Here is a 112,092-nt window from a genome sequence, read left to right as displayed (position 1 = left end):
TCGAGAAACGCCTTCTGCGCCTGCAGTTCGGTACGGCGGATTTCGATATCGGCGAGCTGCACGGTTTGCTGGACGAAGTTCGCGTACACCATCTCCGCGCGGTTCTTCTCCTGCGACCGGATCACGCGCCACAGATTCTTGTCCTGGAACAGCGCGACGTAGTACGTCATCTCGCGCGGATCGAACATCAGGCTCGCACCGTAGCTGCCGTTGTACGTCGTGCGCATCTCGACGATCCGGCCGTCGTGCAGCATCTGCGTCAGCTCGGCGACATTGCCTTGCACGGTGGCGTCCGGGGCCGCTGCGGACGCCGCTCGCGACGCATCACCGCTCAGGCTCGTCACCGCCGGACGCGTACCGGCGACCGGCGCGGTCGCGTCGGCGGACCAGGCCGCACCTGCTTGCGTGCAGGCGGCCAGTGCAACGATCCACGTTGCGCATCGTGCAGGGGAAAAGTTTCGGAAAGCCAACGTCAGACTCCGGCGAACGAATCGGGACTCGCGATTATCGTTCAAAACCAAAAGGCCGCATCTCGAATTTATCGGGATGCGGCCGGCCGTCGTGCGATGTAAAGAATGCGGCTTTCTACAGGCGCGTTTCGCGTGCCGCGCGCAGGAACGCATCGAGCAGCGGCGTGCAGTCGAGCAGCTCCGAGCCGCCCGCACGATGGAACTCCGGGTGCCATTGCACGCCGACGACGAACGGCGAACGGCGATGGCGAATGCCCTCGATGATCCCGTCGCCGGCCGACACGGCCTCGATGTTCAGATCGCGGCCGAGATCGCGGATCGCCTGATGGTGGATCGAGTTGACGATCGCTTCGCTGCGCCCGGGAAACATGTTCGCGAGCGTCGACGAATCGGGGAAGCGGATCGCGTGACGATGCTGGTCGTAATGCTCGCTCACGTGCACGTTCGCGGTCGGCACGTCGGTCGCGATGTCCTGATACAGCGAGCCGCCGAACGCGACGTTGATCAGCTGGCAACCGCGACACACGCCAAGGACGGGTTTGCCGGACTCGACGAACTCGTGCAGCAGCTCGAGTTCGTACATGTCGCGCACACGATCGCCCGGCCATTCGGGGCGCGCGTCCGACGCCGCGTAGGTTTGCGGCGACACGTCGGCGCCGCCTTGCAGCAGCAGGCCGTCGAGATGTTTCGCATAGTCGCGCAGGCGGATGTTGCTCGGGTGAATCATGCCCTGGTGGCCGACGGTCGGAATCATGAACACGAGCACGTCGCGCGACATCACCCAGTGTGCGATCGATTCCTCGAGATACTGCAGCGTCTTGCCTCGCAGCCCCTTCGCGCCCGGTTCCGGATGGAAGATCCGCGCCGACACGCCGATGCGCAGCGTGCGCTGCGTGATGCGCTGGCCCGCGCGGTCGAACCACCGGCGCGCACGCGCGGCCACGATCCGGCCGAACACCGACCACGGCGTGTCGCTCTGCTTCAAGTACGCCGGCGGCGCATTCTGCGCGCTCGCGGGCGGCGGCCGCGGCGTATCGAAATCGGGCGGCGCGCCGAAGCCCGGCGGCGGCGCGCCAGGTTTCGGCGGCACGGCGCCGGCAGCGTTCGTCGAACCCGGGGCGCCCGGCTCGGATGCGGCCGTGACCGGCGACGCACCGTCTACAGCAACGTTCTGCGCGGCGGCCTGTGCTGCCGGCGCATCGGGCGCTTTCGCCGGATCGGAACGGAGGGAATCGGAAGAAACGGAAGAGTTGCCGGGCAGACCGGCCGGGGAAGGCGTGTTTTCGCTCATGACGATGGTCTGGTACGTCGCTCACGCGTATGGATAGACGAGGATTCATTATGCTTCAGTGCACGATCGCGCGGTAAACCTGCAACATCCTGTCGATATTGTTGCAAGCCGGTGGCAAACCGCACCGGGGAGCGTCCCGGTTCGCGTGCGGACGACACCGATGCCCCGTCTCCCGCACTGGACACCAGTGATATATCACAATAATATCCAGCCATCGTCCACGCTTCCCGATCGCCCGCGCCATGATCGCGCCCCATCCCGCCGCCGCGCCGCTACCCGCATGAATGCCCTGCCCGACGTCATCCGTGACCGGCCCACCGCGCCGGCGGCGAGTCTCGCCGACCGCGCCTATGCGCTGATCCAGCGCGACATCATCACGATGCGCCTGAAGCCGGGCGCCGCGCTCAACGAAGCCGACCTCGTCGCGCGCACGGGGATCGGCCGCACGCCGGTGCATCAGGCCGTCCATCGGCTCGTGCTCGAAGGGCTGCTGTCCGTGATGCCGCGCAAGGGATTGATGGTGCAGCCGCTGTCGCTCGACGACATCGTCGCGGTAATCGACGTGCGGCGCATCAACGAAGCGCACTGCGCCGAACTCGCCGCGCGCCATGCGACGCCCGACGATCTCGCGCGCATGGCCGCGCTGCTCGACGACGGACAGGCTTGCGTCGATACGCACGACGTCGAGGGCATGATGGAACTCGACCGCGCGTTTCATCAGGCGATTGCCGTGGCTGCGCGCAATGCGGTCCTTGCCGAGATCCTCCGTGCGCTGCACGAGCGCTCGCTGCGCTTCTGGTTCGTCACGCTGTCCGAACCGCACCATCTCGCCGACGTCCAGCACGAGCATCGCGAGCTGTTCGAACGGCTCGCCGCACGCGACGCCGCCGGCGCGCGCGCGGCCGTCGAAGGCCATATCGATTCGTTCCGCTCCACGCTTCTTCAACATCTTCGCCCCTGAGCCGCCCATGACCACTTTCACGCCCTTCCCCCCGCTCGCCCGGCTCGCCGCCGACCTCGCCGCCGGCCGGACCACGAGCCGCGCGCTCGTCGACACCGCGCTCGACCGGATCGCCGACCCGTCCGGCCAGGGCGCCGCCGTCTTCACCCAGGTCGATGCCGACAACGCGCGCGCGGCCGCCGACGCGCACGACCGGCTGCGCGCCGCGGGCACCGTGCTGTCGCCGCTCGCGGGCATTCCCGTGTCGGTCAAGGATCTGTTCGACGTCGCGGGCCAGGTGACGCGCGCGGGTTCGCGCGTGCTCGACGGCGCGCCGGCCGCGCGCACCGATGCGGTCGCCGTTGCGCGGCTCAAGCGCGCGGGCGCGGTGCTGGTCGGCCGCACGAACATGAGCGAGTTCGCGTTCTCGGGGCTCGGGCTGAATCCGCACTATGGCAATCCGCGCTCGCCGTACCACCGCGACGTGCCGGGCGATGCGCGGATTTCCGGCGGCTCGTCGTCCGGCGCGGCCGCGTCGGTCGCCGACGGGATGGCCGCCGTCGCGCTCGGCACCGACACGGGTGGCTCGATCCGCATTCCGGCCGCGCTGTGCGGGCTGACGGGCTTCAAGCCGACCGCGAGCCGGATCCCGACGCAAGGCGGCGTGCCGCTGTCGACCACGCTCGACTCGTTCGGCCCGATCGGCCTGACGGTCGCCTGCTGCGCGCTGGTCGACCGGATGCTCGCGGGCCTCGAACCGCACGTGCCGGCCGCACGGCCGCTCGAAGGCGTGCGGCTCGGCGTGCTGACGAACCACGTGACGGACGGCGTCGATGCCGACGTCGCGGCCGCGCTCGACACCGCACTGAAGCATCTCGAAGCCGCCGGCGCGATCGTCACGGAAGTGCGCTTCCCCGCGCTCGACCGGCTGCCGGACATCAACCGCTTCGGCTTCTCGCCGATCGAGGCGTACGCGTGGCATCGCCCGCTGCTCGCGCAGCATCGCGACCAGTACGACCCGCGTGTGCTCACGCGGATCCTGAAGGGCGAACCCGCTAGCGCGGCCGACTATCTCGACCTGCTTGCCGCGCGCGCCGCGATGCTCGACGAAGCCGCGCACACGGTCTGGTCGCGCTTCGATGCGCTCGTCGCGCCGACGGTGCCGGTCGTGCCGCCGCGCATCGCCGAACTCGAAGCGGACGACGCCGCGTTCACGCGCACCAATGCGCTGATCCTGCGCAACCCGAGCGCGTTCAACTTCCTCGACGCATGCGCGTTGTCGCTGCCGTGTCATCCGCGCGACGCGGCGCCGGTCGGCCTGATGCTCGCGGCGGCGCCGCATCGCGACGACGCGCTGCTCGCGATCGGCCAGGCGGTCGAGGCCGTGCTGAACACGATCCGCTGACCGCGTAGACCGAGCGCCGGCGGGCAGTCCGCGCGGTGCGGCAGGGTGCCGCACGCGCGCTGTCAGTTTCGTGCCAGACCGTTCGCGCTAAAATCGCGCGATTGTTTTCCGGACCGACCCCACGAGGAACCCCGCCGACATGAACGACTACACGCTTGCGCTACGCCGCGAACGCCGCCTGCTGATGCTGCTCGGATGGGTGTGCATCGCCCTGCTGGCCGGTGCGCTGTACCTGCAGTACGTGAAGAACGAAGATCCGTGCCCGCTGTGCATCATCCAGCGTTATTTCTTCGCCGCGATCGGGATCTTCGCGTTCCTGGCCGCCGGGATACGCAACTGGCGCGTCATCTGGGTGCTCGAGCTGCTGATCGCGGTCGCCGCGGCCGGCGGCGTCGGCACAGCCGCGCGGCACCTGTCGATCCAGATGAATCCGGGCTTCAGCTGCGGCTTCGACACGCTGCAGCCGATCGTCGACAGCCTGCCGCCCGCGCAGTGGTTCCCCGGCATGTTCAAGGTCGCCGGGCTGTGCGAGACCGTCTACCCGCCGATCTTCGGCATCCTGCTGCCCGGCTGGGCGCTGATCGGCTTCGCCGTGATCCTGCTTGCCGTCGTCGCGAGCATCTGGCGCCATCGCCGCAAGCTCGCGGCCTGACCGGCCGGCCGCTATCGCGGCCTCAGGCGCGCGCGGCCCGATCGACCGGGCCGCGCGACGCCGGTTTGCCATCATTCGGCTCTGACCGACGCTTCTGCCGGTCACGCATAGCCGTCCGCAACTGGCCGGCCACGTGTAAACACCTACTCCGCCGCCGCCCGGATTTCCGGGCGAACGCGCGTCGCGCGACTTTCGCGCCCACGCCCCGTCACGCCTGCGTTTCGGCCCGATGCGCACGCATCGGCGCCCCGATACCGCGCGACGGGCCTATGATCGACATGATCGCCTCCTGATAGCCCGGATCACCGCCCGGCCATGTTCCCGCCGTATTGCGGTGCTATCTTCGCGACTGGATGGCGATCTACGTGCGCGAGGCCAGGCGGTCTCACCACCCCTGCGTAACGCGCGCCCGATCCGCAATGTCGAGTGAATTCATCATGACAACGCAAACCATCCGCATCCGTCACCCTCATGGCGTCCGCGCGACCGGCGCCGCCGTTCGCGCGCGCCGTCAGTGCGCCGCCGCCGCACCGCATCAGCCGTGCGGCCGGCCTGCCCCGCTCCCGTCCGTCCTCGTTGCCGCCGCGCTCGCCAGCCCGCGCCGCGTGTCGTGCCGCGTTTTGCCGAACGGAGCGTGCTGATGGAAGCCTGGCTCGGCGATCTGCAGCAACTGCTCGCGCACGGCGAAGCGGCCGTGCTCGTGACGGTCGCGCATACCGACGGCTCCGCGCCGCGCGAAGCCGGCACCAAGATGCTGGTCACGCGCGACACGGCGCGCCATACGATCGGCGGCGGTCATCTGGAATGGAAAGCGATCGAGATCGCGCGGCATCTGCTGAAGGATGGCGCGCACGTACCCCACGCGCGCAGGCTCGAGCGGCTCGCGCTCGGCCCGAGCCTCGGCCAGTGCTGCGGCGGCGCAGTCGTGCTCGCGTTCGAGCGGCTCGACGTCGGCGATCTCGGCTGGATCATGTCGCTGGCGAAACGCGTCGCGGCCGGCGCCGCGACCGTGCGTAGCGTATCATTCGGCCCCTCGCCGGGCGCGCCGCTGCTGAGCGAGCCCGAATCACCGGCCGCGCGCGCCGACTGCCTGCTGTGGGAAACCGGCGGCGTGTCGCTGATGACCGAAACGATCGCGCCGTATGCGTTCCCCGTCATGCTGTTCGGCGCCGGGCACATCGGCACCGCGCTCGTGAAGGTGCTGGCGACGCTGCCGTGCCACGTGCGCTGGATCGACGGCGCCGATGCGGTGTTCCCGCCCGCGGAAGCGCTCGCCGGCATCGGCAACCTCGCGATCGACGCGGCCGCTGCCCCGGCCGACGCCGTCGACGCGGCGCCGCCGCAGTCCTACTACGTCGTGATGACGCACGACCACGCACTCGATTTCGTGCTGGCCGAGCGCATCCTGCGGCGCGGCGACTATGCGTACTTCGGGATGACCGGCTCGCACGCGAAACGCGCGCAGTTCGATCATCGCCTCGCGGCCATCGGCATCGACCCGGCCCAGGTCGCGCGGATGCGCTGCCCGATCGGTGTCGAAGGCATCATCGACAAGGCGCCCGAAGTGATCGCGATCTCGGTGGCCGCGCAATTGCTGCAGGCCGTCGAGGCGAACGCGCCCGCGCAGGCTTCCCCTACCTACTGACCGACCAAGAACGACGCCATGACCCCGACATTCAAGGACAAGATTGCCCGCGCGCCGAAGGCGGAGCTGCATATCCATATCGAAGGCTCGCTCGAGCCCGAACTGATTTTCGCGCTCGCGCAGCGCAACGGCGTGAAGCTCGCGTACGACTCGATCGACGCGCTGCGCGCCGCCTACGCGTTCACCGACCTGCAGTCGTTCCTCGACATCTATTACGCAGGCGCGAGCGTGTTGCTGACCGAGCAGGATTTCCACGACATGACGGCCGCGTACTGCGAACGCGCGCTCGCCGACAACGTCGTCCACACCGAACTGTTCTTCGACCCGCAGACGCACACCGAACGCGGCGTGCCGATCGAGACGGTCGTCGCCGGCATCGAGCGCGCACTCGCCGATGCGGAGCAGCGCGGGCTGTCGAGCAAACTGATTCTGTGCTTCCTGCGCCACCTGTCCGAAGAGGACGCGCTCGCGACGTTCGAATCCGCGCTGCCGCTGTTCGAGCGCTATCGCCACCGGCTGATCGGCGTGGGCCTCGATTCGTCCGAGCTCGGCCATCCGCCGACGAAGTTCGCACGCGTGTTCGAGAAGGCGCGCGCGCTCGGGCTGAAGCTCGTCGCGCATGCGGGCGAGGAAGGCCCGCCCGCCTACATCTACGAAGCGCTCGACGTGCTGAAGGTCGACCGGATCGACCACGGCGTGCGCAGCATCGAGGACGCGGCGCTCGTCGAACGCCTCGCCAGGACGCGCACGGCGCTCACCGTCTGCCCGCTGTCGAACCTGAAGCTGTGCGTGTTCGACGACATGGCGAAGCACACGCTGAAGGCGCTGCTCGAGCGCGGCGTCGCGGTGACGATCAACTCCGACGATCCGGCGTATTTCGGCGGCTACGTCAATGAAAACTACTTCGCGACGGCCGAAGGGCTGCGCCTCACGGATGCCGAAGTCCATGCGGTGATCCGCAACGGCTTCGAGGCGTCGTTCATCGACCCGGCGCAGCGCGACGCACTGTTCGCGCGCCTCGACGCGTACTGGCAGGCCGCGTGACGGCCCGCATCGAGGAACGCTAGACAGATGAGTCACGGCAACGGCATCCGCTTCGCGACCACCGGTTCGGCCATGCGCCAGGCCGGTCGCCTACGTGCGCCCGGCGCGAACGCGTGTTGCGCGATCGTTGCCTGCCCGCGCGTGCCGTCGCGGCTTGCCGTTCCGTGCGCCGCCGCACCGGTCGCGCTCGCGATGGCCGCGAGGTTCGCCGGCAACCATGCGATGGCGGCTTCGGCCGCCACGAACGCCCGTGCAATCGCATCCGGCCGTACCGCACACCGTGCGTCGCGGCCGCTCGCGAAGCGCCGTCCCGCCCCCGCGCGGACGGCGTCATCCATGCCGTCGCCCGCGCGGCGTCGATCGCTTTCTTCTGTTCGCCTTACCTTGATGCAGGACCATTCGTCATGACGCAAACCGCTTTTCGATCCCAACTGCTGACCTTCAACGGCGACCCGGCACAATCAAGCCAGGCCGCGAACTACGAGACCGACGGCCTCCTGATCGTCGACGACGGCAAGGTTGTCGCGGCCGGCCCGTATGCGCAGCTCGCCGCGACGCTCGCGCGCGACGCGATCGTCCATGACCTGCGCGACAAGCTGATCGTGCCCGGCTTCATCGACACGCACATCCACTATCCGCAGACGGACATGATCGCGTCGCCGGCGCCGGGCTTGCTGCCCTGGCTGGACAAGTACACGTTCCCGACCGAGCGCCAGTTCGGCGATCCCGAGCATGCACGCGAAGTCGCCGACTTCTTCGTCGATGAACTGCTCGCCTGCGGCACGACCAGCGCGCTCGTCTACTGCACGGTGCACAAGCAGTCGGCCGACGCGCTGTTCGCGGCGAGCGACGCGCGCGACCTGCGGATAATCGCCGGCAAGGTGCTGATGGACCGCAACTGCCCCGAATTCCTGCGCGACACCGCGCAATCGGGTTATGACGACAGCGCCGAGCTGATCGACCGCTGGCACGGCAAGGGCCGCCAGATGTACGCGTTGACGCCGCGCTTCGCGCCGACGTCGACCGAGGCGCAGCTCGAGGCGTGCGGCGAACTCGCGCGCCGCCATCCGGACGTGTTCGTGCAGAGCCACGTCGCGGAAAACGTCGACGAGGTGAAATGGGTTGCCGAGCTGTTCCCCGGCCATCGCAGCTATCTCGATATCTACGACCGCTACGGGCTGCTGCGTCCGCGCGCCGTGTACGGCCACTGCATCCACCTCGACAACGAGGACCGCCGCCGGATGGCCGAGACGCGCACCGTCGTCGCGCACTGCCCGACGTCGAACTTCTTCCTCGGCAGCGGGCTGTTCGATTTCGACAAGGCCGGCGAATACGACGTGCCCGTCACGCTCGCCACCGACGTCGGCGGCGGCACGTCGTTCTCGATGCTGCAGACGATGAACGAAGCACACAAGGTCGCGCGGCTGTCGGGCCACCACCTGACCGCCACGCGGATGTTCTGGCTCGCGACGGCCGGCGCCGCGCAGGCACTCGACCTCGCCGACACGGTCGGCACGCTCGCGCCGCGCACCGAGGCCGACTTCGTCGTGCTCGATCCGCAGGCCACGCCGCTGCTCGCGCGCCGTACCAAGCGCGCGGATTCGCTCGAGGAACTGCTGTTCGCGTTCGCGCTGCTCGGCGACGACCGCGCGGTGTACCGCACCTACGCGGCCGGCGAGCTCGTCCACGAGCGCGGCGCCGCACGCCGCGCCGCGGCGTAACGCGTCACTGCCTGCCGGGACGCTCATCCCGGCAGGCGCGGCGGCACATCCGTCACCGCGCATGCCGGGTATGCGCGCATGCCTGCCACGTGCCGATCGCGCCCCGACTCTCCGCACGGCGCTACCCGGCACGCTTTCGCGCGCATCGCGCACCGTGCTAGAATTCGCCCCTCATTGGGGAGTAGCCGCTCCGCTCGATGTCCCGCGCCCCCGGCGCGCATCGTGACGGAGGCGTCCGTCAACAGACTTGGCCATTTGGCCATGGCGGGCGCAGCCACCTTGGCCTGGCGAGACCGATGGTTCATAGCGCGCCGCATCAGGGCCCGGCGCGCCGTGGATCGTCGCTCGCACGCACAACATCGGCCCGCGGAACCCCATACGTGTCCCAAGCCTTCCTGATCTCCACCGGCGCCGTCGCCCTCGCTGAAATCGGCGACAAGACCCAACTGCTTTCCCTCGTACTGGCCGCGCGCTATCGCAAGCCGGTGCCGATCATTCTCGGCGTGCTCGTCGCGACGCTCGTCAACCACGGTTTCGCCGGCGCGCTCGGCGAATGGCTCGGCGTGCTCGTCACGCCGTCGATCATGCGCTGGGCGCTCGCGTTCTCGTTCATCGCGATGGGGTTGTGGATCCTCGTGCCGGACAAGCTCGATGCCGACGAAGCGAACGCCAACCGTTCGCGGCTCGGCGTGTTCGGCGCGACCCTCGTGGCGTTCTTCCTCGCGGAAATGGGCGACAAGACGCAGATCGCGACAGTCGCGCTTGCCGCGCGCTTCCAGGACTACATCGGGGTCGTGGCCGGTACGACGTTCGGGATGATGCTCGCGAACGTGCCCGCGATCCTGCTCGGCGACCGCTTCGCGCACCGTCTGCCGACGAAGCTCGTGCACGGGATCGCGGCCGTGCTGTTCGTCGTGCTCGGCGCACTGGCGCTGCTGGGCATCGGGGCCTGACGAACGGAGGGGGCCGGCGCGGCCGGGCGGCCGCGCCGAGGCAAACGCCGCGTTACTTCGCGACGGCCGCGCCCGAAGCCGGCGCAGCCGGCACCGCGCGCTCGTTGGCGGCCGGCGCCGCCGGCCCGCCGCGCTTGTCGACCGGCAGCCGGACCGAGCGGACCGCGCCGTTCGACAGCGGGAAATCGGCCAGCGCGCTGCGCGCGAGGAACGGCATCGCGTACAGCAGCGTGCCGTTGTCGCCGGTCGTGCGCGCGGTCACGTTGTAGACCTCCTTGCCCGTCGCGCGCTCGGTGATGCGGATGCCGAGCGTGTAATCGAACACCTGGTACGTCTGCGCGACATAGCCGGCCGGCATCGGCCCCCAGGGCCCCCACGGGCCCCACGGCCCGCGCCCCCAGTACGGCCCGGGCGCGAACCACGGGTCGTAATAGACCGGCTGCGGCACCGTCACGAGATCGCTGCCGACCGCATAGGTCAGCCCGACCAGATACCGCGCCTGCGCCTGCGGCACCTGCCGGAACGCGTACGCGGACAGCTCATTCGCGACGATCGGCTCGTAGGTCGACTGCTCGATGCTGTTCTTCTGCGCATCGGTGCGCGTGAACGCATAAGTGCGTGTCGCGTCGCTGCCGCTCCAGTCGGAGAAGGCCGTGACCTGAGTCGTCACGTAGCTGGTGCAGCCCGTCAGCAGCGCCACGCACAGCGCCGCCGCCCAGCCCGCACCGCGAAAAATCCATTCGCGTTTCATGTTGATCCTCGTCGATCCGTCACCCGTTGGTCGCACCGCGCGAACCGGACGGGATGCCGATAATACGCGGACTCCCGGAACCGGTAAAAAGTTCGCCCGGCACGCAGCCGCAAGCCTTTGTACAATGGCCCGGTTCGCCCGGCCCGTGCCGAGGGCCCGTCCCCCACTCCACCGATCTCGACGACCATGTCCGACAACGCTTCCTCCACCGTGATCCGCCGCGCCGACTACACGCCGCCGGCCTTCCTCATCGACTCCGTCGCGCTCGAATTCGATCTCGCGCCGGCCCGCACGATCGTCAGGAATACGATGCGCGTGCGCCGCAACCCGGACGCCGCGCCCGCGCCGCACCTGGAGCTGTTGGGCGAAGCGCTCGAATTCGTCGGCGCATGGCTGGACGGCGCGCCGCATGGCGCCGTGCGCGCGCACGAGCACGGGCTGACCGTCGAGAACGTCCCCGAAGCGTTCGAACTGACGCTCGAAAGCGCCTGCGCGCCCGACCAGAATACGACGCTGTCGGGCCTCTACGTGTCGAGCGGCAACTTCTTCACGCAGTGCGAGGCCGAAGGCTTCCGCCGCATCACCTACTTCCTCGACCGCCCCGACGTGATGGCGTCGTACACGGTGACGCTGCGCGCCGACAAGGCCGCGTACCCGGTGCTGCTGTCGAACGGCAACCTCGTCGATTCGGGCGACCTGCCCGACGGCCGCCACTTCGCGAAATGGGAAGACCCGTTCCGCAAGCCGAGCTACCTGTTCGCGCTCGTCGCGGGCAAGCTCGTCGCGATCGAGGAGAAGATCACGACCGGCTCGGGCAAGGAAAAGCTGCTGCAGGTGTGGGTCGAGCCGGCCGATCTCGACAAGACGCGTCACGCGATGGATTCGCTGATCCACTCGATCCGCTGGGACGAGAAGCGTTTCGGCCTCGAGCTCGATCTCGACCGCTTCATGATCGTCGCGGTCGGCGACTTCAACATGGGCGCGATGGAGAACAAGGGGCTCAACATCTTCAACACGAAGTACGTGCTGGCGAACCCCGAGACCGCGACCGACACCGACTTCGCGAACATCGAATCGGTGGTCGGCCACGAGTACTTCCACAACTGGACGGGCAACCGCGTGACCTGCCGCGACTGGTTCCAGCTGAGCCTGAAGGAAGGCCTGACGGTGTTCCGCGACCAGGAATTCTCGGCCGACATGGCCGCGGGCGACGAGGTCGAATCGGCCGCCCGTGCGGTCAAGCGCATCGAGGACGTGCGCGTGCTGCGCCAGCTGCAGTTCGCCGAGGACGCGGGCCCGATGGCACACCCGGTGCGCCCGGAAAGCTACGTCGAGATCAACAACTTCTACACGATGACCGTCTACGAGAAAGGCTCGGAAGTCGTGCGGATGTACCAGACGCTGTTCGGCCGCGACGGTTTCCGCAAGGGGATGGACCTGTATTTCAAGCGCCACGACGGCCATGCGGTGACCTGCGACGACTTCCGTCACGCGATGGCCGACGCGAACGGCCGTGACCTCGCGCAGTTCGAGCGCTGGTACAGCCAGGCCGGCACGCCGCGCGTGACGGTGAAGACCGCGTACGACGCGGCCGCGCGCCGCTATACGGTCACGCTCGCGCAGGGTTACGGCGACGCGTCGCCGGCCGCGCGCGAAACGCAGCAGGGACCGCTGCTGATTCCGTTCGCGATCGGCCTGATCGGCCGCGACGGCCGCGACCTGCCGCTGCGTCTCGACGGCGAAACCGCCGCAGCGGGCACGACGCGCGTGCTCGACTTCACCGACACCGAGCAGACCTTCACGTTCGTCGACGTGCCGGAACAACCGCTGCCGTCGCTGCTGCGCAACTTCTCGTCGCCGGTGATCGTCGAGTACGACTACAGCGACGACGATCTCGCATTCCTGCTCGCGCACGACAGCGATCCGTTCAACCGCTGGGAGGCCGGCCAGCGCCTCGCGACCCGCGCGCTGCTGACGCTCGCCGCGCGCGCCGCCGCGAACGAACCGCTCACGCTCGGCGCGAACTTCGTCGCCGCGTTCCGCCGCGTACTGACCGACGCGACGCTGTCGCCGGCGTTCCGCGAACTCGCGCTGACGCTGCCGTCGGAAACCTATCTCGCCGACCAGATGGCCGAGGCCGACCCGGCCGCCGTGCATCGCGCACGCCTGTTCGTGCGCCGCCAGCTCGCGACCGCGCTGCGCGCCGACTGGCTCGCCGCCTACGAACAGCACCAGACGCCCGGCGCCTACGAGCCGACGCCGGAGGCCTCCGGCCGCCGCGCGCTGAAGAACCTCGCGCTCGCGTATCTCGCCGAACTCGACGACCCGGCCGATGCCGTGCGCCTCGCGACCGCGCAGTACGACGCGGCGAACAACATGACCGATCGCGCGGCTGCGCTCGGCGCGCTGCTGTCCGCGGCGGCCGCGGGTGGGAACGGGTCGGCCGAGCATGCGCTCGACGACTTCTACCGTCGCTTCGAGAAGGAAGCGCTCGTGATCGACAAGTGGTTCGCGATGCAGGCTGCGCAACGCGGCACGCCCGCGCAGCCGACGCTCGCGAAGGTTCGCAAGCTGCTCGCGCACCCCGCGTTCAACCTGAAGAACCCGAACCGCGCGCGCTCGCTGATCTTCAGCTTCTGCGCGGCCAACCCCGCGCAATTCCACGCGGCGGACGGCTCGGGTTACGCGTTCTGGGCCGAACAGGTGCTCGCGCTCGACGCGATCAACCCGCAGGTCGCGGCGCGCCTCGCCCGCTCGCTCGAACTGTGGCGCCGCTACACGCCTGCCCTGCGCGACCGGATGCGCGAAGCGCTCGAGCAGGTCGCCGCCGGCGCGAAATCGCGCGACGTGCGCGAGATCGTCGAGAAAGCGCTCGCATAACGCAATCGACCGCATCGCGTACGCGCGATACAGCCGGCGCCGCCTGTCGCGGCGCCGGCTTTTTTATTGCGCGAATGCAATTGGACCCGGGGCCGATCGCGGGGTCTGACCGCCCGTGGTGCCGCCGCGACCATGCGCATTCCGCCTGGCGCCGACGCCTGAAACCGGGCCGACTCGGCCGCCCGGCCATGTAACCGGACGAAAAAAGCCGGCGGCACGGAAAGCGCGGCGGGTAAAATTACGGCCATTCAAGGATTCTTTTGGCCTTTCGGAGTCTGTCATGTCCATTGCCCGCCGCACCACGCTGTCGAAATTCCTGATCGAACAGCAACGTGAGACCAACAACCTCCCCGCCGACCTGCGCCTGCTGATCGAAGTCGTCGCACGCGCGTGCAAGGCGATCAGCTACAACGTGTCGAAGGGCGCGCTCGGCGAAGCGCTCGGCACTGCCGGCACCGAGAACGTCCAGGGCGAAGTGCAGAAGAAGCTCGACATCCTGTCGAACGAAATCCTGCTCGACGCGAACGAATGGGGCGGCAACCTCGCCGCAATGGCGTCGGAAGAAATGGAAACGTTCTTCCCGATCCCCGCGAACTACCCGCGCGGCGAATACCTGCTCGTGTTCGACCCGCTCGATGGCTCGTCGAACATCGACGTGAACGTGTCGATCGGCACGATCTTCTCGGTGCTGCGCTGCCCGGACGGCAAGCAGGCCACCGAGGAATCGTTCCTGCAACCCGGCACGCAGCAGGTCGCGGCCGGCTACGCCGTCTACGGCCCGCAGACGGTATTCGTGCTGACGACCGGCAACGGCGTGAACTGCTTCACGCTCGACCGCGAAGTCGGCTCGTGGGTGCTCACGCAGAGCAACATGCAGATCCCGGCCGACACGCGCGAATACGCGATCAACGCATCGAACGCGCGCCACTGGTATGACCCGGTCAAGCGCTATGTCGACGAACTGAACGCCGGCAAGGACGGCCCGCGCGGCGACAACTTCAACATGCGCTGGATCGCGTCGATGGTCGCCGACGTGCACCGTATCCTGAACCGCGGCGGCATCTTCATGTACCCGGCCGACAAGCGCACGCCCGATCGCCCGGGCAAGCTGCGCCTGATGTACGAAGCGAACCCGATGTCGTTCATCGTCGAACAGGCGGGCGGCGCCGCGACGACCGGCACGCAGCGCATCATGGACGTGCAGCCGACGGGCCTGCACCAGCGCGTGCCCGTGTTCCTCGGTTCGAAGAACGAAGTCGAGCGTGTGACCGGCTATCACGACGACGCGAAATAATTTGCACTGCAGCACTGGACGGAGGTGCGAGACACAAGTAGAATCGCGCCTCGCGATGTGGCCCTGACCGGTCGCATCGCAGTGAAGTGAAAGCGGAAAGTCCGCCGGATCGATGGTTTCGCGAAGCAGCCGCAGCAAGCTGAAAAAAAGTTCGCAAAACCTATTGCCAAGATCTCGGATTTGACCATATAATTTCATTTCTCTGCTGCCGGTGTAGCTCAGTTGGTAGAGCAGCGCATTCGTAATGCGAAGGTCGTAGGTTCGACTCCTATCTCCGGCACCAAGACATAAAGGTCTGACAAGCATCGCTTGTCAGACCTTTTCTCTTTTCCGGCGCCGAAATCGCGCGCCCGTCCTCTCCCCGCCATCTCCGCTTGCGGGCATCTCCCGACTCACGTGCCGCGCGCCGCCGATTACAATCGCCGGACCACTCCGCCCTCTCCTTCGCATCATGCGCACCTGGCGTCTCGAGCGACCGAATCTCACCGGGCAATTGGACGTATCCCGCGCGACGGGCCTCGTCGCCGCGATCGGCGGCAACGATCCGAACGCGTTCGCGGCCGAAGTCCTGAAACTGTTCGACGATGCGCTGTCGATCACGCAGTGCACGATCTTTGCGTACGAATTCGGCAACCGCCCGCGCACGATGTCGGTCGCCGATCATCGCGGCGGCCGCTACCTGCGCGACATCGCCGACACCTACGCGCGACATTTCTACGCGCTCGACGGCAACCAGCAGATCGTGTCGACCGCGCATCGCGGCGCACGTCGTCATGACCTTCTGCTGCATCAGCAGACCGGCGACGAAATCGGTCACGAAGCGTATCGCGCCGCCTGCTATCGCGGCCCCGACGTGTCCGACCGGCTGGCGCTGCTGATGCAGCCCGGCGATGCGGTCTGGCTGTCGCTCAACCTGTACCGCGCACATCGCAGCGGCGCGTTTCAGCCGCGCGAGATCGCGTCGGTCGAGGCGCTCGCGCCGCTGATCGCGCAGGCCGCGAAGCATCACTACGCGCTTGCCGGCGCGGCGCAGATCGGCATTCCGCAACGGATGCTCGCGCGACTGCGCAATGCATGCCCCGCGTTGTCCAAGCGAGAACTCGACGTGCTGCGCGGCGTACTCGAAGGCCAGACCGCGCACGAGATCGGCGAGACGATCGGCGTGAAGGCATCGAGCGTCGTCACCTACCAGAAGCGCGCATACCGGCGCCTCGGCATCTCGAGCCAGCGCGAGCTGTTCGCGCTGTGCATGCAGCCCTGAGCCCGCCCCTGCCCGATCTGCCCGCCGCAAGCGCAGCGGGATGATTCCAGCGCGACGCTGTACCCGGAATGGGGACAGCGGCGGTCCGGCCGGCTTCCATACTGCAGCGACCTGTTGCACGCATCGCGCCACCGATGCGCGCATGTCGAACCGGACTACCCTGGAGGCCAACGATGGCCATCGAATTCAAGCCCTATCCGTTCGTCGCCAAGCGCCATCCCGCGCACCTGCCGGCCCGCGACGCCGGCATCGATACGCACCGGCATCGCGTCGCGATCGTCGGCGGCGGCCCCGTGGGCCTCGCTGTCGCGCTCGGTCTCGCGAACCACGGCATCCGCAGCGTGCTGATCGAGGCCGACGATGCGGTCTGCCACGGCAGCCGCGCAATCTGCATCTCGCGGCGCAGCCTCGAGATCATCGAGCGGCTCGGCGCGCTCGACGACTTCCTGCGCGTGGGGCTGCCATGGACCGGCGGACGCAGCTTCTATCGTCGCGACGAAGTGCTGCATTTCACGATGCCGCAGGACGAAAACCAGAAGCTGCCGCCGATGGTCAATCTCGCGCAGTATCACATCGAGCAGTTCCTGCTCGACGCCGCGCTGCGCCGCCCCGAACTCATCGAGATCCGCTGGCAGACGAAGGTCACCGGCGTGACCCGGCAGCCGAACGGCGTGCGTCTGGACGTCGACACGCCGCTCGGCGACTACGCGCTCGACGCCGACTGGGTCGTCGCGTGCGACGGCGGACGCAGCACGATGCGCGACGCGCTCGGCCTGTCGCTCCAGGGCACGAGCTACGAGGGTCGTTATGTGATCGTCGACATCGCGCTCGACAGCGACCGGCCGACCGAACGGCTCGCGTACTTCGATCCGTCGTCGAACCCGGGTTCGACCGTGCTCGTCCACAAGCAGCCCGACAACGTGTGGCGGATCGACTACCAGTTGCGCGACGACGAGGATGCCGAAGCGGCCGTGAAGCCGGAGAACGTGATCCCGCTCGTGCAGAACCTGCTCGACATGATGGGCGAGCGCGGCGACTGGTCGCCGATCTGGATCACGATCTACAAGGCGAACGCGCTGACGCTCGAGCGCTACCGGCACGGCCGCGTGCTGTTCTGCGGCGACGCCGCGCATCTCGTGCCGATATTCGGCGTGCGCGGCGCGAATTCGGGCATCGACGATGCGGACAACCTTGCGTGGAAACTCGCGTACGTGCTCCACGGTATCGCATCGGATGCGCTACTCGACAGCTACTCGGACGAGCGTGTGTTCGCGACGCACGAGAACCTGCGCTACGGCACGAAGAGCACCGAGTTCATGGCGCCGCCGTCGTTTGCATTCGAGTTGATGCGCAAGGCCGTGCTGACGCTCGCGGTCCGGCATCCGGCACTGCGTTCGCTGATCAACCCGCGCCAGACGTCGGCAATCGCGTATTCGACGTCGCCGCTCAACGCGGCCGAACGCGATACGTTCTCGGCCGGCCCGGCGCCCGGCACGGTGCTCGCGGAGTGCCCGCTGACGCTGTACGCGACGCATGGCCGCGACACGCGCCGCAGCCACCTGACCGATCTCGTCGCCGCGCGCTTCACCGCGCTCTGCTTTACGGCCGACGGTGCCCCCGATCCATCGCTGGCCGATCTCGAACGGCGCCTGCAGGATGCGCTGATCCCGTTCGCGCTCGTCACGCTCGCACGGCACGCAGCGCCGCAGCAACCGGCCTGCGGCGGCCATGACGACGACGGCCGGCCGTTCGACCTGTACGGCGCGCGCGACGGCACCGTTTATCTCGTGCGTCCGGACGGGCACGTCCTCGGCCGCTGGCACGACGCTCGCGCCGACGACGTGGCCGCCGCGCTCGAACGCGCACTCCATCCGACCGCGCCAACCGATCTTCAGGAGACCGCATGATGACCGACGCCGAACGCGACACCCTCTACACCGACCTATGCCGCACGATGACCCGTATCGGCGAAGCCGATGCGTCGCTCTTTCTCGCCCGTTTCGCACTGCTGTCGATCGAGGCGATCGGCAATACCGCGACCGTCGCACGGCTGATCGCCGACGCAAGCGACGGACTACCCGAGATGGGCATGCCGGCATCGACGCACGGACGGTGAGGCGGCCGAACCATGGACGTCACCGCCGACCATTTCTTACAAATTCATTTCGCCGCGCGTCGTCCGCGCACGCGCCGCGCCGTGGGCAGACAAATTTCCTGGAAAATCCGGATAAGGGTGCATAACATTACTTAACGATTCTGACCCGTCTATCGCGTTACATTGCGTGGGCGGCGCGGCGGGTCGCAATGCCGCCCTTACCCAGCTTGCGGTGCGACAGCCGGCGTCCGGTCATTTCGACTCAACCCAAGGAGAGGACATCACCATGACTCATGGCTTGATTATGTGGCTCATCATCGGCGCGATCGCCGGCTGGCTTGCCGGCTTGCTCGTCAAGGGCGGCGGCTTCGGGCTGATCGTCGACATCATCGTCGGGATCGTCGGCGCGGTGATCGGCGGCTGGCTCGCCGGCTTGCTCGGCATCAGCATCGGCAGCGGCTTCATCGGCTCGGTGATCGTCGCGGTCGTCGGCGCGGTGATCCTGCTGTTCGTGATCCGGCTATTCAAGCGAGCGGCCTGACGATTCTCTCCACGCGCCTTCGGGCGCGTTTTCGCATCAGGCCGGCGCGCGGCCCGTTCGCCGCGCGCCACCGGCTGTTTCAGCGCTTCGCGCGCTGCAACCAGCCGTCGAGCACGTCGGCCGTCAGCAATCCGCTGCGCGCTTCGCGTACGCCATCGCGTCCGATCCACACGGTACGCGGCATTTCCCCTCGCCATCCCGCATCGAGTGCCACCCGCAGACGCTCGGGCATCGGTTCCGCGTTCGCATACTGCGCAACCTGCGGCGGCAGGTTCATCTGCGCGAGCGCCTGCGAGATCGCCGCGCCGTTGTCGTCGTACGCATCCATCGCGACCATCGCGAGTTGCACCTCCGGATGACGGCGCTGCCACGCGACCAGATGCGCGGCGTTCTCGCGACAGTATCCGCAATCGAGCGACCAGATCTCGACCGCCAGCGGCCGCTCGTGCGCCGTCGCATACAACCGCGCGACGTCGGGCGCACGCAGCGGCTGCAGTTCGCCGCCGGCCCACGCCGGCACGCTCGCGAGCACGATGCCGATCAACGCAATCAGCCGTTTCATTGCGCGCCCTCCACGGCGATCAGCCGATAGCCGTCGTTGCGCGTGCGCCATGACAGGTAGATGCGGCCCGCGTCGTCGAGCAGTTGCGGGTTGTCGCTCGCACCCGACGTCGACGCGATCACGCGCGGCGCCGACCAGTGCTCGCCGCGATCGTCCGACCGGCGCAGCTTGATCTGCATCGTATCGCCGTCGAACGCCTTCCATGCGAGCCACACGACGTCGCCGCGCGCGACCAGGGCCGCATGCGACGCCTGCTCGCCGGGCACCGCGGGATTCGCGCCGAATGCCCACGGCGTGCCGCGCGGCCGGCCATCGGCGCCGATACGCGAATAGAACACGTCGGCACGACCGTCGACGACGCCGAACCACGCAAGATGGCGCGTGCCGTCCGGCGTGATCGCCAGCGCCGGCCCATGCTCGGGGCACGCCTCGACGTGCCAGTTCGAGAATGTCGCGCGTACCGGCACGACCGGCTCCGATGCCGATACGGGCAGCACCGCAAGCGCGTGATCGCGGATCTGCCCCGGGAACACGTTGCGCCACACGGCCTCGATGCGTCCGGCCGGATCGATCGCCATCGCGATCCGGCAGCATTCGCACGTGTGGTCGGTCACCTTGCGCTCGGGTTCGAACGATGCGCCGCCGTCGCGCGACACCGCGTAGTAGACGGCCGCGCCTTCGTACGCCTGCCCCGCCGCCTTCGCCGCAACGAGATCGCGCTTGTCGATCCAGGCGATCGCGATGTTGCCGGCCAGATCGACGGCCATCATGTCGAAGCGGTGCGTGATCGCCTGTCGGTCGCGATGCACGGTAACGGGCACGCTCCAGGTCGCGCCGCCATCGAGCGAGCGCGAGAAGCGCACCATGCCCGTGTACGGCGCATCGAGCGGCATCGACCACGACACGTACACCGCTCGCCCATCCGGACTCGTTGCGATCTTCGGGCGATTCTCCGCACTCGTGTAGATCGGCTCCGGCATCACGTTGACGGTGACGGACGCTGATAATGTGCGGCCCCCATCGTCGGAATGCGCGACGACGACGTGCGCGCCTTCGACCCACGCGACCCACAACCGGTGGCGCGCGTCGAACGTCGCGCCCGTCGCGAGCGGCTGCTTCTGCTGCGCAGGCGCGGCCTGCATGCTCATGTGCGCGGCGTGCGGATCGACGGCCTTCGGCACGTCTTGGGCATCGTGCGCGCCGGCGGGCGACAGCGCCGCGAGCCACAGCGCGCAGCCTGCCGCGAACGACTTCACAGCGACCATTTCAGTTCTCCATAGAAAGTGCGGCCCGGATACGGGTGGAACACGTAGTAACGGCGGTCCGTCAGGTTGTCGATGCCGACCGACGCGGTCCAGTGACGATCGAAACGGTAGCGCGCCTTCAGGTCGACGACCGTGAACGAGCTCGTGCCGCCGTAGACATCCGGATTCACGTCGCTGTTGTCGAGCGTGTTGAACTGGCGGCCCGAATAACGCACGCCGACACTCGCGAACCAATGCTCGTCGAAGCGATACGACGCGAGCAGGTTCGCGCGCATGCGTGGAATACGCGGAAAGCGCGAGCCGACATACGCGGGGTTCGCGGCATCGGCGAGGATCTGCGCATTGCTTGCCGACACGTTGGCATCGAGATTGAGCCCGCGCAGCCCGACGTTTTCGCCGCTGAACGCAAGTTCGACGCCACGCACGCGTACGCGGTCGACGTTCGAGATGTTGGTGACGGTCGACGCGCCCGACACGGTCGTCTGGCTGTAGATCGAGTCGCGCAGGTCGCTCTGGAACACGCTGGCGCGCACGACACCGACGCCCACATCGCGTTCGGCCGTGAAGTCCCAGTCGATCGCCTTTTCAGGCCGCAGGTTCGGGTTGTTGTTGACGATCGCGTTGTTCGAGATCGTGCCCTGGAACAGCTCGCCAACCGTCGGGAAACGCGTGCCGGTCGCGAACGACAGCCGGAAGCGCCAGACGTCCGTCGCGTCCCATTGCAGCGCGACTTTCGGCGACAGCGCGTTCGCGCCGCGGTCCGCATAACCGAGCGTGCCCGCCGCGTTGCCGAGCGCGCCGCCGTACGCATCCCAGCGCTCGTAGCGCAGCCCGAGCGTCGCGAGCCAGCCCGGCGCAAAGCGCCACGCGTCCTGCCCGAACAGCGCCTGCGTGCGCGTGTCGCCGCGATAGACGCTCGACAGCGACGTGGTCGGCCCGGCCAGCCAGTCGGCCGTGTTGTACGTGACGTTGCGCAGGAAGTAGTTGTCGTAGTGATAGCCGAACGTGAACGTGTGGCCCTTCACTTCCGGCGCCTCGGCCTTCAGGTCGAGCGTGCGCCAGCCGGTGCCGTCGCCCTGGAACAGCGTGCCCGCGCCGCCTTGCACGGTCGACGCCGCGCGGAGCACATCGCGCGACACGTCGTACGCGGACACGACGCCCGACAGCCGCCAGCCGGAATCGAGCCGGCCGTTCAGGCCGAGCGCGTACAGCCAGTTCTCCTGGTCGCCGCGCTGCGGCGCGAACGCGTTCGGCGCGACGGTCATGTTCCGGCCGCCGATCGACACGTTGCCGCCGTAGACCGGGTTGCCGGCCGCATCGCGCAGGAAGGTTTCGCCGTGTTGCCGGTAATGGTTCTCCCAGTGTCCGAGCGTGAGCGTCGCATTGACGTGGTCGGTGAACGCGTAGCCCATCCGGACCGTCTCGTTGATCTGTTCGGTCCGCTCGATCGTCTGCGCGCCGACGATCGTCCGCGGCTTGCCGTTGGGCCCGATGTCGGTCGCGGCGCCCGTCACGGGCACGGCGGCGCCGAGCTTCGGGTTGTAGGCCGAATTGGGGCTCGCATACTGCATCGGCTGGCCGTTGTTCTCCAGCCGGTCGAGCGACAACGCGAACCAGAACCGGCCGACGCGGTTCGCGATCCGCGCGGTCTGGTGGTTGCCGCCGAAGCTGTCCGCGAATCCGTAGCCGTCGTGGTAGCGCTGCGTGAAGAATTGCGTCGACAGCGACGCCTCGAGCTTTTCCGGTTGGCGCGTCGTGAGCAGCACGGTCGAGCCGATCGCGTTACCGGGATACAGCGCGGAAAAGGGGCCATAGAGCACATCGACGCGCGCGATGTCGTCGGGCGGGATCAGCGACCAGCGCGGCGGGTACGCATAACTCGAGCCGAGCAGGTTCGACAGCAGCACGCCATCGGCGTAGACGAGCCCGCGCGCGCTCTGCAGTTCGTTGAAGTCGCGGCCCGCAAACACGCTGTTGCGGTCGCCGATATAGCGCTTACGGACCATCAGGTTCGGCGCGTACTTCAGCGCGTCCTCGGTGGTGACGTTGGTGTGCGCATCGATCTGCTCGCGCGTGATCGACTGGACGACGGCCGGCGTATCCGGATCGACGGGTTGCCGCTGCGCGGTGACGCTGACGGCGGTCAACGTATCGCCGGCCGGCACGGCGGCACCAGCGGAAGCCGGCGCCGCGGCACCGGCAGGACGATCGACACCACTGCGAGCGGGATCGACGCGTGCGTCGTCCGTCGAGGCCGCATGGGCGGCAGGCCACGCAAAAGCGGCCGCGCACGCGAGCGCGAGCCGTCCGCGCGACGGCCGCGCGGCGAAGGTAGACAACATGAATGATTTCCTGAAAACGTGATCGGACGCCGCCAGACGCGAGCGCGCGCCGCGCACGGACGGCGCGGCACGCGGACCCGGCCGCGGGCGGCACGCGCGCCACCAGGGCGCGCGAACGACATCAATCAGATCGAGGTGTTTTCAGGCGGGGCGCGCGGCTGCGCGAGACGGATGCCCTTGCGGGGAAAATCGGGAATGGCCGGGGCGGCCGCGCGGTAGGCGAAGGTCCGCACGAAGCCCGGCATCGCGGGCAGGCTCGTGCCGAGCGCGACGTTCGCCGCGAAGCCCGGGCAGTACACGCAGTGCGGTACGCCGGCATGGTCGAACGACGACGTGTCGCGGTCGTCGCCCGCCTGCGCGAGCACGATCTGGCGAGCGCCCGCTGCACTGCACAACTCGAGCGTGAGCTCGCCGGAACCGCTCGACGCAAGACGCGCGTAGCCGATGACGGGCGACAGTACGTTCAGTACCAGCGCCAGCCAGACGAGGCTGATCCATCGCGTCGTTCGTTTCATCGCGGCCCAGGAAAAAGTGCGCGCAAGTATAACAAGCGGCCCGATTGTTGCCGATTGCGCACAATGCAATAGTCGGCATCGCACTTCGCATCACAGCGCATGTGCCGTTAATACAACAGAGACAAAATCTAACGATTCGCCTCTGGCATAAATCCAAGCACGAGGTTGATAATTATCCAACCTGCTGGAGAAACGACCATGGACGAAAGACCAACTCGCATGCCACCGCCCGAGCAAGTGATGAGCCCGGATCCGGAACCCGTCGGCGTGGAATTCCTCGCCGAATTGCCCGAGCACGTTCGGGCATTCTTCGACGAGCAGCACAAGCTGTACTCGCCGAAGTGAACGCCTGTTCGGTTCTGTAACCGCCACGTGTCGATCATCGCTATCGTGCGGTTCATCTCTGCGCATCGCGCGCAATTCGCCTCGCACCCGGGCCGCAACAGCCTGACGGTGCCGGATCAGCTCGCCTGCTGATTCTCCTGTCGCGTCGCTACGCCGCGCGACTGTCTTCGTCTATTCTTCTGGTTTTCCACCTCCGGCCCACCCGGCTCTCCCGATCATTCCAATGAAGCAAGCCATTCGTGCCAGCGTTGCTGTCGCCGCGCTCGGCGTCGCCCTCTTGTCGTCGCCGCGCATCGCCAGCGCGGACGGCGACGACACCGCCCTCACCAACGTGGTCGCGCTCGCGTCGCAGCGCCTCGCGCTCGCCGAACCGGTCGCGCGCTGGAAATGGGCGAATCACAAGGCGATCGAGGACCAGCCGCGCGAAGCGGCCCTGCTCGCATCGGTCGAAAAGCGCGCGGCACAGGCCGGCATCGATCCTGCGTTCGCACGACAGTTCTTCGAGGATCAGATCGCCGCGAGCAAGGACGTGCAGAACGCCCTGTTCGCGACCTGGCGCGCGACGCGGCCGCCCGAAGGCACACCGCCCGATCTCGCGACCAGCACGCGCCCGGCGCTCGACCGGTTGACGCAGAAAATGCTTGCCGGCCTCGCCCAGGTCGGGCCACTGCGCAATGCACCCGATTGCCAGGCGCGGCTCGCGCGCAGCATCGCGAACTGGAAGACGCTCACGCGCTACGACGCCACGCAGACCCAAGCACTCGACACCGCGCTGTCGCACGTCTGCTCGGCCGGCGGCGCAAGCGCGATCGGCTGACACGGCGAGGCGCGGAACGCGCCGCTGCGCTCAACCCGCGGGCGTGAGCGCGGCGAGCGGAATCAATTGCAGGCCGCGCGTGAGATGCGTCTGCAGCAGGCGGTGGGTGAAGGGTTCGAACGCGCCCTCTTCCGCGTCAGCCACGAGCCGCGCAGCCGCGTCGAGCGACTCCGCCGAGCCGAGATAGCGCCAGCCGTCGATCACGTGAAACAGACGGTGCTCGCCGTGCGCCTCGAACGCAACGGCGCCCTCGAACGGCCAGGGCGCACCGCCGGCACGGGCGGTGTCCGCCGCGGGACGCCTGTTGTACGACGGGCGCAGCCGCGCGATCCATTGCGCTTCGGCGAGCATCGCGCCCAGTTCATTGCCGGTCTCGCGCCATTCGACGCGCCGCACCTGCTGCGCGAGCCGCATTTCCTTCGACGATCGGCGCTCGCCGGTCAGCAGCGCGCGCAGCCGCTGCCGCACGCGCACGCTGCGGCCGACATAGAGCGCCACGTCAGCCTCCCCGAACAGCGCGTACGCGCCGCACCCGGCGGGCGCGGTATCGAGCCAGGCCTCGGTCAGGTCGCCGGCCAGACGGAAGTGGCGTGTCGTGCACGCGATCTGGTCGCGCAGCCGCTCGAGCGGCACGATGTCGTGCAACTGGCGCCAGAACTGCCAGATCAGGTCGGCATCCGCCAGCGCCCGGTGGCGCGCAGCCGGAACGAGGCCGTGCCGTTCGATCAACGCGTCGAGTCCATGCCGTGACTCGCGCGGAAACAGCGCGCGCGACAGCCGCACCGTACACAGCACATCGGGATTGAACGCGAGGCCGGCGCGCTCGAATTCGGCGCGCAGGAAACCACGGTCGAAACTCGCGTTGTGCGCGACGAACAGCTTGCCGTCGAGCCGCTCGAACAGCGCCGGTGCAAGCGACGCGAACGACGGTGCGTCGCGCACCATCGCGTCCGAAATGCCCGTCAGTTGCTGAATGAACGGCGGAATCGACTGCCCCGGATTGACGAGCGTCGTCCACGTCGACACGCCGAGCGGGCCGATTTCGACCACGCCGATTTCGGTGATGCGGTGCTCGGCAGGCGATCCGCCGGTGGTTTCAAGGTCGACGAATACGAGCGGCTGCTCGCTGGCGGGATCGGACGGACGGGAATCGGACATGAAGAGACAGGAAAACGGTGCTTCCGTGAGTATGCACCGGCATGCGTGCTCCCGGCCAGCCCGGACCGGGATGTTCCGTCCCCACAAAGCAAAAAGCCCCCGCGAAGCGGGGGCCGGACGTGATCGGCAATGCGCGGCGCGTCAGACCGCCTGAATATTCGCTGCCTGCTTGCCTTTCGGCCCGACTTTGACGTCGAACGAAACACGCTGGTTTTCCTTCAGCGTCTTGAAGCCGTCCATCTTGATTTCGGAAAAGTGCGCAAACAAATCTTCACCGCCATTGTCCGACGTAATAAAGCCGAAACCTTTAGCATCGTTAAACCATTTCACGATACCGGTATCCATGTCTTCGTTCCCCACTCGATTAGATCAAAAAAGCTATTTTTATAGCCGTTTCCCGAAATCCCGAAACATTGCGCCAGCACCTGCACCAGCACGCCGCCCGAGGACGGAGTGCTGACTTTATAAATTGGACAATCCGGGTGCGTCAAGGAAATTTTTAGCGACCGTTTTATCAAAAAAGAGCTAATGCCATTGGAATCGGTACACCGTCGCCTTTAATTAATTGATTCGCACCAAAAACCTGTCAACATTACCGGGATCGGATCTCCGATAATCTTTCCCGTGAAATTCCTACCGGGGACAAATCGACTCGGTAAAATCCTCGGGTTTTTTCCGGGTTGCGCAAACCCGGGGACATTGACATGCTGCCTCAACGCCGAAAGGAAGGAGAGGGTCATGTGGCTGGACGGAATCAAGCGCTTCGCGAGCCGGCTCGGACGCGTACGCCGCAAGTCCCGCGCCCTGGCCGAGTCCGCTCGCGAAGCGCCGTGCGACACCGAGTTCGATACGACCTGGCACGGTGATCACTGGCAGAACCTGCTCGCATCGCCACTGGATGCCCGTCACTACGTGATGGAAGACTGGACCTACACGCCCCCGACAACCGAAACCGAGGAAGCCGCGCCTGCGGCCAAGCGCAAGCGGCGCTCGTACGCGCAATAGCGCGCCGGAAGGCGGGGCAAAAAAAAAGCGCGACTGGGAAGTCGCGCCGACAAAGGTTTGGAGATCTTTTCCGTCAACGAAAAAGTCTGCTTCGGAAAGCAGAGATCGCAGTATAACGAGATAACAACCTTTCATTATTCATGCTCCACACAAACCTCTATTGCCGATGTGTCAATAATCGAGCTACGGCCCCCACCGCCCGCCGCTGATCGCTGTCGCGATCACGCAACGCCCGTTACGTAGTCCTGATCGCCATTTTTTTCGCTGCACCGCCGCAAACCCTTGATGGGCAATCGTTTGCGCCATCTCGTCGATCTTTGCGGATTCCAAAATACATTATTGCTTAAAGCGTGATCCTCCCCCGCTCCGCGCACTCCGTACACTGAAGATGGCTTTCTGATAAGCGCACCGCCGCTCTGCCGGGCCGGCAAAAGCGTCAAGCAAAACATGCCAGTCCGCAGCAGGTTCGATCGACATCATCCTGTTTGGAGACAGATCCATGAAAAAAACCCTGATCGTCACCGCGTTGTCGGGTGTATTCGTTACTGCAGCACATGCACAAAGCAGCGTTACGCTATACGGCCTGATCGATGCAGGCATCACCTACACGAACAATCAGGGCGGCCACAGCAACTGGCAGGAAACGAGCGGTTCGGTCAACGGCAGCCGCTGGGGCTTGCGCGGCACCGAAGATCTCGGCGGCGGCCTGAAAGCGATCTTCACGCTGGAAAATGGTTTCGGCATCAATAACGGCGCGCTGAAGCAAAACGGCCGCGAATTCGGCCGGCAAGCGTTTGTCGGCCTCGCGCACGACAGCTACGGTTCGCTGACCCTCGGCCGTCAATACGACAGCGTCGTCGATTATCTCGGGCCGCTGTCGCTGACCGGGACGCAGTACGGCGGCACCCAGTTCGCCCACCCGTTCGACAACGACAACCTGAACAACTCGTTCCGGATCAACAACGCGGTCAAGTACCAGAGCGCGAACTACGGCGGCCTCAAGTTCGGTGCGTTGTACGGGTTCTCGAACTCGACGTCTTTCGCGAACAACCGCGCGTATAGCGGCGGCGTGTCGTACAGCTACCTGGGCTTCAACTTCGCCGCGGCCTATTTGCAGCTGAACAGCAACGTGAACGCACTCGCGCAGGCCGCGACCGATCCGGGCGCGGTGACCGGCGACTGGACCTTCGCGTCGCGCGTGCAGCGCACCTGGGGCGCCGGCCTGAATTACGGGTTCGGCCCCGCCACGGTCGGCTTCGTGTTCACGCAGACGCGCCTCACCAGCATCCGCGCGATCAGCGCGGGACAGTCCGGCGTATCTGGCGGCATCACGGGCCTCGGCGGAACCGCGCGCTTCAGCAACTATGAACTGAACGGCCGCTACGCGCTGACGCCGGCGCTGTCGCTCGCCGGCTCCTACACGTACACGCAAGGCCGTCTGGCCGGCGACAAGCCGACCTGGCACCAGTTCAACCTGCAAGCCGACTACGCGCTGTCGAAGCGCACCGACGTCTACCTGCAGGGCGAATTCCAGAAGGTCAACAACGACGGCCTCGACCTCGGCGCCAACATCAACGGGTTGGGTGCCGCGTCATCGACCAACAAGCAGATCGCGGTCACGGCCGGCATGCGTCATCGCTTCTGAGCGACCGGCACATCCGCTGCACGCCGAACGAGAAAGCGCCCCGATGGGGCGCTTTTTCTTTGTCGGACTAACCCGGCCGCCGCTCAGGCGTTGCCCGATGCCGGGTAACGGACGTCAAGCACGTCGATCGGCTGCGGGCCGGCCGGCGTCATCAGCGTCACGGTATCGCCGATCTTCGCCTTGATCAGCGCACGCGCGACAGGCGAAATCCAGCTGACGCAGCCGTGGTCGAGATCGACCTCGTCGATCCCGACGATCGTGATCGTGTGATCCTCGCCGTCCGGGGTCTCGTAATCGACCGTGGCGCCGAAGAACACCTGGTCGACATTCTCCTGCCGGCTCGCGTCGACGACTTCGGCAAGGTCGAGCCGCTTCGTCAGGAAGCGGATGCGGCGATCGATCTCGCGCAGCCGCCGCTTGCCGTAGATGTAGTCGCCGTTCTCCGACCGATCGCCGTTCGACGCGGCCCACGACACGAGCCGCACGACCTCGGGGCGCTCGACGTCGATCAGGCTCAGCAACTCGTCCCGCAGCCGCTTGTGGCCGGCCGGCGTGATGTAGTTCTTCGCGCCCGCCGGAATCGCGGGTTGAGCCTGGTCGAGATCGTCGTCGTCACCGTCCGACTCTTTGACAAACGCCTTGTTCATGATGCAGATTCAAAATCGGGATGATTGATGCTCCAAGGGTACACGATGGGCGCCCCGGCAAGGCCAAGCAGCGTAATTCGCGAATAAGGCTTCCCTTTTTATACAACCCTGCTATAATTTCGCTTCTGCGTGCGGCTGTAGCTCAGTTGGATAGAGTACTTGGCTACGAACCAAGGGGTCGTGGGTTCGAATCCTGCCAGCCGCGCCACTTTTTTCGAGGGCCTTCCCAACCGAAGGCCCTTTCAGTTCGAAGTAGTAGCTTTTTGTTTTTGCGTGCGGCTGTAGCTCAGTTGGATAGAGTACTTGGCTACGAACCAAGGGGTCGTGGGTTCGAATCCTGCCAGCCGCGCCACCTTTTTGGGGACCTTCCCATCGCAGAAGGTTCCGACAGTTAAGCAGTACCGCTTTGCGTGCGGCTGTAGCTCAGTTGGATAGAGTACTTGGCTACGAACCAAGGGGTCGTGGGTTCGAATCCTGCCAGCCGCGCCATCTTAAAAGGGCTTTCCTCCGGGAAAGCCCTTTTTCTTTTCTGCCTCCCCTCACCCCCTGCTCGCGTCACGACACCGTTCGCCCGCCCGACCTCGGAAGGCCCCGGCTACGCCGCAGTTTCGCTCAGCAGCACCAATGAAAACGGCGGCCATTGGCCGCCGCTGATCGATCGCCCACAACGGGCACGCGTCAATAATCCTGCCGCTCGCGCTCGATGCGCATGCCGCCGTCGTGGCGCGCATGCGCACCATCGTCGGTGGACCGCTCGCGCATGATCCGCATCACGTCCGGGTTGGTTCGCACGCGCCGCATCACGTTCGCGAGATGCACGCGGTCGCTGACCTGGATCACGAAGCGCAGCACCGTCGATTCGTGCGTCAGGTCCTCGTCCATTGCGATGTGAACGATGTTCGCGTCGGCCGACGTGATGTCCGCCGCCACGCGCGCAAAGATGCCCTTCGTGTTCTTCACGAGCGCCTTTACCGTGACATCGAACAGGCGGCCCGGCTGCGGCGCCCATTCGACGTCGATCCAGCGGCCCGGATCGCGGCGATGAATACGCTGCGCGACACGGCAATCGGTCGTATGAATCGCCATCCCCAGGCCGATGCCGATGTAACCCATGATCGCGTCGCCCGGAATCGGCCGGCAGCATGCCGACAACTGCACGGACATCCCTTCGGTACCGGTAATCACGACCGGTGGCGCATGATGCGCGGGATGCCGCTCGGACTTCGGCAGATCGTCGTCCGCGTCGCGGCCGCTCATCAGCACCTCGATGCGCTTGGCCATCACCGCGGCAACGCGGCGGCCAAGGCCGATGTCCGCGAAAATTTCCTGACGGCTCTTGTTGCCCGTCCACTGCACGAGCTTCTCCCACACTTCCGGCTCGACGTCGGCCAGCGCGAGGCCGTAGCCCTTCAGGCTCTGGTCGACGAGCCGCTCGCCGAGCTGCACGGACTCGTTCAACCGCATCGTCTTCAGATAGTGACGAATCGCCGAGCGTGCCTTGCCGGTCCGCACGAAGCCGAGCCATGCAGGGTTCGGCTTCGAATACGGCGCGGTGATCACCTCGACGATGTCGCCGCTCTTCAGCTCGGTGCGCAGCGGCAGCAGCTCGTTGTTGATCTTCACGGCCACGCACTGGTTGCCGAGATCGCTGTGGATCGAATACGCGAAATCGAGCGCCGTCGCGCCGCGCGGCAACGCCATGATCTTCGACTTCGGCGTGAACACGTAGACCGCGTCGGGGAACAGGTCGATCTTCACGTGCTCGAGGAATTCGCTCGAATCGCCGGCTTCGCTCTGGATGTCGAGCAACGACTTCAGCCACTGGTGCGCGCGCTTCTGCACGTCGCTGAGATCCGCACTGCCGTTCTTGTACAGCCAGTGCGCGGCAACCCCCGCCTCGGCGATCTCGTGCATCTTGCGCGTGCGCACCTGAAACTCGATCGGCGCGCCGAACGGGCCGACGAGCGTCGTGTGCAGCGACTGATAGCCGTTGATCTTCGGGATCGCGATGTAGTCCTTGAACTTGCCGGGCACGGGCTTGTACAGCGCATGCAGCGCGCCGATGCACGTGTAGCAGTCGAGCGCGCTGTCGACGACGACGCGAAAGCCGTACACGTCGAGCACCTGCGAGAACGACAGCTGCTTGTCGCGCATCTTCCGGTAGACGCTGTAGATGGTCTTTTCGCGGCCGGTGATTTCGGCATCGATCTTCGCGTCGGCCATCGCGCGCTGCGCGGCCTCGAGGATCTTGCTGATCACTTCGCGGCGGTTGCCGCGCGCCGCCTTCACGGCCTTCTCGAGCGTCGCGTAGCGATGCGGGTTGAAGTTCGCGAAGCTCATGTCCTGCAGCTCGCGATACGTGTTGTTCAACCCGAGCCGGTGCGCGATCGGCGCATAGATGTCGAGCGTTTCCCGCGCGACGCGGCGGCGCTTTTCCATCGGCACCGCGCCGAGCGTGCGCATGTTGTGCAGGCGGTCGGCGAGCTTGACGAGAATCACGCGCACGTCGCGCGCCATCGCGAGCAGCATCTTGCGGAAGTTTTCCGCCTGCGCTTCCTCGCGACTGCGGAATTCCATTTTGTCGAGCTTCGACAGGCCGTCGACCAGTTCGGCGACCTTCGGGCCGAACCGCTCGGCCAGCTCGCTCTTGGTCACGCCCTGGTCTTCCATCACGTCGTGCAGCAGCGCGGCCATCACGGCCTGCGCGTCGAGCTTCCAGCCGGCGCAGATTTCCGCGACGGCGACGGGATGGGTGATATAGGGTTCGCCGCTCTGGCGATACTGACCGAGGTGGGCTTCGTCGCTGAAGTGGAACGCCGCCTTGACCTCTTTGATTTCGTCCGGAGCGAGATACTCGGCAAGTGCGGCCGTCAGTTTCGCAATCGAAACGACGCCGTGCTTGCGAGGCTGCTCCGGTGTGGCGGTCGGCCCGAACAGATGCCGGAAGGACTGTTCGAGGACCGCGTCGATGTACTGGCGCGCAGGCGACTGGGCCGTGGCTTCGGTGGTCGAATCCGCGGAGGCGGACGATGGGGTGGTGCTCATATTCGCCTCCAGGTCGAGTCGTTGCGCGCGTGGATTACATGGCTGGAACGGGCCGGATGCGCGTTACACCGGCACCTTCTTCAGCATCTCGACGCCGACCTGGCCGGCGGCGATTTCGCGCAGCGCGACGACCGTCGGCTTGTCGCGGCTTTCGATCTTCGGCGTATGGCCTTGCGCGAGCTGCCGCGCGCGATAGGTGGCGGCGAGCGCCAGTTCGAAGCGGTTCGGGATTTGCTTCAGGCAGTCTTCGACGGTAATGCGAGCCATGGTGGTAATTCCTTCTGAATATAGTCCTTATTCTACCTTATGTCCCTCTGCCCCCGCGTCAATCCGCGTGGGGCAGATGGATGCCGAGCTCGATGAACAGCTCCGTGTGTCGCGCGTACTGCGAAGCAAAGCGCAGGCGCGTTGCCGCGACGATGCATTCGAGCTCCGCGAGCGCACGCTCGAAATTCTCGTTGATCACCACGTATTCCGCCTCCGACGCGTGAGCGATCTCGCTGCCGGCGGCCAGCAGACGGCGCGTGATCACGTTCGGCTCGTCCTGGCCGCGCTTCTTCAGGCGCTCTTCGAGCGCGTCGAGCGACGGCGGCAGGATGAAGATGCCGACCGCGTTGCGGAACTGCTTCTTCACCTGCAATGCGCCCTGCCAGTCGATTTCGAGCAGCACGTCGTGGCCGTTCTTCATCTGCTCTTCGATCCAGACGCGCGACGTGCCGTAGTAGTTGCCGTGCACTTCCGCGCTCTCGAGGAATTCGTGCGCCGCGTGACGCGTGCGGAAATCGTCGACGGTCGTGAAGTGATAGTGCTGGCCGTCCTGTTCGCCCGGGCGCGGCTTGCGCGTCGTGTACGAGATCGACAGGCAGATGTCGCTGTCCTTCGACAGCAGCGCATTCACGAGCGTCGACTTGCCCGCGCCCGACGGCGCGACGACCATGAACAGGTTGCCGGGATAGACGCCGCTGTGCAGCGAATGCGACGCGTGGCCGTCGCGGGTGGATTCGGTCATGTTGCTTTACTCCAGGTTTTGCACTTGCTCTCGCATCTGCTCGATCAACAGCTTGAGCGCCATCGATGCGTCGGCCAGTTCCTTCGCCGCCGCCTTCGAGCCGAGCGTGTTCGCTTCGCGATTCAATTCCTGCATCATGAAGTCGAGACGCTTGCCGACGCGGCCGCCCTTCTCGATCACATGGCGCGTTTCGTTCAGGTGCGCGGTGAGGCGCGACAGCTCTTCCGCGATGTCGATCCGGATCCCGTACATCGTCACTTCCTGACGAATGCGCTCCGCGGCTTCCTCGCGCGTCACGATCGGCGCGCTGCCTTCGGGCGCCGCGATGCCGAGCGCTTCCTGCAGCCGCTCGACGATCTTCTGCTGGTGCTTCGCGATCAGCTCCGGCACGAGCGGCGTGATGCGCGCGACGATCGCTTCCATCTCGGCGACGTTCGTCAGCAGCATCGTCGCCAGTTGCGCACCTTCGCGCGAACGCACGACGACGAGTTCGCCGATCGCTTCCTTGCCGCATGCGAGCACCGCGTCGCGGATTGCGTCAGCCGACACGCCGCTCTCGGCCAGCACGCCGGGCCAGCGCAGGATCTCGCCCGCGCGCAGGCGGCCGACGCCCGGGAACGAGTCGAGCACCGCGCGCTCGAGATCGGCGAGCTGACCGAGCGCCGACTGGTTCAGCGCGCCCGCGCCGATGCTCTGCTCGCCGCGCTGCAGGTTGATGCGCACGTCGACCTTGCCGCGCGACAGCTTGTTCATCAGCATTTCGCGCAGCGCGGGTTCGCACGCGCGCACGTCGTCCGGCATCCGGAAATTCAGGTCGAGGAAGCGCGAGTTCACGGTGCGCAGTTCGACCGACACGCTGGTGCCGCCATTACCGGTGGCCGTCGCGAGTTCGCGCGTCGCGCTCGCGTAGCCCGTCATGCTGTAGATCATGGTTCGTCTCGCCGTCTGGGTGCCCTCGCGGGCGGGGATATGTCGAGGCGCCCGGCGCATCGGAAAGCGCGGGGCGGGAAGCGCGCATTATCCCATTTTTGCGGACCTCTCCGCCGGGCAAGGCCGCCGTTCGGCGCTAAAATCGCGGTTTCCCCTCCTTCCGCGATCCCCACATGACGTCTTCCCTTTCCCGCCCCAGCGGCCGCCGCGCCGACGAACTGCGCAAGGTCGCCCTGACGCGCCACTACACGAAACACGCCGAGGGCTCGGTGCTGGTCGAATTCGGCGATACCAAGGTGCTGTGCACCGCGAGCGTCGCCGAGCGCGTGCCCGACTTCCTGCGCGACCGCGGGCAAGGCTGGCTGACCGCCGAGTACGGGATGCTGCCGCGCGCGACGCACACGCGCAGCGACCGTGAGGCCGCACGCGGCAAGCAGACGGGCCGCACGCAGGAAATTCAGCGCCTGATCGGCCGCGCGCTGCGCGCGGTGTTCGATCTCGAAGCGCTCGGCCCGCGCACGATCCACATCGACTGCGACGTGATCCAGGCCGACGGCGGCACGCGCACGGCAAGCATCACCGGCGCCTTCGTCGCCGCGCACGACGCCGTGTCGACGCTGATCGCGGCCGGCAAGCTCACGCGCTCGCCGATCACCGACCACGTCGCCGCGATCTCGGTCGGCGTGTACGAAGGCGCGCCGGTGCTCGATCTCGACTACGCGGAAGATTCGCGCTGCGACACCGACATGAACGTCGTGATGACGGGCGCCGGCGGGTTCGTCGAAGTCCAGGGCACGGCCGAAGGCGTGCCGTTCTCGCGCGCCGAGATGAACGCGCTGCTCGACCTCGCGCAGGGCGGGATCGGCGAGCTCGTGCAGCTGCAGAAGGACGTCCTGGGCGCCAGTCATGCCTGACGACCGCACCCTCGCGCCGCTGTCGCGCATCGTTCTCGCGTCGAACAACCCGGGCAAGCTGCGCGAATTCACCGCGCTGTTCTCGACGGTCGGCATCGAGATCGTCCCGCAGGGCGACCTGGCGGTGCCCGAGGCGGAAGAGCCGTTCGGCACGTTCATCGAGAACGCGCTGACGAAAGCGCGGCACGCGTCGCGGCTCACCGGGCTGCCGGCGATCGCCGACGATTCGGGCCTGTGCGTGCGCGTGCTGCGCGGCGCGCCGGGCGTCTATTCGGCGCGCTACGCGCAGCGCGCGGGCCGCGACAAGGGCGACGCGGCGAACAACGCGTATCTCGTCGAGCAGCTGCACGGCGTCGACGACCGGCGCGCATACTATTGCTGCGTGCTCGCGCTCGTGCGCCATGCGGACGATCCCGAACCGCTGTTCGCCGAAGGGCGCTGGGCCGGCGAAATCGTCGACGCGCCGCGCGGCGAGCACGGATTCGGCTACGACCCGTATTTCTACCTGCCGTCGCTCGGCGCGACGGCAGCCGAACTCGAGCCGGCCGTGAAGAACACGCACAGCCATCGCGCGCTCGCGCTGAAGGCGCTGCTTGCACGGCTCGCGGAGGAAACATGATCGCGCCCGATATCCATTCGCTGCAGGAGGTTGCATGAGCCAGGCTGCGGAAACCGGCGCGCGCGTCGTCGCGACCTTCACGTCACCCGGACAGGTACGGCTCACGTCGCTGCCGCCGCTCGCGTTGTACGTGCATTTTCCGTGGTGCGTGCGCAAGTGCCCGTACTGCGATTTCAACTCGCACGAGTGGAAAGGCGAACGGTTTCCGGAATCCGAGTATCTCGACGCGCTGCGCGCCGATCTCGAGCAGGCGCTGCCGCTCGTGTGGGGACGGCAGGTGCACACCGTGTTCATCGGCGGCGGCACGCCGAGCCTGCTGTCGGCGGCCGGCCTCGATCGGATGCTGTCCGACGTGCGCGCGCTGCTGCCGCTCGACGCCGATGCCGAGATCACGCTCGAGGCGAATCCGGGCACGTTCGAGGCCGCGAAGTTCGCGCAGTTCCGCGCCAGCGGCGTGAATCGCCTGTCGGTCGGCATCCAGAGCTTCAACGAAGTGCACCTGAAGGCGCTCGGCCGGATCCACGACACCGCGCAGGCGCGTGCGGCGGTCGAGATCGCCGCGACGACGTTCGACAACTTCAACCTCGACCTGATGTTCGCGCTGCCGAACCAGACGCTCGACGAATGCCGTACCGACATCGAGACCGCGCTGTCGTTCGCGCCGCCGCATCTGTCGCTGTATCACCTGACGCTCGAGCCGAACACGCTGTTCGCGAAGTTCCCGCCCGTCGTCCCCGACGACGACGCGTCGGCCGACATGCAGGAATGGATCCACGCACGCACGGCCGAGGCCGGCTACGGGCGCTACGAAGTGTCCGCTTATGCGAAGCCGAATCATCAGTGCAAGCACAACCTGAACTACTGGCGCTTCGGCGACTATCTCGGGATCGGTGCGGGTGCTCACACGAAGCTGTCGTTCCCGAACCGGATCCTGCGGCAGGCGCGCTACAAGCATCCGGCGACCTTCATCGAGCAGGCGATGGCCGGCACGGCCGTACAGGAAGAGCGTGAAGTCGGCGCGCGCGACCTGCCGTTCGAGTTCATGCTGAACACGCTGCGGCTCGCCGAGGGTTTCCCCGTGCACAGCTTCGTCGAACGCACGGGGCTGCCGATGAGCACGATCGAGCCGGCGCTGAAGGAAGCGGAACAGCGCGGGCTGATCTCGCGCGATTTCGCGCAGATCGCGCCGACGCCGCTCGGCCAGCGTTTCCTCAACGACCTGCAGGAATTGTTCCTGCGCGACGATTGAAGAAACAACCGTGGAGCATGGGACCGGAGTAAGCACTGAAGTGCCAACTCCGGTCGACACCGCAGCATTTCGGTTACAATGCCGCCTCGCGTGGAAGCGTGGCCGAGCGGTTTAAGGCACTGGTCTTGAAAACCAGCGACGGGAAACTGTCCGTGAGTTCGAATCTCACCGCTTCCGCCAGGAAATTCGCCCAACCCCGTCCATTCGCCGAATGACGGGGTTTTTGTTTGCCCGTACGCCCCCTCTCCCCACGTTCCGACGCGTCGCGCCGGATGCCGTTACAATCCCGCGCTCCGAATCGCGAAACGGGAAATCCACGTCATGAAGCCCTTCATCGTCTCGTCGCTCGTCGCCATGCTGGCCGCCGTCAGCACGCATGCCGCGGCCGACACCGCCTCCGGCAGCGACGCGCCGGCGTCGTGCGCGATCGCGAACGTCACCGGCGTCGGTGGCTCGCCGCGCGGCCTGAGCGAATACCTCGCGAGCCCGTCGCCCTACAACTACCTGAAGGACAACGACCTCCAGTGCAAGGTGTCGGACGACGGACGCACGTCGAACTGCACCGGCGTGACCTACCTGCGCAACGAACAGGTCAGCGTGTACGACGACTCCGATCCGGCGACGTTGACCGTCGTGGCGCGCGTGGAGCTCGACCATGGCCAGAAGTACCCGGTGATCATCGTCGTGCAGCGCAAGGACGCGCGCTGCAAATAATGCAATGACGCAGCCGCGCACGCGCACCCGTCCGTCGGGTCGACACGTGCGTTCGCACTGCAGCGGAAGCCTCCCGGCCCGCCCCGCGATCACCTAGAATTCGTTCAACACGGCGACACGACCGCCGCCGCGCACTCGACGCCGCACGCGCCACCCCTGCGCGCGGCCCACGGAGATCGCCATGACCGAACTGTCGACACCGACGGACCACGTCGATTACGAAGGCTTCGAGATCCATGTCGTGCCGGCCGCCGCGCCCGGCAGCGACACGCGCTACACCTACACCGGCTACGTGTGCCACCCGGGCGCGAATCCCGCGCTGCCGGGCCACGCGGTGCCGTTCCACGCGGACGGCGAGGAAAGCTTCGCGAGCGTCGACGAAGCGGTGCACGAAGCCGTGCACATCGGCAAGAGCATCATCGACGGCACGCACCCCGACCTGTCGGTGCTGTCGCTCGTCACGCACGGCTTCTGAACCGGGCAAGCTGCATCGCAGGTAATGGCGCGGGCGTCGTTCGCCGTACTGCATGCGGCGACCGCTACGCTCGGCCGAACGATCGTCACGCACCTGCACGTGACGCACGCGCCGCGCCTTTCAACTTTGCAACATGCTCGGCGTCGAGCACGCTGTCACATGTCACGTCACATCGCGCTGCGCGGCGCCCGGCCATCATCATTTGCGATCGCAACGCCCGACATCGCGCGTTATGCGTTTCTCCCGATATCGCGTCGCGTCCGTGCGCCTATCATTTTTTTATAGTCACTTCTGGCTATCTCCCATGCGCCCCGTTCTCCGTCCGCGCGTCGACCGGCTGCGTGCTGCTGCGCTGGCCGTCGTCGCCCTGCTTGCCGCGTGCACGATCACGCCGCCGCCGTCGCTGCACTCGATCGTGACGATTCCGTCGATCACACGCAGTGCAAGCCTCGACCAGTACCGCGTCGAGGTCGCGAAATGCGTTGCCGAACGCAATCCGTCCGGCCTGCTGCGCGGCACGCCGCAGGCGATGCTCCGTTCGCTCGTCGTCGTCGCGTTCACCGTCGATCGCAACGGTCGCCTCGTCCACGCGTCCGTCTATCGCAGCAACGGCGACAGCGAGGCGGAAGCGCTCGCGCTCGCGTCGCTGCGACGCTCGGCACCGCTGCCCGCGCCGCCGTCGCGCCTGCTCGACGGCAACGGCCAGATCGAATTGATGGAAGGCTGGCTCTTCAACGACGACGGCCATTTCCAGTTGCAAAGCACCGCATCCGCGCAGGCGCAATCGCTCGACTGACCTGCCGCCGCCCCGCGATTGCCGGTGGGTGGCGGCGCTGGCTATAATTTTCCGCAATCGCGCGGCCATCATGCCGCGCGCGCGTTCGCGCGCCCCACCCGGCATGCGAGCCGACCACGCCGGCACCGGGCGGCGGCGACATACCCGTCTCCATCGTCGACCGGCGGGTGACGTTCGCGCCACGGCGCGCGTCCACGCCGCCACCGCATCATCCGCTCGGCTGCCCCCGGGCAGGCATCCGCCTGCCCGACCTCACGCTCAGCCGACCGCCCCAAACGACAAAACGGAGACATCCATGTCCGCATCCCCCCCGACCGTTGCACACGCAACCGGTTCGGCCGGCGCCGTCAGCCACCGGCGCATCGTGTTCGCGAGCTTCATCGGCACCGCGATCGAGTTCTACGATTTCTACGTGTACGCAACGGCCGCCGCGCTCGTCATCGGCCCCGTCTTCTTCCCGCACGGCTCCGCGACCGCGCAGGCGTTGTCCGCGTTCGTCACGTTCGGCATCGCGTTCATCGCACGCCCGATCGGCTCGTTCCTGTTCGGGCACTTCGGCGACCGCATCGGCCGCAAATCGACGCTCGTCGCGTCGCTGCTCGTGATGGGCGTGTCCACCACCGCGATCGGCTTCGTGCCCGGCTACGACGCAATCGGCGCGCTCGCGCCGGTGCTGCTGTGCGTGCTGCGCTTCGGCCAGGGCATCGGCCTCGGCGGCGAATGGGGCGGCGCGGCGCTGCTCGCGACCGAGCACGCGCCGCAAGGCAAGCGCGGCTGGTTCGGGATGTTCCCGCAGTTGGGGCCCTCGGTCGGCTTCCTGATGTCGAACGGCCTGTTCTTCGCGCTCGCGCTGTCGCTGTCCGACGAGCAGTTCCGCAGCTGGGGCTGGCGCATCCCGTTCCTGGTCAGCGCGGTGCTCGTCGCGCTCGGCCTGTACGTGCGGCTCAAGATCACCGAAACGCCCGCGTTCCAGGCTGCACTCGATCGCAACGAACGCGTGCGCGCGCCGGTCGCGACGCTCGTCACGCAACACTGGCAGCCGACGCTGCTCGGCGCGCTCGCGATGGTCGTCTGCTACACGCTGTTCTACATCTCGACGGTGTTCTCGCTGTCGTACGGCGTGTCGGCGCTGCATATTCCGCGCCAGAGCTTCCTCGGCCTGCTGTGTTTCGCGGTCGTGTTCATGGGGCTCGCGACGCCGCTTTCCGCATGGGCGTCGGACCGCTTCGGCCGCAAGCCGGTCCTCGTCGTGGGCGCGATCGCCGCACTGCTGTCGGGTTTCGCGATGGAGCCGCTGCTCGGCAGCGGCTCGATGCCGCTCGTCGCGCTGTTCCTGACGATCGAGCTGTTCCTGATGGGCGTGACGTTCGCGCCGATGGGTGCGCTGCTGCCGGAGCTGTTCCCGACCAACGTCCGCTACACGGGCGCCGGCGTCGCGTACAACCTCGGCGGGATCCTCGGCGCGTCGATCGCGCCGTATATCGCGCAGCTGCTGGCGGCGCGTGGCGGGCTGTCATGGGTTGGCGGCTATGTATCCGTCGCGGCAGCGATCAGCCTGGTCGGCGTGCTGCTGATGCGCGAAACGCGCGACACGACGCTCGTCTGAGACTCCGGGACGACCCGGGTTGTGCGGCGGACGGCGCTGCCTATACTCGATCCTGGGCGCGCCGTTGCGCGCGCCCAGGATCCCTCCCCGCAGGAGCCGCCGCCATGAATATCCACCTCAGCAATGCCGACCTCGTCCTGACCCTCGCGCTCGCGCTGGGTGGCGCGCTGCTGCTCGCGCTGCGCTTCCGGCCCAAGACGTGGCGCGGCCTCGTGTTCGAGGCGCTGCTGGCGAATCTGGCGGCCATCGCCGCCGTCATCACGGTCGAGGCGCTGCTCGCCTGAACCGCCGCGCTCCGCTCGTCAGGCGGACAGCCGCGCGCACGGCGCGCCATAGACGGGGCTGACCGCGGCGATCGCATCCAGCGTCTGCTCGACGGACGGCATCGCGCCCGGCTCGCCGATCGACAGTGCATTCGGTGCACCGCCGATGCCGCAATGGTGACGCGACGTCGCGACGAAAATCATCACGGTCGGCCGCTGCAGCGCGTGCGCCATGTGCACGAACCCCGTATCGACCCCCACCACGAGCGCGGCCCGGCCGAGCGCCGCGCCGAGTTCGCGTACCGTCATCGCAGGCAGCACGACCGCCCCCGGCGCGCGCGCGGCGATATCCTTCGCGTCGTCATGCTCGGCGGCCGATCCCCACGGCAACAGCACACGCACGCCGCGCGCCATCATCTGCTTGGCAAGCGCGGCCCAGTGATCGGCCGGCCATTTCTTGTCGGGATTGGATGTCGCGTGGAACAGCAGCATGAACGGCGTGCCGTCGGTCACGGCAGCCGGGAGACTCTCGACCTGCGGCGGGACGACGCCGTATGTGGCGATGCCTTCGGGCACGTAGCCGAGCGCCTCGCCGGCACTCACACGCATTCCGTGCCACGCGTCGCAGTCCGGCCGCGGGCCGAAGCGATGCGAATACGCGAAGCGCGCGCCCGCTTCGCCGAGATCCTGCGTCTGGTAGCCGACGCGGCGCGCGGCGCGCGCCAGCGCGGAAATGATTGCGCTCTTGTAGACGCCGTGCAGGTCGATGACCACGTCGTAGCGGTGCGCACGCAACGCGCCGATCGACGCCGAGATCGCCTTCAGGTCGCCGGTATTGCGGAGTTTCTTGAACCGGCGCAGCGGTGCGCAAAGGACGGCGCTCACGCCCGGATGCCAGCGCACGACCTCGGCGCACGATTCGTCCACGGCCCAGTCGACCGATACGCCGGGAAAGGCGCGATGCAGGTCCGCGACGACGGGCAGCGTCTGGACGACGTCGCCGAGCGACGTCACTTTCACGATGAGGATACGTTTCACGTTTGCGGGGAAGAGCCTGCCATTTGAGGATGCTAACGACGGATGACCGCCGCGCGCATTATCCGTAAATTACATTTGTAACAAAATGCTACAAGCTTTCAAAGCATTGACGCCCGTAGCGTGATCCCGGTTCTTTTTATAATCGATTCTTTGCCTGATGGCCCGCGCCGATGCCACGCCCCGCCCTTCCCGCCCTGTTTCCCGCCCTCACCCGCCGCTCGGTGAGAATCTGGCGCCAATACGGCATTTTCTGGCTCGGCGCGATCGTCGTCGGTCTCGCGGCCGTGCTCTACGCGCGGCTGATCGACTGGGGCTACGAGAGCTTCCGCACGATGCGCGATCACGCCGCGTGGCTGCCGCTGCTGCTGACGCCGGCAATCGCGGCCTTGTCGGCATGGCTCACGCGCCGGTTCTTCCGTGGCGCCGAGGGCAGCGGCATCCCGCAGGTGATCGCGACACTGCATGCGCGCCCGAGCGCGTTCGGCGCGCGGCTGCTGACGCTGCGCATCCTGTTCGGCAAGGTGCTGATCTCGTTCCTGGGCATCCTGGGCGGCTTCACGATCGGTCGCGAGGGGCCGACCGTGCAGGTCGGCGCGGCGCTGATGTTCAACCTGCGGCGCTTCTACCCGCGCTCGAACGCGCAGATCGAACGCCAGCTCGTCCTGGCCGGCGCGGCGGCCGGGCTGTCGGCCGCGTTCAATACGCCGCTCGCCGGGATCGTGTTCGCGATCGAGGAGCTGACCCGCAGCTTCTCCGCGCGCGCAAGCGGCGTGCTGATCACCGCGATCATTCTCGCCGGCGTCGTCGCGCTCGGCCTGAACGGCAACTATACGTATTTCGGCACGATCGACGCCGGCCCCCACTTCCCGAAACTGCTGGCGCTCGCCGTGCTGGTCACCGCGATCGTGACGGGCATCGCGGGCGGCCTGTTCTGCTGGCTGCTGCTCAACACGGGGCGCTGGCTGCCCGCGCAACTGCTGGGCCTGTATCGCGAGCGACCGATCGCGTTCGCCGCGCTGTGCGGCTTCGCGATCGCCGTCGTCGGCATCGTATCCGGCGGCACGACATTCGGCAGCGGCTATGCCGAGGCGCGCGGCCTGCTCGACGGCAGCCAGACACTGTCGGTGTTCTATCCGTTCCTGAAGATGGTGTCGATGGTCGCGTCGTACCTGCCGGGCATCCCGGGCGGGATCTTCGCGCCGTCGCTGTCGATCGGCGCCGGGTTCGGCAACCTGCTGCACGTCGTGTTCAGCAACATGAGCCTGCCCGTGCTGATCGCGCTTGCGATGGTCGGCTATCTTGCGGCCGTCACGCAGTCGCCGATCACGTCGTTCGTGATCGTAATGGAGATGATCAACGGGCACGCGCTCGTGATTTCGCTGATGGCCACCGCGTTGGTGTCGAGCCGGGTGTCGCGCTTTTTCGCGCCGCCGCTCTACGAGACGCTCGCCCTCCGCTATCTCGCACCGCCCGTCGCGGCTCCGGAGCACGCTGCGGCAACCGCGACGAGTGCGGCGAGTGCGGCGACTACGACCGGCGTCACCGAGCCGCAGGATGCAACCGCCGCGCCCGCCGATCCGCTCGACACGCTGCGCGACGAAGGCAGCAGCGGCGAGCCGGTCGAAGGCGCGGCATCCGCGCCGGCGCTGCACGACGACGCGCCGGCGGCTGCATCCGGCGCGAGCGGCCCGGCGCAGCCCGGCCCGCGCGACGCTCAGTAGATCACGACGGGCGCCGGCCGGTAGTAGACGGGCCGCGCCGGCACGACGATGCACCCGGCCAGCGTGACGGCAACGAGCACGATGGCGATGGCGGTTCTTTTCATCACGCGCCTCCATTACGCCCAGTGGCCGCGGGTCCAGAACCAGTTCGGACCGCGCTGGTCCCAGTGGCCCGGCACCCATTGCATGCCGACGCGCTCGGCTTCCCAGTGACCGCCGATCCACACGTAGCGGCCATGATCCCAGTGCCAGTGCCCGCGGTCCCACACATAACCGACCCGCGCGGTCGGCACGACCTCGTAGCGCACGGGCGGCGGCGCGTTCGGCGCGACGATGACGACTTCCTCGGTACGCACGGCGACCGGCTCGGCGATGACCACGCGGCCCTGCGGCGCGATCACGGGCGCGCCGACGAGGATTTCGTCCGCATGCGCGGCAAACGGCGCGACGACGGCTGACAGGCCCGCGGCAAACAGTGCGAGCGAAACGATACGACGTTGAACAGTAGAGACAGCCATCACAACCTCCTGGTTGAACAAGTTACGCGAGCGTATTCGTTCAATGCGGGAGGACCGAAAACGGCCGACAGACGCTGTGTTACGGCGTGCCCGAAAGTGCAACAGGGCGTAAGACGCGCACGGCGGCCGAGGCCGCCGTGCGGAGGGATACCGGCAAAGGTCAGGCTTGCGGGATCTCGATCTTCACTTCGAGGACTTCGAGATCGTCCTGGCGCTCGAGGCTCACGCGGATGTCATCGTTCGAAATATGGACGTACTTCGAGATGACCGCGACCAGCTCCTTCTGCAGCGCCGGCAGGTAATCGGCCGGCGGCCGGCCGCCGACCCGCTCGTGCGCGATGATGAGCTGCAGGCGCTCCTTCGCGACCGATGCGGACTTCTTCTTCTCGCCGAGGAGAAACGAAAGGATGGACATGGGCGGCCTCCGTTACTTGCTGCCGAAGAGGCGCTGCAGCAGGCCCGGCTTCTGGTAATCGGTGAAGCGCAGCGGCTTGTCTTCGCCGAGGAAGCGCGCAACGACGTCCTTGTACGCTTCGGCGACATCGGTACCGTCGATGTGCACGGCCGGCAGGCCCTGGTTCGACGCGTGCAGCACGGCTTCGGACTCGGGCACCACGCCGATCAGCTTGATGCGCAGGATCTCGCTGATGTCCTCGAGCGACAGCATCTCGCCTTCGCTCACGCGCTTCGGGCTGTAGCGCGTGATCAGCAGGTGTTCCTTGATCGGCTCCTTGCCTTCGGTCCCGCGCTTCGTCTTCGACGACAGGATGCCGAGAATGCGGTCCGAGTCGCGCACCGACGACACTTCAGGGTTCGTGACGATCAGCGCTTCGTCGGCGAAGTACATCGCGTGCAGCGCACCGGCTTCGATACCGGCCGGCGAATCGCAGACGATGTATTCGAAGTCCATCGCGACCAGGTCGTTCAGCACCTTCTCGACGCCGTCGCGCGTCAGCGCATCCTTGTCGCGCGTCTGCGACGCCGGCAGGATGAACAGGTTCTCGCACTTCTTGTCCTTGATCAGCGCCTGGTTCAGGTTCGCTTCGCCCTGGATCACGTTCACGAGGTCGTACACGACGCGACGCTCGCAGCCCATGATGAGATCGAGGTTGCGCAGGCCGACGTCGAAGTCGATCACAGCCGTCTTGTGGCCGCGCAGCGCGATACCGGACGCAAAGCTCGCGCTCGTCGTCGTCTTGCCCACGCCGCCCTTGCCCGAGGTCACCACGATGATTTTTGCCATTTACCCAATACCCTGTGTTCGTCAATGAGAGCCGATCGACCCGGAGCGCCGCGTGAATTACGTCAGGCGCAGCGGTTCGATCATCAGTTTTTCCTCTTCGAGCCGGATCTGCACCGATTTGCCCAGAACTTCGGGGGGCAACGGGTTCTCGGTTGTTCGATAGATACCCGCGATCGAAATCAGTTCCGGTTCGAGACACGTGCAGAAGATGCGCGCGTCGTGATTGCCGTGCACGCCCGCGAGTGCGCGGCCGCGCAACGGCGCGTAGATGTGGATATTGCCTTCCGCGATGATCTCCGCGCCGTGACTGACCGGCGCGAGCACCACGAGGTCTCCTTTCGCGTAAATCTGCTGCCCCGAACGCAACGGCCGGTCGATCACGAGCGTCTGCCCGCCCGCCGGATTCGACGCCGGCGCCGCCCCGGGCGCCTGCTCGGGCGCCACCGCGGCGGCTGCAGCGACGACGGCCTCGGCGATCGGCGACGGTTCCGCGCCGTCGGCCGGCTTCACGGCCGGCGTGCGGCGATCGCGCGCTTCCAGCAACGGCAGGCCGGCTTCCCCCGCCCAACCCTGCGTTGCCAATGCGACCACGCCCACCGGGCGCATCCGCACGTCGTTCAGCATCTGGCGGATGTCGGCGAGCGCGACGCGTTCGCCGTCAGCCAGGCGGCGGACGTCGATCGCGACGACATCGTCGGCGAAAAACTCGGGAGTCGCTTCGAAGCGCTTGACCAGTTCGGTACGCAACGCATCGAGATCGGTCGTCTTCACGGTGAACAACAACGTATCGACCGATCCGCTGCGCAGCTCGAAGAATGGCGATTTTTTAAGCGACATGGACACTCTGCAAAAATTTTTTGCGTATTTTACAGGCGTCCACGCGCGCGGCCATTATTTTTGGGACACAGGGCTGCGGCGGCCCCGGCGGGCGGGCAACCGGAAGGCGGGGGGGCAAGCGGGCGAGCAGGCGTTCATCGCGCCGCGCGGCCCGCGTTTTGACGAGGCGTCAGTGCTTCACCTGCGACACGAACAGCGATTTCATCGCGCCGGGCATCCGCCCGATCGGCGCGTGTTCGCCGGTGTTGCCGAACCCCGAACGCTCGTAGAAACGGATCGCGTTGCGGTTCGCATCGGCGATCCATGCATAGACCTCGCTGGCGCCGCGCTCGGCGAGCCATGCGGTGGCCGTCTCCAGCAACAGCACGCCGCCGCGCAGATGACGCACCGCGTGCGCCACCCATAGCTCGCTGACGAACGCGCGCCGATCGGGCGTGTTGTCGAAGTACGCGCCGATCATGCCGGCCGGATGGCCTTCGGTGTACAGCAGGAAAGTCGTCGACTCGTCGGACACGGCGCGTTGCGCGGCAATCGCCGACGCTGCGTCCGTTTCGACGTTCAGCAATTCGGCCTCCGGCGCTTCACCGGGCGCGTAGGGCTCACGCAGCGATGCGGCGCGGAGTTCGCGATACACGCTGCCCTGGTTGGCAACGATACGACGAACGGTCAAGGTCGAACTCATGCAGGCACAGCCCCCTTCGGACAGCAAGCTATTAGCTTCAACCGAAAGCGGGGTATGAGTCAAATCGTTATTTTCGAATGGCAGCGCGAATCGAAAGGCGGCAGGCACTGTCGGCGGCGGCGTGTGCCAGTCGGTGTGCAGGTGCAGCATTACCGTGTCGATGCATGCCGCCGGACGACGGTCGCGGCCGCTTCGTTCGACGCGTCGCGCCGCCCGCCTTGCGATGCGCGGCAGGCGCGTTTCGGATCGCTTCTCACCTCGTCCCGGAGGTCGTAATGATCCGTAATATATGTAGCCGAAACAGGTGCCCCGCCCCTACCCGCCCCATTCCGGTTATTGCGCCGCAACATTCGTTGCGAGCCCGTGAGGCCGATGCCCGTGCGCGTCACATCGTGCCAATCATCTGATCAACACGGGGATCGCGCGGGCCGATCTGGCCTGCCCGGCATGTTTCAATCGGCGCGTACCGGCCCTTCCCGGTGCGCGTCGCACGTGCCCCTCCGTTTGGAGCCTCGCGCCTAGCGCCGGGGTTTGGAAAGCGCGCGCACGGGTCGTATAACAGGCAGAACCGGACCACGATCCGGTGCCACCGCGCGCGCGTCGCGGACCCACGAGGATTCGAACAACCATGGATGCGGCCGCCCTCGGGCCGGCCGACTGGAGGGAGACAATGGCAATGACCGACGCATCGGCTTCGGGCTGGTCGGATGGCAAGCGTTACCTGTGGCTGCTCGGCGCGCTGACGATCACGCTGCCGACCCTCTCCGCGCAGCTCGCGCTGTCGACGGGTCTTCACGTGTTCTGGTGGTTCGGTCCGCTGTTCGCCTTCGGCGTGATCCCGATCCTCGACACGCTGATCGGCGACGATCGCGACAATCCGCCCGAGGCCGTCGTGCCGCACCTCGAACGGGAGCGTTATTACCGGTACATCGTCTATCTCGCGACACTCGTCGAATATGTCGCGTTCTTCGCGTGCGTGTGGATCGTCGGCACTCATGCGCTCGCGTGGTACGACTATGTCGGCTTTGCGCTGTCGCTCGGCGCCGCGACGGGCATCTCGATCAATACCGCGCACGAGCTCGGGCACAAGACGAACCGCTTCGAACGCTGGCTCGCGAAGATCACGCTCGCGCCGGTCGCGTACGGTCACTTCTACGTCGAGCACAACCGTGGCCACCACGTGCGCGTCGCGACGCCCGAGGATCCGGCCAGCGCGCGCTACGGCGAGTCGTTCTGGGCGTTCCTGCCGCGCACCGTGACCGGCAGTATCCGCTCGGCTTGGCGGCTCGAAACGGCACGCCTCGAACGGCTCGGGCACTCGCCGTGGACCTGGCGCAACGAGGTGCTGCACGCGTGGGCGATGACCGTCGTCGTGTGGGGCATCGCAATCGCGGTGGCCGGCAAGGTCGTGATCCCGTTCCTCGTGATCCAGGCCGTCTACGGCGCGTCGCTGCTCGAAGTCGTGAACTACGTCGAGCACTACGGGCTCGGCCGCCGCAAGCTGCCGAGCGGCCGCTACGAGCGCTGCACGCCGCAGCACTCATGGAACAGCAATCACGTCGTCACCAACCTGTTCCTGTACCAGTTGCAGCGACACGCCGACCATCACGCGAACCCGACGCGCTCATACCAGGCGCTGCGCCACTTCGACGATGCGCCGCAACTGCCGGCCGGTTACGCGACGATGATCCTGTTCGCGTACGTGCCACCGCTCTGGTATCGCGTGATGAATCCGCGCGTCGTCGCGCACTACGGCGGCGACATGGCGCAATCGAACATCAAGCCGTCGATCCGCGCCAGGGTGCTCGCGCAGTATCCGGCCGCGGCGTGATCGCGGGGGGCTGACCGGTGGCGGGCAGCGCCTGCCCGCCACGTCTCGCACCGCCGACAACCGTCACACCCTTTCCGGCAGCCGGAACACGGCCACCGCGTGCCGCAGCGCGCTCGCCTGCTCGGCCAGCGCCTGCGTCGCGGCGGACGCCTGCTCGACAAGCGCCGCGTTGCGCTGGGTCGCTTCGTCCATCTGCGTGACCGCGATGTTCACCTGCTGGATGCCGCCGCTCTGCTCCTGCGCCGCGGACGAGATCTCGCCGACGATCGTCGTGACCCGCTGCACCGCGCCCACGATCTCGTGAATCGATTCGCCCGCGCGGCCGATCAGCACGGCGCCCTCGTCGACCCGGTGCGTCGATTGCTCGATCAGCCCCTTGATCTCCTTCGCGGCAGCGGCGCTGCGCTGCGCGAGCGTGCGCACTTCCGCGGCAACGACCGCGAAGCCGCGCCCCTGTTCACCCGCGCGGGCCGCCTCGACGGCCGCGTTCAGCGCGAGGATGTTGGTCTGGAACGCGATGCCGTCGATCACCGCGATGATCTCGCCGACCTTCGCCGCGCTGTCGGCGATGCCGTTCATCGTGTCGACGGCGTCCGTCATCACGCCGCCGCCCGCGGACGCAATATTCGACGCGTCGCGCGCGAGTTGCGCCGCGTGCTGCGCGTGCTCGGCCGACTGCCGCACGATGCCGGTGAGCTCGGTCATGCTGGCGGCCGTCTCCTCGAGCGACGCGGCCTGCGCCTCGGTGCGCGACGACAGATCGTGATTGCCCGACGCGATCTGCGCGCTCGCGGTCGCGACGGCTTCGGCATGCGTACGCACCTCGAGCACGACGCCCGACAGGCTCGCCTGCATCGTCTGCAACGCGCGCAGCAGATCGGCGATCTCGTCGCGGCCGGTCGCGTCGACGTCGCGCGTCAGGTCGCCGCCGGCAACGGCCTGCGCGCACGCCACCGCACGATCGAGCGGACGCAGGATCGCGCGGCTGAACAGGAATGCGCCGACCATCGCGACGCCGAGCACGACCAGCATCAGCGCGAGGCTTGCCGTGGTCGCGTGCTGCGCGTCGCGGCTCGCCTGCGCCGACACGGCGGCGCTCTCGTCGGCGATCGACTTCGCGGCCAGCTCCAGCAGCGCGGCGGGTTCACGGTCGACACCCGCCACGGCCGCATCGCCGGCCGACGGCTCGAAGCCGGCGGCCTTGAACGCATCGAAGCCGCGCCGGTAACCGTCGCCCATCGCCGTGTGCGCACGCATGAACTGCTCGACGAGCGAGCGGCTGTCGCCGGGCGGCAACTGGTGGACGAGCTGCGCGGCGAGCGCGTCGACCGTTCGTTCGCGCGTCTGGAACGCCTGCCAGTACCGGTCAAGCTTGTCGGGCTGCTTGCCACGCAGCAGCGTGTCCTTCCATTCCTGCACTTGCAGCTTGAACTGCACGAGCGTGGCCGACACGAGCCGTTCGTCGCCGACGTTCGTCTGCACGTCTTCGGCGAACGTATCGATCGACCGGTTGAGGATGTGGATACCGTACAGCGCGCCACCGAACATCAGCAGCAGTGCGACGGCGAATGCGAGGGGAATCTTGTAGCTCAGCTTCATGGGACCTTGGATCGACGGGGAGCGACGCGGCACGGTACGGATACCGGCCACCGCATCGTGTTAACGGCGCGGGATTCAAGGGCTTAAAGCAGAGGAAAGCGGCGCAGACCGGGCGCGCGCGAAAAAGATTGATCAGACCAATCAGGTCGGATGCGTCGCGCGCGGCCCGGTTGTCGCGGCAGTGCGCGAGCCCGCCATCCAGCGGCGCACGACGACGATCGACAGCACACCGAACCCGACTCCGGCGATCACGTCGGCCAGATAGTGGCCGCCCTGCGTCGGCGTCGACACGATCATCGCGGCGTTCAGCACAACCGCAGCGGGAAACACAAAACGGACATGCCGCACCGCATACGCGAGCAGCAGCGCCAGCATCACGTGGAACGACGGCAACGACACGAGCCCCTGCGATTCGGACAGGTTGAATTGCCGAAGCTGCCCGCTGCGCAGCAGGTCGTAGTGGGACACGGTCGATGCGGTGTGCGGATCGGTGATGCCGAAATGGACGAATGCGCTTTGTGCGGGGAACGGTGTCGACACGAGAACGGCGACAAGCAGCGCGAATGCGAACAGCGTGATGAATTCGGCGAGATCGTCATGTCGCCGCGTGGTCGCGAGGATGAACGGAACGGCGATCAGCTGCACGATGCTGCTGCGATACGCGAACTCGAGCACACGGTGCAGTTCGGCATGCGCGCTCACCCAGCGATACAGGTCGAGCCAATGAAAGCCGAGCAACGCATCGAACCGGACGAGGTCAGTCTCGATCGACGGCGGCGCGAGTGCGACGCACAGGTAGTCGAGTATCACGACAGCCTGGCTGAGGGCGGCGATCGCCACGATGCACAGCATGGAGAAGGCCGCTTCGCGCAAGCGCCACGCGTGTGTGCGCTCGCGGTAGCGCTGCGCTTGCGACAACGCGATCAGTGCCGCCGCAACGGCGATGGCAGCGCAGGCTGTCAGTCCCGCGACAGACACTGCATTACCGAGTGCCAGTGTGATGCCTGCGGCGTGCGCGCCGGCTATGCACAAGGCTGCGATAACCGCAGTCAGCAGCGCAATGCCCGTTAGGACTTTCGACACTCGGTTCGTCATGGGGTCTTTGTATTTGCACGATGCAGCGCGGCTGCATCGAAGTGCGCGACGCGATCGTGTGCGCAAGTTCGTCGCCATCGTATCAGCACGATTCGAGGTTTCGACAGCCGGCCTGTTGCCGCTTCAACGGTGATCGACATAGCATGATCATGCTTGCGCCGCGATATTCAACGAACGCCTCAACGAGCTACCTGCAAGCTCGAACAAACGACGGGCTCCAGGCGTCACGCCCAGCATGTGGATGCAGCCATGCACCATGCCGTCCAAACGATGACACTCCGTGGCGACGCCAGCCTCGCCGAGACGACGGGCATAGGCTTCACCCTCATCACGAAGCGGGTCGTATTCGCAAACCAGGATCGTGGCGGAAGGGAGATTTGACAGGCTTGCCGCTCTGAGTGGGGACGCCCACTGCGAGTCACCATCCGCCTTGTCGTTCAGATAGGCGGACCAGCAGAACTCCATCGTACTGCGGGTCAGGAAGTAGCCCGTGCCAAACTCGCGATAGGACGTTGACGACATCGCCGAATCCAAAGGCGGATACAGCAGCAGTTGGTGCGCAATGGCCGGGCCTCTCGCGTCATCCCGCGCACGCAACGTCGCCGCCGCAGCCAGGTTGGCACCCGAGCTATCGCCACCCGCCACCAGGCGGGTGCGGTCGACCCCCAACTCGTCCGCATGACTCGCGGCCCAGCACAAGGCCGTGTAGTAGTCGTGCAGGGGAACCGGAAACTTGTTTTCGGGTGCCAGTCGATAGTCGACTGACAGGACGACACAGCCCGTGGCGTGAGCCAACGCGCTGCAAGGGTTGTCGTACAGATCGAGCGAGCATCGGAACCAACCGCCGCCATGTGCGTAGACGATGGCTGGCAAGGGCACGGAATTCGACGTGACCGGTGTATAGGCACGAATCTGGATTGGATGGCCATCACCGCTCAGTACGCTATACGTTCGAACGTCGGCGATGAATTCCGGCGTGCCGTGCAAGCGCCGCAATTGCACTTCGCCGGCGGTACGCAGGGCATCCAGTGAGGCGGTGGGCCCGCCCACGGGCGGAAGTTTGGCGAGAAATTCGGCGATGAGAGGATCGAGCGCCATGGTCAGGCACTCGGTTCAGTAGAAGCCACGGTGGCAAACGCATCCTTGGCTGTTTGCATTGCCAGCAAAGCCGCCGGCATGCCGGCGGCAAAACCGACCTGAATGAAAGTCTCAACGATGGCCTCTTGAGTGAGCCCAGAGCGCAGGGCTGCTCCCACATGTAGTCGCAACGGACCTTGGCCGGTGGCGCCAAGTGCTGCGCAGGCTGCAAGAACGACCAATTCGCGTTCACGCAGGCTCAATGCCGGCCTGCTGTAGACATCTGCGAATTCCCATTCCATGACGTAGCGCGCGAAATCCGGCGATACGTCAGCCAATGCATCCAGGAACGTCTTGGCCGGCAGGCCGAACACATGCTCGAAGGTGGCGCATCCTCGTTCAAAGCGGCTGCCGGCCGGAGGTGCCGATGGATGTTCAGGAGATAAATTTCGGGACATGCTGCGCTCCATGGACTGCACAGTACAGTGCATATATTTTGCACTGTACTGTGCAGTGTATTTTCCGTCAATAGCAGTCGAGCTTGAAGAAGGCCGTTGCCCCCAACTCCCGTGCTTCGTGTGCGTTTGGATTTCTGCATCTTCAGCTTTGCCGTGGGCGTAATCGGTTTCATGTCCTGCGGTTCGGGATGGATTGTTGGGGCAATGCCATCGACATATTTTGCATTGCACTGTACAGTGCAATTCAGCACTGACACACGGTCAGGGCAAACCAACTGATCGTCACTTCATCGACCGAACTGTATTTCGATCCATGACGCGTTACGTCGCCTCTCCTGCTCGACCATCCATGCCAGAAAACGACTCACCCACCGCGCCGCACACCTCCATTCCGATGATGGCCGCAGCATGCGGGATCACCGTTGCCAACGTATATCTGTGCCAACCGCTGCTATCGGCCATGGCCCAAAGTTTTGGTGGCGCTTCTTCATCGGCGGGTCTGGTCGCCTCTGCTGCGCAGATCGGCTACGCCCTCGGGATTCTTACTGTCGTCCCCCTGGCAGATCGCGCGGATCCGAGAAAACTCATTCGCATCCTGCTTTGCTTGACCTGCCTTGCGCTGGTCGGAGCAGCATTGAGTGCATCAATGCAGTTGCTGGCGCTGATGTCGTTGCTGGTAAGCATGACGACGGTCGTCCCTCAGGTGCTGATTCCTGTTGCGGTTGCCGTTGCGCCGCCTGGGCGCTCGGGGCGCGTAGTGGCCACCATGCAAACGGGCCTCATTCTGGGCATCCTTTTGTCACGTACGGTATCGGGGGCGATTGGAGAGCTCAGTGGGTCCTGGCGGACTTCCTACTGGGTGGCGGGAGGCCTGACTGGCTCGCTGATATGGATCCTGCCGAGGTTCATTCCCGTACGGGCAAGTCATCCGCAAACCAATGCGATGGCATACGGCGCGCTGATTGGCTCGCTACCCGGTCTACTCCTGAAATGGCGCGACCTTCGATTCTCGGCGTGTCTGGGCGCTGCGATGTTTGGCGCATTCTCGGCGTTCTGGGCGACGCTGGCGTTCCATCTTGCGCAAGCGCCGTTTCACTACGGGCCGGCACAAGCCGGGCTTTTCGGCCTTTGGGGTGCGGCCGGAGCGTTGATCGCACCACAGTGCGGTCGCTTGTCGGACAAATTTGGCCCGACGGTGGTCAATCTGGTCTCCGTGGCAGCGGCCAACTTTGCCTTTCTGGCATTCCTTGTCGCGGGTGATACGTCCGCGCTGGCGATTGTGCTCGGGGTGAACCTGCTCGATTTCGGCAATCAGGCTGGTCAGATTGCGAATCAGGCGCGCATTTTCCGCCTGGATCCCGCAGCCCGCGCACGCCTGAACACGGTCTACATGGTGTGCACTTTCGCGGGCGGCGCGGCTGGCTCGGCGATCGGGGCCGCCGTGTGGGACAAGGCTGCCTGGCAAGGTGTCTGCATTGCCGGCTTTGCGTTGCTGGGGCTGGTCGGCATGCTTTTGGCCTGCCGCACCGTCACCCGGCAGTAGCGCCGTAGCCGGACAGGTAGCGCAGTCGGCAACGTACAATCGGGTGTCATCTTGATTCCGGCACCTGACATTGTGAGAAAGAACACCGCTCCCACTTCCGATAGCGAAAGCGCAGCCTCCACTCCATCACGCAAGACCGCCACGCCCAGCCCCAACGGCACACGCCGGCCGCGCGGTGCAGCGTCAACCAAGCGCGACCAGATACTGGATGCCGCAACGCGTGTCTTTCTTCAGCATGGCTACGAAGGGACCAGCATGGACCGCGTTGCCGTTGAATCGGGCGCCGCACGCCGCACGCTGTACAACCAGTTCGAGAGCAAGGAAGACCTGTTCGACGCCATGACGGCGCGCATCTGGGCGAGCTTCCCTGTGTTCGATATCACGCGCGATGAAGAGTCGCTGCGCGACCCCAGACTCGGCCTGACCCGCCTTGGACGCGCCGTCTCGGATTTTTGGATTCCAGCAGAGGCCATCGCCTTTCTGCGCATGGTGATCGCAGAGGGGCCACGTTTTCCGGCGTTGACCAAAACGTTCTTCGAAAAAGGCAAGGCGCCAGCGATGGGCGCAGTGGCTGACTACCTTGAGGCGCTGGCCAAGCGCAAGCTCATCATGGTCAAAAACCCGACCCTGGCCGCGCGGCAATTTCTGGGGCTCATTGATGAACCGCTGCTTTGGGTACGTGTCGTTGGCTCAGATGAGCGCTTCACGAAGCAGGAACGAGATCTTGTCGTGCAACAAGCCGTCGACATATTCTTGAGCTTCTATCTTGCACGACCTTAGACGTGTTGTTAGGCATCGGAAGGGGCGTGAATGTCCCAAATAGCGCCTTTCTTGGCGGTGCTGCGGGACAGCGTCTGGCGCCACGCAATCCCCTGCGAGCCCGCAGACTGTCTGCCGATCGATCAGCCTCAGCGATCACCCAAACGCGAAGCCTTGTCGTCAATGTGTCGCTCGACATCAAGCGCCTCCCCGCCTCGATGGCCAACTCGTTCTCTCGTCGGTCATAGAGAGGCCCCCAATCCCCAGTGGCATGCCGCCTCACCAAGTCGAATAGCGACGTGTCAGCCTGCGGCAGCGCTGCCAAGGCACCCGGGGTAGCGAATAAACGTCCACGCGCGAACCGCTGCGCCATGCCACGAGGAATACCCAGTTTCATGGAAGCACCTTCAATGGACGAGCACACGCCTCCGGCGGATAGCGGATGTACGCGCGAGAGATGTCGGGAAAAGCTAGAACGCCTGAACAACGCCTTGTGAAGATCGAAGGGGCAAGCGCCCTCCCGTCGAACCAGCCAAGCCACCAAGATCCAGACTCGTTAGTTTTTTTGTCGCCTGCCCCGCACGCCACCAACCGACCGTGCGCGTGCTTTAGGCAACGGTTTTTGCTTGTGAGTCGTTTTGATAGTCAAAACGAAAAACCCCTTGATCCTTCCGGATCAAGGGGTTTCGTATTCTGGCGGAGAGGGTGGGATTCGAACCCACGGTACGGGGAAACCGTACGCCTGATTTCGAGTCAGGTACATTCGACCACTCTGCCACCTCTCCGTTTTACTGCATTTCCCGGTTGGTCATGTCCGGGAAAGAAAAGATTATAAAACGATCTTTTCTGAGCTGACAAGCCCTTCGCGCAATTTTTTTTGCGAGGGCTTCGCCAGCCGATTTCACGACGCCTGCGCAGGCGCGTCGATCCGCTCGATGCCGCCCATGTACGGACGCAGCGCCTCCGGCACCGAGACCGAACCGTCCGCGTTCTGGTAGTTCTCCAGCACCGCGACGAGCGTGCGGCCGACCGCGAGACCCGAACCATTCAGCGTATGCACGAGCTCGGGCTTGCCCTGCGCATTGCGGAAGCGCGCCTGCATCCGGCGCGCCTGGAATGCCTCGGTGTTCGAGCAGCTCGAGATCTCGCGATAGGTGTTCTGCGCGGGCAGCCACACCTCGAGGTCGAACGTCTTCGCGGCCGAGAAGCCCATGTCGCCCGTGCACAGCGTGATCACGCGGTACGGCAGGCCGAGCTTCTGCAGGATCGCTTCCGCATGGCCGACCATCTCGTCGAGCGCCGCGTACGACGTTTCCGGTGCGACGACCTGCACCATCTCGACCTTGTCGAACTGGTGCTGGCGGATCATCCCGCGCGTGTCGCGGCCATACGAACCGGCTTCCGAGCGGAAGCACGGGGAATGCGCGGTCAGCTTGATCGGCAGCGCGGAGCCTTCGACGATCGATTCGCGCACGGTGTTCGTCAGCGAGATCTCCGACGTGGAGATCAGGTATTGCGTGACCGTGTTCTCGGCGCCGCCCTTCTCGACACGGAACATGTCGTCCGCGAACTTCGGCAGCTGGCCCGTGCCGTAGAGGATGTCCGGGTTCACGATGTACGGCGTGTACGTCTCGGTGTAGCCGTGCTGCAGCGTGTGCGTGTCGATCATGAACTGCGCGAGTGCGCGGTGCAGGCGTGCGATCGGGCCGCGCAGCATCGTGAAGCGCGCGCCAGCAAGCTTCGCGCCCGTCTCGAAATCGAGGCCGAGCGGCGTGCCGACATCGACGTGATCCTTCACCTCGAAATCGAACTGGCGCGGCGTGCCCCAGCGGCGCGCCTCGACGTTGTCGGCTTCGTCCTTGCCGACCGGCACGCTTTCATGCGCGACGTTCGGCATGCCGAGCATCAGGTCGGACAGGCGCGCCTGGATGTCGCCGAGCTTGGCTTCCCCGGCCTTCATTTCGTCGCCGATCCCGCCGACCTCGGCCATCACGGCCGACGTGTCCTCGCCCTTCCCCTTCATCGCGCCGATCTGCTTCGACAGGCTGTTGCGGCGTGCCTGGAGCTCTTCGGTACGGGTCTGGATCGCGCGGCGTTCCGCTTCGAGCGCGGAGAACGCGGCGATGTCGAGGGTGTAGCCGCGATCGGCGAGGCGCTTCGCGACGCCGTCGAGGTCTTTGCGCAGCAACTGGATGTCGAGCATGGGAGGACTTGGAAAATCGTTGTGTAAGACGGGAATTCTAACGCACCGCGCGGCCGCCAACGCGTCAGCCTGACGGACGATGCCGGAAAACGGCCGGGCGTGGCAGTATCGTCATGCCGGCTCGCATGGGCAGCCGGTGCATCAATTGTGCCAAACCGCTGCGGGCGGCGGAACACCCGCAACGGCAGCACGCAACGCGACACTCGACGCCCTCGCTTTCGCGTCACCGCCCTTCAAGGAACCCGATGGCCATCGAACTGGACAAGGATGTACGCGACCGCGCAATCGCGTCGCTGCAACGTTATTTCACGGAAAACATGGACGAGCCGATCGGCAACATCCAGGCCGGCGCGCTGCTGCACTTCTTCGTCGAGGAGATCGCGCCCGCGATCTACAACCTCGCGATCGCCGACGCGCAGGAACGCCTGCATGCGCGGGTCGCCGAGCTCGACATCGAATGCCACGAGGAGCCGTTCGAGTACTGGAAGAAACAGCAGCCGGCCCGCAAGCGCTGACGCATCCGGCACGGCGCCGGCCGGGCCGCGCGTCGCTCGTCAGTCCTTCTTGCCGGCCTCGCGATCGAGTTCGCGCAGCCACGTGAGCTTGTCGGCGATCTTCGATTCGAGCCCGCGCGGCACCGGCTTGTACCAGTGCGGCTCGCGCATCCCGTCCGGCAGGTAGGTTTCGCCGGCCGCGTACGCATTCGGCTCGTCGTGCGCGTAACGGTACGCGTGACCGTAGCCGAGTTCCTTCATCAGCTTGGTCGGCGCGTTGCGCAGATGCACGGGCACCTCGCGCGACTTGTCCTGCTTCACGAACGCCATCGCCTGGTTGAACGCGTTGTAACCCGCATTGCTCTTCGCCGCGCACGCGAGATAGATCACCGCCTGCCCGAGCGCGAGCTCGCCTTCCGGCGAGCCGAGCCGCTCGTAGGTTTCGGCCGCGTCGTTCGCCATCTGCAGCGCGCGCGGATCGGCGAGACCGATGTCTTCCCATGCCATCCGCACGATCCGCCGCGCGAGATACTTCGGATCCGCGCCGCCGTCGATCATCCGGCAGAACCAGTACAGCGCGCCGTCCGGGCTCGAACCGCGCACCGACTTGTGCAGCGCCGAGATCTGGTCGTAGAAGTTGTCGCCGCCCTTGTCGAAGCGCCGCGCATTCAGCGTCATCGCGCTGCTGACGAAATCACCGTCGATCGTCGCGACGCCGGCCGACGCCGCCGCCGTTTGCGCCTGCTCGAGCAGGTTCAGGAAGCGCCGCGCATCGCCGTCCGCGTAGCCGACCAGCGTATCGATCGCCTTGTCGTCGAACGCGAGGCCGTCGAGCGCGATTTCCTGCGCACGCTTCAGCAACTGGCGCATCTCGTCGTCGTTCAGCGACTTCAGCACATAGACCTGCGCACGCGACAGCAATGCGGAGTTGACCTCGAAGCTCGGGTTCTCGGTCGTCGCGCCGATGAAGGTCACGAGCCCCGACTCGACGAACGGCAGCAACGCATCCTGCTGCCCCTTGTTGAAGCGGTGGATCTCGTCGACGAACAGGATCGTGTGGCGGCCGGTGCGGTTCAGCGTGTCCTTCGCCTGCTCCATCGACTCGCGGATGTCCTTCACGCCGCCGAGCACCGCGGACAGCGCAATGAACTCGCAGTCGAACGCGAGCGCGGTGAGCCGCGCGAGCGTCGTCTTGCCGACGCCGGGCGGCCCCCACAGAATCATCGAATGCGGTTTGCCCGATTCGAACGCGAGCCGCAGCGGCTTGCCTTCGCCCAGCAAATGCGTCTGGCCGATCACCTCGGCGAGCGTCTTCGGCCGCAGCGCCTCGGCGAGCGGCCGGCGCGGCTCGACTTGAAACAGATCGGACATGAACCCTCGCTCCACATCAAACGGTCGCGGCCGAACGGGCCGCCGGACCCGACATTATGACAGCCGCGCGACGGCGTCGCCGCGCCCGATGCCCGCGCCTGGTGCCCGCGCCCAGAAACAACACGGGCCTGCCGTCGCCGGCAGGCCCGTTGCGAAAAACGCGGCGCGCGGCGCCGGTCAGCCGGTGATCACGTCCGCACCCTTCGGCACGACGAACTTGAACGTATCGCCCTTCAGCGGCGGATTCGTCTGGATGTTCGTAAACGTCAGCAGCGTGACGTTGCCGAACACGTCGTGCAGCTCCATCGCGGCGAGCGTGCCATTCTTGAAGCCGATGCCGATCCGCTGGAACTGCGTGTCCTGCGCCTTCGGCAGCATCTCGAGCCACTCGATGCCGCCCTTCTCGCCGGCATCGCGCAGCGTGTAGTTCTTGTCGAGGTCGTTGCTGCCGAACAGGATCGCGGCGGGGCTCGCGCCCAGCGCGCCGTTCAGCTTGCGCTCGGTGACCTGGTTCAGGTCGCGGTCATACACGTAGAGCTTGTCGCCGTCGGCCTGCAGCACCTGCTGGTACGGCTTCTGGTACGTCCAGATGAACTTGCCCGGCCGTGCGAACACGAACGTGCCGCTCGAATTGTCGGTCGGCTTCGGCATGGCCTGCACGGCGCTCGCGCCCTTGGACGGCGCCTTGACGATCTGCTGCGTGAAGTCGCCCTTCGCCGAACGCACCTGCGACACGAAGGCCTTCAGCTGTTCGGTGCCGCCCGCGAACGCATGCGTCGCCGCGAGCATCAGCGATGCGCCGGCGAACGCCGCGCCGAGCCAGCGCCGCGTCGAACGAAGGGAAGAAACGAACGAAAGTTGCTGCATGATGCGGTTTTCTCCGTGGGTGGCTGGCGCTGCGGGCGCCGCGGACTCATTCCGCGTCGCGCGCCGGCACAAGAATTTCGCGGTTGCCGCTCGACGACATCGCCGACACGAGCCCCGACTGTTCCATCTGTTCGAGCAGCCGCGCCGCGCGGTTATAGCCGATCCGCAGATGACGCTGCACGAGCGAGATCGACGCGCGGCGATTCTTGATGACGATCTCGACCGCCTGGTCGTACAGCGGATCAGACTCGCCGCCGCCTTCGCCGGTTCCCGCGCCGGCCGAGCCCTCGTCGCCGTCGGCGGTGCCGCCTTCGAGCAGGCCCTCGACGTAGTTCGGCTCGCCCTGCTCCTTGAGCTTGTCGACGACGCGGTGCACTTCGTCGTCGCCGACGAACGCGCCGTGCACGCGCACGGGCAGCCCGCTGCCCGGCGGCAGGTACAGCATGTCGCCCATCCCGAGCAGCGATTCGGCGCCCATCTGGTCGAGAATCGTGCGCGAGTCGATCTTCGACGACACCTGGAACGCGATCCGCGTCGGCACGTTCGCCTTGATCAGGCCCGTGATCACGTCGACGGACGGACGCTGCGTCGCGAGGATCAGGTGGATGCCGGCCGCGCGCGCCTTCTGCGCGATCCGTGCGATCAGTTCCTCGACCTTCTTGCCGACGACCATCATCAGGTCGGCCAGCTCGTCGATCACGACGACGATGTTCGGCAGGCGGCCGAGCGGTTCCGGATCGTCCGGCGTCAGGCTGAACGGATTCGGGATCTTCTCCTCGCGCTTCGCCGCATCGTCGATCTTGTTGTTGTAGCCCGCGAGGTTGCGCACGCCGAGCTTGCTCATCAGCTTGTAGCGGCGCTCCATCTCCGCGACCGTCCAGTTCAGCGCATGGCCGGCCTGGCGCATGTCGGTGACGACCGGGCACAGCAGGTGCGGAATGCCTTCGTAGACGCTCATTTCGAGCATCTTCGGATCGATCAGGATCAGGCGCACCTGCTCGGCGGTCGCCTTGTACAGCAGCGACAGGATCATCGCGTTGATCCCGACCGACTTGCCCGAGCCGGTCGTGCCGGCGACGAGCAGGTGCGGCATCTTCGCGAGATCCGCGCACACGGGCTTGCCGCCGATGTCCTTGCCGAGGCTCAGCGTCAACGCCGACGACGCGGCCGCGTACACCTCGGAACCGATGATCTCGGACAGGTGCACCGTCTGGCGGCGCTGGTTCGGCAACTCGAGCGCCATGTAGTTCTTGCCGGGGATCGTCTCGACGACGCGGATCGACACGAGCGACAGCGAGCGTGCAAGATCCTTCGCGAGGTTGACGATCTGGCTGCCCTTCACGCCGGTGGCCGGCTCGATCTCGTAGCGCGTGACGACCGGGCCCGGATACGCGGCGACGACGCTCGCCTCGACGCCGAAGTCCTTCAGCTTCTTCTCGATCAGGCGCGACGTGAATTCGAGCGTATCCGCGGAAATCGCCTCCTGCGTCTTCGGCGCGGGATCGAGCAGCGACACCGGCGGCAGCGTCGAATCGCCCGGCAGGTCGGTGAAGAGCGGCACCTGGCGCTCGCGCTCGACGCGCTCGGACTTCGCCGGCGTGACGACCGGCGGCACGATCGTCACGGGCTCGTGATCCTCGATGCGCACGCGCTCCTCCTCGACCTTGCCTTCGCGGCGCACGGCCGCGGCCTCGCCAAGCTTGCGGTCGCGCTCGGCCTCGCGGCGCAGCTTCGCGACGTTGACGGCGGACAGGATCGCGCCACCGACGCGCTCGGCAACCGACAGCCAGGAGAAGCGGAAATACAGCGACAGGCCGATCGCGAGCGCGATCAGCAGCAGCAACGTGCCGCCCGTGAAGCCGAACGCGTGCGACATCGCGCCCGCGACGGCCTCGCCGACGACCCCGCCCGGCGCGCGCGGCAACTGCACCTTCAGCGACCACATGCGCAGCGCCTCGATGCCGTCGCACGCCAGCACGACGAGCACGAACGAGAAGATTTCGGTGAGCCAGCCGATCGGCCGCTCGGGTTCGTCGGGAATCGCCTCGTGGCGCGTGATGCGGCGGTAGTTGACCGCGATGCGCCGCCCGAGCGGCACGATCAGCCAATAGGCCGACAGGCCGAACAGCAGCAGGATGATGTCGGCCGTCCACGCACCGACGCGGCCGGCCCAGTTGGAGATGTGGTCCACCTGCGCGGCGTGCGTCCAGCTCGGATCGCGCCGGCTGTAGCTCAGCAGGGCCATCACCAGAAATGCGCAGAGCGCGACCTGGAGAATCCAGCGGATCTCCGTGAGGAGCTTCGACATCCGGTGCGGCAACGCCTGTGCCTGGGCGGAATAAGGAGCTTTTGCCATGAATCCGTATAAAGAGGACGGGCCGTGCGCCCGCCTGTCGTTCGATCCCGCTTATTGTAAACGCTGCACCGGGCCGTCAAGTGTAAATGACGGTTACATAACAGGGCCGGGAGGCCGAACCGGCCGCCGCGAGCGGTGAAATCGGGCCTGCCGTGCCGTTGCGGGGGCGTGCGGCAACGCGCCGCCGGGCGCCGCCGGCCTCCCTTCGCGCCGCGCCGGCGCGGCAGGCTCGCCGCGAAACGCTATCGCCGCGATTGAAACTCTCGTTCGGCAGCGCAGCAACGGGGCCTTTATAATGCGCGTCTGATACCCATCTATGACGGCATCCCGGTCAACCCGGGCCGTACGGCGAGCCCTACCCCGCCCGCCGCGGCCGTCTCTTACGGATTCGCACATGTCCACGCCCAAACACGCCAAAGTCCTGATTCTCGGTTCCGGCCCCGCCGGCTACACGGCCGCCGTCTACGCGGCTCGCGCCAACCTGTCCCCGGTGCTGATCACCGGCATCGCGCAGGGCGGCCAGCTGATGACCACGACCGACGTCGAAAACTGGCCGGCAGACGCGCAAGGCGTGCAGGGTCCGGAGCTGATGGCGCGCTTCCTCGAGCACGCCGAGCGCTTCAACACCGAAATCGTCTTCGACCACATCCACACCGCGAAACTGCACGAGCAGCCGATCCGCCTGATCGGCGACTCGGGCGAATACACGTGCGACTCGCTGATCATCGCGACCGGCGCATCCGCGCAGTATCTCGGCCTGCCGTCCGAGGAAGCGTTCATGGGCAAGGGCGTGTCGGCCTGCGCGACCTGCGACGGCTTCTTCTATCGCGGCCAGGAAGTCGCGGTGATCGGCGGCGGCAACACGGCCGTCGAGGAAGCGCTCTACCTGACGGGCATCGCGAAGAAGGTCACGGTGATCCATCGCCGCGACAAGTTCCGCGCGGAGCCGATCCTGATCGACCGCCTGCTGGAGAAGGAAAAGGAAGGCGCCGTCGTGATCAAGTGGGATCACGTGCTCGACGAAGTGACGGGCGCGGATTCGGGCGTCACCGGCCTGCGCATCAAGAACGTGAAGACCGGCGCGACGGAAGACCTCAACGTGCAGGGCGTGTTCGTCGCGATCGGCCACAAGCCGAACACCGACCTGTTCCAGGGCCAGCTCGAGATGAAGGACGGCTACATCCTGACGAAGAGCGGCCTGCACGGCAATGCGACGTCGACGAGCGTCGCGGGCGTGTTCGCCGCGGGCGACGTGCAGGACAACGTGTATCGCCAGGCGATCACGAGCGCGGGCACGGGCTGCATGGCCGCGCTCGACGCGCAGCGCTACCTCGAAAGCCTGCACGACAAGAAGTAAGCCGCGAGCCCTGCCGCGCCGGACGCTACAATGGCGTCCGCTGCCGCGAAGCGGGCTTGACCGGAAAGCCGCTGCCGTCGCGCAGCGGCTTTTTTTTGCCCGCGCGCCCGAGCGCGCCTGTCCAGCGTACCGAATCATGGCGAAGAACCAGCCTCACCCGAGCGATCCCGCGAAGCGGAAGATCGCTGCCCGTCCCGCGAACCCCGCGCCGGCCGCCCCGCCGCCCGCGCCCGATCCGGCCGCATTGCGCGGCCAGGGCCTCGCCGGCCTCGGCGCGCTGCGCGCGAACCTGAAAGGCGAAGCCGAGCGCCGCGAACGCACGCGCGTCGAAACCGCGAAGGCCGAGCGCAAGGCCGAGGCCGACGCGAACCTGTTCCGCAACGAAATCGGCACGATCCAGCCGCTGAACGCGCCGCCGCGCGCGGCGGCGGGCCGGATGCCGCCCGACCCGGTGCCGAAGCAGACGCAGCGCGACGAGGAAGACGTGCTGAACGCGACGCTGTCCGACGAATTCGACCCCGAGACGCTGCTCGACAGCGACGACTCGCTGTATTACCACCGCCCCGGCATCAGCCGCGACGTGGTGCGCCGGCTGCGCAGCGGCGCGTGGATCGTGCAGGCGCAGCTCGACCTGCACGGGATGCGTCGCGACGAGGCGCGCGACGCGCTCGCCGAATTCATCCGCGACGCCGGCAAGAAGGGGCTGCGCTGCCTGCGCGTGATCCACGGCAAGGGGCTCGGCTCGATCGGCAAGGAGCCCGTGCTGAAGGGCAAGGTGCGCGCGTGGCTCGTGCAGAAGGAAGAAGTGATCGCGTTCTGCGAGGCGCGCGGCAACGACGGCGGCGCGGGCGCGGTGCTCGTGCTGCTGCAACCGCTCGCGGGCCCCGCCGACCGGGGGCCGCGTGCCGCATCCTAGGCTGACGCTCGCGATCGCGATACTGGAGGCGATCGCCACGCTGGCGTTCGCGATTTCGGGCTTCATCGAGGCGCGCAAGAACCGCCTCGACTCGGTCGGCACCTTCGTCGTCGCACTCGCCACCGCGTTCGGCGGCGGCACGCTGCGCGACATCCTGCTCGAGCGCCGGCCGTTCTACTGGGTCGTGCACGACGACTACGTGATCGTGATCTTCGTGCTCGCGCTGTTCGCGCCGTTCGTGCTGCGGATGCTGTCGCGACTGTCGGCCGAGCGCTTGCTGCTGGTAGCCGACGCGATCGGGCTCGGCATCTTCAGCATCTCGGGCACGGCGATCGCGCTCGACGCCGAAATGCCGCGCTTCATCGCGGTGATGATGGGCGTGATCACGGGCGTGGTCGGCGGGATCGTCCGCGACGTGCTGTGCAACGACATCCCGCTGATCCTGCGCGATTCGCGGCCGTACGCGACCTGTGCGTTCGTCGGCTGCTGGTTCTACCTGCTGCTCGTGTGGCTGCAGTTCGACTCGGTGTACAGCGTGCTGCTCGCGACCGGCTTCATCCTCGCCGCACGGCTGGCGACATTCAAGTTCGACGTGCGGCTGCCGCACTGACTGCCGCGGCATCGACAGCGGCAGCGTCAACCACCGCGCCAAAACAAAAGGGGCCGTTCAACACGGCCCCTTGTCTTTCATTCAGCGCGAACGCCGCATCACGCGATCCGCTCTTCCGACGCCGGATCGAACAGCACGGCCTTCGACACGTCGAACAGCAGCGACTGCGTCTGCCCCGGCTGCGGGTTCGCGGCCGGATGCACACGGCTGACGATCCGCTTGCCGTTCACCTGCGCGAACACGTGCGTGTCCGGCCCGGTCGGCTCGGTCACGTCGACGCGCACGTCGATCGGCTGCAGCTTCGACGCCTCGCCGTGGTGCGCGTTGCGCGCATCGGTGATGCGCTCCGGGCGCAGGCCGAGGATCACCTCGCGGCCGACGTGGCCGTTCATCCGCTTCGCGTCGAACGGCAGCGTCAGCGCGCCGCGCGCGAGGCCCGTGTCGATCTCGAGCGCGATCCCGCTGCCCTGCTCGACCAGCTTGCCGTTGATGAAGTTCATCGGCGGCGCGCCGATGAAACCCGCGACGAACAGGTTCGACGGCGAATCGTAGATCTCCTGCGGCGCGCCGAACTGCTGGACGACGCCGTCCTTCATCACCGCGATCCGGTCGCCGAGCGTCATCGCCTCGATCTGGTCGTGCGTCACGTAGACGATCGTCGTGCCGAGGCGCTGGTGCAGCAGCTTGATTTCCGCGCGCATCTCGATACGCAGCTTCGCGTCGAGGTTCGACAGCGGCTCGTCGAACAGGAACAGCGACGGATCGCGTGCGAGCGCGCGGCCCATCGCGACGCGCTGACGCTGGCCGCCCGACAGCTGGCCCGGCTTGCGATCGAGCAGATGCTGGATCTGCAGCATCTGCGACACGCGGTCGACGATCTGCTGCTGCTCGTGCTTCGGCACCTTGCGGATGTTCAGCCCGAACGAGATGTTCTCGCGCACCGTCATCGACGGATACAGCGCGTACGACTGGAACACCATCGCGATGTCGCGATCCTTCGGCGACAGGTCGTTGACGACCTTGCCGTCGATGCAGATCTCGCCGCTCGTGACCGTCTCGAGCCCGGCGATCATGTTGAGCAGCGTCGATTTCCCGCAGCCCGAACCGCCGACCAGGATCAGGAACTGTCCGTCCTCGATCTCGATGTCGACACCCTTCAGGACCGGCACCCCGTTCGGGTAGGTCTTGTACACGTCACGGATGGAAAGGCTTGCCATGCTGTGAATCCTCTGTCTCGTCTCGCGCGGCGCACTGCGGCGCCGCGTCGGGTTCGTTTCGATGCGCCGCGCGACGTGCGCGGCCGGTTCGTCGTCTCGGATGAAACCGCGCTTACCCCTTCACCGCGCCCGCCGTCAGCCCGCGCACGAAGTAGCGGCCGGCGACGATGTAGACGAGCAGCGTCGGCAGCGCGGCGATGATCGCGCCGGCCATGTCGACGTTGTATTCCTTCACGCCCGTCGACGTGTTGACGAGGTTGTTCAGCGCAACCGTGATCGGCATCGAATCGACGCCGGAAAACACGATCCCGAACAGGAAGTCGTTCCAGATCTGCGTGAATTGCCAGATCAGGCACACCATGAAGATCGGCAGCGACACGGGCAGCAGGATCTTCGTGAAGATCGTGAAGAAGCCCGCGCCGTCGATGCGCGCGGCCTTCACGAGCTCGGACGGCACGCTCACGTAGAAGTTGCGGAAGAACATCGTCGTGAACGCGATCCCGTACACGACGTGCACGAACACGAGGCCGGGAATCGTGTTGGCGAGACCGAGCATCCCCTGCAGGCGCGCCATCGGCAGCAGGATCACCTGGAACGGGATGAAGCAGCCGACCAGCATCATCGTGAACAGCGCGTCCGCGCCGCGAAAGCGCCAGTGCGTGAGCACGTAGCCGTTGAACGCGCCGATCAGCGACGAGATCAGCACGGCCGGGATCACCATCTGCAGCGAGTTCAGGAAGAACGGCTTCATCCCGTCGCAGCGCACGCCGGTACACGCGCCGCTCCATGCCTTCACCCACGGATCGATGGTCCAGCTGGTGGGCGGCGTCAGCAGGTTGCCGGTGCGCAGCTGGTCGAGATCCTTGAACGACGTCGACAGCATCACGTAGATCGGGAACAGGAAATACAGCGCGAACAGGATCAGCGCCGCATAGATCACTGCCCGGCTGATCGTCATCTTAGGCTGCATTGCGGGTGCTCCTCGATTCCATATACATCAGCGGCACCAGCACCGCGACCACGGTCGCGAGCATCATCACCGACGACGCCGCGCCGAGCCCGAGCTGGCCGCGGTTGAACGAAAACGTATACATGAACATCGCCGGCAGCGAAGACGACGTGCCCGGGCCGCCCGCCGTCAGCGCGACGACCAGGTCGAAGGTCTTGATCGTGATGTGGCACAGGATCAGCAGCACCGAGAAGAACACCGGGCGCATGCTCGGGATCACGATCTTGCGGTAGATGGTCGGCAGCGTCGCGCCGTCGACCTGCGCGGCCTTGAAGATCTCGGCATCGACGCCGCGCAGCCCCGCGAGGAACAGCGCCATCACGAACCCGGTCGACTGCCAGACGGCCGCGATCACCACACAGAAGATCGCCTTGTCCGGATCGCCGAGCCAGTCAAACGAGAAACTCGTCCAGCCCCAGTCGTGCATCACCTTCTCGAGGCCGAGGCCCGGGTTCAGGATCCACTGCCACGCGGTGCCGGTGACGATGAACGACAGCGCCATCGGGTACAGGAAGATCGCGCGCAGCGCGCCTTCGTTGCGGATCCGCTGGTCGAGCAGGATCGCGAGGAACAGCCCGAGCGCGACGCAGACCGCGATGAACGGAATCCCGAACCAGCCGAGGTTCGCGGCGGAGGTCCACCACACATCGTTCTGGAACAGGTCCGAGTAACGGCCGAAGCCGTCGAATTCGTAGTTCGGCAACAGCCGCGAGTTGGTCAGCGACAGATAGCCGGTAATCAGGATGAAGCCGTAGATGAACACCACGGCAATCGCGACGCTCGGCGCAAGCACGAGCTTCGGAATCCAGCGATCGGCGAAGGCCGACATCGGCGATGTACGCCGCGCGGCGGGAGCGCCGGATCCGTTTCCGCTAAGAGGGGCAGCCACTTGATTCGACTCCTGGAACGAGGGCGGCGCAGGCCGGGCCGGCGCCGGTTACGGCACGGGCTCGCGGGCGAGCCCGTTTGCTGCACATGCAAAAACGCCCGGCCGATGAAGCGCTTCCGGCCGGGCGCCTGTCGCGTGTTACTTGACCTTCGCGGCCTTCGCGAGCGCGGCGACCGCGCTCTTCGAATCCTGCTGCGAGTTCATGAACTTCGTCACGACGTCCGTGATCGCGCCGGCGGTCGCGTCGCTCTGCGCCATCCCGTGCGCGAGCGACGGCACGAAGCCGCCCGACTTGATCGCGGTCTGCTCGTCGGCATACGACTTCTTCGCGCAGTCGTCGAACTTGTCCATCTTCACGCCGAGGCGCACCGGCACCGAGCCCTTCAGCAGGCTGAACTGCTCCTGGAAGTCCGGCGTCATGATCGTCTTCGCGAGCGCGAGCTGGCCCGCCGTCGCGGCCTTCTCGCCCTTCTGCTGGAAGAACACGAACGAATCGACGTTGAACGTGTACGAATTCGCGGTGCCCGGCACCGCCGCGCAGATGTAGTCCTTGCCCGCCTTCTTGCCCGCGTTCTCGAACTCGCCCTTCGCCCAGTCGCCCATGAACTGCATGCCGGCCTTGCCGTTGATCACCATCGCGGTCGCGAGGTTCCAGTCACGGCCGTTGCGGCCGGTATCGAAGTAGCCCTGGATCTTGCGCACCGTGTCGAACACGGACAGCATCTGCGGCGACGTCAGCGTCGCCTGGTCGAGGTCGACCAGCGCCTTCTTGTAGAACGCCGGGCCCTGCGACAGCACGACGTCTTCCCACAGCGTCAGGTCCTGCCACGGCTGGCCGCCCATCGCGACCGGCTGGATGCCCGCGGCCTTCAGCTTGTCGGCCACCGCGAAGAATTCAGGCCAGGTGGTCGGCACTTTCGCGCCGATCTTGTCGAGCGCGGCCTTGTTGATGTACAGCCAGTTCACGCGGTGCACCGAGAACGGCGCGGCAACGGTGTGGCCCTTGTACTTGATGATCTTGTCGATTTCCGGCGGCAGGTTCTGCTTCCAGTCGCCGGCGGCGGAATCGATGTTGACGAGCACGCCCTGGTCGGCCCAGTCCTGGATCAGCGGGCCCTTGATCTGCGCGGCCGACGGTGCGTCGCCGCTGATCACCTTGGTCTTCAGCGCCGTCATCGCCGCGGCACCCGCGCCGCCCGCGACCGCGAAGTCCTTCCACACGTAGCCCTGCTTCTGCAGGTCGTCCTTCAGCACGCCGACGGCCTTCGACTCGCCGCCCGAGGTCCACCAGTGCAGCACCGTTACATTCTCGGCTGCCTGCGCCGCCACGGCGCCAGCCATCAGACCTGCCGCGCAGAGCGCACCCATGATCGAGCGAACTTTCATTACTTATCTCCTCCAGACTGAATCAACTCGTGAGGTTCCCTGACCGGGAACCGGCTTCTTGATAACGACGGGGAAATCGAGCCGCGGGACGCATGCAGCGTACGGGCCGATGACCGGCCGGGCTCTTACAGAAAGCGTGAATCGAGATTCAACGGCGTGTCTCCTCTTTGTGTTTCTGGCCCGCCGCGATGCTGCGACGCGAGCCCGGGGCCGACGGTGCGCGAACGATGCGCGCCATCAATGTCCGATAACATTCGGCACAAGGCGCTCCCGAAGACGAAGCTCGCGCAGTTCATCGACCGCACTTCTTTTTTTCTTCGCCCAGGTGCTACCCCTTGCGGCGAATTGTAGTTAAACTACAATTCAGTGTCAAAAATATTTTTATCGCACTACGGATCGCTTCCCAGCACCCCAACCCGGCGGAGACACATGCATACCGATTCCAGCTTTACCTTCGTACTTTTCGGCGGCACCGGCGATCTGTCGATGCGCAAGATCCTGCCTGCGCTGTTCGAAGCGCATCGCGCGAACATGCTGGCGGAGAGCGGCCGGATCGTCGCAGTGGCGCGGCACGAATCGGATCGGGCGGGTTATCTCGAGTGGGTCGATACGCATGTGAAGCCGCATGCGGCCAAGGCGGCCGGCACCACGCTCGACGAAGCCGCGTGGAAATCCTTCCTCGATCGCATCGAGTACGTGAAGCTCGATCTCGGCCGCGCGGAAGACTACGTCGTGCTGCGCGACGCGATCGCGTCGCTGCCCGGCATTCGTGTGTTTTATCTCGCGACGGGCCCGTCGCTGTTCGTGCCGATCTGCAACGCGCTCGCGTCGGTCGGGCTGAACGAAGGCTCGCGCATCGTGCTCGAGAAGCCGCTCGGCTACGACCTGCGCTCGTCGAATGCGATCAACGACGCGGTCGGCGAGATCTTCGCGGAAGACCAGATCTACCGGATCGACCACTACCTCGGCAAGGAGCCGGTGCAGAACCTGCTCGCGCTGCGTTTCGGCAACGCGCTGTTCGAGCCGCTGTGGCGCCGCGAATGGGTCGAGAGCATCCAGATCACGATCGCCGAGGAGCTCGGCGTCGAGGCGCGCGGCGATTTCTACGACAATACGGGCGCGCTGCGCGACATGGTGCAGAACCACCTGCTGCAGCTGCTGTCGATCGTCGCGATGGAGCCGCCGCATTCGATGGATTCCGACTCGGTACGCGACGAAAAGCTGCGCGTGCTGCGCGCGCTGAAGCCGATCGATCCGCGCGATATCGGCAAGGTCGCCGTGCGCGGCCAGTATCATGCGGGCGTGATCAAGGGCGCGCAGGTGCCGGCCTACGCGACCGAACCGGGCGTGAAGCCCGACAGCGCGACCGAAACCTTCGTCGCGCTGAAGGTCGAGATCGAGAACTGGCGCTGGGCCGGCGTGCCGTTTTTCCTGCGCACCGGTAAGCGTCTCGCCGACCGTGTCGCGGAGATCGTCGTCAACTTCCGCCCGGTGCCGCACTCGGCGCTCGGACCGACCGCGCTGCGCGCCGGTTCGAACCGCCTTGTGATCCGGCTGCAGCCGAACGAGACGATCCGCCTGTACTGCCTCGCGAAGCAGCCCGGCGAAGGGATGAACCTCGCGAGCGTGCACCTCGACCTCGCGTTCGACCAGTTCTTCAAGGAAGGACAGATGGAGGCGTACCAGCGCCTGCTGCTCGACGTGATCAATGGCCGGCTCGCGCTGTTCGTGCGTCGCGACGAACAGGAAGCCGCATGGCGCTGGGTCGAGCCTATCCTGAACGAATGGGCGCGCTCGCTGAAGCCGCCGAAGCCGTACGCGGCGGGCACGTGGGGGCCGGCCGCGGCGAGTGCGATGCTCGCGCAGCACGACACCTGCTGGCTCGAGGAAGAAAACTGATGCAGACCGTTGCCGTGCGCGCGACCGCGTCCGGCAACGTGCCCCACGATTCATACGATTTAAATAGACAAAGCAGTCCGGAGGAGATGTGATCGAGATCCACGCTTTCGACACCCAGGAAGCGCAAAGCGAAGCGCTCGCGCGCGCCGTCGGCGACGCGCTGCGCGCGGCGCTCGCCGACCCCGCGCGGCCGACGCTCGCGGTGTCCGGCGGCACGAGCCCGCGCCCGTTCCTGCAAACGCTGTCGCATGCGGCGCTCGACTGGGCCGGCGTCGACGTCACGCTGGTCGACGACCGCTGGGTGCCGGAAGGCGACGCGGCGAGCAACGCGCACCTGGTGCGCGACACGCTGCTGCAGCACGCGGCGGCCCCCGCCCGCTTCCTGCCGCTCGTCGACACACGCACGTCGCTCGACGCGCACGTCGCCGCGCTGAACGCGAATGCCGACTACCGCGTGCCGAACGTCGCGGTGCTCGGCATGGGCGAAGACGGCCACACCGCATCGATCTTCGCCGACGCACCCGAATGGGACCACGCGATCGCGACGCCCGAGCGTTTCGTCGCCGTGCATCCCGGCGCTGCGCCGCATGCGCGCGTCAGCTTTTCGCTCGATGCGCTCAAGCGCGTCGACCGGCTGTTCCTGCTGATCGCGGGCCCCGCCAAGCGCGACGTGCTCGACGCCGCGGCCGCGTCGCTGCAGAAGAACGCGATTTCCCAACTGGCCAACGACAAGGGGACCCAGCTCGATGTCTACTGGTGCGCAAAGTAAGGCGGTCGTCGCGAGTCAGCATGCCGACGGCCCGCGCCTGCTCGCGGATGTCGGCGGCACCAACGCGCGCTTCGCGCTGGAAACCGGCCCGGGCGAGATCACGCAGATTCGCGTGTATCCCGGCGCCGATTACCCGACGATCACCGACGCGATCCGCAAGTACCTGAAGGACGTGAAGATCAGCCGCGTGAATCACGCGGCGATCGCGATCGCCAATCCGGTCGACGGCGACCAGGTCACGATGACCAACCACGACTGGAGCTTCTCGATCGAGGCGACGCGCCGTGCGCTCGGCTTCGACACGCTGCTCGTCGTCAACGATTTCACCGCGCTCGCGATGGCGTTGCCGGGCCTGACCGATGCGCAGCGCGTGCAGGTCGGCGGCGGCGCGCGGCGCCAGAACAGCGTGATCGGGCTGCTCGGGCCCGGCACCGGGCTCGGCGTGTCGGGGCTGATTCCGGCCGACGACCGCTGGATCGCGCTCGGCAGCGAAGGCGGCCACGCGTCGTTCGCGCCGCAGGACGAGCGTGAGGATCTGGTGCTGCAGTACGCGCGCAAGAAGTTTCCGCACGTGTCGTTCGAGCGTGTGTGCGCGGGCCCCGGCATGGAGATCATCTATCGCGCGCTCGCCGCGCGCGACAAGAAACGCGTCGCCGCGACCATCGACACGGTGGAGATCGTCGAACGCGCGCATGCGGGCGACGCGCTCGCGCTCGAGACGGTCGAATGCTTCTGCGGGATTCTCGGCGCGTTCGCCGGCAGCGTCGCGCTGACGCTCGGCGCGCTCGGCGGCGTCTACATCGGCGGCGGCGTCGCGCTGAAGCTCGGCGAACTGTTCACGCGCTCGTCGTTCCGCGCGCGCTTCGAGGCGAAGGGCCGTTTCACGCACTATCTCGAGAACATCCCGACCTACCTGATCACCGCCGAATACCCGGCGTTCCTCGGCGTGTCGGCGATCCTCGCGGAGCAGCTGTCGAACCGCTCGGGCGGCGCATCGTCGGCCGTGTTCGAACGGATCCGCCAGATGCGCGACGCGCTGACGCCGGCCGAGCGCCGTGTCGCCGATCTCGCGCTGAACCACCCGCGCTCGATCATCAACGACCCGATCGTCGACATCGCGCGCAAGGCCGACGTGAGCCAGCCGACGGTGATCCGCTTCTGCCGCTCGCTCGGTTGCCAGGGGCTGTCGGACTTCAAGCTGAAGCTCGCCACCGGCCTCACCGGCACGATCCCGATGAGCCACAGCCAGGTGCATCTCGGCGACACGGCCACCGACTTCGGCGCGAAGGTGCTCGACAACACGGTGTCGGCGATCCTGCAGCTGCGCGAACACCTGAATTTCGAACACGTCGAGAACGCGATCGAGATCCTGAACGGCGCGCGGCGTATCGAGTTCTATGGGCTCGGCAACTCGAACATCGTCGCGCAGGACGCGCACTACAAGTTCTTCCGCTTCGGGATTCCGACGATCGCGTACGGCGACCTGTACATGCAGGCCGCGTCGGCCGCGCTGCTCGGCAAGGGCGACGTGATCGTCGCGGTGTCGAAGTCGGGGCGCGCGCCCGAGTTGCTGCGCGTGCTCGATGTCGCGATGCAGGCCGGCGCGAAGGTGATCGCGATCACGTCGAGCAACACGCCGCTCGCGAAGCGTGCGACCGTCGCGCTCGAGACCGACCACATCGAGATGCGCGAGTCGCAGCTGTCGATGATCTCGCGGATCCTGCATCTGCTGATGATCGACATTCTCGCGGTCGGCGTCGCGATCCGCCGCGCGTCGACGAACGGCGAGCTGCCCGAGGCCGTCGCGCAGGCGAAGGCGCGCGCGAACGACGACGAAACGGCCGACGTGCTCGACTGGCTGAGCCACGGCGCGTCGCCGGCGGCGAAGGACGTCGCGCGGGACTGATGCACGGTGCGGCGTCGGCCGCTTCCTGCACGCCAAACAAAAACGCCACCGGCGCATCGCGCGCGGTGGCGTTTTTCCTTGTGCCTTCCGGCTGCCGGTTCAGGCGCCCGCTTTCACCGGCCGCCCGTGCCAGCGCAGCACGAGGTAGCGGCCGGCGAAACACAGCACGCCCGACACGCCGATCGTCACGCCCATCGCGAACGGCGTGCCGTCCGCGAGTGCGCCGATCGCGACGCTCGCGAGCGCGCCGAGCGCGAGCTGCATCGCGCCGAACACGGCCGCCGACGCGCCCGCGTTGTGCGGATAACGATGCATGAGGTCGGTCGTGCAGTTCGCGGACAGGATCCCGACCACGCCGACGACGAAGAACAGGCACACGACGATCGACCACAGCCCGCCCCACCCGGTCAGCGCGACGAGCGCGACCGCGAGCGACGCGATGCAGCTCACGAGCGACGCGGCCGCGATGATGCGCAGCGAGCCGATGCGGCCGACGAGCCGCGTGTTCGCGAAGTTGCCGATCATGATCCCGACGACGTTCAGGCCGAACAGCAGCCCGTAGTGTTGCGGCGACACGTGGAAATACTCGATGTACACGAACGGCGTCGCAGTGATGTACGAGAACATCGACGCGAACGCCATCCCGCCGCACAGCATGTGCCCCCACGCAACAGGATCGGACAGGATGCGCCCGTACGATGCGAACGACGCGAGCACGGCCGTGCTCTTGCGCCGCTCCTTCGGCCAGGTTTCGGGCACGCGCAGGTACGCGGTCGCCGCGCACACCGCGCCGAACACCGCCAGCACGACGAACACGCCGCGCCAGCCGGAGAAGCGCAGGATCTGGCCGCCGATGAGCGGCGCGAGCAGCGGCCCGACTGCGGTGACGATCGCGACCATCGACAGCACCTTCGCCGCGTCGCTCGGCTCGTGCGCGTCGCGCGCGATCGCACGGGCAAGCACCGACGCGGCGCCGGCGCCGAGCGCCTGCAGGAAACGCACGAGGATCAGCATGTCGATCGAGCCCGACACGAAGCAGCCGATGCTCGCGAGCGTGAACAGCGCGATGCCGCCGAGCAGCACCGGACGGCGGCCCCACGTATCGGACAGCGGACCGTACAGCAGCATGCCGACCGAAAAGCCGGCCATGAAGCTCGTCAGCGTGCGCTGCGCGGCGCCGGGGCTGACGGAGAAGCCGTCGGCGATCGACGGCAGGCTCGGCAGGTACATGTCGGTGGCAATCGGCCCGCAGGCGGCGAGCGCGCCGAGCAACAGGATCAGCCGGGCATCGGGCCGGCGCCGGACGACGTGAGACATGGGTATCCGGAATGGAGCCCGCGCGCATCGGGGCGCGCGTGGCGGTGAAGACGGGAGGCCGCGCCGTGGATGGCGCGCTCGGGCCCATGATTGTACGCGCAACTTTTTCACGGCCGCCGGCCGTGTGCGGCGGCGGGCCCGGAAGCACCGCCGCGCGAGATCGCCGCGGATTCGATTAAGCTTGCGGCTCTCGTCTGACCAATCCGACGCACGATCGAACCGATGACCGCTTTCCTGCTGATCTGGAGCCCCAAGAAATGGCCATGGCCCGAGCTGCCCGACGTCGCCGCGCGCGTGAAGGCCGGCGAGGCCGTGCATGACGTGTGGGGCTGCGGCTTCGCGCGCGGCATCCTGCCGGGCGACCGCGTGTTCCTGCACCGCGTCGCGAAGGAGCCCAAGGGTGTGTTCGGCTCCGGCTACGTGACGCGCGCGCCTTACGAGGTGCCCGACGCGACGACGAAACGCGGCTACCGGCTGTGCATCGACTTCGTGTACGACTGGCTGGTCGACGCGCACCAGGACGTCGTGATCGCGCGCGACGCGCTGCGCATCCATCCGTACTCGGTACAGACCTGGGATGCGCAATCATCCGGCACGTCGATCAAGCCGATGGTCGAGGGTCCGCTCGAGAAGCGCTGGGCCGAACTGACCGGCAAGCGCAAGCCGCCGCGATAACCGGGCCGGTAGCCGGGTCGAATCGCACCCTCCTTTCCGGCCCGCGCAATCCCCCACGCGCCGAAAGGCCGCAGACCGGCCCGCGGGCCCGCCGAGCGCGTCTCCGGTACAATCAGACGATCGTTCCGCCCAGGCGCCGCGGCCCGTGCACAGGCCCCCGCGCCCTTCTCTCGCAGGTTTCGTCCATGTCCAACAATCAGATCCTCTTCGAACGCGCCCAGAAGACCATTCCCGGCGGCGTCAACTCGCCGGTGCGCGCATTCCGTTCGGTCGGCGGCACGCCGCGTTTCGTCGCGCGCGCGCAAGGCCCGTATTTCTGGGATGCCGACGGCAAGCAGTACATCGACTACATCGGCTCCTGGGGCCCGATGATCGTCGGCCACGTCCATCCGGAAGTGCTGTCGGCCGTGCAGAACGTGCTCGCCGACGGCTTCTCGTTCGGCGCGCCGACCGAAGCCGAGATCGAGATCGCCGAGGAAATCTGCAAGCTGGTGCCGTCGATCGAACAGGTGCGGATGGTGTCGAGCGGCACCGAGGCCACGATGAGCGCGCTGCGTCTCGCGCGCGGCTTCACGGGCCGCAGCCGCATCGTCAAGTTCGAGGGCTGCTACCACGGCCACGCGGACAGCCTGCTCGTGAAGGCCGGCTCGGGCCTGCTGACGTTCGGCAACCCGACGTCGGCCGGCGTGCCCGCCGACATCGCGAAGCACACGACCGTCCTCGAATACAACAACGTCGCCGCGCTCGAAGAAGCATTCGGCGCGTTCGGCGACGAGATCGCCGCGGTGATCGTCGAGCCCGTCGCGGGCAACATGAACCTCGTGCGCGGCACGCCCGAATTCCTGAACGCGCTGCGCGCGCTGTGCACGAAGCACGGCGCCGTGCTGATCTTCGACGAGGTGATGTGCGGGTTCCGCGTCGCGCTCGGCGGCGCGCAGGCGTATTACGGGATCACGGCCGACCTCACCTGCCTCGGCAAGGTGATCGGCGGCGGGATGCCGGCCGCTGCGTTCGGCGGCCGCCGCGACATCATGGCCCACCTCGCACCGCTCGGCGGCGTCTACCAGGCCGGCACGCTGTCGGGCAACCCGATCGCGGTCGCCGCGGGGCTGAAGACGCTGCAGCTGATCCAGGCGCCGGGCTTCTACGACGCGCTCACCGCACAGACGAAGCGTCTCGCCGACGGCCTCGCCGCGGAAGCGCGCGCCGCCGGCGTGCCGTTCGCGGCCGACTCGATCGGCGCGATGTTCGGCCTCTACTTCGCCGAGCGCGTGCCGACCAGCTTCGCGGAAGTCACGAAGAGCGACACCGAGCGCTTCAATCGTTTCTTCCACCTGATGCTCGACGAGGGTGTGTACTTCGCGCCGTCCGCGTACGAAGCCGGCTTCGTGTCGAGCACGCACGACGACGCGGTGATCGACGCGACGCTCGCGGCCGCGCGCCGCGCGTTCGCGGCACTCGCCGCCTGACCCGGGTCCGCGCGCATGTTCTCGGATACCGATTTCGCCCACATGCAGCGTGCGCTCGCGCTCGCCGCGCGCGGCATGTATACGACGGCGCCGAACCCGCGCGTCGGCTGCGTGATCGTCAAGGACGGCGACGTGATCGGCGAAGGCTTCACGCAGCCGGCCGGCCAGGATCACGCGGAAGTGCAGGCGCTGAAGGACGCACGCTCGCGCGGCCATGATGTCGCGGGCTCGACCGTCTACGTGACGCTCGAGCCGTGCAGCCATTTCGGCCGCACGCCGCCGTGCGCGAACGCGCTGATCGAAGCGCGCGTCGCGAAGGTCGTCGCGGCGATGGAAGACCCGAATCCGCAGGTGTCGGGGCGCGGCCTCGGCATGTTGCGCGACGCGGGCATCGACGTGCGCTGCGAACTGCTCGCGCATGAAGCTGGCGAGCTGAACATCGGCTTCGTGTCGCGGATGACGCGCGGTCGCCCGTGGGTGCGGATGAAGACCGCCGCGTCGCTCGACGGCCGCACCGCGCTGCCGTCCGGCGAAAGCCAGTGGATCACCGGCGAGGCCGCACGCCTCGACGGGCACGCGTGGCGCGCGCGCGCCTGCGCGATCCTCACCGGCATCGGCACCGTGCGCGAGGACAACCCGCTCCTGACCGTGCGCGACATCGACACGCCGCGCCAGCCGCAGCGCGTGCTGGTCGACAGCCGCCTCGACCTGCCGCTCGACGCGCGGCTGCTCGAGGGCGCGCCGCTGCTGATTTTCTGCGGCCAGCTCGACGCCAGCGTCGAAGCGCGCGCGAACGTGCTGAGGGCGCGCGGCGCGGAAATCGTGCCGCTCGTGAATGCGCACGGCAAGGTCGACCTGCCCGCAATGCTGTCGACGCTCGGCGCACGCGGCGTCAACGAGTTGCACGTCGAGGCCGGCCACAAGCTGAACGGGTCGCTGCTGCGCGAACAGTGCGTCGACGAATTGCTCGTCTATCTCGCGCCGAGCCTGCTGGGCGCCGACGCGGCCGGCATGTTCGACCTCGCCGCGCCGGCGAGTCTCGCCGCACGCACGCGACTGACGTTTCACGGGGTCGAGCGGATCGGCGACGACCTGCGGATCCTGGCGCGCTTCGCGCCGCCCGACGCGTCTCATTGAACGGAATCGTCACGATGTTCACCGGAATTGTCGCGGCTGTCGGCCGCATCGAATCGATCCAGCCGCTCGGCACGTCGACCGATGCCGGCGTGCGCCTGACGGTGCTGGCCGGTGGGCTCGACCTCGCCGATGTCGCGCTGGGCGACAGCATCGCGATCCAGGGCGCGTGCATGACGGTGATCGAAAAGACCGACACCGCGTTCGATGTCGACGTATCGCGCGAAAGCCTGAACCGCACAGTCGGTCTCGCCGAACCCGGTGACGTGAATCTCGAGAAGGCGCTGCGCGCGCACGACCGCCTCGGCGGGCACATCGTGTCGGGCCACGTCGACGGCCTCGGCACCGTGTCGCGCTTCGCGCCGGTCGGCGAGTCGCACGAACTGCGGATCGTCGCGCCGCGCGAGCTCGGCCGCTATCTCGCGTACAAGGGGTCGATCACGGTCAACGGCGTGAGCCTGACCGTCAACACGATCGACGATCGCGCGGACGGCTGCGAATTCTCGATCAACCTGATTCCGCACACGGTCGAGGTCACGACGCTGCGCCACGTGAAGACCGGCGACAAGGTCAACCTCGAAGTCGACATGATTGCGCGGTATGTGGAGCGGATGCTGTCGACGTCGCAGGGCGCCCATCAGGACTGATCGCGCCGGCGCTCGCCGAAACGGCGGTTAACGACCCGATGACCGGGCCCTGACTGCCGCCGCATTCCTTCATCCTTCTTGCCGTCGCCCGCTGGCTTTCCGCAGGCGATCAGGCATCCGCACCCTCTTCCCCCGCGCGCGCCAGAATCGTCGCGAGCAACTGCCGGACATGCTCGCGCGCCGCACGCTCCGCGGCATCCGCGTCGCGCTTCGCGATCATGTCGAACACCTGCCGATGTTCGGCGACATTCCCGCCCAGTCGCTCCCAGTCGTCCATCGGGCTCGCACCGCCCGCACACATCGTCTGCACCTGCGCATACAGCGCCCTGAGCGACGTCTCGATCGTCGAATTGCGCGCCGTCGCGAGCAACCCGTGGTGAAAGTCGAGGTTGGCGATGCGGTACGCGTCGCCGTCGTGCGTCGCGACCGCGCGCGCCTGTCGCGACAGCGCTTCATCCAGTGCTGCGTGATCGTCGGGCGTCATGCGCTGCGCCGCCAGACGCGCGGCCATGCCTTCGAGCGCCTCGCGCGCCTCGAAGATGGCGACGATCCGCGCGCGGTCAAAGGCAATGACGAAGACACCCTGGCGCGGCACGACCTGCAGCAGCCCCTCGGCCTCCAGGCGCGACACTGCTGCCCACACGGGCGAGCGGCTGATGCCGAGATCGCGCGACAGCGCTTCGATGCTGATCTTCTCGCCCGCCGCGAAGCGCGCTTCGTCGACCAGCATCTCCCTGATCGCCCCATATGCGTCGCGCCCCAGTGTCGTGCGTTCGAGCATGGCGCGCGTCATGCGGACCTCCGGCGACGTGCGATGTGGAGCCCTTTGCCGACCGGCACGATCGTCGTGTCGAACTGCCGCGACGCATCGACCGCGGCAAGATAGCCGGCGATCTCGTCCGGATGGGACAGCGCGTTGTCCGCGACGAGCAGCGCGTCGGGCGTCAGCTTCGGCAACAGGTGCGCGAGCTGCCGCGGCGCGCTCACGCGGTCCGCATCGAAGAACACGCAGTCGAACGGGCCGGTCACGGCCGCGCAGACCTGCGTCGCATCGCCTTCGATCACTTGCGCCCAGTCCTGCAGCGACGCCGCGCGCAGGTTGGCCCTCGCCTGCTCGGCCTTGTCGGGCGAAAACTCGACGGTGACGAGCGGCTGCCCGTCCGTTTCGCGCAGCGCATGCGCGAGCCAGATCGCGCTGTAACCGTTGGACGTGCCGATCTCGAGCACGCGCCGACGCCGCGCGCCGGTGACGAGCAGGTACAGCAGCTCGGCCGTGGGCGGCTCGAGATTGAGCATCTTGCGGCTGCGGTCGTCCATCCGCGCGTCGTTGTCCTGGCCGAAGGACGCCAGCCGGGCCAGTACGGCCGACGCACCGCTGTCGAGTTCGATCATGCGGGTCCCCATTGCTTCATGTTTCGTGTTTCATGATACAAGCTTTTTCGCTTCGACGTGCAACGCCGGCGAGGGCCGGCATCGTTCGCGCGCAAGCAGGACGAACCGTATCGCGCCCGCCTGCCGATCGGCGACCCGACACCTGGCCGAATGGCCAGCGACGCGCACGGGTCATGCCGCCGCGCTAAGATGCATCGACAGCGGATTCAACGCCGCAACGCACGGCGCGCACCGATCGCCCTCATCCTCAAGGAGTCGTCCCCATGTCCATCTCGATGTACCAGGCTTCGCTGCCCGTGCTGATCCGTGGCCTGACCAACCTGCAGCACATCCTCGGCAAGGCGCAGGCGCACGCGGCCGAGAAGCAGATCGATCCGTCGGTGTTCATCGGCGCCCGCCTCTACCCGGACATGCTGCCGCTCGTCCGCCAGGTCTACATCGCGACCGACACGGCCAAGGGCTGCGCCGCGCGGCTCGCCGGCGCCGAGATCCCGAGCTACCCGGACGTCGAACAGACCTTCGACGAACTGCACGCGCGCATCCAGAAGACGGTCGACTATCTGAACAGCTTCGATGCCGCGCAGATCGACGGCAGCGAGGCGCGCCAGATCGTGCTGAAGATGCGCGTCGGCCCGATCGAATTCACCGGGCAGTCGTACCTGCTGCACTTCGTGCTGCCCAACTTCCTCTTCCACGTGACGACCGCGTACGACATCCTGCGCCACAGCGGCGTCGAGCTCGGCAAGCTCGACTACCTCGGCGGGCGCAACGAGCACGCATGACGCTGACGCGCGGCCGGGCAAAGCCCGGCCCGCAACCGTCCGCGCCCACGCGCAGGCAACCCGCCGCGGCCCGGCCGGGCCTGCCGCGCAGGCCGGCCGCAGCGCTTTCCGGAGCGCTTGCCTGCCGCGCGCGACCCGTGCCAGCCGAAACGCCGTCCGGCTGGCGTAAAATACGCACTTTCCTCTTTCTCGCCCCCTTATGACGCTCGCCTCCACGCTCGACATCATCGCCGAGCTGAAAGCCGGCCGGATGGTGATCCTGGTCGACGAAGAAGACCGCGAAAACGAAGGCGACCTCGTGATCGCCGCCGAATTCGTCACGCCGGAAGCGATCAACTTCATGGCCCGGTACGGCCGCGGCCTGGTTTGTCTGACGTTGACGCAGGAACGCTGCAAGCAGCTGCACCTGCCGCTGATGACCTACCGCAACGGCACGCAATACGGCACCGCGTTCACGGTCAGCATCGAAGCGGCCGAAGGCGTGACGACCGGCATCTCGGCCGCCGACCGCGCGCACACGATCGCCACGGCGGTCGCGCACGACGTGCGCCCCGAGCACATCGTGCAGCCGGGCCACGTGTTCCCGATCATGGCGCAGCCGGGCGGCGTGCTCGTGCGTGCGGGTCACACCGAAGCGGGCTGCGACTTCACCGCGCTCGCCGGCCTCACGCCGGCCGCGGTGATCTGCGAGATCATCAAGGACGACGGCACGATGGCGCGCCTGCCCGACCTGATCGAATTCGCGAAGGAACACGATCTGAAGATCGGCACGATCGCCGACCTGATCCAGTACCGCAGCCGCACCGAATCGATCATCGAGCGGATCGCCGAGCGCACGATGCAGACCGCGCACGGCACGTTCCGCGCGGTGCTGTACCGCGACCAGCCAAGCGGCTCGCCGCACATCGCGCTGGTACGCGGCACGCCGTCGCCCGACATCGATACGCCCGTGCGCGTGCACGAGCCGCTGTCGGTGCTCGACCTGCTCGAAACGGGCGTATCGACGCACTCGTGGACGCTCGACGCCGCGATGCGCGACATCGCGGAACGCGACCTCGGCGTGATCGTGCTGCTCAACTGCGGCGATACGAAGGAACACCTGATCGACGTCTTCAAGGCGTTCGACGAGGAAGAAAAGGCCGCTGCGCTCAAGCGCCGGCCGGTCGATTTCAAGACGTTCGGCATCGGCGCGCAGATCCTGCGCGATGTCGGCGTCGGCAAGATGCAGGTGCTGTCGAATCCGCGCAAGCTGGGCAGCATGTCCGGCTACGGCCTCGAAGTCACGGGCTTCATTCCGATGCCCGGCGGCGAAGCCAAGTCCTGCCCGGCGTCCAACGCGTAACCCGCCACGACGCTTTCGCCCTATAACCGCTCATCCACACCACGGACAAGATCATGGAAATCGGACAATACCAACCGAATCTCGAAGGCGACGGCCTGCGTATCGGCATCGTGCAATCGCGCTTCAACGAGCCCGTGTGCAACGGCCTCGCCGACGCGTGCGTAGAAGAACTGGAGCGCCTCGGCGTCACCGGTGAAGATGTGCTGCTCGTGTCGGTCCCCGGCGCGCTGGAAATCCCGCTCGCGCTGCAAAAGCTCGCGGAAAGCGGCCAGTTCGACGCGCTGATCGCGCTCGGCGCGGTGATCCGCGGCGAGACCTACCACTTCGAACTCGTGTCGAACGAAAGCGGCGCGGGCATCACCCGCATCGGCCTCGATTTCAACCTGCCGATCGCGAACGCGGTCCTGACGACCGAAAACGACGAGCAGGCCGTCGCGCGCATGACCGAAAAGGGTCGTGACGCCGCGCGCGTCGCTGTCGAGATGGCGAACCTGACGATGGCGCTCGACCAGCTCGGCGACGACGACGAGGACGAAGAAGAAGACGAAGACGACGAAGAGGAGCGCGCATGAAGAAGAGCGCCCGCCGACAATCGCGCGAGCTGGCGACGCAGGGCCTGTACCAATGGCTGCTGTCGAACGCGGCCCCCGGCGAGATCGATGCGCAGCTGCGCGGCGCACTCGGTTACGACAAGGCTGACAAGGATCTGCTCGAAGCCATCCTGCACGGCGTGATCCGCGAGCAAGCATCGCTCGTCGAAGCGCTGACGCCGTCGCTGGACCGTCCGATCGAACAGCTGTCGCCGGTCGAACGCGCCGTGCTGCTGATCGCGACGTTCGAGCTCACGCACCACGTCGAAACGCCGTATCGCGTGATCATCAACGAAGCTGTCGAACTCGCGAAGACGTTCGGCGGCTCCGATGGCTACAAATATGTCAACGGCGTGCTCGACAAGCTCGCCGCGAAGCTGCGCCCCGCGGAAACGCAGGCGCGCCGCAACGGCTGACACCGTTAGTCCACGGGCGCGCAAGCGCCCGTTTTTCATTCTCCCTCCCCGCCCCGCCCGACCGATGAATACCACCGCCGACTCGCTCGTCACGCTCGCCGCACGCGTCGACGCGATCCAGCCCTTCTACGTGATGGAACTGATGAAGGAGGCACAGCGGCTCGAGTCCTCCGGGCGCGACGTTATCCACATGGGCATCGGCGAGCCGGATTTCACCGCGCCGGAGTCTGTCGTCGAAGCCGCCGCCGCCGCACTGCGCCGCGGCGTCACGCAATACACGAGCGCGCTCGGCATTTCGCCGCTGCGCGAGGCGATCGCCGCGCACTATCTGCGCGCGTACGGCCTTACGATCAGCCCCGAACGGATCGTCGTGACGGCCGGCGCGTCGGCCGCGCTGCTGCTCGCGTGCCTCGCGCTCGTCGGCCGCGACGACGAGGTGCTGATGCCCGACCCGTCGTATCCGTGCAACCGGCACTTCGTCGCCGCGGCCGAAGGCCGCGCGGTGCTCGTGCCGAGCGGCCCGGACGCGCGCTTCCAGCTCACCGAGGACGACGTCCGCACGCGCTGGGGCGAGCGCACGCGCGGCGTGCTGCTCGCGTCGCCGTCGAACCCGACCGGCACGTCGCTCGAACCGGACGAACTGAAGCGGATCGTCGAAGCCGTGCGTGCGCGCGGCGGCTTCACGATCGTCGATGAGATCTACCAGGGGCTCAGCTACGACGCGGCGCCGGTGTCGGCGCTGTCGTTCGGCGACGACGTCATCACCGTGAACAGCTTCTCGAAGTATTTCAGCATGACGGGCTGGCGGCTCGGCTGGCTCGTCGTGCCGCCCGCGCTGGTCGGCACGTTCGAGAAGCTGTCGCAGAACCTGTTCATCTGCCCGTCCGCACTCGCGCAGCACGCGGCGCTCGCGTGCTTCGAGCCGGCCGCGCTCCACATCTACGAAGCACGCCGGCTCGAATTCAAGCGCCGGCGCGACTTCATCGCGCCGGCACTCGAACGGCTCGGCTTCACGGTGCCCGTGATGCCGGACGGCGCGTTCTACGTGTATGCGCATTGCGGCGGCGTCGCCCACCCGGCGGCCGGCGACAGCGCCGCGCTCACGCAGGCGATGTTGCACGACGCGGGTGTCGTGCTGGTGCCCGGCATGGACTTCGGTGTCCATGCGCCGCACGACTATATCCGCCTGTCCTATGCGACGGCCTACTCGCGGCTCGAAGAGGCGGTCGAACGGCTCGCGACGCTGTTCGGGCAGCGCTGACGCCGCGGCCGGCACGCCGGCCACTTCCCGCATCGCATAAAGAAAAAGGCACCCGATCTCGGGTGCCTTTTTCTTTATGCCGGCCGGAACCGCGCGGGACGCGTGATGTTACGCGCCGAGCTCCGAATGGTCGTGCGACTGCTTCGCGGTGTCGACGCTCGCGTCGTCCTGCGGCGACGTTTCCTTCGGCGCGGCCTTCACCGACGTAGCGGAGTCGAGCGTTGCGTGCACGCGCTTCGCGCCGCCTGCCGTCACGGCCGCAGCCGTCACGATCGGCTTCGCCGGCTGGGCCGGCGCCTGCGGCGCGTTGACCGGCACGCTGCGGCCGTGCGACACGTCGCGCAGCCGGCCGCGCTCGGCCATCACCTTCGAGCCGTACGCGGTGTCGTCGGGGTTCGTCGACCCGTTGTACAGGCGCAGGCCGTTCGCGAGCGAGCCGCCGCGTGCGATGCAGTCCTTCAGCACGAGCGCGCCGACCTGCAGATTCGCGAGCGGTTGCAGCGCGGTGTCGGTGCCACCGAAATACTCGAACTTGTCGGAGTGGACCTTCGACATCACCTGCATCAGGCCCTTCGCGCCGACACCGCTTTCAGCGTACGGGTTGAAGCCCGACTCGATCGCCATCACGGACAGCAGCAGCAGCGGATCGAGGCCGACGTCACGGCCGGTCTGGAACGCGGCCTTGACGAGCTGGCCGAGCGGCTCCTGCGCAATGCGGTAGCGTCGCGACAGATAGGTCGCGACGAGCGCCTGTTCGCGGTTCGACGCAAGCGCACGATCGTCGCGCGCATCGGCCGGCACCCGCTGGGTCGGGATCAGTTTTGCAAGCGCGACGGGCGACGGGCCGTTGCGGGCCGGATCGGACGCATCGCCCTGCGCGGCGGCTTCCGGTGCGACATCGAGGCCGACCGCAAGCGTGTCCGTTTCAGGACTGTCTTCCTGCTGCGGCTGCGCGCCGGCAGGCGCGAAGTTCGGCAGCGGGTGGCCGGACAACAGACGGGCTGGCCCGGCCTGCACGGCCGCGGATACGACCGGCATCAGCTTTGCGGCGAGCGTGCCGCGCACGGTTGGCAGCAGCCACAGGGCAAGCGCAACCGCAACAGCGAAACAGCCGACAACGCTGAATAGATGGTGACTGACTCGCGTCCCGCGACGCAGCATGTTGCGCACGATTTGCGCATGCTGCTCGTTGGGACGCCACGATAACCAAGCGTTCATTCAGATCATCTCCCATGAACATGACTCGTGCGGCTCGCTCAGCTCGATGGCGAGACAGAATACGCGCCGCGGAATCACGACGCCGCACGCCTTGGTTGGGACGTGCAGGCATCGGAGAAACGGTATAAGTACCGTTCGAGGCCACGGTGTAAGAGGGCCGGCACCTTCGCACAATGGGCGAGGCGGGCATACGCGGTGGCACCCACGCAAAAAACCAGCGTCTGGTAGCGCTGGCTGGGACTACGACTAAAGCCGTCGGATACGCCGTGCAGGGTTCGGCGGACGGTGACGCGCTGCGTCAAAGATCGGTGATTGGTGGCTCGAAGCCTTTTACCCTGCAACCAATGTGAGCGGATTCTAGCAGGGTTTTATAGATCGTCAACACTATAAAACCTTGAAATTATAACAAAAAGTAATTTAAAACCGCTCTTCAGATCGGAGGCCCCGTGCCGTAGGGGGTTTGCGCGCGGTCGACTTTTTTCTCCGCCGGGCGCCCGCGCGGCGGCCCGGGTAAAATCGTCGGTCGAATCGGGGCCGCAGCCGGCCGCTGCGCCCACCCATCGCGGCCCGTCAAGCGGGCCGCCCGGACCTTCTTCATGAAATACAAAGACTTACGCGATTTCATCCAGCGCCTTGAGGCACTTGGCGAACTGCGGCGCGTCACGCAACCCGTGTCGCCCGTGCTCGAAATGACCGAGCTGTGCGACCGCGTGCTGCGCGCCGGCGGCCCTGCGCTGCTGTTCAATGCGCCGCCCGGCAATGCGTTCCCCGTGCTCGGCAACCTGTTCGGCACGCCGCGCCGCGTCGCGCTCGGGATGGGCGTCGATGCGGGCGACGACGCCGCGCTGGGTTCGCTGCGCGATCTCGGGCGCCTGCTGTCCGCGCTGAAGGAGCCCGACCCGCCGAAGAGCCTGAAGGACGCCGGCAAGCTGCTGTCGCTCGCGAAGGCCGTGTGGGACATGGCGCCGAAATCGGTATCGTCGCCGCCGTGCCAGGAGATCGTCTGGGAAGGCGCCGACGTCGACCTGCACAAGCTGCCGATCCAGACCTGCTGGCCCGGCGATGCGGGGCCGCTCGTCACGTGGGGCCTGACGGTCACGCGCGGGCCGAACAAGACGCGCCAGAACCTCGGCATCTATCGCCAGCAGCTGATCGGCCGCAACAAGCTGATCATGCGCTGGCTCGCGCACCGCGGCGGCGCGCTCGACTTCCGCGAATTCGCGCTGCAGAACCCCGGCAAGCCGTATCCGGTCGCGGTCGTGCTCGGCGCCGATCCGGCCACGACGCTCGGCGCGGTGACGCCCGTGCCCGACTCGCTGTCCGAGTATCAGTTCGCCGGTTTGCTGCGCGGCAGCCGCACGGAGCTCGCGAAGTGCCTGACGCCCGGCGTCGACACGCTGCAGGTGCCCGCGCGCGCTGAGATCGTGCTCGAAGGCTTCATCCACCCGCAGAACGGCGCCCCCGCCCCCGCTCCGGCCGGCGCACCGCCGCGCCCGGCCGGCAACGCGTCCGCCGCGTACGAGCACGCGCTCGAAGGCCCGTACGGCGACCACACCGGCTATTACAACGAGCAGGAGTGGTTCCCGGTGTTCACCGTCGAGCGCATCACGATGCGCCGCGACGCGATCTACCACTCGACCTACACGGGCAAACCGCCCGACGAGCCCGCGGTGCTCGGCGTCGCGCTCAACGAGGTGTTCGTGCCGCTGCTGCAGAAGCAGTTCACGGAGATCACCGACTTCTACCTGCCGCCCGAAGGCTGCAGCTACCGGATGGCCATCGTCCAGATGAAGAAGAGCTACGCGGGCCATGCGAAGCGCGTGATGTTCGGCGTGTGGAGCTTCCTGCGGCAGTTCATGTACACGAAGTTCATCGTGGTCGTCGACGAGGACGTGAACATCCGCGACTGGAAGGAAGTGATCTGGGCGATCACGACGCGCGTCGACCCCGTGCGCGACACGGTGATGGTCGACAGCACGCCGATCGACTATCTCGACTTCGCTTCGCCGGTTGCCGGTCTCGGCTCGAAAATGGGGCTCGACGCGACGAACAAGTGGCCGGGCGAAACGAACCGCGAATGGGGCCGCCCGATCGAGATGGATGCGGCCGTGAAGGCACGCGTCGACCGGCTGTGGCAGGAGATCGGCCTCTGAAGCCATGCGGCCGGCAACCGCCGGCCCGTGCCTCGCACCCACCACAAGAACAACGAAGATGAGCTTTCCGCCCGCCTCCATGCTGTCCGACGGTTTCTTTCTGTCGCTGTCGCTGTGTCTCGACATCGGCCTCGTGAACGTCGCGATGCTGTCGCTGACGCTGTCGCACGGCTTCCGGCCGGGCTTCTGGCTCGGCGTCGGCTCGTGCGTCGGCGATCTCGTCTACGCGGCGCTCGCGCTCGCGGGGATGGCCGTGCTGCTGCAGTTCGAGCCCGTGCGCTGGATCGTGTGGATCGGCGGTGGCGCCGTGCTGCTGTTCCTCACGTGGAAGATGGCGCGCGAAGCGCTGTTCCCGCCCAAGGTGGCCGACGACGATGCGGACGATGCGCAGCCGCCGCGTGCAAGCGCACGGCGCAGTTTCCTGCGCGGGATGCTGCTCGCGATGTCCTCGCCGAGCGCGATCCTGTGGTTCGCGGCGGTCGGCGGCGCACTGATCGCGAAAGCCGGCGCGACCACGCCGGCGACGGCGTCGGTGTTCCTGTCGGGCTTTTTCCTCGGCGGCCTCGCGTGGACGCTCTTCATGTGCACGCTCGCAAGCCAGGGCCGCAAGCGCGCGGGCGCCGGGCTGATGCGCGCGTGCCATGTCGCGTCGGCATTGCTGTTCGCGTATTTCTCGTACAGCGTGATCGTCGGCGGCTACCGCGACCTGATCGTGCACGCCGTGTAATCGAAGGCGACCTGCACGGGCCGCGCACCAGGCGGCGGCCCCAATGAAAAACGGCGCAGCGCCCCTCGACGGGACGTTGCGCCGTTTTGCCACGCGCGGTCAGGCCGCGCGGGACGGATCAGCGACGCCAGTAGCCGTGATGGCCCCAGCCGCCATAGCCATGACGCCAGTACGGACGACCGTAGTAACCGCCGTAGCCGCCGACAACCACGGCGGGCGGCGGCGCATAGTAGGCCGGCGCCGGTGCGTAATACACGGGCGGAGGCGGCGGCGCGTAGTACACGGGCGGCGGCGGTGCATAGACGGGGTATGCCGGTGCGACCGGGATACCGATGCCGACCCCGATCGACACGTGAGCTTGCGCAGCGCTTGCGGCACCCAGGCCCAGCGCGGCGGCGGCGATGAACGGAATGAGCTTTTTCACTTCGATTCTCCTGCTGGAGCGGTATTTTTTGCGCCCCTGTCGGCAACGGCGGGCGTGCACGTCGCATGGAAGCAATGTAGCGAAAACCCGCCCCTCGCGTATCGCACATTTGTTGCAAATTGCAATTGCACGCGGCCGCAGCCGCCGTTCGGCACGGCTTCCGGAGCATGCCGCGATCCTTGCGGGTCGCGCGATTCCGTCCGACGAGTCGGGTCGCAACACCATGGCCGGTCAGTCTTACCGGATACGGCCCGCAGGGCGGGCACGCGGGCGTAATGAACGATTACAAATTTGCGACAAGACGCCGACGTTTCAAGTGGAACACGCGTGCGATGTATTTCGGGGTCGGATTCCACGGTCGCGCTTCAACGATGATGGCGGACACCACGGCGCAAGTGGATCGCGCCGCATACCGGTAAGCAATACGCGCGTCTGCGCGGAAATCGACCTCCGTCGACCCCGCCGTCATTCCTGCGATACTGGCGGCTGCTCCGTTTTCGCTTCCGTCGCTGCCATGTCCCTCCCCGACACACCCCGCCTCGGCTTCATCGGCGCCGGCCGGCTCGCGCGCTGTGTCGCGCAGCGCTTCGCGCAGGCCGGCTTTCCCGTCGTCGCGGTCGCGAGCCGCACACCCGCATCGGCCGCGGCCCTCGCCGCGCGCATCGACGGCTGCCAGGCGGTCGATACGCCGCAGCAGGTCGTCGACGCGGCCGACCTGATCTTCCTGACGGTGCCCGACGATCATCTCGCGTCGACCGCCGCGGCGCTCCGCTTCGACGCGTCGCGCGCCGCGCGGCAGGCGGTCGTCCATTGCAGCGGTGCGTCGGCGGTCGCGCTGCTCGATCCGGCGAAACGGCAACACGCAGCCACCGGCGGCTTCCATCCGCTCTACCTGTTCGGCGGCACCGACGCGGACCTTGCCCGCATCGACGGCTGCTCGGTCACGATCGAAGCCGACGGCGCGCTGCATGCCGCGCTGCTGCGACTTGCCGCCGCACTCGGCTGCCATCCGCTGTCGATTCCGGCCGGCGGCCGGATGCTCTATCACGCGGCCGCGCACTACGCGGCAAGCTTCGCGCTGTGCGGGCTGTCGGAAGCGGTCGAGCTGTGGCGCGGCCTCGGTTTCGACGAGGAAGCCGCGCTGCGCGCGCTGCTGCCGATGCTCGCCGGCACGATCGAGACCGCCCGCGACAAAGGGCTCGCGAACGCGCTCTCCGGGCCCGTGTCGCGCGGCGATACGGGCATCGTCGAACGCCAGCTCGCGCTGCTCGAAGCGCGCGGCGGCGATCACGCGACGCTGTACGCGCTGATGACGCGCCGCGCGGTCGCGCTCGCGGCGAAACGCGCCGCGCCGCCGGCGTCGCTGCCGGCGCTCGCCGAGGCCGTCGAAACGTCGCTCGCGCGCACGGCCGCGCACCCCTCCCCGCCGCGAGACGAGGCGTGATAAGGTGTCGGCCGATGCGCCGCCATCCGGCGTTGGCGGCCGCGCGCTACTGACTGTATAAAAAGGATGCCAACGATGTTCGGCGAGATCGCCCGTTTTCTGCTCAATACCATCTTCACGCTGTTCGGCGCCGCGCTGATCCTGCGCGTCTGGATGCAGGCCGTCCGCGTGCCGCCGTACAACCCCGTCACGCAGGCCGTACTGCAGGCGACCAACTGGCTCGTGCTGCCGATGCGCCGCGTGATCCCGGGCGTGCGCGGCATCGACTGGGCCAGCGTCGTCGCCGCGCTGGTCACCGCGCTTGTTTATGTCGTGCTGATGGTCGTGATGGCCGGCTTCGATCCAGCCGCGGTGATCGCGACGCTCGTCGTGGTCGCACTGCTCACCGTCGTGAAGTGGGCGCTCAACCTCGTGATCTGGATGACGATCCTGATGGCGCTGCTGTCGTGGCTCAACCCGCGCTCGCCGGCAATGCCGATCCTCTACCAGCTCACCGCGCCGTTCCTGAACCCGCTGCGCCGCGTCATCCCGAACCTCGGCGGCATCGACCTGTCGCCGATCCTGCTGTTCGTGATCGTGCAGGTGCTGCTGATGCTCGTCACGCGCGCCGCCGTGTCGCTGACGATGTTCGGCATCTGACGGCGTAACCTACGCCACCGTACGCTACGCCGCCGGCCCCTGCGCCGGCGGTGCGCCGAGCGTGTCGATCACACCGAAGCGCGCCGGAATCATCGCGTAGCACACGCGCACCTTCTCGTGCGACAGCCGATCCAGCAACTGCTGCGCTTCGTCCTCGGTGACGATGAATTCGACCTCGATCGCGAGCGAACCCTGCAGTTCGAAGAAGCGATCCTCGTGCAGCACGCGATGCTGGCCGAAACCGGCCATCGCGCGAAACGCGGAACCGCCCGCGACGCCCATCCGGTTCGCCTCCTCCAGCAGCCATTCCCACAGCGGCTTCCAGTGCAGCCGGTGCTGCTCGTGCAGATAGAAGCGCAAGAAGATCCTGTCCATCGCACCCTCCGATGGCGGCACGCTCAGGCCGCCGCGAGCCACGCGCGCGCGGTCCACATGCCGAGCGCCGTCAGCGCGAACGATCCCATCAAGTGTAGGGCAGCCACCGCAAACGCCCATCCCAATTGGCCCTCGAGCGCATGCGTCATCACTTCGACCGAATAGGTCGAGAACGTCGTCAGGCCGCCGAGGAAGCCCGTGATCACGAACAGCCGCCACTCGGGCGGCAGCCCGACGCGGGCCGTGAACACGACGGCGGCAACGCCGATCACGTAGCCGCCGATCAGGTTCGCGGCGAGCGTGCCGAGCGGCACCTCGGGAAAGAATTCGTTGAGCGCGAGGCTCAGGAACCAGCGCAATAACGCGCCGAGCCCGGCGCCGACGAAGATCGCGACGATCGAATAGAACAAGGGCGCTCCCGGTCGATGATGCGGCTGGACTCAGCCGCCGGCCCCCGGTTGCCCGGGGCGATGCCCGTTTCCCGGCGCACGCGGCGCATGCACGGGCGGTGCTAGCTGAACTGTATGCGGATTCGCCGCGCCGCTGCAACGACGACGGCGGGCACGACGCACGCCCATTCGCCCGGCCGCCGGTACGTTCACGCGTGTTGCCAGGCCGCGTCGAGCGCGGTCAGCGTCGCCAGCGCGCCGCCCTTCAACCCGATCACATCCGCACGGCGCGCATGCGCTTCGCGCGCGTTGATGCGGATCACGTCGGCGCCGAGCCGTTCGCTCAGCAGGCGCACGGTCGGAATTGCGGTGCCCGCGCCGATTTCGACGACGGCGACGCGCCCGGCCCGCGCGATCCAGTCTTGCAACGCACGTTCCTGCGCGTCGTAGCGCGCACCGACCCAGCCCGTGTCGCCGAACATCAGGATGTTCGGTCGCGCGAGGCCGCCGCAGTGCGGACAGCGCGGCGCTTCGCCGATGAGGCGGCAAGTGGCTTCGTCGACGTCCGGCACGAACGGCGCCGCGTCCCACGTGTCGTCGGAACAGGGACGCAGGCACTGCAGCACATGAATCGAGCCGTGGATCTCGACGATCCGCGCCGGATCGAAGCCGGCCTTCTGGAACTGGCCGTCGACGTTGCTCGTCAGCACGAAACCGCCGTTCGGCATCGCGTCGATCCAGCGGCGCAGGAGCGCGAAGCCCGCATGCGGCACCGTCGCGCGGTAGAGCGCGAGACGGTGCCCGTAGAACCCCCACGCGAGCTGCGCACGCGCACGGAACGCGTGCGGCGACGCGATCTCGTGGAATTCGAAACGCTCGTGGCGCAGCGCCGGATACGCGCGCCAGAAGCCGTCCGTACCGCGGAAATCGGGCAGTCCGGAATCGACGCCGATGCCCGCGCCGGCCGTCACGAGCAACGCGTCGGCGCGAGCGAGTGCGTCAACGGCGGAAGCGACGAGATCGGCGGGCAGCTGCGCGTCGGTGGCAGTGGAGTCAGCGGATTCGGAGAACGGCATGATGGGGCGGCGGTAACGTCGAGCGGTGCGCAAGGGGGCGTCGCGATCATACGCCGGTTGGGTACCGCACGGCATGCGCGATGCAACGCCATGACGCCACGCACGTCCGGCCGCCGGCGACGCAGGCGCCAGCCGATCCGGGGAGCAGCCGGCGATTCCCCGGCCGACGCCTCCTCGCCTGCTCAGCTATCCGAATCGTCGTGCGCAACCGGAATCTCGTCGGCCGCGAAATAGACCGGCTTGCCGAGGCTGCGCGCGAGACTGACATCTGCGTCCGCCCCGCGCGACGCGCCGTCGATCCGCCATACCGCATCGCAGCGCCGCAGCAGCCGATGCGCGGCCGGATACAGAAACGCCTCGCTGATTGCGTCGCCAACCTGCCGCGACCCGGCCGCGGCGGCGAGCGGCAGCGACACCCACTCGCCGATCATCGGAACGTGCCCGCGGCGATACACGGCGAGCGCCGCCGCTTCCAGCCGGTGCAGGTTCGCGGCGATGCGCGCGGGGTCGCCGTCCGTGCCGCTGCGATATGGGCCGGCAACCAGCACGAGCAGCGGCGTCATGCCGTGCGCGCGCCGGCGGTTTCCCGCAACGCGACGTACTGCAGCAGCATGATCGTCTTCGCGTCGACGATCTCGCCGCGCTCGACCGCATCCAGCGCGGCCTGCAACGGCATCTCGACGACCTCGAGATCCTCGCCCTCTTCCGCGACGCCACCGCCGTCGCCGGTGCGCAGCGACGCATCGTATTCGCCGACGAAGAAATGCAGCTTCTCCGTCACGGAGCCCGGGCTCATGAACGCCTCGAACACCTTGCGCACGCCGCGCACGCGATAGCCGGTCTCCTCCTCGGCCTCCGCGCGGATGCGCGCTTCGGGCGTCGCGTCGTCGAGCAGGCCGGCCGCGGCTTCGAGCAGCATGCCGTCGTGCCCGCTGACGAACGCCGGCATCCGGAACTGCCGCGTCAGCAGCACGTCGCCCGTGCTCGCGTTGCGCAGCAGGATGGTCGCGCCATTGCCGCGATCGTAGGTCTCGCGGCTCAGGCGCTGCCACGTTCCGTCGCGGCGCAGGAAATCGAACGTCACCTTCTTCAGCACATACCAGTCATCGGACAGCACCGTCGTATCGACGATGCGGACACGGTCCCGCGTTGCAGCCATCACGACCTCCCATTCGACAAAAGATGGCGCCCATGGTAACGTTCATATTCGTGCAACTTCAAGAATTTTCGTGCAAACACGATGCTAACGACGCAACGCAAGAAAGCGATCCTCGATGCGCTCGCGCGCGACGGCCAGGTACTGGCGGTCGAGCTGAGCACGCAATTCGGCGTGTCGGAAGACACGATCCGCCGCGACCTGCGCGAGCTGGCGGCCGAAGGCCTGTTGCAGCGCGTGCATGGCGGCGCGCTGCCGGCGTCGCCGGCCGTCGCGCCGTTCGCGCAGCGCGAGGCCATCGAAACCGCGGAAAAGCGGCGCATCGCGCGCCGCGCCGCGGAGATGATCGCGCCCGGGCAAGTGGCGATCGTCGACGGCGGCACGACCTCGGCGCTGCTGGTCAGCCAGTTGCCGGCCGATCTGCGCGCGACGATCGTCACGCACAGTCCGAGCGTCGCGGTCGCGCTGGCCGCGCATCCGTCGATCGACGTGATCCTGATCGGCGGGCGGCTCTACAAGCATTCGATCGTGGCCGTCGGCGCCGCCGCGATGGAAGGCATTGCGCGCGTCCATGCGGACCTGTACTTCATGGGCGTCACGGGTGTGCATCCGGTCGCGGGGTTGAGTACCGGCGATTTCGAGGAAGCGGCGATCAAGCGCGCACTGGCCGGACGCGCGGCCGAGACGGTCGTGCTCGCGTCGCAGTCGAAACTGCGCGCGGCATCGCAATTCGTGATCGGCGACCTCACGCTTGCGCAAACCGTCGTGGTCGAGAAGGAGACCGACGCCGCGCTGACGAAGCCGATCGAGGCGGCAGGCGTGACGGTCGTGCGCGCGTAACGACGCCCGGTCGTGCTCGCCGAATCGGCCGCGGGTGTTCGGCATGCCGGCTCCGCACCGATGTCAGCGTGCTGACAGGTGCCGCTTGCTAACATGGGCGCCCGCCCAATCGCCACGCGCCGCCTGACCGATGCCCCCGCCCTCCGCCCCCACCCCGCCGGCGCCGCCCGCAGGCGATGCGCCGCCGCCCGGCATCCTCGCCCTCTTCGTCGCGTTCGCGCAGATCGGCCTGACCAGCTTCGGCGGCGGGCTGAGCGGGCGGATGATGCGCGACTTCGTGTACGAACGGCGCTGGCTCGACGAAGAAGCATTCCTCAACGGCCTCGCGTTGTCGCAGGCGTTGCCGGGCGTCAACGTGAAGAACCTCGCGATCTGGATCGGCTACCGGCTCGCCGGATGGCGCGGCGCGGTGGCCGGCTTCACCGGCATCATCGCGCCGCCGGCCGTGCTGATCGTCCTGTTCGGCATCGCGTTCTCGACCCTCACGCGCTTCCCGCTCACGCATGTCGCGCTCGCTGGCGCGGCAGCCGCGGCGATCGGATTGTCGATCTCGATGGCGATCACGGCCGTGCGCCGGCTGCCGCGCCGCGCGCTGCCGTTCGCGGTGATGGCGCTCACCTTCGTGTCGGTCGCGGTGCTGCACTGGCCGCTCGTGTGGACCGTGCTGATCGGCGGCGCGCTGAGCGTCGCGCTCGAATACCGCCGCGCCGCCGCGCCGGCCGGGAGCGACACGCGATGACCGCATCGCAGCGCTACGCCGCGCTGTTCGGCGTGTTCGCGCCGCTGTCGATCGCGACGATCGGCGGCGGACAGGCGATCATCGCCGACATCCAGCGGCAGGTCGTCGACGTGCATCACTGGATGACCGCCACGCAATTCGTGAACGACTTCGCGATCGCGCGGATGGCGCCGGGCCCCGGCTCGCTGCTGGCGACGCTGATCGGCTGGCAGGTGGCCGGCTTCTGGGGGGCGGTGATCGCGACCCTCGCGCTGTTCGGCCCGACCGCGTTCCTGATTTACGGCGTCGCGCACCTGTGGCGGCGGCACCAGGGCGCGCGCTGGCAGATCGCGCTCGAAGCCGGCCTGCGCCCGGTCGCGGCCGGCATGATCCTCGCGTCGGTGTGGGTGCTGCTGCAGGCGCTCGACGGCGGCTGGGCCGCGCGCGCAATCGCGATCGCGTCGACGCTGTGCGTGATATACACGCGTGTTCACGCGCTGCTGCTGATCGCGATCGGCGCGCTGCTGCTCGTCGGCGTGCACGCGATCGGCGGCGCGTAGCGCACGCCGCCGCTCGAACATCCGGACGCCTAGGCGCCGTTGAATACCGGCGCGCGGCGCTCCGCAAACGCGCGCAGCCCCTCGTCGAAATCCGCGCCTTCGCACGCTTGCCGGCGCAGCTCGGCAATCCGTTCGAACGCATCGGCGGGCAACGGCCGCGCGTCCTGCAGCACGCGCAACTGCTCCTTCACGGCGTACACCGCGAGCGGCGCCTTCGCGGCAATCGTGCGCGCGACGTCGAGCGCCGCATCGTCGACGCCGCCCGCTTCGGCCAGCCGATTCACGAGCCCGTGATGCGCGGCGCGCTCCGCATCGAGCGGCTGCGCGCAGAAGAACATTTCCTTCAGCACGTGAATCGGCAGGTTGTCGTAGAAACGCAGCAGGCCGCTCGTCGAATACGGCAGCCCGATGTTCGCGGGCGTCATCGCGAAACACGCATCGCGCGCCGCGACGACGAGGTCGCAACTCATCACGAGATCAACCGCCCCGCCCCACGCCGACCCCGCCACGGCCGCGATCACCGCGCCCGGATAAGTTCGCACACGCCGCAGCGCGCGTTCGAGCGGCTTGCCGTATGCGAGCGGGTCGCGGTCGTCGGCCAGTTCGCGCAGGTCGTGCCCCGCGCTCCACACGTCGCCGCTGCCGTCGTTCGACAGGATCACGACGGGCGGCGGACGGTGCTCGGCCAGCGCATCGAGACGCGCGACCAGCGCATCGAGCAACGGCGCGTCGAGCGCGTGACGCCGCGCCGGATTCGAGAAGCGCACACGCGCGATCCGCTCGTCGACCATGTCGACCATCACGCGCGACGCGCTTTCCTGTTTCGTCATGTCGGTCATTGCACCGCCTCCGCCACCGCTTCCGCCTGAAAAATCGCGCGCTCGTCCAGCAGCACGTCGATCGCGCCGTCATCGTAGCCGGCCTCGCGCAGCACGTCGACCGTATGCTCGCCGAGCAGCGGCGGCGCATGGCGCGTGCGCGGTGCCGGCATGTCGTCGCCCATCCCGCCGAGCGGCGTGACGACCTGGCGCAATTTCCCGAGCGTCGGATGCGCGACCGGTTCGACCAGCCCGCAATGCGCAAGCTGCGGATCGGCGAACACTTCGTCGAGCGTGTTGATCGGCCCGGCCGGCAGCCCGGCTTCGACGAAACGCTGCGTCCATTCGCGCTTGCCGCGCGTGCGCAGCCGGCTTTCGAGCAGCGCCTTCAGCGCGTCGCGGTGCTCGACGCGCGCGTCGTTGGTCGCGAAGCGCGGATCGTTCGGCAAGTCGGGCAGCTCCAGCAACTGACACAGCCGCAACCACATGTCGGTCGTGATCGGCGCGAGGTTGAGCGGCCCGTCGGCCGTCTCGAACACGCCGTACGGCGCGATCACCGCATGCGCATTGCCGGTGCGGCGCGGCACGTCGCCGAGGCTCAGGTAGCGTTGCCCGTGCACGCTCAGCAGCGCGACGAGGCTTTCGAGCAGCGACGTGCCCACATGCTGGCCGCGCCCCGTGCGCTCGCGCTCGAACAGCGCGGCCAGCACGCCGGTCGCGACCCACATCCCCGAGCTGAGATCGCCGATCGCGGTGCCGGTGCGGGTCGGCTCGCCATCGGGGAAACCGGTGAGACTCATCAGCCCCGCATAACCCTGCGCGATCTGGTCGAAACCCGGCCAGTCGCGCAGCGGGCCGCGCGGGCCGAACGCGGTGACGCTGCCCATCACGAGCCGCGGATCGCGCGCGCTGAGCGCGGCATAACCGAGCCCCATCGCGTCCATCGTGCCGGCCTTGAAATTCTCGATCACGACGTCGGCCTGTGCGATCAGCCGGCGCACGACATCGATGCCGGCCGGCTGCCGGAAATCCACGCAGATGCCGCGCTTGTTGCGGTTGCAGGACAGGTAGTACGTGCTCACGCCGCGATCGAACGGCCCCCATGCGCGGCTCATGTCGCCGTTCGGTCCCGACTCGACCTTGATCACGTCGGCGCCGAGATCGGCGAGCACCATCGAGCAGAACGGCCCCGACAGCGCGCGACTCAGATCGACGACCCTGATTCCTTGTAATGCCTTCATTCCGGACTCCTGATATTGCTGACTGGATGTTGCGTGTTGCCGAACGATCGCGGCGCGCCGCTCATTCGGGCAGCGTCTGATGACGCGTTTCGACCGCGAACGGCAGGATCAGGATGCCGAGCCCGAACACGGCCGCGGTCCACGCGACCGGCACGCCGAGCGAACCGTAGCCGTGAATCGCGGCGCCGAGCAGGAAGTTCACGCCCGCGCCGATGAAGCGGCCGACCGACGCGTTGAACGCGAACGCGGTAGCCCGCACGCGCGTCGGATACTGCTCGGGCAGCCACAGCGAGAAGATCGCGAAGTTGCCGCCGAAGAAGCCGAGGAACGCGAGCGAAACCATGAATGCCGTGAGCCCGTTCGGCTGGTAGAACGCCCAGCCGAACGCGAACACGATCGCACCGGCCATGCCCGCGAAATACACGCCGAGCGCCGTGCGGCGGCCGAGCCGCTCCGAGAGCCACGGCGCGACCAGGCAGCCGGCGATCGTCGCGCACGACAGGATCGCCGCGCCGACCGACGCGAGCCGCAGCGCGCCGAGGTGGTCGATGCCCGCGCGCGTCGCCAGCGTGGTGACCGCGCTCGCCTCGTAGACGGAGCCGGCCCACAGCCCGACGATCGCGACGCCGACGAGGCTCGCGCTCGTCAGCGTGCGGCGCAGGAAGGCCGGCGCGAAGATCTCGCGCAGCGGATGCGCACGCCGCGCGTCGGCCACGTCGCCGTCTCGCGCGTCGTGCCGGCGCCACTGCCCCGGTTCCTTCACGCGCATCACGGTGAACACCGCGAGCAGCGCGGGAGCGAGCCCGCACAGGAACATCGCGCGCCAGCCGTAGGTCGCGCCGATCGTGTAGTTCAGGCACGCCGCGATGAAGAAGCCGAAGTAGTAGCCCGTCTGCAGGTAGCCGGCGCCCATCTTGCGGCGGTCTTCCGGCCAGCTCTCGGCGACGTAGGTGCCCGCGAGCGCCCATTCGCCGCCGACGCCGATCCCGGCGAGCAACCGGCACGCGGCCAGCGCCCATACGTCGTGCACGAACGCGGCCGCGCCGGTGAACACCGAATAGATCAGGATGCTCGCGGCGAGCGTGCGCACGCGGCCGAAGCGGTCCGCGAGCGGCCCCCAGATGAACGACAGCCCCCAGCCGATCAGGAACAGCGCGAACAGGATCGAGCCGTACATCCCGAGATTCGCGGGCGTCGCCGCGATGCCGGATGCCGGCAGCAGTTCGGTCAGCGCGGGAATCAGCACGAGCGCGTAGATCACCGAGTCCACGCCGTCGAGCACCCAGCCCGCGTACACGGCCCAGAAGCCCTTGACCTGCTCGCGCGTGAGCGGCGTGCGCCGCGGCTTCGCGCCGGCCGCCGGCGCGTCGATCGCCTTGAACATCTTCGTCTCCTTGCCGGCGCGGCCGGCACTTTTGCCGCGTCCGGTCCGGGATGGCCGGCAGGCTGGCTCTTTTGTGAGACGAGTATAGAAACACCATCGATCGGAGAAAAATATGATATTCATCTTGCTCGATCGGATTGGCTTATGGCTTGAATCGGGGAGACGGCGGCGATGGACTTGAGACAGTTGCGCTATTTCGTGAAGGTCGTCGAATGCGGCAACGTCACGCATGCGAGCGAGGCACTGCATGTCGCGCAGCCCGCGGTCAGCCAGCAGATACGCAATCTCGAACGGGATCTCGATATGCAGTTGCTCGAACGGAGCGTGCGCGGTGTCGCGCCGACCGCCGCGGGCCGCACGCTGTACCAGCACGCGCTCGAGCTGCTGCGCCAGGCCGACGGCACACGCGAGCTGCTGCGCCGCGACGCCGAAACGCCGCAGGGCCGCGTGACGGTCGGCATGCCGTCGAGCACCGCGCGCGTGCTGGCGATTCCGCTTGCACGCGCGGTGCGCGACCGTTATCCGGGCATCATGCTGGAGCTGATCGAGGCGCCGAGCGCCGATCTCGACACGCTGCTCGAACGCACGCGGCTCGATCTCGCGATCGTCGTCGACGCGGTCGACACGCGCGGCATCGCGATCCACCGGCTGCTCACGGAAACGCTGTACCTGATCACGTGGCCCGAGTTTCCGGTGCCGGACGATCCCGTGCCGCTCGACGCGATCGCGCGCATGCCGCTCGTGCTGCCGAGCGCACCGAACACGATCCGCAACCGCGTCGACTGGGCGATGCGCGAGGCCGGGCTGTCGTACGAGATCAGCTTCGAGGCGAGCTCGACCGGGCTGCTGTTCGCGGCCGTGATGGCGCAGCTCGGCGTGACCATCCTGCCGTGGACGGCCGCGCACGTCGAGATCGAGGAACGCAAGCTCAAGCTGTCGACGGTCGCGCACCGGCTGTTCGCGCGCGACTTGTCGCTGTGCTGGCACGATACGGCGCTCGTCAGCAACGCGGTGCAGAAGGTGAAGGCGGAGATCGTGCGGTTGTTCGACGCGCTCGGGCGGCGGCCGGAGTGGGCGGACGGCCATCCCGGCCGCGCGTGACCGGCGCCGCGCGGGGGCATTGACAACGCCCCCCGGCGCCCCGTAACGTTGCTCCCATCGTAACCATCACCGGTTCAGCTTAAGAGGTTGTCGGCCCGCTCGTGCTCGACACCTCCGCCTTCATCGAAGGCCTGCTGCTTGGCGCCGGCCTGTTCACGTCGGTCGGCCCGAAGGACGCATTCGTCATCAAGCGCTCGATCTCGAGCCCCCATCTGCTCTCCATTGCCCTCGTCTGCGCAGGCAGCGATGCGCTGCTGATCGCGCTCGGCGCGCAGGGGCTGTCGTCGCTGCTGTCGAGGCATCCCGGCGTGGTGTCCGCGGCGTTATGGGCCGGCATTGCGTATCTCGCCGGTTATGGCCTGCTCGCGCTGCGTTCGGCGATCGTCAGACGGCAGCCCGGGCATGTCGACGGTTCACGCGCCGGCAGCGAGCCCACGCGGGCACGCACGGTACTCGCGACCGCCGCCGTTTCGCTGCTCAATCCGTATGCGTGGATCGATACCGTGCTGCTGCTCGGCACCGTGATCGTGAGCCACACGCCGTCCGCACGCATGCCGTTTGCGATCGGCGCGATGACGGCTTCGCTCGCGTGGTTCCTGATGCTCGCCTACGGTGCGCGCGCATGCCGCGCGTGGTTCGCTCGCACGCTGGCGTGGCGTGTGCTCGATTTCTTCGTGGCGGTGATGATGCTCGGCTTCGCGGTTCGTTTCGCGATCGACGCGCTTTAGGCGTCAGCGCCCCGCTACGTTACGAAACGCGTCGTGCGCTTCGCGATGAAGCTCGAAGCCGATACCCGGCGCCTGCGGTACGGCCGCGTAACCGGCGTCGACGGTTTCGCCATCGGCCAGCCCGCTGAACGGACGGAACGCGAACGGACTGACTTCCGCACCACCGAGCCCGAGCGCCGCCACGACGTGCAGCGAGAACAGGTGGCCGCCATGCGGCAAGAACGCATCGCGCCGCCAGCTGCGCGACACGAAGTGCTCGACGATCTGCAAATAACCCGGCAGCCCGTAGCAGTGCACGGGATCGAACACAAGCACGTCGCGGTCGCGGCGCAGCCCACCGTAACGGTCGAGCAGCTTCGCTTCCGCGAGCGAGAACAGCGCTTCGCCGGCTGCGATCGGCGGTGCGTATCGCGCAGCTAGGTCCGCCTGGAGCGGCAGATCGAGCGGGTCGCAGATGTCCTCGAACCACCAGAGCTCGAACGGTGCGAGCATCGTCGCGGCAGCTTGCACGGTCGTCGCGTCGTACGTGTTCATCGCGTCGACCGCGAGATGCGAACTGCCGGCAAGCTGAGCAGCGGCGGCTTCGATGCGGCGTTTGTCCTGATCGAGATCCGCGCCGCCGATCTTGATCTTCGCGTGCGTGTAGCCGAGATCGGCGATACGGCACATCTCGTCCGACAGGCGCGCGAGATCGTCATCCGGATAGCGGTAGCCGCCGCCCGCATACACGCGCACGCGCGGTTCGGCGGTACGCTCGAGCCGATCGGCGAGAAAGCGATGAAGCGGTAGGCCGGCGATTTTCGCGGCGGCGTCCCAGATCGCCATGTCGAGCGTGCCGACCGCCACGCATCGTTCGCCGTGCCCACCGGTTTTTTCGCCGGCCATCATCGCGCGCCATACGCGGAACGGATCGAGGTTCGTGCCGGCTTCGTCGGCGAGCGTGTCGGCCGCGGCCAGCAAGCGCGGCGCAAACCGTTCGCGGATCAGGCCACCCTGTGCGAAGCGGCCGACCGATGCGTAGCCGTAGCCCGTTACCGGGTGGCCATCGCGCACGACGTCGGTCACGACTGCAACAACACTCGTCGTCAGGCCGCCGGATGGAATCGCCGGATCGGCATAGCGGGAGACGGGAATCGCGTGCTCGTGGATCGCGGTGATGCGCATGGGCGGGGTTCCGGGAAAACGTTCGGGGTTCGCAGGCCATGCACGCACGGCGGCCGGCGCGACTGGCTGATCGCCGCATCATAGGCGCTTGCGCGATGTCTTGCCGGCACCCGCGCGATCGCGCGGGGCGGCAAGGCCGGCCTAGCGTGCGACCACGCTCGGCGAGCTGTTTTCGAACCGGATCGGGTTTTATTGAGCCGGAATCCCCTGCTTGCCTCGCTGCTCCGTAACCCCGGCGGGTGTCGGGCGACCAAGACAATCGCGGCTCGAATCTACCGGCCCGCTCAGGCGAAGACGAAGTACTTGCGTACCGTCTCCACCACTTCCCACGTCCCTTTCATGCCGGGTTCGATCACGAACACATCACCGGCTTTCAGGTGCACCGATTTCTCACCTTCCGGTGTGATGATGCAGTAGCCATCGAGGAAGTGGCAGTACTCCCATTTCTCGTAGTTCACCTCGAACTTGCCCGGCGTGCAGATCCAGGTACCCATGATCTTGCTACCGTCCTTGGAGACGTACGCGTTGAGGTTCACGGTGTGCGGATCGCCGCCGATGCGCTTCCACTTGGTCGCGTCAAGGACCGGCATCGGGCAGGTTTCGCGAAGAACGGTGATGAAATCGGACATGTCAACTCCAGACTAACGATCGTGTGAGAGGCTTGTCACGTTAGTGCGAAAGCGTTGCCGCGGCTTGTATGCTTCCGACACCGACTCGTCTATTTTCGACACTGGCCTGCGGGCATGCGCACGGACAGCGCGTTTCGTTCGGCCTTCGCGCCACGGTGTGCCACCTCGCGTTACGGTTGCCCCGTTCGCGCGGCTGACGCGTCGAGACGGGCCACCGTAGGGAACGCAACGCCGTCTGCCAGGCGCCCAAACAACCTCACTTGCCACATCGCCGCCAACGGACGAAGACACGCGTGGAGACGGATGGGGCAGGACATAGGTCATCAGGCACTTCATGACCAAGTCGCGAAGCGCCGTTACCCTCTTGGCGCGGCAGCTATTCAATTGTCCGGTTGAGGATCTCCATAGTGCCAAATGACCATCCCCCACGCCGTGCGCTGCGGCCCAGGCATAGGCGCCCCGGCCTCGACATGAACCGGATCCTTCACGGCCGGGCTTTGCCAGTAGCCGGTGCGCGGACAAGGCTCTCCGGGCAGGACCCGTAGCCTCGGTTACGCGACAGGCTTGGGGAAGTAAGTTTCCTCCTCGGCCGGAATGCTGCCGTCCTGGTAACGCTTGTCCTCCCACAGCAGCCGCCAGCGCACCTCATGCTCGTCGTTCGCCCCTTCCAACAGGTACTTGTGGGCAATACTGCCTTTGAGGAAGTAGCTCGGACAGCCCACCTTGCCGGACGGAAACCACGGCTCCCAGATACCTTCGACAGGAACCGCCTCATCGCTGCAAACCTCGCCGGCCCCAGATTCGTTCTTGGGCGGACAGGGAGGAAGTTCTGCAGGATAGCTGCGACCGGGCGGCCAATACCGCCACGCCGGAAGTGGGGCGTCTTCAAACATGGATTCATAGGTCCAATGCTCAAACACACGGCTTCCTCCGTCCGCGCGTGTCCCGTATGCAAGCATCCCGGTAAAACCGAGTCCAACCGTGCAATTGAGCGCATCGCACATCAAGCTTTCGATCCACACGCCCTCGGCGAACCCGGTGGCATACACGGGATCCGCGAAGTTGGTGTCCTTCAGTCCTAGCGCGTGAAAAAACGGATCGAATTTCCGGCCGATTTCAGTTGCACTCCGCCCAAACAAAAGCTCACCGCCCTTCTCGCTACCCGTGATGAGCGCAGCGTAAGCCGATCTCTTGTCGGCACCGTGCCGTAATGTCTCAATGCCCTGATCCATCCTCGCCAACGCATTCAGGAAATCGCTGACGTACGCCGCCTCCAGCTCCTCTTGATTTGGGCTCGGCGTGTCCAATTGCTTCGCATACGCACGGAGGAAATCCCGGAACAGGCCAACCGCATGATCCAGGAATGTAACGCTGGTCCATTTCTTGAGCAGGTAGAACGCTTTGGCGCGCGCATCCAGTTCTTGCTCGCGGGTCATGGTCAGCGTGTTCAGCATCATGGGTTCCGTTCTTCCGTCATTTGTGTTCCGACATCGGCTCCTGCTCGCCGTTCATAGCCTTACGCCACCGTACACCATCCCCCGCTTGCCATCCCCACCGAAACCCCTGTAGAATTGCGCGTTCTGCGGGCGTCGTATAATGGCCATTACCTCAGCTTCCCAAGCTGATGACGTGGGTTCGATTCCCATCGCCCGCTCCACTTTCCGGCTGCACGGCAGCCTGCGCATAAGCCGCCTCGTCGAAGGCGGCTTTTTTGTACCATGTGCCGGTTCACCGCGCGCACTGCTGCGCGCATCGGGCCCTCGCCCGCAACCGAGCCTTTCTCTGTACCGATGATGCACGACGATCCGAACGAAGCCGGCCTGCCGCCGCACGACGACGCCATTCCCGACGAAACCACCGACGGCGCCGACGAAGTCAACCCGCTGCACCACCGCCGCATCCGCAGCTTCGTCACGCGCGCAGGCCGCGTATCGACCGGCCAGCGCCGCGCGCTCGACGAATTCGGCCCGCGCTTCGTCGTCCCGTATGCGCCGGAGATGCCCGACTGGAATGCGGTGTTCGGCCGCAGCGCGCCGCGCATCCTCGAGATCGGCTTCGGGATGGGCGCATCGACCGCGGAAATCGCCGCGCACCGGCCCGGCGACGACTTCCTCGGCGTCGAGGTGCATGAACCGGGCGTCGGCGCGCTGCTGAAGCTGATCGGCGAGCAGAACCTGCCGAACATCCGCATCATCCAGCACGACGCAGTTGAAGTGCTCGAGCACATGCTCGCGCCGGAAAGCCTCGACGGCGTGCACATCTTCTTCCCCGATCCGTGGCACAAGGCGCGTCACCACAAGCGCCGGCTGATCCAGCCGCCGCTGGTCGCGCATCTCGCGTCGCGCCTGAAGCCCGGCGCATACCTGCACTGCGCGACCGACTGGCAGAACTACGCGGAACAGATGCTGGAAGTGCTCGGCGCGGAACCGACGCTCGAGAACACGGCCGCCGACTACGCGCCGCGCCCCGACTACCGCCCGGTGACGAAGTTCGAACGGCGCGGGCTGCGGCTCGGCCATGGCGTGTGGGACCTCGTATTCCGCAAGCGCGCAGGCTGAAGTATTCCACCGTGGCAGCGCACGTCGCCCTGCCCCGGATGACAAAACGGCCCGACCGGCATCTGCCGATGAACTGCACCCCAAAAGTTGGAGACCGATCCAACCTTTGGGGTGTTTTTCATGGCGAAGTATGACGAGCCGTTTCGGCTACAGGTCGTTCAGGAATATCTGAATGGAGGCGCGAGCACACGCACACTCGCGGCGCATTATGGGGTTGGACGCACGGTCATCCGGCGCTGGGTGGCGAGCTACCGGGAGCATGGCGTAGCCGGACTGCGCAGGAAGGTCGGTCACTACGACGCCCAATTCAAGTTATCGGTGCTGCAACGCATCCAGCGTGACGGACTGTCATATGGTCAGGCGGCCGCGTTGTTCGACATTCGAAGCGCGGGGCACGTGGCAACCTGGGCGCGCCTGTATCATGACGGCGGTATCGATGCACTGTCCCCTCGCCGCCGAGGGCGCCCCAGAAAGATGGCCACTTCACTTCCCCCGAAACCCACTGAAGCCGGTGCGCCGGACGAGCGCACGCGCGAGGAATTGCTCAAGGAAAACGAGTATCTGCGCGCGGAGGTGGCGTACCTAAAAAAGCTCGATGCGCTGCTGCAAGCGAAGAAGCAAGCAGCGCAAAAGAAAAAACGCAAATAGTGCATGAGCTCAGGCAGCGCCATTCGGTGGCGGCACTCCTGAAGGCGGCTGGATTGGCACGCAGCACGTTCTATTACCAACTCAGGACGCTGGAGGCTGAGGACCGTCACGCCGATCTGAAAGCACAGATCCGGACGGTGTTCGAACGCCACCAGGGCCGCTACGGCTATCGGCGCGTCACGGCTGCGATCCGACAGGCCGGTCATCTCGTCAACCACAAGGCGGTGCAAAGGCTGATGCAGCAATTGCAGTTGAAGTCCTGGGTGCGCCCGAAGAAATACCGCTCGTGGCGAGGGGAGCTTGGCAAGGCCGCGCCGAACCTGCTGCAACGCCAGTTCGAGGCTGCAGGCCCTCATCAGAAGTGGGTGACGGATGTGACCGAATTCAAGGTCAACGGGCAGAAGCTGTATCTGTCGCCGGTGATGGACCTGTACAACGGCGAGATCGTGGCTTACCAGATGGAGCGACGCCCAAGCTTCGAGCTGGTCAGCGGCATGTTGAAGCAGGCGCTGACCAAACTCCGACGCAAGGACAAGCCGTTGCTGCATTCGGATCAGGGCTGGCACTACCGGATGCCGGAGTTCCGCCGGGAGTTGGAGCGACGCAAGCTGACCCAGAGCATGTCGCGCAAGGGCAATTGCCTCGACAACGCCGCGATGGAAAGCTTCTTCGGCACGCTCAAGTCTGAGTGCTTCAAGCGGCAGCGCTTCACTTGCGTGGAGCAATTACGCGAGACGCTGGAACGCTACATCCATTACTACAACCACGAACGCATCAAGCTCAAACTAAAAGGACTGAGTCCCGTGCAATACAGAACTCAGTCCTTGGGCGCCTAGCCTTCAACTGTCCAACTTCGTGGGGTCAGTTCACGATCGGGCCGTTTCCTTATCGGACGCCCGCACACCTCGGGGTTGGCATCACGCCCAGTTCAGCCAGCCGCTGTAGCCGACCAGCAGCACGAACAGCCCGAACGCGATCCGGTACCACGCGAACACCGTGAAGTCGTGCGTCGCGACGTAGCGCAGCAGCCAGCGCACGCACACGAACGCGCTGACGAATGCAGCAACGAGCCCAAGTGCGAACAGGCCGAGCGAATCGACGGTGAACGCCTGCCAGTCCTTGACGGTTTCATAGAGCGTCGCGCCGAAGATGATCGGAATCGCGAGGAAGAACGAGAATTCGGTCGCAACGCGCCGGTCGAGGCCGAACAGCATCCCGCCGATGATCGTCGAACCCGAGCGCGACATGCCGGGCACCAGCGCGAAGCACTGCGCGAGACCGACCTTGAGCGCATCGAGCGGCGTCAGCGCATCGACCGACATCACGCGCGGCGGCTCGCGGCGTTCGCGCTGCCGTGCCTCGGCCCACAGGATGATCGCGCCGCCGACGACGAGCGCGAACGCGACGGGCACCGGCGAGAACAGCACGGCCTTGATCTTCTTCTCGAACAGGAGGCCGAGCGCGACCGCGGGAATCGTCGCGATCACGACGTTCAGCGTGAAGCGCCGTGCGTCGGGCCGGCTCGGCAGCCCGGACACGATGGACGCGATCCGTTGCCGGTACTCCCAGCAGACCGCGAGGATCGCGCCGAACTGGATCACGACGTCGAAGGTCTTCGCGTGCGAATCGTTGAAATTCAGGAAGCTGCCCGCGACGATCAGGTGGCCGGTGCTCGACACCGGCAGGAATTCCGTCAGCCCCTCGACGACGCCGAGGATCAATGCCTTGCAGATCAGGATCCAGTCCATTCGTGGCCCAACTCCGAAATGGTCGTAAGAAAGGGCCACCTCTCCACGCGCGGCCCGCCCGGCCGCGCGCGGTACGTCGTCATTTTTCGACGATCGCCACGCGTATGCCGTTTGTAAGAATCGTAATTGTACCGGGTTCGTAGTTCACGCCGGCAAATTGCAGTTGTTCGGGCTTGAACGTGTAGATCGGATAGTTGGTCAGCACCTGCGTCGCGAGCAGGCCGGCGGCCGCGCCGACCTGCTGCGCGTACATCTGCGCATCGCCGTCGAGCACGAGGCTGTCGACGGCCGGCGCCTTCAGCACGACCGAGCGGCTCGGCGCGTCATACGCGAGCTGACCCGACACGGTGAACTTGCCGCTGACGGGCGCGCGCAGGAACGGGCTCGCGAAATGCGCGTCGAGCTGCACGGCGACGCGGTTCTGGTCGGGCAGCAGGTTGACGGCCGGGTTCGCGAGCGACACATCGACGACCTGCGCGACCGTCTTCTGGTACGGGAACTTGCGCGCGACGGCTTTCTGCACGTCGCCGCGCGAGAACGTGTAGTGATCGGGGATGAACGGGAACGTCGACGCGCAGGCGGCAAGCGAAAGCGTCACGCCGATGGCGCCGACGGAGACGGCGAGAAAACGGCGCCGGCCGGGCGCGCAAGGTGCGGTCATGCTGAACAATCTCCTGTATGCGACGGCTGCGTCGCGGCCTCGAGGCGCGTGAGCCATGCGAGCGCGTCGTCGCGCGACGCGCCGCACATGTCGGCGGACGGCTGCAGCCCGGAACAGCATGCAGGCCGCTCGGGTTGGCCGAAAATCCGGCAGCGCAGGTCGTCGCCGAGCTGCACGCAGCGCACGCCGGCCGGCTTGCCGTCGGGCATGCCCGGAATCGGGCTGGAAATCGACGGCGCGATGCAGCACGCGCCGCAGCCCTCGCGGCACGCATGCGGCGGCGGGACAACGGCGGGCGCCGGGCGGACAGGCATTTCGACGGACACTCGGCTCTCTCGGACGAACAACACAAAACGGTGCGGCAACCGGACGCGGCGTCCGGCAGCCCCACCCCGCATTGTGCCATCGCCGGCTGCGACGTTATTACACAATGCAGCCGAATCGCGCGTTTATATACTCGAAAGCATCTAAAAAGCGCGAGACCGTCATGAGTTCTGGTTCTGCCGACACAATGTTCCGTCCCGATTTGCTCGCGAAATACGGCGCGAACGGGCCGCGCTATACGTCATACCCCACCGCGCTGCAGTTTCGCGACGATTTCGACCCGGCCGACTACGCGCGCGCGGCCAGCGACCCCGGCGCGTCGTCGAGCGAGCTGTCGCTGTACGTCCACATCCCGTTCTGCAACACCGCGTGCTTCTACTGCGGCTGCAACAAGATCGCGACCAACAACCACCGCCGCGCGCGCCCGTATCTCGACCAGCTCAAGCGCGAGATGGTGCTGCAGGCCGCGCTGTTCGATCCGGCGCGTCCCGTCACGCAACTGCACTGGGGCGGCGGTACGCCGACCTTCCTGTCCGACGACGAAACGGCGGAGCTGATGGCGGCCACCCGCGAGCACTTCTCGCTCGCGCCGGACGCCGACGCCGAGTTCTCGATCGAGATCGACCCGCGCACGGTCACGCCGGCGACGCTCGTGCACCTGCGCACGATCGGCTTCAACCGGCTGAGCCTCGGCGTGCAGGATTTCGATCCGGTCGTGCAGCAGGCGATCAACCGCATCCAGCCTGTCGCGATGACGGCCGACCTGCTCGGCGCCGCGCGCGCGACGGGCTTCCATTCGATCAGCGTCGACCTGATCTACGGCTTGCCGCACCAGACGGTCGCCGTGTTCGCGCGCACGCTCGAGACGATCATCGAACTCGCGCCCGACCGGCTGTCGGTGTTCGGCTACGCGCACATGCCGCACCTGTTCAAGATGCAGCGGCAGATCGACGACGCGACGCTGCCGCCGCCGGCCACGCGCATCGCGCTGCTCGGCCTCGCGATCGACATGCTGACGTCGGCCGGCTACGTGTACATCGGGATGGACCACTTCGCACGGCCGTCCGACGAGCTCGTGCGCGCGCAGCGCAACGGCACGCTGCAGCGCAATTTCCAGGGCTACAGCACGCGCGCGGATACCGATCTCGTCGGGTTCGGCGCGTCGTCGATCGGCAAGGTCGGCGACGTCTACGCGCAGAACGCGAAGGATCTGCCCGCGTATGGCGCAGCCCTCGACGCGGGCCGGCTGCCGATCGCGCGCGGCGTGCGGCTCACGCCCGACGACCGGCTGCGCCGCGACGTAATCACGCAACTGATGTGCAACCTCGAACTGCCGTTCTCGCATGTCGAGGCCGCGCACGGCATCCGCTTCGCCGATCATTTCGCGCGCGAGCTCGACGCGCTGCGCCCGTTCGAGCGCGACGGGCTGCTGACGATCGCGGGCGACCGCCTGACGATCCATCCAGCCGGCCGGATGGTCGTGCGCAACATCGCGATGGCGTTCGACGCGTATCTCGGCCAGACGCCGCGGCAACGCTACTCGCGCACGGTCTGACGCCCTGGCCGGCCGCACGCGGGCGGCCGGTTTGATACAGTGTGGAGTTCACGCTCCGCCAGAACCCGCACGATGCGCACCACCAAAGCGACCTACGCGGTCGAACGCCTGAAAACCCGCTCCGGCAACCCGCAATTCGCGGCCGTCGCAATGGCGGGCGGTCTGTTCTATCTCGTCGACCGCTCCGGCGGCACCAGCGAAAAGCGCTGCGAGCCGCTGCCGCTCGACGAGTTCGTCAAGTTCGTCGACGAATTCGGCCCCAAAAAGCCGCGCAA

At 66.9% G+C, this 112,092-nt stretch carries 110 protein-coding genes, 7 tRNA genes and 1 riboswitch (2 of these 118 running past the window's edge); of the genes, 64 read left to right on the top strand and 53 right to left on the bottom strand.

Going from position 1 to position 112,092, the window contains the following annotated elements; genetic code table 11:
• Positions 1–470, bottom strand: the 5' portion of a protein-coding gene (locus H3H55_RS05015; protein ID WP_129513993.1) for a DUF2968 domain-containing protein. Its footprint begins 226 nt before the window's first position; the window shows 470 of its 696 coding nt (coding positions 1–470); it begins with the start codon at positions 468–470; its stop codon lies off the left edge, out of view.
• A gap of 115 nt (positions 471–585) precedes the next feature.
• Positions 586–1,761, bottom strand: a complete 1,176-nt coding sequence (locus H3H55_RS05010) for a gamma-glutamyl-gamma-aminobutyrate hydrolase family protein (protein ID WP_048249651.1) — start codon at positions 1,759–1,761, stop codon at positions 586–588.
• Between the two features lie 280 nt (positions 1,762–2,041).
• Between H3H55_RS05010 and H3H55_RS05005 the strand changes: the two genes are divergently transcribed.
• From H3H55_RS05005 to H3H55_RS04985, 5 genes are all read left to right on the top strand, one after another.
• On the top strand, positions 2,042–2,722 hold the full coding sequence (locus tag H3H55_RS05005) for a GntR family transcriptional regulator (RefSeq protein ID WP_193097865.1): 681 nt from the start codon (positions 2,042–2,044) through the stop codon (positions 2,720–2,722).
• A gap of 7 nt (positions 2,723–2,729) precedes the next feature.
• On the top strand, positions 2,730–4,106 hold the full coding sequence (locus H3H55_RS05000; RefSeq protein ID WP_193097864.1) for an amidase: 1,377 nt from the start codon (positions 2,730–2,732) through the stop codon (positions 4,104–4,106).
• A gap of 139 nt (positions 4,107–4,245) precedes the next feature.
• Positions 4,246–4,758: a disulfide bond formation protein B gene (locus tag H3H55_RS04995; RefSeq protein WP_193097863.1), complete on the top strand. Its 513-nt coding sequence runs from the start codon at positions 4,246–4,248 to the stop codon at positions 4,756–4,758.
• A gap of 640 nt (positions 4,759–5,398) precedes the next feature.
• Entirely contained in the window at positions 5,399–6,403 is a 1,005-nt protein-coding gene (xdhC, locus tag H3H55_RS04990; protein WP_193097862.1) for a xanthine dehydrogenase accessory protein XdhC, read from the top strand.
• 18 nt (positions 6,404–6,421) lie between these two features.
• Positions 6,422–7,447, top strand: coding sequence for an adenosine deaminase (locus H3H55_RS04985; protein WP_193097861.1), 1,026 nt, complete (start codon positions 6,422–6,424; stop codon positions 7,445–7,447).
• Between the two features lie 32 nt (positions 7,448–7,479).
• Here H3H55_RS04985 and H3H55_RS04980 read toward each other — a convergent pair whose 3' ends face one another.
• Positions 7,480–7,785 carry a hypothetical protein gene (locus H3H55_RS04980; RefSeq protein WP_193097860.1) on the bottom strand — a complete coding sequence of 102 codons (306 nt, stop codon included), beginning with the start codon at positions 7,783–7,785 and terminating at the stop codon, positions 7,480–7,482.
• A 66-nt stretch (positions 7,786–7,851) separates the two neighbouring features.
• On the opposite strand from H3H55_RS04980, the gene guaD reads away from it, so the two are divergent.
• Together guaD and H3H55_RS04970 are read left to right on the top strand one after the other, a co-directional pair.
• Positions 7,852–9,168 (top strand): guanine deaminase, encoded by a 1,317-nt coding sequence (gene guaD / locus H3H55_RS04975; protein WP_193097859.1) that lies wholly within the window; start codon positions 7,852–7,854, stop codon positions 9,166–9,168.
• A gap of 164 nt (positions 9,169–9,332) precedes the next feature.
• Positions 9,333–9,470: riboswitch (yybP-ykoY riboswitch) on the top strand.
• 78 nt (positions 9,471–9,548) lie between these two features.
• A complete protein-coding gene (locus H3H55_RS04970) occupies positions 9,549–10,121 on the top strand; it encodes a TMEM165/GDT1 family protein (protein ID WP_048249662.1) in 573 nt (190 codons plus the stop codon).
• Positions 10,122–10,173: 52 nt separating this feature from the next.
• On the opposite strand, the gene H3H55_RS04965 is transcribed toward H3H55_RS04970, so the two are convergent.
• Positions 10,174–10,872: a DUF4136 domain-containing protein gene (locus H3H55_RS04965; protein ID WP_193097858.1), complete on the bottom strand. Its 699-nt coding sequence runs from the start codon at positions 10,870–10,872 to the stop codon at positions 10,174–10,176.
• Between the two features lie 186 nt (positions 10,873–11,058).
• On the opposite strand from H3H55_RS04965, the gene pepN reads away from it, so the two are divergent.
• The 7 genes from pepN to H3H55_RS04930 all read left to right on the top strand — a co-directional run bounded on the left by pepN (position 11,059) and on the right by H3H55_RS04930 (position 18,943).
• Positions 11,059–13,752, top strand: a complete 2,694-nt coding sequence (gene pepN, locus H3H55_RS04960) for an aminopeptidase N (protein ID WP_193097857.1) — start codon at positions 11,059–11,061, stop codon at positions 13,750–13,752.
• A gap of 280 nt (positions 13,753–14,032) precedes the next feature.
• A complete protein-coding gene (locus H3H55_RS04955; protein WP_129513983.1) occupies positions 14,033–15,046 on the top strand; it encodes a class 1 fructose-bisphosphatase in 1,014 nt (337 codons plus the stop codon).
• A 207-nt stretch (positions 15,047–15,253) separates the two neighbouring features.
• Positions 15,254–15,329, top strand: a tRNA-Thr gene (locus H3H55_RS04950).
• A gap of 168 nt (positions 15,330–15,497) precedes the next feature.
• Entirely contained in the window at positions 15,498–16,307 is an 810-nt protein-coding gene (locus H3H55_RS04945) for a helix-turn-helix transcriptional regulator (protein ID WP_193097856.1), read from the top strand.
• Between the two features lie 173 nt (positions 16,308–16,480).
• Positions 16,481–18,214 carry an FAD-dependent oxidoreductase gene (locus tag H3H55_RS04940; RefSeq protein WP_193097855.1) on the top strand — a complete coding sequence of 578 codons (1,734 nt, stop codon included), beginning with the start codon at positions 16,481–16,483 and terminating at the stop codon, positions 18,212–18,214.
• Positions 18,211–18,423, top strand: a complete 213-nt coding sequence (locus H3H55_RS04935; protein WP_193097854.1) for a hypothetical protein — start codon at positions 18,211–18,213, stop codon at positions 18,421–18,423. Before H3H55_RS04940 ends, H3H55_RS04935 begins: the two co-directional genes overlap by 4 nt.
• 265 nt (positions 18,424–18,688) lie before the next feature.
• Complete coding sequence (locus H3H55_RS04930; protein ID WP_027788093.1) at positions 18,689–18,943, top strand: GlsB/YeaQ/YmgE family stress response membrane protein; 255 nt, start codon at positions 18,689–18,691, stop codon at positions 18,941–18,943.
• A 79-nt stretch (positions 18,944–19,022) separates the two neighbouring features.
• Here the strand turns inward: H3H55_RS04930 and H3H55_RS04925 are convergent, their stop codons facing one another.
• The 4 genes from H3H55_RS04925 to H3H55_RS04910 form a co-directional block, all read right to left on the bottom strand.
• Positions 19,023–19,505, bottom strand: a complete 483-nt coding sequence (locus tag H3H55_RS04925; protein WP_193097853.1) for a TlpA family protein disulfide reductase — start codon at positions 19,503–19,505, stop codon at positions 19,023–19,025.
• On the bottom strand, positions 19,502–20,770 hold the full coding sequence (locus H3H55_RS04920; protein ID WP_193097852.1) for a sialidase family protein: 1,269 nt from the start codon (positions 20,768–20,770) through the stop codon (positions 19,502–19,504). The genes H3H55_RS04925 and H3H55_RS04920 overlap by 4 nt, the downstream gene beginning before the upstream one ends.
• Positions 20,758–23,112, bottom strand: a complete 2,355-nt coding sequence (locus H3H55_RS04915; protein WP_193097851.1) for a TonB-dependent receptor — start codon at positions 23,110–23,112, stop codon at positions 20,758–20,760. The genes H3H55_RS04920 and H3H55_RS04915 overlap by 13 nt, the downstream gene beginning before the upstream one ends.
• A 125-nt stretch (positions 23,113–23,237) precedes the next feature.
• On the bottom strand, positions 23,238–23,627 hold the full coding sequence (locus H3H55_RS04910; RefSeq protein ID WP_193097850.1) for a DUF2946 domain-containing protein: 390 nt from the start codon (positions 23,625–23,627) through the stop codon (positions 23,238–23,240).
• Positions 23,628–23,825: 198 nt separating this feature from the next.
• Here H3H55_RS04910 and H3H55_RS04905 point away from each other — a divergent pair, with 198 nt between their 5' ends.
• The gene (locus H3H55_RS04905; RefSeq protein ID WP_009690993.1) at positions 23,826–23,972 is read left to right on the top strand and encodes a hypothetical protein; all 147 of its coding nucleotides are present in this window, start codon (positions 23,826–23,828) and stop codon (positions 23,970–23,972) included.
• 223 nt (positions 23,973–24,195) lie between these two features.
• Positions 24,196–24,789 (top strand): chorismate mutase, encoded by a 594-nt coding sequence (locus H3H55_RS04900; RefSeq protein WP_193097849.1) that lies wholly within the window; start codon positions 24,196–24,198, stop codon positions 24,787–24,789.
• A gap of 30 nt (positions 24,790–24,819) precedes the next feature.
• Here the strand turns inward: H3H55_RS04900 and H3H55_RS04895 are convergent, their stop codons facing one another.
• Together H3H55_RS04895 and H3H55_RS04890 are read right to left on the bottom strand one after the other, a co-directional pair.
• Positions 24,820–25,947: an exonuclease domain-containing protein gene (locus H3H55_RS04895; RefSeq protein ID WP_193097848.1), complete on the bottom strand. Its 1,128-nt coding sequence runs from the start codon at positions 25,945–25,947 to the stop codon at positions 24,820–24,822.
• Between the two features lie 141 nt (positions 25,948–26,088).
• The gene (locus tag H3H55_RS04890; RefSeq protein ID WP_011351289.1) at positions 26,089–26,292 is read right to left on the bottom strand and encodes a cold-shock protein; all 204 of its coding nucleotides are present in this window, start codon (positions 26,290–26,292) and stop codon (positions 26,089–26,091) included.
• A 393-nt stretch (positions 26,293–26,685) separates the two neighbouring features.
• On the opposite strand from H3H55_RS04890, the gene H3H55_RS04885 reads away from it, so the two are divergent.
• Positions 26,686–26,952: a hypothetical protein gene (locus H3H55_RS04885; protein WP_129513973.1), complete on the top strand. Its 267-nt coding sequence runs from the start codon at positions 26,686–26,688 to the stop codon at positions 26,950–26,952.
• Between the two features lie 499 nt (positions 26,953–27,451).
• Complete coding sequence (locus tag H3H55_RS04880; RefSeq protein WP_193097847.1) at positions 27,452–28,597, top strand: porin; 1,146 nt, start codon at positions 27,452–27,454, stop codon at positions 28,595–28,597.
• Positions 28,598–28,680: 83 nt separating this feature from the next.
• On the opposite strand, the gene greB is transcribed toward H3H55_RS04880, so the two are convergent.
• Complete coding sequence (gene greB, locus H3H55_RS04875) at positions 28,681–29,244, bottom strand: transcription elongation factor GreB (RefSeq protein ID WP_129513971.1); 564 nt, start codon at positions 29,242–29,244, stop codon at positions 28,681–28,683.
• Positions 29,245–29,375: 131 nt separating this feature from the next.
• Here greB and H3H55_RS04870 point away from each other — a divergent pair.
• From H3H55_RS04870 to H3H55_RS04860, 3 genes are all read left to right on the top strand, one after another.
• Positions 29,376–29,452 (top strand) — tRNA-Arg (locus tag H3H55_RS04870).
• Between the two features lie 67 nt (positions 29,453–29,519).
• Positions 29,520–29,596 (top strand) — tRNA-Arg (locus tag H3H55_RS04865).
• Positions 29,597–29,656: 60 nt separating this feature from the next.
• Positions 29,657–29,733, top strand: a tRNA-Arg gene (locus H3H55_RS04860).
• A gap of 189 nt (positions 29,734–29,922) precedes the next feature.
• On the opposite strand, the gene H3H55_RS04855 is transcribed toward H3H55_RS04860, so the two are convergent.
• From H3H55_RS04855 to H3H55_RS04840, 4 genes are all read right to left on the bottom strand, one after another.
• Positions 29,923–32,289: a RelA/SpoT family protein gene (locus H3H55_RS04855; RefSeq protein ID WP_048249688.1), complete on the bottom strand. Its 2,367-nt coding sequence runs from the start codon at positions 32,287–32,289 to the stop codon at positions 29,923–29,925.
• Positions 32,290–32,352: 63 nt separating this feature from the next.
• Positions 32,353–32,556, bottom strand: coding sequence for a DNA-directed RNA polymerase subunit omega (gene rpoZ, locus H3H55_RS04850; protein ID WP_006025620.1), 204 nt, complete (start codon positions 32,554–32,556; stop codon positions 32,353–32,355).
• Positions 32,557–32,614: 58 nt separating this feature from the next.
• Positions 32,615–33,298: a guanylate kinase gene (gene gmk, locus H3H55_RS04845; protein WP_129513969.1), complete on the bottom strand. Its 684-nt coding sequence runs from the start codon at positions 33,296–33,298 to the stop codon at positions 32,615–32,617.
• Between the two features lie 6 nt (positions 33,299–33,304).
• Positions 33,305–34,228 (bottom strand): YicC/YloC family endoribonuclease, encoded by a 924-nt coding sequence (locus H3H55_RS04840; protein WP_129513968.1) that lies wholly within the window; start codon positions 34,226–34,228, stop codon positions 33,305–33,307.
• Between the two features lie 173 nt (positions 34,229–34,401).
• Here H3H55_RS04840 and rph point away from each other — a divergent pair, with 173 nt between their 5' ends.
• From rph to H3H55_RS04795, 9 genes are all read left to right on the top strand, one after another.
• Positions 34,402–35,142, top strand: coding sequence for a ribonuclease PH (rph, locus tag H3H55_RS04835; protein ID WP_193097846.1), 741 nt, complete (start codon positions 34,402–34,404; stop codon positions 35,140–35,142).
• Positions 35,135–35,761 carry an RdgB/HAM1 family non-canonical purine NTP pyrophosphatase gene (gene rdgB / locus H3H55_RS04830; RefSeq protein WP_193097845.1) on the top strand — a complete coding sequence of 209 codons (627 nt, stop codon included), beginning with the start codon at positions 35,135–35,137 and terminating at the stop codon, positions 35,759–35,761. Before rph ends, rdgB begins: the two co-directional genes overlap by 8 nt.
• Positions 35,762–35,795: 34 nt before the next feature.
• Positions 35,796–37,010: a radical SAM family heme chaperone HemW gene (gene hemW / locus H3H55_RS04825; protein WP_193097844.1), complete on the top strand. Its 1,215-nt coding sequence runs from the start codon at positions 35,796–35,798 to the stop codon at positions 37,008–37,010.
• Between the two features lie 92 nt (positions 37,011–37,102).
• A tRNA-Ser gene (locus H3H55_RS04820) sits at positions 37,103–37,190 on the top strand.
• 141 nt (positions 37,191–37,331) lie between these two features.
• The gene (locus H3H55_RS04815) at positions 37,332–37,724 is read left to right on the top strand and encodes a hypothetical protein (RefSeq protein WP_129513964.1); all 393 of its coding nucleotides are present in this window, start codon (positions 37,332–37,334) and stop codon (positions 37,722–37,724) included.
• A 181-nt stretch (positions 37,725–37,905) separates the two neighbouring features.
• Positions 37,906–38,199, top strand: coding sequence for a hypothetical protein (locus H3H55_RS04810; protein ID WP_072436100.1), 294 nt, complete (start codon positions 37,906–37,908; stop codon positions 38,197–38,199).
• Positions 38,200–38,503: 304 nt separating this feature from the next.
• Positions 38,504–38,995 (top strand): energy transducer TonB, encoded by a 492-nt coding sequence (locus H3H55_RS04805; RefSeq protein WP_193097843.1) that lies wholly within the window; start codon positions 38,504–38,506, stop codon positions 38,993–38,995.
• A gap of 295 nt (positions 38,996–39,290) precedes the next feature.
• Positions 39,291–40,601 (top strand): MFS transporter, encoded by a 1,311-nt coding sequence (locus H3H55_RS04800; RefSeq protein ID WP_193097842.1) that lies wholly within the window; start codon positions 39,291–39,293, stop codon positions 40,599–40,601.
• Between the two features lie 104 nt (positions 40,602–40,705).
• Positions 40,706–40,885 carry a hypothetical protein gene (locus H3H55_RS04795; RefSeq protein WP_129513961.1) on the top strand — a complete coding sequence of 60 codons (180 nt, stop codon included), beginning with the start codon at positions 40,706–40,708 and terminating at the stop codon, positions 40,883–40,885.
• Between the two features lie 18 nt (positions 40,886–40,903).
• On the opposite strand, the gene waaC is transcribed toward H3H55_RS04795, so the two are convergent.
• Positions 40,904–41,902, bottom strand: coding sequence for a lipopolysaccharide heptosyltransferase I (waaC, locus tag H3H55_RS04790; protein WP_193097841.1), 999 nt, complete (start codon positions 41,900–41,902; stop codon positions 40,904–40,906).
• 170 nt (positions 41,903–42,072) lie between these two features.
• On the opposite strand from waaC, the gene H3H55_RS04785 reads away from it, so the two are divergent.
• Entirely contained in the window at positions 42,073–43,623 is a 1,551-nt protein-coding gene (locus H3H55_RS04785) for a chloride channel protein (RefSeq protein ID WP_193097840.1), read from the top strand.
• Positions 43,624–43,739: 116 nt separating this feature from the next.
• Here H3H55_RS04785 and H3H55_RS04780 read toward each other — a convergent pair whose 3' ends face one another.
• The 5 genes from H3H55_RS04780 to H3H55_RS04760 all read right to left on the bottom strand — a co-directional run bounded on the left by H3H55_RS04780 (position 43,740) and on the right by H3H55_RS04760 (position 47,053).
• Positions 43,740–44,141 carry a YXWGXW repeat-containing protein gene (locus H3H55_RS04780; RefSeq protein WP_129513958.1) on the bottom strand — a complete coding sequence of 134 codons (402 nt, stop codon included), beginning with the start codon at positions 44,139–44,141 and terminating at the stop codon, positions 43,740–43,742.
• A gap of 160 nt (positions 44,142–44,301) precedes the next feature.
• Positions 44,302–44,556, bottom strand: coding sequence for a cell division topological specificity factor MinE (minE, locus tag H3H55_RS04775; protein ID WP_006486661.1), 255 nt, complete (start codon positions 44,554–44,556; stop codon positions 44,302–44,304).
• Between the two features lie 12 nt (positions 44,557–44,568).
• On the bottom strand, positions 44,569–45,384 hold the full coding sequence (gene minD, locus H3H55_RS04770) for a septum site-determining protein MinD (RefSeq protein ID WP_048243115.1): 816 nt from the start codon (positions 45,382–45,384) through the stop codon (positions 44,569–44,571).
• A gap of 57 nt (positions 45,385–45,441) precedes the next feature.
• Positions 45,442–46,221: a septum site-determining protein MinC gene (gene minC, locus H3H55_RS04765; RefSeq protein WP_129513957.1), complete on the bottom strand. Its 780-nt coding sequence runs from the start codon at positions 46,219–46,221 to the stop codon at positions 45,442–45,444.
• Positions 46,222–46,390: 169 nt separating this feature from the next.
• Entirely contained in the window at positions 46,391–47,053 is a 663-nt protein-coding gene (locus H3H55_RS04760) for a GNAT family N-acetyltransferase (protein ID WP_226799945.1), read from the bottom strand.
• Between the two features lie 520 nt (positions 47,054–47,573).
• On the opposite strand from H3H55_RS04760, the gene H3H55_RS04755 reads away from it, so the two are divergent.
• On the top strand, positions 47,574–48,734 hold the full coding sequence (locus H3H55_RS04755; protein WP_193097838.1) for an alkane 1-monooxygenase: 1,161 nt from the start codon (positions 47,574–47,576) through the stop codon (positions 48,732–48,734).
• 63 nt (positions 48,735–48,797) lie between these two features.
• Here H3H55_RS04755 and H3H55_RS04750 read toward each other — a convergent pair whose 3' ends face one another.
• The 4 genes from H3H55_RS04750 to H3H55_RS04735 form a co-directional block, all read right to left on the bottom strand.
• Entirely contained in the window at positions 48,798–50,333 is a 1,536-nt protein-coding gene (locus H3H55_RS04750) for a methyl-accepting chemotaxis protein (protein WP_193097837.1), read from the bottom strand.
• A 141-nt stretch (positions 50,334–50,474) separates the two neighbouring features.
• A complete protein-coding gene (locus tag H3H55_RS04745) occupies positions 50,475–51,311 on the bottom strand; it encodes a phosphatase PAP2 family protein (protein WP_319022252.1) in 837 nt (278 codons plus the stop codon).
• 264 nt (positions 51,312–51,575) lie between these two features.
• Entirely contained in the window at positions 51,576–52,526 is a 951-nt protein-coding gene (locus H3H55_RS04740) for an alpha/beta hydrolase (protein ID WP_193097835.1), read from the bottom strand.
• 2 nt (positions 52,527–52,528) lie between these two features.
• Complete coding sequence (locus tag H3H55_RS04735; protein ID WP_193097834.1) at positions 52,529–52,963, bottom strand: carboxymuconolactone decarboxylase family protein; 435 nt, start codon at positions 52,961–52,963, stop codon at positions 52,529–52,531.
• 349 nt (positions 52,964–53,312) lie between these two features.
• Here H3H55_RS04735 and H3H55_RS04730 point away from each other — a divergent pair, with 349 nt between their 5' ends.
• Positions 53,313–54,506: an MFS transporter gene (locus tag H3H55_RS04730; protein ID WP_193097833.1), complete on the top strand. Its 1,194-nt coding sequence runs from the start codon at positions 53,313–53,315 to the stop codon at positions 54,504–54,506.
• A gap of 72 nt (positions 54,507–54,578) precedes the next feature.
• Complete coding sequence (locus tag H3H55_RS04725; protein ID WP_319022251.1) at positions 54,579–55,286, top strand: TetR/AcrR family transcriptional regulator; 708 nt, start codon at positions 54,579–54,581, stop codon at positions 55,284–55,286.
• A gap of 673 nt (positions 55,287–55,959) precedes the next feature.
• On the opposite strand, the gene H3H55_RS04720 is transcribed toward H3H55_RS04725, so the two are convergent.
• Positions 55,960–56,050, bottom strand: a tRNA-Ser gene (locus tag H3H55_RS04720).
• A 116-nt stretch (positions 56,051–56,166) separates the two neighbouring features.
• Complete coding sequence (serS, locus tag H3H55_RS04715; RefSeq protein WP_193097832.1) at positions 56,167–57,468, bottom strand: serine--tRNA ligase; 1,302 nt, start codon at positions 57,466–57,468, stop codon at positions 56,167–56,169.
• Between the two features lie 245 nt (positions 57,469–57,713).
• On the opposite strand from serS, the gene H3H55_RS04710 reads away from it, so the two are divergent.
• Positions 57,714–57,983, top strand: coding sequence for a DUF2164 domain-containing protein (locus H3H55_RS04710; protein ID WP_129513951.1), 270 nt, complete (start codon positions 57,714–57,716; stop codon positions 57,981–57,983).
• A gap of 39 nt (positions 57,984–58,022) precedes the next feature.
• On the opposite strand, the gene H3H55_RS04705 is transcribed toward H3H55_RS04710, so the two are convergent.
• The 3 genes from H3H55_RS04705 to H3H55_RS04695 form a co-directional block, all read right to left on the bottom strand.
• Positions 58,023–59,333: a replication-associated recombination protein A gene (locus H3H55_RS04705; RefSeq protein ID WP_048243122.1), complete on the bottom strand. Its 1,311-nt coding sequence runs from the start codon at positions 59,331–59,333 to the stop codon at positions 58,023–58,025.
• Between the two features lie 177 nt (positions 59,334–59,510).
• Positions 59,511–60,200 (bottom strand): outer membrane lipoprotein chaperone LolA, encoded by a 690-nt coding sequence (gene lolA, locus H3H55_RS04700; RefSeq protein WP_193097831.1) that lies wholly within the window; start codon positions 60,198–60,200, stop codon positions 59,511–59,513.
• Positions 60,201–60,246: 46 nt separating this feature from the next.
• On the bottom strand, positions 60,247–62,556 hold the full coding sequence (locus H3H55_RS04695; protein WP_193097830.1) for a DNA translocase FtsK: 2,310 nt from the start codon (positions 62,554–62,556) through the stop codon (positions 60,247–60,249).
• Between the two features lie 394 nt (positions 62,557–62,950).
• On the opposite strand from H3H55_RS04695, the gene trxB reads away from it, so the two are divergent.
• From trxB to H3H55_RS04680, 3 genes are all read left to right on the top strand, one after another.
• Positions 62,951–63,913, top strand: a complete 963-nt coding sequence (gene trxB / locus H3H55_RS04690; RefSeq protein WP_193097829.1) for a thioredoxin-disulfide reductase — start codon at positions 62,951–62,953, stop codon at positions 63,911–63,913.
• A 136-nt stretch (positions 63,914–64,049) separates the two neighbouring features.
• Positions 64,050–64,829 carry a Smr/MutS family protein gene (locus H3H55_RS04685; RefSeq protein ID WP_129513946.1) on the top strand — a complete coding sequence of 260 codons (780 nt, stop codon included), beginning with the start codon at positions 64,050–64,052 and terminating at the stop codon, positions 64,827–64,829.
• Complete coding sequence (locus tag H3H55_RS04680) at positions 64,816–65,439, top strand: trimeric intracellular cation channel family protein (protein WP_048243127.1); 624 nt, start codon at positions 64,816–64,818, stop codon at positions 65,437–65,439. Before H3H55_RS04685 ends, H3H55_RS04680 begins: the two co-directional genes overlap by 14 nt.
• Before the next feature lie 98 nt (positions 65,440–65,537).
• Here the strand turns inward: H3H55_RS04680 and H3H55_RS04675 are convergent, their stop codons facing one another.
• The 4 genes from H3H55_RS04675 to H3H55_RS04660 form a co-directional block, all read right to left on the bottom strand.
• Positions 65,538–66,656, bottom strand: a complete 1,119-nt coding sequence (locus tag H3H55_RS04675) for an ABC transporter ATP-binding protein (protein ID WP_193097828.1) — start codon at positions 66,654–66,656, stop codon at positions 65,538–65,540.
• 112 nt (positions 66,657–66,768) lie between these two features.
• A complete protein-coding gene (locus H3H55_RS04670; RefSeq protein WP_048243129.1) occupies positions 66,769–67,626 on the bottom strand; it encodes a carbohydrate ABC transporter permease in 858 nt (285 codons plus the stop codon).
• Entirely contained in the window at positions 67,616–68,554 is a 939-nt protein-coding gene (locus H3H55_RS04665; protein ID WP_129513944.1) for a carbohydrate ABC transporter permease, read from the bottom strand. Before H3H55_RS04665 ends, H3H55_RS04670 begins: the two co-directional genes overlap by 11 nt.
• Positions 68,555–68,692: 138 nt before the next feature.
• A complete protein-coding gene (locus H3H55_RS04660; protein WP_193097827.1) occupies positions 68,693–69,940 on the bottom strand; it encodes an ABC transporter substrate-binding protein in 1,248 nt (415 codons plus the stop codon).
• Positions 69,941–70,369: 429 nt separating this feature from the next.
• Here H3H55_RS04660 and zwf point away from each other — a divergent pair, with 429 nt between their 5' ends.
• The 3 genes from zwf to H3H55_RS04645 all read left to right on the top strand — a co-directional run bounded on the left by zwf (position 70,370) and on the right by H3H55_RS04645 (position 74,514).
• Complete coding sequence (gene zwf / locus H3H55_RS04655) at positions 70,370–71,839, top strand: glucose-6-phosphate dehydrogenase (protein ID WP_193097826.1); 1,470 nt, start codon at positions 70,370–70,372, stop codon at positions 71,837–71,839.
• Between the two features lie 88 nt (positions 71,840–71,927).
• Positions 71,928–72,608 (top strand): 6-phosphogluconolactonase, encoded by a 681-nt coding sequence (gene pgl, locus H3H55_RS04650; protein WP_193097825.1) that lies wholly within the window; start codon positions 71,928–71,930, stop codon positions 72,606–72,608.
• Entirely contained in the window at positions 72,586–74,514 is a 1,929-nt protein-coding gene (locus H3H55_RS04645) for a bifunctional transcriptional regulator/glucokinase (protein ID WP_129513941.1), read from the top strand. The genes pgl and H3H55_RS04645 overlap by 23 nt, the downstream gene beginning before the upstream one ends.
• Positions 74,515–74,613: 99 nt before the next feature.
• On the opposite strand, the gene H3H55_RS04640 is transcribed toward H3H55_RS04645, so the two are convergent.
• On the bottom strand, positions 74,614–75,831 hold the full coding sequence (locus H3H55_RS04640; RefSeq protein WP_193097824.1) for a Bcr/CflA family multidrug efflux MFS transporter: 1,218 nt from the start codon (positions 75,829–75,831) through the stop codon (positions 74,614–74,616).
• A gap of 222 nt (positions 75,832–76,053) precedes the next feature.
• Between H3H55_RS04640 and H3H55_RS04635 the strand changes: the two genes are divergently transcribed.
• From H3H55_RS04635 to H3H55_RS04620, 4 genes are all read left to right on the top strand, one after another.
• Complete coding sequence (locus H3H55_RS04635) at positions 76,054–76,506, top strand: hypothetical protein (protein WP_193097823.1); 453 nt, start codon at positions 76,054–76,056, stop codon at positions 76,504–76,506.
• A 185-nt stretch (positions 76,507–76,691) separates the two neighbouring features.
• A complete protein-coding gene (gene hemL, locus H3H55_RS04630) occupies positions 76,692–77,975 on the top strand; it encodes a glutamate-1-semialdehyde 2,1-aminomutase (RefSeq protein ID WP_014897811.1) in 1,284 nt (427 codons plus the stop codon).
• 15 nt (positions 77,976–77,990) lie between these two features.
• Positions 77,991–79,112 (top strand): bifunctional diaminohydroxyphosphoribosylaminopyrimidine deaminase/5-amino-6-(5-phosphoribosylamino)uracil reductase RibD, encoded by a 1,122-nt coding sequence (gene ribD / locus H3H55_RS04625; protein WP_193097822.1) that lies wholly within the window; start codon positions 77,991–77,993, stop codon positions 79,110–79,112.
• 14 nt (positions 79,113–79,126) lie between these two features.
• Positions 79,127–79,756 carry a riboflavin synthase gene (locus tag H3H55_RS04620; protein ID WP_193097821.1) on the top strand — a complete coding sequence of 210 codons (630 nt, stop codon included), beginning with the start codon at positions 79,127–79,129 and terminating at the stop codon, positions 79,754–79,756.
• Between the two features lie 109 nt (positions 79,757–79,865).
• Here the strand turns inward: H3H55_RS04620 and H3H55_RS04615 are convergent, their stop codons facing one another.
• A complete protein-coding gene (locus tag H3H55_RS04615; protein ID WP_193097820.1) occupies positions 79,866–80,549 on the bottom strand; it encodes a GntR family transcriptional regulator in 684 nt (227 codons plus the stop codon).
• Complete coding sequence (locus tag H3H55_RS04610; protein WP_193097819.1) at positions 80,546–81,148, bottom strand: O-methyltransferase; 603 nt, start codon at positions 81,146–81,148, stop codon at positions 80,546–80,548. Before H3H55_RS04610 ends, H3H55_RS04615 begins: the two co-directional genes overlap by 4 nt.
• A gap of 263 nt (positions 81,149–81,411) precedes the next feature.
• Between H3H55_RS04610 and H3H55_RS04605 the strand changes: the two genes are divergently transcribed.
• The 5 genes from H3H55_RS04605 (at position 81,412) to H3H55_RS04585 (ending at position 85,539) form a co-directional block, all read left to right on the top strand.
• Positions 81,412–81,930 carry a DUF1993 family protein gene (locus H3H55_RS04605; RefSeq protein ID WP_193097818.1) on the top strand — a complete coding sequence of 173 codons (519 nt, stop codon included), beginning with the start codon at positions 81,412–81,414 and terminating at the stop codon, positions 81,928–81,930.
• Between the two features lie 199 nt (positions 81,931–82,129).
• A complete protein-coding gene (gene ribBA / locus H3H55_RS04600; protein ID WP_193097817.1) occupies positions 82,130–83,272 on the top strand; it encodes a bifunctional 3,4-dihydroxy-2-butanone-4-phosphate synthase/GTP cyclohydrolase II in 1,143 nt (380 codons plus the stop codon).
• A gap of 53 nt (positions 83,273–83,325) precedes the next feature.
• Positions 83,326–83,844 carry a 6,7-dimethyl-8-ribityllumazine synthase gene (gene ribH / locus H3H55_RS04595; RefSeq protein WP_011351235.1) on the top strand — a complete coding sequence of 173 codons (519 nt, stop codon included), beginning with the start codon at positions 83,326–83,328 and terminating at the stop codon, positions 83,842–83,844.
• On the top strand, positions 83,841–84,278 hold the full coding sequence (gene nusB, locus H3H55_RS04590) for a transcription antitermination factor NusB (RefSeq protein WP_129513932.1): 438 nt from the start codon (positions 83,841–83,843) through the stop codon (positions 84,276–84,278). Before ribH ends, nusB begins: the two co-directional genes overlap by 4 nt.
• A 64-nt stretch (positions 84,279–84,342) precedes the next feature.
• Positions 84,343–85,539: a pyridoxal phosphate-dependent aminotransferase gene (locus H3H55_RS04585; protein WP_193097816.1), complete on the top strand. Its 1,197-nt coding sequence runs from the start codon at positions 84,343–84,345 to the stop codon at positions 85,537–85,539.
• Between the two features lie 108 nt (positions 85,540–85,647).
• Here H3H55_RS04585 and H3H55_RS04580 read toward each other — a convergent pair whose 3' ends face one another.
• Positions 85,648–86,757 (bottom strand): lytic transglycosylase domain-containing protein, encoded by a 1,110-nt coding sequence (locus H3H55_RS04580; RefSeq protein ID WP_129513930.1) that lies wholly within the window; start codon positions 86,755–86,757, stop codon positions 85,648–85,650.
• Positions 86,758–87,353: 596 nt separating this feature from the next.
• On the opposite strand from H3H55_RS04580, the gene H3H55_RS04575 reads away from it, so the two are divergent.
• Both H3H55_RS04575 and H3H55_RS04570 read left to right on the top strand, forming a co-directional pair.
• Entirely contained in the window at positions 87,354–88,910 is a 1,557-nt protein-coding gene (locus H3H55_RS04575; protein WP_193097815.1) for a UbiD family decarboxylase, read from the top strand.
• A 58-nt stretch (positions 88,911–88,968) separates the two neighbouring features.
• Entirely contained in the window at positions 88,969–89,637 is a 669-nt protein-coding gene (locus H3H55_RS04570; RefSeq protein ID WP_193097814.1) for a LysE family translocator, read from the top strand.
• Between the two features lie 118 nt (positions 89,638–89,755).
• Here H3H55_RS04570 and H3H55_RS04565 read toward each other — a convergent pair whose 3' ends face one another.
• Positions 89,756–90,061, bottom strand: coding sequence for a hypothetical protein (locus H3H55_RS04565; RefSeq protein ID WP_027783774.1), 306 nt, complete (start codon positions 90,059–90,061; stop codon positions 89,756–89,758).
• Between the two features lie 514 nt (positions 90,062–90,575).
• Between H3H55_RS04565 and H3H55_RS04560 the strand changes: the two genes are divergently transcribed.
• Both H3H55_RS04560 and H3H55_RS04555 read left to right on the top strand, forming a co-directional pair.
• Positions 90,576–91,505 (top strand): Rossmann-like and DUF2520 domain-containing protein, encoded by a 930-nt coding sequence (locus H3H55_RS04560; protein ID WP_193097813.1) that lies wholly within the window; start codon positions 90,576–90,578, stop codon positions 91,503–91,505.
• A 75-nt stretch (positions 91,506–91,580) separates the two neighbouring features.
• A complete protein-coding gene (locus H3H55_RS04555; protein WP_193097812.1) occupies positions 91,581–92,144 on the top strand; it encodes a YggT family protein in 564 nt (187 codons plus the stop codon).
• 24 nt (positions 92,145–92,168) lie between these two features.
• On the opposite strand, the gene H3H55_RS04550 is transcribed toward H3H55_RS04555, so the two are convergent.
• The 5 genes from H3H55_RS04550 to H3H55_RS04530 form a co-directional block, all read right to left on the bottom strand.
• The gene (locus H3H55_RS04550; protein ID WP_193097811.1) at positions 92,169–92,519 is read right to left on the bottom strand and encodes a DUF190 domain-containing protein; all 351 of its coding nucleotides are present in this window, start codon (positions 92,517–92,519) and stop codon (positions 92,169–92,171) included.
• A gap of 23 nt (positions 92,520–92,542) precedes the next feature.
• Entirely contained in the window at positions 92,543–92,929 is a 387-nt protein-coding gene (gene crcB, locus H3H55_RS04545; protein ID WP_129513924.1) for a fluoride efflux transporter CrcB, read from the bottom strand.
• Between the two features lie 188 nt (positions 92,930–93,117).
• Positions 93,118–93,984 (bottom strand): SIR2 family NAD-dependent protein deacylase, encoded by an 867-nt coding sequence (locus tag H3H55_RS04540; protein WP_193097810.1) that lies wholly within the window; start codon positions 93,982–93,984, stop codon positions 93,118–93,120.
• Between the two features lie 182 nt (positions 93,985–94,166).
• Positions 94,167–94,547 carry a DUF4406 domain-containing protein gene (locus H3H55_RS04535; RefSeq protein ID WP_129513922.1) on the bottom strand — a complete coding sequence of 127 codons (381 nt, stop codon included), beginning with the start codon at positions 94,545–94,547 and terminating at the stop codon, positions 94,167–94,169.
• Positions 94,544–95,143, bottom strand: coding sequence for an NUDIX domain-containing protein (locus H3H55_RS04530; RefSeq protein ID WP_193097809.1), 600 nt, complete (start codon positions 95,141–95,143; stop codon positions 94,544–94,546). Before H3H55_RS04530 ends, H3H55_RS04535 begins: the two co-directional genes overlap by 4 nt.
• An 81-nt stretch (positions 95,144–95,224) precedes the next feature.
• Here H3H55_RS04530 and H3H55_RS04525 point away from each other — a divergent pair, with 81 nt between their 5' ends.
• The 3 genes from H3H55_RS04525 to H3H55_RS04515 all read left to right on the top strand — a co-directional run bounded on the left by H3H55_RS04525 (position 95,225) and on the right by H3H55_RS04515 (position 97,258).
• On the top strand, positions 95,225–95,980 hold the full coding sequence (locus H3H55_RS04525; RefSeq protein ID WP_193097808.1) for a DeoR/GlpR family DNA-binding transcription regulator: 756 nt from the start codon (positions 95,225–95,227) through the stop codon (positions 95,978–95,980).
• Between the two features lie 130 nt (positions 95,981–96,110).
• Positions 96,111–96,719, top strand: a complete 609-nt coding sequence (locus H3H55_RS04520) for a chromate transporter (RefSeq protein WP_129513920.1) — start codon at positions 96,111–96,113, stop codon at positions 96,717–96,719.
• A complete protein-coding gene (locus H3H55_RS04515; protein ID WP_193097807.1) occupies positions 96,716–97,258 on the top strand; it encodes a chromate transporter in 543 nt (180 codons plus the stop codon). Before H3H55_RS04520 ends, H3H55_RS04515 begins: the two co-directional genes overlap by 4 nt.
• A 29-nt stretch (positions 97,259–97,287) precedes the next feature.
• Here the strand turns inward: H3H55_RS04515 and scpB are convergent, their stop codons facing one another.
• The 3 genes from scpB to H3H55_RS04500 form a co-directional block, all read right to left on the bottom strand.
• Complete coding sequence (gene scpB, locus H3H55_RS04510) at positions 97,288–98,097, bottom strand: methylmalonyl-CoA decarboxylase (protein ID WP_193097806.1); 810 nt, start codon at positions 98,095–98,097, stop codon at positions 97,288–97,290.
• The gene (locus H3H55_RS04505) at positions 98,094–99,317 is read right to left on the bottom strand and encodes a CaiB/BaiF CoA transferase family protein (protein WP_193097805.1); all 1,224 of its coding nucleotides are present in this window, start codon (positions 99,315–99,317) and stop codon (positions 98,094–98,096) included. Before H3H55_RS04505 ends, scpB begins: the two co-directional genes overlap by 4 nt.
• A gap of 61 nt (positions 99,318–99,378) precedes the next feature.
• The gene (locus tag H3H55_RS04500; RefSeq protein WP_193097804.1) at positions 99,379–100,701 is read right to left on the bottom strand and encodes an MFS transporter; all 1,323 of its coding nucleotides are present in this window, start codon (positions 100,699–100,701) and stop codon (positions 99,379–99,381) included.
• 171 nt (positions 100,702–100,872) lie between these two features.
• On the opposite strand from H3H55_RS04500, the gene H3H55_RS04495 reads away from it, so the two are divergent.
• A complete protein-coding gene (locus tag H3H55_RS04495) occupies positions 100,873–101,802 on the top strand; it encodes a LysR substrate-binding domain-containing protein (protein WP_193097803.1) in 930 nt (309 codons plus the stop codon).
• Positions 101,803–101,903: 101 nt separating this feature from the next.
• Entirely contained in the window at positions 101,904–102,530 is a 627-nt protein-coding gene (locus tag H3H55_RS04490; RefSeq protein WP_193097802.1) for a LysE/ArgO family amino acid transporter, read from the top strand.
• Between the two features lie 3 nt (positions 102,531–102,533).
• Here H3H55_RS04490 and H3H55_RS04485 read toward each other — a convergent pair whose 3' ends face one another.
• The 3 genes from H3H55_RS04485 to H3H55_RS04475 all read right to left on the bottom strand — a co-directional run bounded on the left by H3H55_RS04485 (position 102,534) and on the right by H3H55_RS04475 (position 105,777).
• A complete protein-coding gene (locus H3H55_RS04485) occupies positions 102,534–103,694 on the bottom strand; it encodes an enolase C-terminal domain-like protein (RefSeq protein WP_193097801.1) in 1,161 nt (386 codons plus the stop codon).
• A 284-nt stretch (positions 103,695–103,978) separates the two neighbouring features.
• The gene (locus H3H55_RS04480) at positions 103,979–104,323 is read right to left on the bottom strand and encodes a cupin domain-containing protein (protein WP_129513912.1); all 345 of its coding nucleotides are present in this window, start codon (positions 104,321–104,323) and stop codon (positions 103,979–103,981) included.
• A 551-nt stretch (positions 104,324–104,874) separates the two neighbouring features.
• On the bottom strand, positions 104,875–105,777 hold the full coding sequence (locus tag H3H55_RS04475) for an Imm72 family immunity protein (RefSeq protein ID WP_226799940.1): 903 nt from the start codon (positions 105,775–105,777) through the stop codon (positions 104,875–104,877).
• A 128-nt stretch (positions 105,778–105,905) separates the two neighbouring features.
• On the opposite strand from H3H55_RS04475, the gene H3H55_RS04470 reads away from it, so the two are divergent.
• From H3H55_RS04470 to H3H55_RS04460, 3 genes are all read left to right on the top strand, one after another.
• Positions 105,906–105,980: transfer RNA gene (locus tag H3H55_RS04470), tRNA-Gly, on the top strand.
• A 133-nt stretch (positions 105,981–106,113) separates the two neighbouring features.
• Positions 106,114–106,881 (top strand): tRNA (guanosine(46)-N7)-methyltransferase TrmB, encoded by a 768-nt coding sequence (trmB, locus tag H3H55_RS04465; protein WP_193097799.1) that lies wholly within the window; start codon positions 106,114–106,116, stop codon positions 106,879–106,881.
• Positions 106,882–107,001: 120 nt separating this feature from the next.
• Positions 107,002–108,365 (top strand): IS3 family transposase gene (locus H3H55_RS04460; protein WP_193097798.1). Its coding sequence is split into 2 segments (ribosomal slippage): positions 107,002–107,464 and positions 107,464–108,365, totalling 1,365 coding nucleotides; the frame shifts between segments, so codons are not numbered across the junction.
• A gap of 81 nt (positions 108,366–108,446) precedes the next feature.
• Here the strand turns inward: H3H55_RS04460 and H3H55_RS04455 are convergent.
• The 3 genes from H3H55_RS04455 to H3H55_RS04445 form a co-directional block, all read right to left on the bottom strand.
• Positions 108,447–109,277, bottom strand: a complete 831-nt coding sequence (locus H3H55_RS04455; protein ID WP_193097797.1) for an undecaprenyl-diphosphate phosphatase — start codon at positions 109,275–109,277, stop codon at positions 108,447–108,449.
• Between the two features lie 79 nt (positions 109,278–109,356).
• Positions 109,357–109,938, bottom strand: a complete 582-nt coding sequence (locus tag H3H55_RS04450) for a DUF1439 domain-containing protein (RefSeq protein ID WP_048251488.1) — start codon at positions 109,936–109,938, stop codon at positions 109,357–109,359.
• Positions 109,935–110,252: a YkgJ family cysteine cluster protein gene (locus H3H55_RS04445; protein WP_193099448.1), complete on the bottom strand. Its 318-nt coding sequence runs from the start codon at positions 110,250–110,252 to the stop codon at positions 109,935–109,937. The genes H3H55_RS04450 and H3H55_RS04445 overlap by 4 nt, the downstream gene beginning before the upstream one ends.
• Before the next feature lie 173 nt (positions 110,253–110,425).
• Here H3H55_RS04445 and hemN point away from each other — a divergent pair, with 173 nt between their 5' ends.
• Both hemN and H3H55_RS04435 read left to right on the top strand, forming a co-directional pair.
• Positions 110,426–111,817 (top strand): oxygen-independent coproporphyrinogen III oxidase, encoded by a 1,392-nt coding sequence (gene hemN / locus H3H55_RS04440; RefSeq protein WP_193097796.1) that lies wholly within the window; start codon positions 110,426–110,428, stop codon positions 111,815–111,817.
• A 72-nt stretch (positions 111,818–111,889) separates the two neighbouring features.
• On the top strand, positions 111,890–112,092 hold the 5' portion of the coding sequence (locus H3H55_RS04435; RefSeq protein WP_048251490.1) for a hypothetical protein. Its footprint extends 55 nt past the window's final position; the window shows 203 of its 258 coding nt (coding positions 1–203); its start codon is at positions 111,890–111,892; its stop codon lies beyond the right edge, outside the window.

Origin of the sequence: Burkholderia sp. Z1 (assembly GCF_014893795.1) — a bacterium.
GTDB lineage: Bacteria > Pseudomonadota > Gammaproteobacteria > Burkholderiales > Burkholderiaceae > Burkholderia > Burkholderia theae.
The sequence above is the reverse complement of the archived record's forward strand: the minus strand, read 5'-3'. Positions and strand labels throughout refer to the sequence as shown.

Bases quoted from the DNA above. Each gene is read 5' to 3' on its own strand.
- H3H55_RS05010 (WP_048249651.1), bottom strand. From the start codon at position 1,761: ATGAGCGAAAACACGCCTTCCCCGGCCGGTCTGCCCGGCAACTCTTCC.
- H3H55_RS05005 (WP_193097865.1), top strand. From the start codon at position 2,042: ATGAATGCCCTGCCCGACGTCATCCGTGACCGGCCCACCGCGCCGGCG.
- H3H55_RS05000 (WP_193097864.1), top strand. From the start codon at position 2,730: ATGACCACTTTCACGCCCTTCCCCCCGCTCGCCCGGCTCGCCGCCGAC.
- H3H55_RS04995 (WP_193097863.1), top strand. From the start codon at position 4,246: ATGAACGACTACACGCTTGCGCTACGCCGCGAACGCCGCCTGCTGATG.
- xdhC (WP_193097862.1), top strand. From the start codon at position 5,399: ATGGAAGCCTGGCTCGGCGATCTGCAGCAACTGCTCGCGCACGGCGAA.
- H3H55_RS04985 (WP_193097861.1), top strand. From the start codon at position 6,422: ATGACCCCGACATTCAAGGACAAGATTGCCCGCGCGCCGAAGGCGGAG.
- H3H55_RS04980 (WP_193097860.1), bottom strand. From the start codon at position 7,785: ATGGATGACGCCGTCCGCGCGGGGGCGGGACGGCGCTTCGCGAGCGGC.
- guaD (WP_193097859.1), top strand. From the start codon at position 7,852: ATGACGCAAACCGCTTTTCGATCCCAACTGCTGACCTTCAACGGCGAC.
- H3H55_RS04965 (WP_193097858.1), bottom strand. From the start codon at position 10,872: ATGAAACGCGAATGGATTTTTCGCGGTGCGGGCTGGGCGGCGGCGCTG.
- pepN (WP_193097857.1), top strand. From the start codon at position 11,059: ATGTCCGACAACGCTTCCTCCACCGTGATCCGCCGCGCCGACTACACG.
- H3H55_RS04955 (WP_129513983.1), top strand. From the start codon at position 14,033: ATGTCCATTGCCCGCCGCACCACGCTGTCGAAATTCCTGATCGAACAG.
- H3H55_RS04945 (WP_193097856.1), top strand. From the start codon at position 15,498: ATGCGCACCTGGCGTCTCGAGCGACCGAATCTCACCGGGCAATTGGAC.
- H3H55_RS04940 (WP_193097855.1), top strand. From the start codon at position 16,481: ATGGCCATCGAATTCAAGCCCTATCCGTTCGTCGCCAAGCGCCATCCC.
- H3H55_RS04935 (WP_193097854.1), top strand. From the start codon at position 18,211: ATGATGACCGACGCCGAACGCGACACCCTCTACACCGACCTATGCCGC.
- H3H55_RS04930 (WP_027788093.1), top strand. From the start codon at position 18,689: ATGACTCATGGCTTGATTATGTGGCTCATCATCGGCGCGATCGCCGGC.
- H3H55_RS04925 (WP_193097853.1), bottom strand. From the start codon at position 19,505: ATGAAACGGCTGATTGCGTTGATCGGCATCGTGCTCGCGAGCGTGCCG.
- H3H55_RS04920 (WP_193097852.1), bottom strand. From the start codon at position 20,770: ATGGTCGCTGTGAAGTCGTTCGCGGCAGGCTGCGCGCTGTGGCTCGCG.
- H3H55_RS04915 (WP_193097851.1), bottom strand. From the start codon at position 23,112: ATGTTGTCTACCTTCGCCGCGCGGCCGTCGCGCGGACGGCTCGCGCTC.
- H3H55_RS04910 (WP_193097850.1), bottom strand. From the start codon at position 23,627: ATGAAACGAACGACGCGATGGATCAGCCTCGTCTGGCTGGCGCTGGTA.
- H3H55_RS04905 (WP_009690993.1), top strand. From the start codon at position 23,826: ATGGACGAAAGACCAACTCGCATGCCACCGCCCGAGCAAGTGATGAGC.
- H3H55_RS04900 (WP_193097849.1), top strand. From the start codon at position 24,196: ATGAAGCAAGCCATTCGTGCCAGCGTTGCTGTCGCCGCGCTCGGCGTC.
- H3H55_RS04895 (WP_193097848.1), bottom strand. From the start codon at position 25,947: ATGTCCGATTCCCGTCCGTCCGATCCCGCCAGCGAGCAGCCGCTCGTA.
- H3H55_RS04890 (WP_011351289.1), bottom strand. From the start codon at position 26,292: ATGGATACCGGTATCGTGAAATGGTTTAACGATGCTAAAGGTTTCGGC.
- H3H55_RS04885 (WP_129513973.1), top strand. From the start codon at position 26,686: ATGTGGCTGGACGGAATCAAGCGCTTCGCGAGCCGGCTCGGACGCGTA.
- H3H55_RS04880 (WP_193097847.1), top strand. From the start codon at position 27,452: ATGAAAAAAACCCTGATCGTCACCGCGTTGTCGGGTGTATTCGTTACT.
- greB (WP_129513971.1), bottom strand. From the start codon at position 29,244: ATGAACAAGGCGTTTGTCAAAGAGTCGGACGGTGACGACGACGATCTC.
- H3H55_RS04855 (WP_048249688.1), bottom strand. From the start codon at position 32,289: ATGAGCACCACCCCATCGTCCGCCTCCGCGGATTCGACCACCGAAGCC.
- rpoZ (WP_006025620.1), bottom strand. From the start codon at position 32,556: ATGGCTCGCATTACCGTCGAAGACTGCCTGAAGCAAATCCCGAACCGC.
- gmk (WP_129513969.1), bottom strand. From the start codon at position 33,298: ATGACCGAATCCACCCGCGACGGCCACGCGTCGCATTCGCTGCACAGC.
- H3H55_RS04840 (WP_129513968.1), bottom strand. From the start codon at position 34,228: ATGATCTACAGCATGACGGGCTACGCGAGCGCGACGCGCGAACTCGCG.
- rph (WP_193097846.1), top strand. From the start codon at position 34,402: ATGACGTCTTCCCTTTCCCGCCCCAGCGGCCGCCGCGCCGACGAACTG.
- rdgB (WP_193097845.1), top strand. From the start codon at position 35,135: ATGCCTGACGACCGCACCCTCGCGCCGCTGTCGCGCATCGTTCTCGCG.
- hemW (WP_193097844.1), top strand. From the start codon at position 35,796: ATGAGCCAGGCTGCGGAAACCGGCGCGCGCGTCGTCGCGACCTTCACG.
- H3H55_RS04815 (WP_129513964.1), top strand. From the start codon at position 37,332: ATGAAGCCCTTCATCGTCTCGTCGCTCGTCGCCATGCTGGCCGCCGTC.
- H3H55_RS04810 (WP_072436100.1), top strand. From the start codon at position 37,906: ATGACCGAACTGTCGACACCGACGGACCACGTCGATTACGAAGGCTTC.
- H3H55_RS04805 (WP_193097843.1), top strand. From the start codon at position 38,504: ATGCGCCCCGTTCTCCGTCCGCGCGTCGACCGGCTGCGTGCTGCTGCG.
- H3H55_RS04800 (WP_193097842.1), top strand. From the start codon at position 39,291: ATGTCCGCATCCCCCCCGACCGTTGCACACGCAACCGGTTCGGCCGGC.
- H3H55_RS04795 (WP_129513961.1), top strand. From the start codon at position 40,706: ATGAATATCCACCTCAGCAATGCCGACCTCGTCCTGACCCTCGCGCTC.
- H3H55_RS04785 (WP_193097840.1), top strand. From the start codon at position 42,073: ATGCCACGCCCCGCCCTTCCCGCCCTGTTTCCCGCCCTCACCCGCCGC.
- H3H55_RS04780 (WP_129513958.1), bottom strand. From the start codon at position 44,141: ATGGCTGTCTCTACTGTTCAACGTCGTATCGTTTCGCTCGCACTGTTT.
- minE (WP_006486661.1), bottom strand. From the start codon at position 44,556: ATGTCCATCCTTTCGTTTCTCCTCGGCGAGAAGAAGAAGTCCGCATCG.
- minD (WP_048243115.1), bottom strand. From the start codon at position 45,384: ATGGCAAAAATCATCGTGGTGACCTCGGGCAAGGGCGGCGTGGGCAAG.
- minC (WP_129513957.1), bottom strand. From the start codon at position 46,221: ATGTCGCTTAAAAAATCGCCATTCTTCGAGCTGCGCAGCGGATCGGTC.
- H3H55_RS04760 (WP_226799945.1), bottom strand. From the start codon at position 47,053: ATGCTGCACCTGCACACCGACTGGCACACGCCGCCGCCGACAGTGCCT.
- H3H55_RS04755 (WP_193097838.1), top strand. From the start codon at position 47,574: ATGGCAATGACCGACGCATCGGCTTCGGGCTGGTCGGATGGCAAGCGT.
- H3H55_RS04750 (WP_193097837.1), bottom strand. From the start codon at position 50,333: ATGAAGCTGAGCTACAAGATTCCCCTCGCATTCGCCGTCGCACTGCTG.
- H3H55_RS04740 (WP_193097835.1), bottom strand. From the start codon at position 52,526: ATGGCGCTCGATCCTCTCATCGCCGAATTTCTCGCCAAACTTCCGCCC.
- H3H55_RS04735 (WP_193097834.1), bottom strand. From the start codon at position 52,963: ATGTCCCGAAATTTATCTCCTGAACATCCATCGGCACCTCCGGCCGGC.
- H3H55_RS04730 (WP_193097833.1), top strand. From the start codon at position 53,313: ATGCCAGAAAACGACTCACCCACCGCGCCGCACACCTCCATTCCGATG.
- serS (WP_193097832.1), bottom strand. From the start codon at position 57,468: ATGCTCGACATCCAGTTGCTGCGCAAAGACCTCGACGGCGTCGCGAAG.
- H3H55_RS04710 (WP_129513951.1), top strand. From the start codon at position 57,714: ATGGCCATCGAACTGGACAAGGATGTACGCGACCGCGCAATCGCGTCG.
- H3H55_RS04705 (WP_048243122.1), bottom strand. From the start codon at position 59,333: ATGTCCGATCTGTTTCAAGTCGAGCCGCGCCGGCCGCTCGCCGAGGCG.
- lolA (WP_193097831.1), bottom strand. From the start codon at position 60,200: ATGCAGCAACTTTCGTTCGTTTCTTCCCTTCGTTCGACGCGGCGCTGG.
- H3H55_RS04695 (WP_193097830.1), bottom strand. From the start codon at position 62,556: ATGGCAAAAGCTCCTTATTCCGCCCAGGCACAGGCGTTGCCGCACCGG.
- trxB (WP_193097829.1), top strand. From the start codon at position 62,951: ATGTCCACGCCCAAACACGCCAAAGTCCTGATTCTCGGTTCCGGCCCC.
- H3H55_RS04685 (WP_129513946.1), top strand. From the start codon at position 64,050: ATGGCGAAGAACCAGCCTCACCCGAGCGATCCCGCGAAGCGGAAGATC.
- H3H55_RS04675 (WP_193097828.1), bottom strand. From the start codon at position 66,656: ATGGCAAGCCTTTCCATCCGTGACGTGTACAAGACCTACCCGAACGGG.
- H3H55_RS04670 (WP_048243129.1), bottom strand. From the start codon at position 67,626: ATGCAGCCTAAGATGACGATCAGCCGGGCAGTGATCTATGCGGCGCTG.
- H3H55_RS04660 (WP_193097827.1), bottom strand. From the start codon at position 69,940: ATGAAAGTTCGCTCGATCATGGGTGCGCTCTGCGCGGCAGGTCTGATG.
- zwf (WP_193097826.1), top strand. From the start codon at position 70,370: ATGCATACCGATTCCAGCTTTACCTTCGTACTTTTCGGCGGCACCGGC.
- H3H55_RS04645 (WP_129513941.1), top strand. From the start codon at position 72,586: ATGTCTACTGGTGCGCAAAGTAAGGCGGTCGTCGCGAGTCAGCATGCC.
- H3H55_RS04640 (WP_193097824.1), bottom strand. From the start codon at position 75,831: ATGTCTCACGTCGTCCGGCGCCGGCCCGATGCCCGGCTGATCCTGTTG.
- H3H55_RS04635 (WP_193097823.1), top strand. From the start codon at position 76,054: ATGACCGCTTTCCTGCTGATCTGGAGCCCCAAGAAATGGCCATGGCCC.
- hemL (WP_014897811.1), top strand. From the start codon at position 76,692: ATGTCCAACAATCAGATCCTCTTCGAACGCGCCCAGAAGACCATTCCC.
- ribD (WP_193097822.1), top strand. From the start codon at position 77,991: ATGTTCTCGGATACCGATTTCGCCCACATGCAGCGTGCGCTCGCGCTC.
- H3H55_RS04620 (WP_193097821.1), top strand. From the start codon at position 79,127: ATGTTCACCGGAATTGTCGCGGCTGTCGGCCGCATCGAATCGATCCAG.
- H3H55_RS04615 (WP_193097820.1), bottom strand. From the start codon at position 80,549: ATGACGCGCGCCATGCTCGAACGCACGACACTGGGGCGCGACGCATAT.
- H3H55_RS04610 (WP_193097819.1), bottom strand. From the start codon at position 81,148: ATGATCGAACTCGACAGCGGTGCGTCGGCCGTACTGGCCCGGCTGGCG.
- H3H55_RS04605 (WP_193097818.1), top strand. From the start codon at position 81,412: ATGTCCATCTCGATGTACCAGGCTTCGCTGCCCGTGCTGATCCGTGGC.
- ribBA (WP_193097817.1), top strand. From the start codon at position 82,130: ATGACGCTCGCCTCCACGCTCGACATCATCGCCGAGCTGAAAGCCGGC.
- ribH (WP_011351235.1), top strand. From the start codon at position 83,326: ATGGAAATCGGACAATACCAACCGAATCTCGAAGGCGACGGCCTGCGT.
- nusB (WP_129513932.1), top strand. From the start codon at position 83,841: ATGAAGAAGAGCGCCCGCCGACAATCGCGCGAGCTGGCGACGCAGGGC.
- H3H55_RS04585 (WP_193097816.1), top strand. From the start codon at position 84,343: ATGAATACCACCGCCGACTCGCTCGTCACGCTCGCCGCACGCGTCGAC.
- H3H55_RS04580 (WP_129513930.1), bottom strand. From the start codon at position 86,757: ATGAACGCTTGGTTATCGTGGCGTCCCAACGAGCAGCATGCGCAAATC.
- H3H55_RS04575 (WP_193097815.1), top strand. From the start codon at position 87,354: ATGAAATACAAAGACTTACGCGATTTCATCCAGCGCCTTGAGGCACTT.
- H3H55_RS04570 (WP_193097814.1), top strand. From the start codon at position 88,969: ATGAGCTTTCCGCCCGCCTCCATGCTGTCCGACGGTTTCTTTCTGTCG.
- H3H55_RS04560 (WP_193097813.1), top strand. From the start codon at position 90,576: ATGTCCCTCCCCGACACACCCCGCCTCGGCTTCATCGGCGCCGGCCGG.
- H3H55_RS04555 (WP_193097812.1), top strand. From the start codon at position 91,581: ATGTTCGGCGAGATCGCCCGTTTTCTGCTCAATACCATCTTCACGCTG.
- H3H55_RS04550 (WP_193097811.1), bottom strand. From the start codon at position 92,519: ATGGACAGGATCTTCTTGCGCTTCTATCTGCACGAGCAGCACCGGCTG.
- H3H55_RS04540 (WP_193097810.1), bottom strand. From the start codon at position 93,984: ATGCCGTTCTCCGAATCCGCTGACTCCACTGCCACCGACGCGCAGCTG.
- H3H55_RS04535 (WP_129513922.1), bottom strand. From the start codon at position 94,547: ATGACGCCGCTGCTCGTGCTGGTTGCCGGCCCATATCGCAGCGGCACG.
- H3H55_RS04530 (WP_193097809.1), bottom strand. From the start codon at position 95,143: ATGGCTGCAACGCGGGACCGTGTCCGCATCGTCGATACGACGGTGCTG.
- H3H55_RS04525 (WP_193097808.1), top strand. From the start codon at position 95,225: ATGCTAACGACGCAACGCAAGAAAGCGATCCTCGATGCGCTCGCGCGC.
- H3H55_RS04520 (WP_129513920.1), top strand. From the start codon at position 96,111: ATGCCCCCGCCCTCCGCCCCCACCCCGCCGGCGCCGCCCGCAGGCGAT.
- H3H55_RS04515 (WP_193097807.1), top strand. From the start codon at position 96,716: ATGACCGCATCGCAGCGCTACGCCGCGCTGTTCGGCGTGTTCGCGCCG.
- scpB (WP_193097806.1), bottom strand. From the start codon at position 98,097: ATGACCGACATGACGAAACAGGAAAGCGCGTCGCGCGTGATGGTCGAC.
- H3H55_RS04505 (WP_193097805.1), bottom strand. From the start codon at position 99,317: ATGAAGGCATTACAAGGAATCAGGGTCGTCGATCTGAGTCGCGCGCTG.
- H3H55_RS04500 (WP_193097804.1), bottom strand. From the start codon at position 100,701: ATGTTCAAGGCGATCGACGCGCCGGCGGCCGGCGCGAAGCCGCGGCGC.
- H3H55_RS04495 (WP_193097803.1), top strand. From the start codon at position 100,873: ATGGACTTGAGACAGTTGCGCTATTTCGTGAAGGTCGTCGAATGCGGC.
- H3H55_RS04485 (WP_193097801.1), bottom strand. From the start codon at position 103,694: ATGCGCATCACCGCGATCCACGAGCACGCGATTCCCGTCTCCCGCTAT.
- H3H55_RS04480 (WP_129513912.1), bottom strand. From the start codon at position 104,323: ATGTCCGATTTCATCACCGTTCTTCGCGAAACCTGCCCGATGCCGGTC.
- H3H55_RS04475 (WP_226799940.1), bottom strand. From the start codon at position 105,777: ATGCTGAACACGCTGACCATGACCCGCGAGCAAGAACTGGATGCGCGC.
- trmB (WP_193097799.1), top strand. From the start codon at position 106,114: ATGATGCACGACGATCCGAACGAAGCCGGCCTGCCGCCGCACGACGAC.
- H3H55_RS04455 (WP_193097797.1), bottom strand. From the start codon at position 109,277: ATGGACTGGATCCTGATCTGCAAGGCATTGATCCTCGGCGTCGTCGAG.
- H3H55_RS04450 (WP_048251488.1), bottom strand. From the start codon at position 109,938: ATGACCGCACCTTGCGCGCCCGGCCGGCGCCGTTTTCTCGCCGTCTCC.
- H3H55_RS04445 (WP_193099448.1), bottom strand. From the start codon at position 110,252: ATGCCTGTCCGCCCGGCGCCCGCCGTTGTCCCGCCGCCGCATGCGTGC.
- hemN (WP_193097796.1), top strand. From the start codon at position 110,426: ATGAGTTCTGGTTCTGCCGACACAATGTTCCGTCCCGATTTGCTCGCG.